The 115343-nt window shown below is 62.7% G+C and carries 108 protein-coding genes and 1 tRNA gene (2 of these 109 cut by a window edge); 72 read left to right on the top strand and 37 right to left on the bottom strand.

Features of this window, described 5'->3' with window-relative positions; translation table 11 throughout:
* From ACO06J_RS06755 to ACO06J_RS06655, 21 genes are all read left to right on the top strand, one after another.
* Nucleotides 1-450 carry the 3' portion of a NuoB/complex I 20 kDa subunit family protein gene (locus ACO06J_RS06755; protein WP_421759943.1) on the top strand. It extends 132 nt beyond the left edge of the window, so the window shows 450 of its 582 coding nt (coding positions 133-582); the start codon falls outside the window, past its left edge; the stop codon is at nt 448-450.
* A gap of 9 nt (nt 451-459) precedes the next feature.
* Nucleotides 460-1074 (top strand): NADH-quinone oxidoreductase subunit C, encoded by a 615-nt coding sequence (locus ACO06J_RS06750; RefSeq protein WP_421759942.1) that lies wholly within the window; start codon nt 460-462, stop codon nt 1072-1074.
* On the top strand, nt 1071-2261 hold the full coding sequence (locus ACO06J_RS06745) for an NADH-quinone oxidoreductase subunit D (protein ID WP_421759941.1): 1191 nt from the start codon (nt 1071-1073) through the stop codon (nt 2259-2261). Before ACO06J_RS06750 ends, ACO06J_RS06745 begins: the two co-directional genes overlap by 4 nt.
* Nucleotides 2261-3508 carry an NADH-quinone oxidoreductase subunit NuoE gene (gene nuoE, locus ACO06J_RS06740; protein WP_421759940.1) on the top strand — a complete coding sequence of 416 codons (1248 nt, stop codon included), beginning with the start codon at nt 2261-2263 and terminating at the stop codon, nt 3506-3508. The genes ACO06J_RS06745 and nuoE overlap by 1 nt, the downstream gene beginning before the upstream one ends.
* On the top strand, nt 3508-4821 hold the full coding sequence (gene nuoF / locus ACO06J_RS06735) for an NADH-quinone oxidoreductase subunit NuoF (protein ID WP_421759938.1): 1314 nt from the start codon (nt 3508-3510) through the stop codon (nt 4819-4821). Before nuoE ends, nuoF begins: the two co-directional genes overlap by 1 nt.
* Before the next feature lie 3 nt (nt 4822-4824).
* A complete protein-coding gene (locus tag ACO06J_RS06730) occupies nt 4825-5055 on the top strand; it encodes a hypothetical protein (protein WP_421759937.1) in 231 nt (76 codons plus the stop codon).
* A gap of 1 nt (nt 5056) precedes the next feature.
* On the top strand, nt 5057-7168 hold the full coding sequence (gene nuoG / locus ACO06J_RS06725) for an NADH-quinone oxidoreductase subunit NuoG (RefSeq protein ID WP_421759936.1): 2112 nt from the start codon (nt 5057-5059) through the stop codon (nt 7166-7168).
* Between the two features lie 10 nt (nt 7169-7178).
* Entirely contained in the window at nt 7179-8276 is a 1098-nt protein-coding gene (gene nuoH / locus ACO06J_RS06720) for an NADH-quinone oxidoreductase subunit NuoH (RefSeq protein WP_421759935.1), read from the top strand.
* A complete protein-coding gene (gene nuoI / locus ACO06J_RS06715) occupies nt 8276-8764 on the top strand; it encodes an NADH-quinone oxidoreductase subunit NuoI (RefSeq protein ID WP_421759934.1) in 489 nt (162 codons plus the stop codon). Before nuoH ends, nuoI begins: the two co-directional genes overlap by 1 nt.
* A 9-nt stretch (nt 8765-8773) precedes the next feature.
* Nucleotides 8774-9382 (top strand): NADH-quinone oxidoreductase subunit J, encoded by a 609-nt coding sequence (locus tag ACO06J_RS06710; RefSeq protein ID WP_421759933.1) that lies wholly within the window; start codon nt 8774-8776, stop codon nt 9380-9382.
* Nucleotide 9383: 1 nt separating this feature from the next.
* Nucleotides 9384-9704, top strand: a complete 321-nt coding sequence (gene nuoK, locus ACO06J_RS06705; protein ID WP_421759932.1) for an NADH-quinone oxidoreductase subunit NuoK — start codon at nt 9384-9386, stop codon at nt 9702-9704.
* Between the two features lie 5 nt (nt 9705-9709).
* The gene (gene nuoL / locus ACO06J_RS06700) at nt 9710-11728 is read left to right on the top strand and encodes an NADH-quinone oxidoreductase subunit L (RefSeq protein ID WP_421759931.1); all 2019 of its coding nucleotides are present in this window, start codon (nt 9710-9712) and stop codon (nt 11726-11728) included.
* Entirely contained in the window at nt 11728-13236 is a 1509-nt protein-coding gene (locus ACO06J_RS06695; protein ID WP_421759930.1) for an NADH-quinone oxidoreductase subunit M, read from the top strand. The genes nuoL and ACO06J_RS06695 overlap by 1 nt, the downstream gene beginning before the upstream one ends.
* A 9-nt stretch (nt 13237-13245) precedes the next feature.
* Nucleotides 13246-14691 carry an NADH-quinone oxidoreductase subunit NuoN gene (nuoN, locus tag ACO06J_RS06690; protein ID WP_421759929.1) on the top strand — a complete coding sequence of 482 codons (1446 nt, stop codon included), beginning with the start codon at nt 13246-13248 and terminating at the stop codon, nt 14689-14691.
* A gap of 1 nt (nt 14692) precedes the next feature.
* Nucleotides 14693-15517, top strand: coding sequence for a biotin--[acetyl-CoA-carboxylase] ligase (locus ACO06J_RS06685; protein WP_421759928.1), 825 nt, complete (start codon nt 14693-14695; stop codon nt 15515-15517).
* Between the two features lie 4 nt (nt 15518-15521).
* Entirely contained in the window at nt 15522-17201 is a 1680-nt protein-coding gene (locus ACO06J_RS06680) for a ribonuclease J (RefSeq protein ID WP_421759927.1), read from the top strand.
* Between the two features lie 3 nt (nt 17202-17204).
* Nucleotides 17205-17450 carry a DUF1467 family protein gene (locus ACO06J_RS06675; protein ID WP_421759926.1) on the top strand — a complete coding sequence of 82 codons (246 nt, stop codon included), beginning with the start codon at nt 17205-17207 and terminating at the stop codon, nt 17448-17450.
* A 643-nt stretch (nt 17451-18093) separates the two neighbouring features.
* Nucleotides 18094-19443 (top strand): proline--tRNA ligase, encoded by a 1350-nt coding sequence (gene proS / locus ACO06J_RS06670; protein WP_421759925.1) that lies wholly within the window; start codon nt 18094-18096, stop codon nt 19441-19443.
* A gap of 13 nt (nt 19444-19456) precedes the next feature.
* A complete protein-coding gene (locus tag ACO06J_RS06665; RefSeq protein WP_421759924.1) occupies nt 19457-20818 on the top strand; it encodes an ABC transporter permease in 1362 nt (453 codons plus the stop codon).
* Nucleotides 20815-22170 (top strand): ABC transporter permease, encoded by a 1356-nt coding sequence (locus ACO06J_RS06660; RefSeq protein ID WP_421759923.1) that lies wholly within the window; start codon nt 20815-20817, stop codon nt 22168-22170. Before ACO06J_RS06665 ends, ACO06J_RS06660 begins: the two co-directional genes overlap by 4 nt.
* Nucleotides 22163-22849, top strand: coding sequence for an ABC transporter ATP-binding protein (locus ACO06J_RS06655; RefSeq protein ID WP_421759922.1), 687 nt, complete (start codon nt 22163-22165; stop codon nt 22847-22849). Before ACO06J_RS06660 ends, ACO06J_RS06655 begins: the two co-directional genes overlap by 8 nt.
* A gap of 92 nt (nt 22850-22941) precedes the next feature.
* On the opposite strand, the gene ACO06J_RS06650 is transcribed toward ACO06J_RS06655, so the two are convergent.
* Both ACO06J_RS06650 and ACO06J_RS06645 read right to left on the bottom strand, forming a co-directional pair.
* On the bottom strand, nt 22942-23295 hold the full coding sequence (locus ACO06J_RS06650; RefSeq protein WP_421759921.1) for a hypothetical protein: 354 nt from the start codon (nt 23293-23295) through the stop codon (nt 22942-22944).
* 11 nt (nt 23296-23306) lie between these two features.
* Complete coding sequence (locus ACO06J_RS06645) at nt 23307-24140, bottom strand: isocitrate lyase/PEP mutase family protein (protein WP_421759920.1); 834 nt, start codon at nt 24138-24140, stop codon at nt 23307-23309.
* Nucleotides 24141-24463: 323 nt separating this feature from the next.
* Between ACO06J_RS06645 and dnaE the strand changes: the two genes are divergently transcribed.
* From dnaE to ACO06J_RS06575, 14 genes are all read left to right on the top strand, one after another.
* Complete coding sequence (dnaE, locus tag ACO06J_RS06640; RefSeq protein WP_421759919.1) at nt 24464-27934, top strand: DNA polymerase III subunit alpha; 3471 nt, start codon at nt 24464-24466, stop codon at nt 27932-27934.
* A 250-nt stretch (nt 27935-28184) separates the two neighbouring features.
* Entirely contained in the window at nt 28185-28946 is a 762-nt protein-coding gene (rpsB, locus tag ACO06J_RS06635; protein WP_421759918.1) for a 30S ribosomal protein S2, read from the top strand.
* A gap of 79 nt (nt 28947-29025) precedes the next feature.
* The gene (gene tsf, locus ACO06J_RS06630; RefSeq protein WP_421759917.1) at nt 29026-29955 is read left to right on the top strand and encodes a translation elongation factor Ts; all 930 of its coding nucleotides are present in this window, start codon (nt 29026-29028) and stop codon (nt 29953-29955) included.
* Between the two features lie 110 nt (nt 29956-30065).
* Nucleotides 30066-30779 carry a UMP kinase gene (gene pyrH / locus ACO06J_RS06625; RefSeq protein WP_421759916.1) on the top strand — a complete coding sequence of 238 codons (714 nt, stop codon included), beginning with the start codon at nt 30066-30068 and terminating at the stop codon, nt 30777-30779.
* Nucleotides 30780-30806: 27 nt separating this feature from the next.
* Nucleotides 30807-31367, top strand: coding sequence for a ribosome recycling factor (gene frr, locus ACO06J_RS06620; RefSeq protein WP_421759915.1), 561 nt, complete (start codon nt 30807-30809; stop codon nt 31365-31367).
* A 35-nt stretch (nt 31368-31402) separates the two neighbouring features.
* Nucleotides 31403-32164, top strand: coding sequence for a polyprenyl diphosphate synthase (gene uppS / locus ACO06J_RS06615; RefSeq protein ID WP_421759914.1), 762 nt, complete (start codon nt 31403-31405; stop codon nt 32162-32164).
* Between the two features lie 71 nt (nt 32165-32235).
* Entirely contained in the window at nt 32236-33051 is an 816-nt protein-coding gene (locus tag ACO06J_RS06610) for a phosphatidate cytidylyltransferase (protein WP_421759913.1), read from the top strand.
* 80 nt (nt 33052-33131) lie between these two features.
* Nucleotides 33132-34241, top strand: a complete 1110-nt coding sequence (gene rseP, locus ACO06J_RS06605) for an RIP metalloprotease RseP (protein WP_421759912.1) — start codon at nt 33132-33134, stop codon at nt 34239-34241.
* Between the two features lie 251 nt (nt 34242-34492).
* Nucleotides 34493-36631 carry an outer membrane protein assembly factor BamA gene (gene bamA, locus ACO06J_RS06600; protein WP_421759911.1) on the top strand — a complete coding sequence of 713 codons (2139 nt, stop codon included), beginning with the start codon at nt 34493-34495 and terminating at the stop codon, nt 36629-36631.
* A 92-nt stretch (nt 36632-36723) separates the two neighbouring features.
* Complete coding sequence (lpxD, locus tag ACO06J_RS06595; protein ID WP_421759910.1) at nt 36724-37752, top strand: UDP-3-O-(3-hydroxymyristoyl)glucosamine N-acyltransferase; 1029 nt, start codon at nt 36724-36726, stop codon at nt 37750-37752.
* A 5-nt stretch (nt 37753-37757) separates the two neighbouring features.
* Nucleotides 37758-38240 (top strand): 3-hydroxyacyl-ACP dehydratase FabZ, encoded by a 483-nt coding sequence (fabZ, locus tag ACO06J_RS06590; RefSeq protein WP_421762459.1) that lies wholly within the window; start codon nt 37758-37760, stop codon nt 38238-38240.
* The gene (gene lpxA / locus ACO06J_RS06585; RefSeq protein ID WP_421759909.1) at nt 38237-39043 is read left to right on the top strand and encodes an acyl-ACP--UDP-N-acetylglucosamine O-acyltransferase; all 807 of its coding nucleotides are present in this window, start codon (nt 38237-38239) and stop codon (nt 39041-39043) included. The genes fabZ and lpxA overlap by 4 nt, the downstream gene beginning before the upstream one ends.
* The gene (gene lpxI, locus ACO06J_RS06580) at nt 39043-39852 is read left to right on the top strand and encodes a UDP-2,3-diacylglucosamine diphosphatase LpxI domain-containing protein (RefSeq protein WP_421759908.1); all 810 of its coding nucleotides are present in this window, start codon (nt 39043-39045) and stop codon (nt 39850-39852) included. The genes lpxA and lpxI overlap by 1 nt, the downstream gene beginning before the upstream one ends.
* Nucleotides 39845-40990, top strand: coding sequence for a lipid-A-disaccharide synthase (locus ACO06J_RS06575; protein ID WP_421759907.1), 1146 nt, complete (start codon nt 39845-39847; stop codon nt 40988-40990). The genes lpxI and ACO06J_RS06575 overlap by 8 nt, the downstream gene beginning before the upstream one ends.
* Here the strand turns inward: ACO06J_RS06575 and ACO06J_RS06570 are convergent.
* Nucleotides 40966-42258: a citrate synthase gene (locus tag ACO06J_RS06570; RefSeq protein ID WP_421759906.1), complete on the bottom strand. Its 1293-nt coding sequence runs from the start codon at nt 42256-42258 to the stop codon at nt 40966-40968. The two genes, ACO06J_RS06575 and ACO06J_RS06570, sit on opposite strands and share 25 nt — an antisense overlap.
* Nucleotides 42259-42407: 149 nt before the next feature.
* Nucleotides 42408-43823: a glutamate--tRNA ligase gene (gene gltX / locus ACO06J_RS06565; protein ID WP_421759905.1), complete on the bottom strand. Its 1416-nt coding sequence runs from the start codon at nt 43821-43823 to the stop codon at nt 42408-42410.
* Nucleotides 43824-43965: 142 nt separating this feature from the next.
* Between gltX and ACO06J_RS06560 the strand changes: the two genes are divergently transcribed.
* Nucleotides 43966-46119 (top strand): ComEC/Rec2 family competence protein, encoded by a 2154-nt coding sequence (locus ACO06J_RS06560; RefSeq protein ID WP_421759904.1) that lies wholly within the window; start codon nt 43966-43968, stop codon nt 46117-46119.
* A gap of 47 nt (nt 46120-46166) precedes the next feature.
* Here the strand turns inward: ACO06J_RS06560 and ACO06J_RS06555 are convergent, their stop codons facing one another.
* The 8 genes from ACO06J_RS06555 to ACO06J_RS06520 all read right to left on the bottom strand — a co-directional run bounded on the left by ACO06J_RS06555 (nt 46167) and on the right by ACO06J_RS06520 (nt 57768).
* Entirely contained in the window at nt 46167-47045 is an 879-nt protein-coding gene (locus tag ACO06J_RS06555) for an SMP-30/gluconolactonase/LRE family protein (protein WP_421759903.1), read from the bottom strand.
* Nucleotides 47042-47653, bottom strand: coding sequence for a 2-dehydro-3-deoxy-6-phosphogalactonate aldolase (locus ACO06J_RS06550; protein ID WP_421759902.1), 612 nt, complete (start codon nt 47651-47653; stop codon nt 47042-47044). The genes ACO06J_RS06555 and ACO06J_RS06550 overlap by 4 nt, the downstream gene beginning before the upstream one ends.
* A 3-nt stretch (nt 47654-47656) precedes the next feature.
* Nucleotides 47657-48565, bottom strand: coding sequence for a 2-dehydro-3-deoxygalactonokinase (locus ACO06J_RS06545; RefSeq protein WP_421759901.1), 909 nt, complete (start codon nt 48563-48565; stop codon nt 47657-47659).
* Nucleotides 48566-48725: 160 nt separating this feature from the next.
* The gene (gene lexA, locus ACO06J_RS06540; protein WP_421759900.1) at nt 48726-49457 is read right to left on the bottom strand and encodes a transcriptional repressor LexA; all 732 of its coding nucleotides are present in this window, start codon (nt 49455-49457) and stop codon (nt 48726-48728) included.
* A 127-nt stretch (nt 49458-49584) separates the two neighbouring features.
* A complete protein-coding gene (locus tag ACO06J_RS06535; RefSeq protein ID WP_421759899.1) occupies nt 49585-51006 on the bottom strand; it encodes a hypothetical protein in 1422 nt (473 codons plus the stop codon).
* 27 nt (nt 51007-51033) lie between these two features.
* Nucleotides 51034-54102 carry a fused MFS/spermidine synthase gene (locus ACO06J_RS06530; RefSeq protein WP_421759898.1) on the bottom strand — a complete coding sequence of 1023 codons (3069 nt, stop codon included), beginning with the start codon at nt 54100-54102 and terminating at the stop codon, nt 51034-51036.
* Nucleotides 54103-54307: 205 nt separating this feature from the next.
* Nucleotides 54308-56380 (bottom strand): hypothetical protein, encoded by a 2073-nt coding sequence (locus ACO06J_RS06525; protein WP_421759897.1) that lies wholly within the window; start codon nt 56378-56380, stop codon nt 54308-54310.
* Nucleotides 56381-56592: 212 nt separating this feature from the next.
* Nucleotides 56593-57768 carry a hypothetical protein gene (locus ACO06J_RS06520; protein WP_421759896.1) on the bottom strand — a complete coding sequence of 392 codons (1176 nt, stop codon included), beginning with the start codon at nt 57766-57768 and terminating at the stop codon, nt 56593-56595.
* Between the two features lie 220 nt (nt 57769-57988).
* Here ACO06J_RS06520 and ACO06J_RS06515 point away from each other — a divergent pair, with 220 nt between their 5' ends.
* Nucleotides 57989-58591 carry a hypothetical protein gene (locus tag ACO06J_RS06515; RefSeq protein ID WP_421759895.1) on the top strand — a complete coding sequence of 201 codons (603 nt, stop codon included), beginning with the start codon at nt 57989-57991 and terminating at the stop codon, nt 58589-58591.
* Nucleotides 58592-58595: 4 nt separating this feature from the next.
* On the opposite strand, the gene glp is transcribed toward ACO06J_RS06515, so the two are convergent.
* From glp to ACO06J_RS06480, 7 genes are read right to left on the bottom strand one after another with little or no spacing between them, the layout of a single operon-like run.
* Nucleotides 58596-59801, bottom strand: coding sequence for a gephyrin-like molybdotransferase Glp (gene glp, locus ACO06J_RS06510; protein WP_421759894.1), 1206 nt, complete (start codon nt 59799-59801; stop codon nt 58596-58598).
* A complete protein-coding gene (gene moaC / locus ACO06J_RS06505; RefSeq protein ID WP_421759893.1) occupies nt 59798-60262 on the bottom strand; it encodes a cyclic pyranopterin monophosphate synthase MoaC in 465 nt (154 codons plus the stop codon). The genes glp and moaC overlap by 4 nt, the downstream gene beginning before the upstream one ends.
* A 1-nt stretch (nt 60263) precedes the next feature.
* The gene (gene trpC / locus ACO06J_RS06500; protein ID WP_421759892.1) at nt 60264-61058 is read right to left on the bottom strand and encodes an indole-3-glycerol phosphate synthase TrpC; all 795 of its coding nucleotides are present in this window, start codon (nt 61056-61058) and stop codon (nt 60264-60266) included.
* A 3-nt stretch (nt 61059-61061) separates the two neighbouring features.
* Nucleotides 61062-62075, bottom strand: a complete 1014-nt coding sequence (trpD, locus tag ACO06J_RS06495; RefSeq protein WP_421759891.1) for an anthranilate phosphoribosyltransferase — start codon at nt 62073-62075, stop codon at nt 61062-61064.
* Nucleotides 62072-62668, bottom strand: coding sequence for an anthranilate synthase component II (locus ACO06J_RS06490; protein ID WP_421759890.1), 597 nt, complete (start codon nt 62666-62668; stop codon nt 62072-62074). The genes trpD and ACO06J_RS06490 overlap by 4 nt, the downstream gene beginning before the upstream one ends.
* A 9-nt stretch (nt 62669-62677) precedes the next feature.
* Entirely contained in the window at nt 62678-64186 is a 1509-nt protein-coding gene (trpE, locus tag ACO06J_RS06485; RefSeq protein WP_421759889.1) for an anthranilate synthase component I, read from the bottom strand.
* 11 nt (nt 64187-64197) lie between these two features.
* On the bottom strand, nt 64198-66075 hold the full coding sequence (locus ACO06J_RS06480; protein WP_421759888.1) for a SurA N-terminal domain-containing protein: 1878 nt from the start codon (nt 66073-66075) through the stop codon (nt 64198-64200).
* Nucleotides 66076-66204: 129 nt separating this feature from the next.
* Between ACO06J_RS06480 and tpiA the strand changes: the two genes are divergently transcribed.
* The 6 genes from tpiA to ACO06J_RS06450 all read left to right on the top strand — a co-directional run bounded on the left by tpiA (nt 66205) and on the right by ACO06J_RS06450 (nt 70512).
* Nucleotides 66205-66960: a triose-phosphate isomerase gene (tpiA, locus tag ACO06J_RS06475; protein ID WP_421759887.1), complete on the top strand. Its 756-nt coding sequence runs from the start codon at nt 66205-66207 to the stop codon at nt 66958-66960.
* A gap of 104 nt (nt 66961-67064) precedes the next feature.
* Entirely contained in the window at nt 67065-67595 is a 531-nt protein-coding gene (gene secG / locus ACO06J_RS06470) for a preprotein translocase subunit SecG (protein ID WP_421759886.1), read from the top strand.
* A 128-nt stretch (nt 67596-67723) separates the two neighbouring features.
* Complete coding sequence (locus ACO06J_RS06465; protein ID WP_421759885.1) at nt 67724-69352, top strand: CTP synthase; 1629 nt, start codon at nt 67724-67726, stop codon at nt 69350-69352.
* Entirely contained in the window at nt 69352-69762 is a 411-nt protein-coding gene (locus ACO06J_RS06460) for a DUF6998 domain-containing protein (protein WP_421759884.1), read from the top strand. Before ACO06J_RS06465 ends, ACO06J_RS06460 begins: the two co-directional genes overlap by 1 nt.
* A gap of 13 nt (nt 69763-69775) precedes the next feature.
* Nucleotides 69776-69952, top strand: coding sequence for a DUF4169 family protein (locus ACO06J_RS06455; protein WP_421759883.1), 177 nt, complete (start codon nt 69776-69778; stop codon nt 69950-69952).
* 77 nt (nt 69953-70029) lie between these two features.
* Nucleotides 70030-70512, top strand: a complete 483-nt coding sequence (locus tag ACO06J_RS06450) for a glutathione peroxidase (protein ID WP_421759882.1) — start codon at nt 70030-70032, stop codon at nt 70510-70512.
* Nucleotides 70513-70600: 88 nt separating this feature from the next.
* On the opposite strand, the gene msrA is transcribed toward ACO06J_RS06450, so the two are convergent.
* Nucleotides 70601-71326 carry a peptide-methionine (S)-S-oxide reductase MsrA gene (msrA, locus tag ACO06J_RS06445; protein ID WP_421759881.1) on the bottom strand — a complete coding sequence of 242 codons (726 nt, stop codon included), beginning with the start codon at nt 71324-71326 and terminating at the stop codon, nt 70601-70603.
* A 912-nt stretch (nt 71327-72238) separates the two neighbouring features.
* On the opposite strand from msrA, the gene ACO06J_RS06440 reads away from it, so the two are divergent.
* From ACO06J_RS06440 to ACO06J_RS06355, 18 genes are all read left to right on the top strand, one after another.
* Complete coding sequence (locus tag ACO06J_RS06440) at nt 72239-73195, top strand: NAD-dependent epimerase/dehydratase family protein (protein ID WP_421759880.1); 957 nt, start codon at nt 72239-72241, stop codon at nt 73193-73195.
* Nucleotides 73196-73252: 57 nt separating this feature from the next.
* Complete coding sequence (locus tag ACO06J_RS06435; protein WP_421759879.1) at nt 73253-74086, top strand: AraC family transcriptional regulator; 834 nt, start codon at nt 73253-73255, stop codon at nt 74084-74086.
* Nucleotides 74087-74088: 2 nt separating this feature from the next.
* The gene (locus ACO06J_RS06430) at nt 74089-74496 is read left to right on the top strand and encodes a hypothetical protein (RefSeq protein ID WP_421759878.1); all 408 of its coding nucleotides are present in this window, start codon (nt 74089-74091) and stop codon (nt 74494-74496) included.
* A 100-nt stretch (nt 74497-74596) separates the two neighbouring features.
* Complete coding sequence (gene eno, locus ACO06J_RS06425; RefSeq protein WP_421759877.1) at nt 74597-75871, top strand: phosphopyruvate hydratase; 1275 nt, start codon at nt 74597-74599, stop codon at nt 75869-75871.
* A 164-nt stretch (nt 75872-76035) separates the two neighbouring features.
* Entirely contained in the window at nt 76036-76431 is a 396-nt protein-coding gene (locus ACO06J_RS06420; RefSeq protein ID WP_421759876.1) for an FtsB family cell division protein, read from the top strand.
* 123 nt (nt 76432-76554) lie between these two features.
* Complete coding sequence (pdhA, locus tag ACO06J_RS06415; protein WP_421759875.1) at nt 76555-77565, top strand: pyruvate dehydrogenase (acetyl-transferring) E1 component subunit alpha; 1011 nt, start codon at nt 76555-76557, stop codon at nt 77563-77565.
* A 36-nt stretch (nt 77566-77601) separates the two neighbouring features.
* Entirely contained in the window at nt 77602-77880 is a 279-nt protein-coding gene (locus ACO06J_RS06410; RefSeq protein ID WP_421759874.1) for a hypothetical protein, read from the top strand.
* A 55-nt stretch (nt 77881-77935) separates the two neighbouring features.
* Complete coding sequence (locus ACO06J_RS06405) at nt 77936-79324, top strand: pyruvate dehydrogenase complex E1 component subunit beta (RefSeq protein WP_421759873.1); 1389 nt, start codon at nt 77936-77938, stop codon at nt 79322-79324.
* A gap of 5 nt (nt 79325-79329) precedes the next feature.
* Nucleotides 79330-79782: a nucleoside deaminase gene (locus ACO06J_RS06400; RefSeq protein ID WP_421759872.1), complete on the top strand. Its 453-nt coding sequence runs from the start codon at nt 79330-79332 to the stop codon at nt 79780-79782.
* Between the two features lie 7 nt (nt 79783-79789).
* Entirely contained in the window at nt 79790-81175 is a 1386-nt protein-coding gene (locus ACO06J_RS06395; RefSeq protein WP_421759871.1) for a pyruvate dehydrogenase complex dihydrolipoamide acetyltransferase, read from the top strand.
* 11 nt (nt 81176-81186) lie between these two features.
* Entirely contained in the window at nt 81187-81834 is a 648-nt protein-coding gene (locus ACO06J_RS06390; protein WP_421759870.1) for an SGNH/GDSL hydrolase family protein, read from the top strand.
* A complete protein-coding gene (locus ACO06J_RS06385) occupies nt 81831-82424 on the top strand; it encodes a GNAT family N-acetyltransferase (RefSeq protein WP_421759869.1) in 594 nt (197 codons plus the stop codon). Before ACO06J_RS06390 ends, ACO06J_RS06385 begins: the two co-directional genes overlap by 4 nt.
* Before the next feature lies 1 nt (nt 82425).
* Nucleotides 82426-83868, top strand: coding sequence for a dihydrolipoyl dehydrogenase (lpdA, locus tag ACO06J_RS06380; RefSeq protein WP_421759868.1), 1443 nt, complete (start codon nt 82426-82428; stop codon nt 83866-83868).
* A gap of 62 nt (nt 83869-83930) precedes the next feature.
* On the top strand, nt 83931-84188 hold the full coding sequence (locus ACO06J_RS06375; protein WP_421759867.1) for a GlsB/YeaQ/YmgE family stress response membrane protein: 258 nt from the start codon (nt 83931-83933) through the stop codon (nt 84186-84188).
* A 111-nt stretch (nt 84189-84299) separates the two neighbouring features.
* Nucleotides 84300-84551 (top strand): GlsB/YeaQ/YmgE family stress response membrane protein, encoded by a 252-nt coding sequence (locus tag ACO06J_RS06370; RefSeq protein WP_421762458.1) that lies wholly within the window; start codon nt 84300-84302, stop codon nt 84549-84551.
* A gap of 8 nt (nt 84552-84559) precedes the next feature.
* A complete protein-coding gene (gene lipA / locus ACO06J_RS06365) occupies nt 84560-85516 on the top strand; it encodes a lipoyl synthase (protein WP_421759866.1) in 957 nt (318 codons plus the stop codon).
* A complete protein-coding gene (locus ACO06J_RS06360; RefSeq protein WP_421759865.1) occupies nt 85509-85943 on the top strand; it encodes a type II toxin-antitoxin system RatA family toxin in 435 nt (144 codons plus the stop codon). The genes lipA and ACO06J_RS06360 overlap by 8 nt, the downstream gene beginning before the upstream one ends.
* 97 nt (nt 85944-86040) lie before the next feature.
* Nucleotides 86041-86406, top strand: a complete 366-nt coding sequence (locus tag ACO06J_RS06355) for a VOC family protein (RefSeq protein ID WP_421759864.1) — start codon at nt 86041-86043, stop codon at nt 86404-86406.
* A 2-nt stretch (nt 86407-86408) separates the two neighbouring features.
* On the opposite strand, the gene ACO06J_RS06350 is transcribed toward ACO06J_RS06355, so the two are convergent.
* A complete protein-coding gene (locus ACO06J_RS06350; protein ID WP_421759863.1) occupies nt 86409-86903 on the bottom strand; it encodes a CinA family protein in 495 nt (164 codons plus the stop codon).
* 1 nt (nt 86904) lies between these two features.
* On the bottom strand, nt 86905-88164 hold the full coding sequence (locus ACO06J_RS06345; RefSeq protein ID WP_421759862.1) for a bifunctional 2-C-methyl-D-erythritol 4-phosphate cytidylyltransferase/2-C-methyl-D-erythritol 2,4-cyclodiphosphate synthase: 1260 nt from the start codon (nt 88162-88164) through the stop codon (nt 86905-86907).
* Between the two features lie 110 nt (nt 88165-88274).
* Between ACO06J_RS06345 and dusB the strand changes: the two genes are divergently transcribed.
* The 7 genes from dusB (at nt 88275) to hflX (ending at nt 97621) form a co-directional block, all read left to right on the top strand.
* A complete protein-coding gene (gene dusB, locus ACO06J_RS06340) occupies nt 88275-89273 on the top strand; it encodes a tRNA dihydrouridine synthase DusB (protein ID WP_421759861.1) in 999 nt (332 codons plus the stop codon).
* Nucleotides 89270-90397, top strand: coding sequence for a two-component system sensor histidine kinase NtrB (locus ACO06J_RS06335; RefSeq protein ID WP_421759860.1), 1128 nt, complete (start codon nt 89270-89272; stop codon nt 90395-90397). Before dusB ends, ACO06J_RS06335 begins: the two co-directional genes overlap by 4 nt.
* The gene (gene ntrC / locus ACO06J_RS06330; protein ID WP_421759859.1) at nt 90394-91842 is read left to right on the top strand and encodes a nitrogen regulation protein NR(I); all 1449 of its coding nucleotides are present in this window, start codon (nt 90394-90396) and stop codon (nt 91840-91842) included. Before ACO06J_RS06335 ends, ntrC begins: the two co-directional genes overlap by 4 nt.
* A gap of 162 nt (nt 91843-92004) precedes the next feature.
* On the top strand, nt 92005-94431 hold the full coding sequence (locus ACO06J_RS06325; protein WP_421759858.1) for an ATP-binding protein: 2427 nt from the start codon (nt 92005-92007) through the stop codon (nt 94429-94431).
* Nucleotides 94431-95810 carry a sigma-54-dependent transcriptional regulator gene (locus ACO06J_RS06320; RefSeq protein WP_421759857.1) on the top strand — a complete coding sequence of 460 codons (1380 nt, stop codon included), beginning with the start codon at nt 94431-94433 and terminating at the stop codon, nt 95808-95810. Before ACO06J_RS06325 ends, ACO06J_RS06320 begins: the two co-directional genes overlap by 1 nt.
* A gap of 166 nt (nt 95811-95976) precedes the next feature.
* A complete protein-coding gene (gene hfq / locus ACO06J_RS06315) occupies nt 95977-96225 on the top strand; it encodes an RNA chaperone Hfq (RefSeq protein WP_421759856.1) in 249 nt (82 codons plus the stop codon).
* 10 nt (nt 96226-96235) lie between these two features.
* Nucleotides 96236-97621, top strand: a complete 1386-nt coding sequence (hflX, locus tag ACO06J_RS06310) for a GTPase HflX (protein ID WP_421759855.1) — start codon at nt 96236-96238, stop codon at nt 97619-97621.
* Between the two features lie 18 nt (nt 97622-97639).
* Here hflX and mazG read toward each other — a convergent pair whose 3' ends face one another.
* The 11 genes from mazG to ACO06J_RS06255 form a co-directional block, all read right to left on the bottom strand.
* Complete coding sequence (gene mazG, locus ACO06J_RS06305) at nt 97640-98443, bottom strand: nucleoside triphosphate pyrophosphohydrolase (protein WP_421759854.1); 804 nt, start codon at nt 98441-98443, stop codon at nt 97640-97642.
* A gap of 19 nt (nt 98444-98462) precedes the next feature.
* Nucleotides 98463-99194: a hypothetical protein gene (locus tag ACO06J_RS06300; protein WP_421759853.1), complete on the bottom strand. Its 732-nt coding sequence runs from the start codon at nt 99192-99194 to the stop codon at nt 98463-98465.
* Nucleotides 99195-99402: 208 nt separating this feature from the next.
* Entirely contained in the window at nt 99403-99783 is a 381-nt protein-coding gene (locus ACO06J_RS06295; protein ID WP_421759852.1) for a RidA family protein, read from the bottom strand.
* 25 nt (nt 99784-99808) lie between these two features.
* On the bottom strand, nt 99809-100648 hold the full coding sequence (locus ACO06J_RS06290) for an MBL fold metallo-hydrolase (RefSeq protein WP_421759851.1): 840 nt from the start codon (nt 100646-100648) through the stop codon (nt 99809-99811).
* Nucleotides 100648-101442: a TatD family hydrolase gene (locus tag ACO06J_RS06285; RefSeq protein ID WP_421759850.1), complete on the bottom strand. Its 795-nt coding sequence runs from the start codon at nt 101440-101442 to the stop codon at nt 100648-100650. The genes ACO06J_RS06290 and ACO06J_RS06285 overlap by 1 nt, the downstream gene beginning before the upstream one ends.
* Nucleotides 101443-101607: 165 nt before the next feature.
* Nucleotides 101608-103155 (bottom strand): methionine--tRNA ligase, encoded by a 1548-nt coding sequence (gene metG / locus ACO06J_RS06280; RefSeq protein ID WP_421759849.1) that lies wholly within the window; start codon nt 103153-103155, stop codon nt 101608-101610.
* On the bottom strand, nt 103152-104213 hold the full coding sequence (locus tag ACO06J_RS06275; RefSeq protein ID WP_421759848.1) for an AAA family ATPase: 1062 nt from the start codon (nt 104211-104213) through the stop codon (nt 103152-103154). Before ACO06J_RS06275 ends, metG begins: the two co-directional genes overlap by 4 nt.
* On the bottom strand, nt 104210-104896 hold the full coding sequence (gene tmk / locus ACO06J_RS06270; RefSeq protein WP_421759847.1) for a dTMP kinase: 687 nt from the start codon (nt 104894-104896) through the stop codon (nt 104210-104212). The genes ACO06J_RS06275 and tmk overlap by 4 nt, the downstream gene beginning before the upstream one ends.
* Nucleotides 104897-104977: 81 nt before the next feature.
* Nucleotides 104978-106132, bottom strand: a complete 1155-nt coding sequence (locus ACO06J_RS06265) for a D-alanyl-D-alanine carboxypeptidase family protein (RefSeq protein ID WP_421759846.1) — start codon at nt 106130-106132, stop codon at nt 104978-104980.
* 44 nt (nt 106133-106176) lie between these two features.
* Nucleotides 106177-107181, bottom strand: a complete 1005-nt coding sequence (locus ACO06J_RS06260) for a septal ring lytic transglycosylase RlpA family protein (protein ID WP_421759845.1) — start codon at nt 107179-107181, stop codon at nt 106177-106179.
* 138 nt (nt 107182-107319) lie between these two features.
* Nucleotides 107320-108024 (bottom strand): alpha/beta fold hydrolase, encoded by a 705-nt coding sequence (locus ACO06J_RS06255; protein ID WP_421759844.1) that lies wholly within the window; start codon nt 108022-108024, stop codon nt 107320-107322.
* Between the two features lie 171 nt (nt 108025-108195).
* Here ACO06J_RS06255 and metH point away from each other — a divergent pair, with 171 nt between their 5' ends.
* Nucleotides 108196-111957, top strand: a complete 3762-nt coding sequence (metH, locus tag ACO06J_RS06250) for a methionine synthase (protein ID WP_421759843.1) — start codon at nt 108196-108198, stop codon at nt 111955-111957.
* Nucleotides 111957-112331 (top strand): hypothetical protein, encoded by a 375-nt coding sequence (locus ACO06J_RS06245; RefSeq protein WP_421759842.1) that lies wholly within the window; start codon nt 111957-111959, stop codon nt 112329-112331. Before metH ends, ACO06J_RS06245 begins: the two co-directional genes overlap by 1 nt.
* A gap of 178 nt (nt 112332-112509) precedes the next feature.
* Here ACO06J_RS06245 and ACO06J_RS06240 read toward each other — a convergent pair whose 3' ends face one another.
* From ACO06J_RS06240 to ACO06J_RS06230, 3 genes are all read right to left on the bottom strand, one after another.
* Nucleotides 112510-113151 carry a porin family protein gene (locus ACO06J_RS06240; protein WP_421759841.1) on the bottom strand — a complete coding sequence of 214 codons (642 nt, stop codon included), beginning with the start codon at nt 113149-113151 and terminating at the stop codon, nt 112510-112512.
* A gap of 178 nt (nt 113152-113329) precedes the next feature.
* A tRNA-Leu gene (locus ACO06J_RS06235) sits at nt 113330-113414 on the bottom strand.
* 104 nt (nt 113415-113518) lie between these two features.
* On the bottom strand, nt 113519-113752 hold the full coding sequence (locus ACO06J_RS06230) for a FliM/FliN family flagellar motor switch protein (protein ID WP_421759840.1): 234 nt from the start codon (nt 113750-113752) through the stop codon (nt 113519-113521).
* Nucleotides 113753-113818: 66 nt separating this feature from the next.
* Here ACO06J_RS06230 and lipB point away from each other — a divergent pair, with 66 nt between their 5' ends.
* Together lipB and ACO06J_RS06220 are read left to right on the top strand one after the other, a co-directional pair.
* Nucleotides 113819-114565, top strand: coding sequence for a lipoyl(octanoyl) transferase LipB (gene lipB / locus ACO06J_RS06225; RefSeq protein WP_421759839.1), 747 nt, complete (start codon nt 113819-113821; stop codon nt 114563-114565).
* A gap of 46 nt (nt 114566-114611) precedes the next feature.
* The gene (locus tag ACO06J_RS06220) at nt 114612-115073 is read left to right on the top strand and encodes a DUF4282 domain-containing protein (protein WP_421759838.1); all 462 of its coding nucleotides are present in this window, start codon (nt 114612-114614) and stop codon (nt 115071-115073) included.
* Nucleotides 115074-115131: 58 nt separating this feature from the next.
* On the opposite strand, the gene ACO06J_RS06215 is transcribed toward ACO06J_RS06220, so the two are convergent.
* Nucleotides 115132-115343: the 3' portion of a DoxX family protein gene (locus tag ACO06J_RS06215; RefSeq protein WP_421759837.1), read on the bottom strand. 211 nt of this gene lie beyond the right edge of the window; 212 of the gene's 423 nt are visible here — the last part of the coding sequence; its start codon lies beyond the right edge, outside the window; its stop codon occupies nt 115132-115134.

Genomic DNA, 115343 nt, shown 5'->3' with positions numbered 1-115343 from the left:
GGCTTCCTCGTCACTTCCACCGATGAGCTGATCACCTGGGCTCGCACCGGCTCGCTGATGTGGATGACCTTCGGTCTTGCATGCTGCGCCGTCGAGATGATCCAGATGTCGATGCCGCGCTACGACGTCGAGCGTTTTGGCCTCGCGCCGCGCGCTTCGCCGCGCCAGTCGGACGTGATGATCGTCGCCGGCACGCTGACCAACAAGATGGCCCCGGCGCTGCGCAAGGTCTACGACCAGATGCCGGAGCCACGCTACGTCATCTCGATGGGCAGCTGCGCCAATGGCGGCGGCTACTATCACTATTCCTATTCCGTGGTGCGCGGGTGCGACCGCGTCGTACCGGTGGATATCTACGTTCCGGGCTGCCCTCCCACGGCCGAGGCGCTGCTCTATGGCCTGTTGATGCTGCAGAAGAAAATCCGCCGCACCGGCACGATCGAGCGATAGGAGCGGGGCATGGCTGACGGCTCCAACGATCACGCGCTAGCGGCGCTCGCCGAGCGTACCCGCAATTTGCACGGCGAAAAGATCAAGAACCACACCCTGGTGTTCGGGGATCTCGCGCTTGAGGTCGGGCACCAGGATCTTATCGAAGTCATCACGCACCTGCATGACGCGGAAGGATTTATTTCCTTCGTAGACGTATGCGGCGTCGACTATCCCGAGCGCGCCGAGCGCTTTGACGTCGTCTATCACCTCCTGAGCCCGCGCCAGAATTTGCGCGTGCGTCTCAAGGTTCGCACGGATGAGGCGACTCCCGTTCCGTCGATCACCGGCATCTACCCGGGTGCCGATTGGTTCGAGCGTGAAACCTATGACTTCTACGGCATCCTGTTTTCCGGCCACCCGGATCTGCGCCGCATCCTCACCGACTATGGTTTTGACGGCCATCCGCTGCGCAAGGACTTCCCGACTACGGGTTACGTCGAAGTGCGCTACGACGAAGAGCGCAAGCGCGTCGTCTACGAACCGGTGAAGCTGGCGCAGGAATTCCGTCAGTTCGATTACCTGTCACCTTGGGAAGGCACCGATTACGTGCTGCCCGGTGATGAGAAGGCAAAGCCGCAATGAGCGAAGCTGACGTCCGCAATTTCACGATCAATTTTGGTCCCCAGCATCCGGCGGCGCACGGCGTGCTGCGCCTCGTGCTGGAGCTTGACGGCGAAGTCGTCGAACGCGTCGATCCGCATATCGGCCTGCTGCACCGCGGCACTGAGAAGCTGATCGAGACCAAGACCTACTTGCAAGCTGTGCCGTATTTCGATCGGCTCGACTATGTCGCGCCGATGAATCAGGAGCACGCGTTCTGCCTCGCGGTGGAAAAGCTGCTCGGCATCACGGTGCCGTTCCGCGGCCAGCTGATCCGCGTACTCTATTCCGAAATCGGCCGCCTTCTGTCGCACATCCTCAACACCACGACGCAGGCCATGGACGTCGGCGCGTTGACCCCGCCGCTATGGGGCTTCGATGAGCGCGAAAAGCTCATGATCTTTTACGAGCGCGCCTCGGGCAGCCGCATGCATGCGGCCTATTTCCGTCCCGGCGGCGTGCATCAGGATTTGCCGCAGGCACTGGTCGATGACATCGAAGCGTTCTGCGATCCGTTCCTCAAGGTCTGCGACGACCTTGAAACGCTGCTCACCGGCAACCGCATCTTCATGCAGCGCAACGCCGATATCGGCATTGTTTCGCTCGACGATGCGTGGAAGTGGGGCTTCTCGGGCGTCATGGTCCGCGGCTCCGGCGCCGCCTGGGACCTCCGCAAGGCACAGCCCTATGAGTGCTACGACCGGTTCGACTTCGATATTCCGGTCGGCAAGAACGGCGATTGCTACGACCGCTATCTGGTCCGTATGGACGAGATGCGCCAGTCGATCCGCATCATGAAGCAGTGCATCACGCTGCTGAACTCCCCTGAGGGCAAGGGTCCCGTGTCGTCGACCGACGGCAAGGTCGTCCCCCCCAAGCGCGGCGAGATGAAGCAGTCGATGGAAGCACTGATCCATCACTTCAAGCTCTATACCGAAGGCTTCAAAGTGCCCGCTGGCGAAATCTACGCCGCCGTCGAAGCGCCCAAGGGCGAGTTCGGCGTCTATCTGGTCTCCGACGGAACCAATAAGCCCTATCGCTGCAAGATCCGCGCGCCGGGTTTTGCGCACCTTTCGGCAATGGATGTGCTGTGCCGTGGCCACATGCTGGCCGACGTCGCTGCCATCCTTGGTTCTCTCGATATCGTCTTCGGTGAGGTCGATCGCTAATGTCCGTCCGTCGCCTCGCAGATGCGTCCGTCCAGCCCGAGAGCTTCGCGTTCTCGAGCGAAAATCTCAAATGGGCTGAGCGCAAGATCGCTGAATACCCCGTCGGCCGGCAGCAGTCCGCCGTCATCCCGCTCCTTTGGCGGGCGCAGGAGCAGCAGGGCTGGATCTCGCGGCCCGCCATCGAAGTCATCGCCACCATGCTGGGCATGGCCTATATCCGCGTCCTCGAAGTGGCGACCTTCTACACTCAATTCCTGTTACAACCGGTGGGTACTCGCGCCCACATTCTGGTCTGCGGCACCACACCATGCATGCTGCGTGGCGCTGAAGACATTCGCCACATCTGCGAGCGCAAGATCAATCACGCACCCTTCGAAACCAACGCAGAGGGCACGCTGAGCTGGGAAGAAGTCGAGTGCCTCGGTGCTTGCGTGAACGCGCCGATGATCATGATCGGCAACGACACTTATGAAGACCTCACGGTCGAGAGCTTCGAAGCGCTGCTGGACAAGTTCGCAGCCGGCAAGGGCGCCGATGTGACGCCCGGCCCGCAGATCAAGCGCCAGTTCGCAGCAGCTGAGGGTGGACAGACCACGCTGCTCGAAGCGCCGACCGCCAAGCGTACCTATAAGCCCTTCCCACCGCCGCCGCCCCCACCTGCCGCTGCTCCGGCAGCGCCTGTCGCTGCTGCTCCGGCACCCGCTGCCGCTCCCGCGGCTGTCGCACCTCAGCAAGCGCCGACCACTCCAGGCCGCAAGCAGTCGGTGTCCGAAGAGTCAGCGCCCGGCCTCAAGGGCCCCACTGGCTCACCCAAGTCGCCCATGGCGACGGCTGAAGCCGAGCGGAAGGCTGTGAACACGGCTGCCAAGGCTGACGGCACACCCAACAAGGCCATGCGCGAGGACGCGACTGGTGCCGAGTCGCCCGCCGGTAAGATCGACGCCGGCAAGACCGATACCAAGGTGAAGGCTGCTGCAGCACCACTCTTCGCCGCGCCCGCCGGTCCTGCCAACGACCTCAAGCTCATCTCGGGCGTCGGCCCGGTGCTGGAAGGCAAGCTCAACGCCCTTGGCGTCACCACCTGGGCGCAAGTTGCTGCCCTCAGTGCAGATGACATCGCCAAGCTTGAAAGCAGTCTGAACTTCCCCGGCCGCGTCGCACGCGACCAGTGGATCAAGCAGGCCGAGGCGCTCGCCAAGGGCGGCGTCGAGGAATATCGCAAGGTGTTCGGGAAGGACCCGCGCTGATGCTCGCAGATAAAGACCGCATTTTCACCAATCTCTACGGCACGGGCGACTGGGGCCTCGAAGGCGCCAAATCGCGCGGCGGTTGGCAGGACACCAAAAAGTTCATCGACAACGGTCGTGATTGGATCGTCAACGAGGTCAAGGGCTCGGGCCTGCGTGGCCGCGGCGGCGCCGGTTTCCCCACAGCGCTCAAGTGGACCTTCATGCCCAAGGAGGGCGTCAGCGACGGTCGCCCCAGCCAGCTTCTCGTCAATGCGGACGAATCCGAACCCGGCACCTGCAAGGACCGTGAGATCCTGCGCCACGATCCCCACCACCTGGTCGAAGGCTGCCTGCTGGCCGGCCGCGCCATGGGCGCCCACATTGCCTACGTCTACATTCGCGGCGAGTTCATCCGCGAGCGCCACCACTTCGAAGCTGCCGTGCAGCAGGCCTACGATGCCCGCCTGATCGGCAAGGACAACATCCACGGCTGGGACTTCGATATCGTCGTCCACCACGGCGCCGGCGCCTATATCTGCGGCGAAGAAACCGCGCTGATGGAATCGCTCGAGGGCAAGAAGGGCCAGCCCCGCCTCAAGCCGCCGTTCCCGGCCGCCATGGGCGTCTATGGCAACCCGACCACTGTCAACAACGTCGAGTCTATCGCTGTCGTCCCGGAAATCCTCCGTCGCGGCGGTGCCTGGTTCGCCGGCCTCGGCCGCGCCAACAACACCGGCACCAAGCTGATGTGCGTCTCGGGGCACGTAAACCGGCCCGCGACGTTCGAAGAGGAAATGGGCATCCCCTTCGAGGAAATGATCGAAAAGCACTGCGGCGGTATCCGCGGCGGCTGGGATAACCTCCTCGCCGTGATTCCGGGCGGCGCGTCCGTTCCGTGCGTTCCCGGCGAAAAGATCCGCCAGGCCCGCATGGACTTTGACGGCCTCAAGGAAGTGGGCTCCTCGATGGGGACCGCTGCCGTCATCGTCATGGACAAGTCCACCGACATCATCAAAGCCATCTGGCGCCTCTCCGCTTTCTACAAGCATGAGAGCTGCGGCCAGTGCACGCCGTGCCGCGAAGGCACCGGTTGGATGATGCGCGTCATGGAGCGCATGGTCGAAGGCCGAGCCCAGAAGCGCGAAATCGACATGCTGCTCGAAGTCACCAAACAGATCGAAGGCCACACCATCTGTGCGCTGGGCGATGCTGCCGCGTGGCCGATCCAGGGGCTGATCAAGAACTTCCGCCCCGTCATCGAAGCCCGCATCGACGCCTACACCTACAACTCGACCAGCGACGGCGCCGTGCCGTCGATCGCGGCGGAGTAAGGCATGGCCGAGGAACCGGAAAACATCGTTCTGGTGATGCTTCGGCGAATTGACGAAAAGCTCGGCCGAATGGATGAGCGGCTCGATCGTATCGAGTTTGACGTGCATGAGATAAAGGTTCGGACCAGCTCTCTGGAAGAACGCATGAGCAGCTTGGATCGGCGTATGGATCGTATGGAAGACCGCATATTGCGCATCGAGCGTCGGCTCGATCTCGTTGGGGCTGAGAAGTAAGATGGCCAGTATCAAGGTCGACGGCACGCTCGTCGAGGTCCCGGATTACTACACGCTGATGCAGGCGGCAGAGGCAGCAGGCGCGGAAATCCCGCGCTTTTGCTACCATGAGCGCCTGTCGGTCGCCGGCAATTGCCGGATGTGCCTCGTCGAAGTGAAGGGCGGGCCCCCGAAGCCCCAGGCGTCGTGCGCGATGTCGGTCAAGGACCTGCGTCCCGGCCCGAACGGCGAACCGCCGGAAATGTTCACCAACACCCCGATGGTCAAGAAGGCGCGCGAAGGGGTGATGGAGTTCCTGCTCATCAACCACCCGCTGGATTGCCCGATCTGTGATCAGGGTGGCGAGTGCGACCTGCAGGACCAGGCCATGGCGTATGGCGTGGACAAGAACCGCTACGCCGAGAACAAGCGCGCCGTCGAAGACAAGTACATCGGGCCGCTCGTCAAGACCTCGATGAACCGCTGCATCCACTGCACGCGCTGCGTCCGCTTCACCACTGAAGTGGCCGGCATCGCGGAGATGGGGCTGCTCGGTCGCGGTGAAGACGCCGAAATCACGACGTACCTCGAGCAGGCGCTCTCCAGCGAGCTGCAGGGCAATGTGATCGACCTCTGCCCGGTTGGCGCGCTGACCAGCAAGCCCTACGCCTTCCACGCCCGTCCGTGGGAACTGGTCAAGACCGAGTCGATCGACGTGATGGACGCCGTCGGCTCTAATATCCGCGTCGATAGCCGTGGCCGCGAAGTGATGCGCATCCTGCCCCGCGTCAACGAGGCGATCAACGAAGAGTGGATTTCCGACAAGACCCGCTTCATCTGGGATGGTCTGAAGAGCCAGCGGCTCGATCGCCCCTACGTCCGCACCGGCGGCAAGCTGAAGCCAGCCACCTGGGACGAGGCTTTTGCGGCAGTCGCCAAGGCGATCAAGGCCTCCGGCGGCGGCAACAAGGTCGGCGCCATCGCCGGCGACCTCGCCTCCGTTGAAGATATGTATGCGCTGAAGGCGCTGATGACCTCGCTCGGCTCCGGCATGACCGATAGCCGCCCGGCGATGTCGGGTATCGACCCCTCCATGCCGCGCTCGGCCTATATCTTCAACCCGACCATTGCCGGGATCGAAGAGGCTGATGCCATCCTCATCATCGGCGCCAACCCGCGCCGCGAAGCCGCGCTCGTCAATGCCCGCATCCGCAAGGCCTGGCGCGCCAAGGGCACCCCGATTGCCGTCATCGGCGATCAGGCTGACCTTACCTATAACTATGACTACCTCGGCAACGGCTTCTCGGCGCTGACCGATCTGGTCGCCGGCAAGGGCAACTTCAGCGCGATCCTCGCCAAGGCCACCAAGCCGCTGATCATCGTCGGCGAAGGTGCCGTGTCGCATGGGGCTGCGCACTCCAAGCAGATTGGCCGCGATGTCATCGCACTCGCCGCCAAGCTCGCAACCGGCGCCAGCGTGGCCGAAGGCTGGAACGGCTTCGCGCTGCTCCACAACGCGGCGGCACGCGTTGGCGGTCTCGACATCGGCTTTGTCCCGCACAATGGCGGCGTCTGCTCGGCCGATCAGGTCGGCCTTGCCGGTGAAGGCAAGCTCGACGTGCTGTTCCTGCTCGGCGCTGACGAATACGACACCGCAGCAATGGGCAAGGCGTTCGTCGTCTATGTCGGCACGCACGGCGACAAGGGCGCTCACCGCGCCGACGTCATCCTGCCCGCCGCCGCCTACACCGAAAAGTCCGGCACGTACGTCAACACCGAGGGCAGGGTGCAGCTCGCTGAGCGCGCCGTATTCCCGCCCGGCGACGCCAAGGAAGACTGGGCCATTTTCCGCGCCCTCAGCGCCGTGCTGGGCAAGCCACTGCCCTTCAACTCGCTGACGCAGCTCCGCGCTGCGATCTACGCCGAGTTCCCGCATCTCGCAAAGATCGATCAGATCGCAGCCGGTTCGGTTACCGATGTGAAAAAGCTCGCGGGCGCTGCCATCAAGACGACGTCGGCGACCTTCACTTCGCCGATTGCAGATTTCTACCTCACCAACCCGATCGCGCGTGCCTCTGCGACGATGGGCGAATGTGCCGCACTGGCCGCCGGCCTCAAGCAGGCTGCGGAGTAAGGACCCCGGTATGGATTTCATCGTTTCAGCGCTGGATTACCTGCTGGGCATCCCCATCTTCGGATGGGGTAGCCAGGTCGGTTTCGTCTACAAGGGCCTGCTGTTCCTTGTCGTGCTCCTGATCTTCACGGCCTACATTCTGCTCGCCGACCGTAAGGTCTGGGCGGCAGTTCAGGTGCGTCGCGGCCCCAACGTCGTCGGCCCGTTCGGCCTGCTGCAGAGCTTTGCAGATTTGCTGAAGTTTGTGCTGAAGGAGCCGGTGATCCCGGCAAGTTCCGACAAGGTGGTGTTCCTGCTCGCGCCGCTGGTGACGTCCATTCTGGCCCTCAGCTCCTGGGCCGTGATCCCGATCGATGCTGGCTGGGCTCTCGCCAACATCAATATCGGCGTCCTCTACATTTTCGCCATCTCCTCGCTCGGCGTCTACGGCATCATCATGGCCGGCTGGGCCTCGAACTCGAAATACGCCTTCCTCGGCGCGCTGCGTTCGGCCGCCCAGATGGTGTCCTACGAAGTCTCGATCGGCCTCGTGATCATCACCGTGCTGCTCGTCGCCGGCTCGCTAAACCTCACCGACATCGTGTTTGCCCAGCAGCAGGGCGGTCTCGCCTATATGCTTGGCGTGCCGTGGCTCAGTTTCCTCAACTGGTACTGGCTGCCGCTGTTCCCGATGTTCGTCGTGTTCTTCATCTCGGCGCTGGCTGAAACCAACCGGCCTCCCTTCGATCTGCCCGAAGGGGAATCCGAGCTCGTGGCCGGCTTCATGGTCGAATATTCGTCGACTCCCTATCTGCTGTTCATGCTGGCCGAATACATCTCGATCCAGCTGATGTGCGCCATGATGACGATCCTCTTCCTCGGGGGCTGGTCTGCGCCGATCGACGTGTTCCCCTTCACCCTGGTACCGGGCAGCATCTGGTTCGTTCTCAAACTCTGCCTGGTGTTCTTCATGTTCGCCATGGTGAAGGCGTTCGTGCCGCGCTACCGCTACGACCAGCTGATGCGAATCGGTTGGAAAGTGTTCCTGCCGATTTCGCTGGTCATGGTGATCGTCGTCGCCGCGATCCTGCAGCTGACCGGCTGGGGCTGGCACGGAGGTATTGCCTGATGCGCTTTGTCCAGTTCCTCAACAGTCTGCTGCTGCGCGAGTTTGTCGGCGCGTTCTTTTTGTCGATGAAGTATTTCTTCGCCCCCAAGAAGACCATCAACTACCCGTTCGAAAAGATCCCATATTCGCCGCGCTTCCGGGGTGAGCATGTGCTGCGCCGCTATCCCAATGGCGAAGAGCGTTGCATCGCCTGCAAGCTCTGCGAAGCGATCTGCCCTGCACAGGCCATCACCATCGAGGCTGGCCCGCGCCAGAACGACGGCACACGCCGCACCATCCGCTACGACATCGACATGGTGAAGTGCATCTATTGCGGCTTCTGCCAGGAAGCCTGCCCGGTCGACGCCATCGTCGAAGGGCCCAACTTTGAATTCGCGACCGAAACCCGCGAGGAGCTTTACTTCTCCAAGGAGAAGCTCCTGGCCAACGGTGATCGTTGGGAGCGCGAAATCCAGCGCAACCTCGCCGCCGATGCGCCGTACCGTTAAGGGACCGAGATGACGCTGCCTCTCTTCTTTTTCTACGTGTTCTCGATCATCGCGGTAGCGTCCGCGCTGATGGTGATCGCGTCGCGTAACCCGGTTCACTCGGTGCTGTATCTGATCCTTGCCTTCGTGAATGCCGCAGGGCTGTTCATGCTGGCGGGGGCGGAGTTCCTGGCGCTGATCCTGATCGTCGTCTATGTCGGCGCGGTCATGGTGCTGTTCCTCTTCGTCACCATGATGCTCGACGTCGACTTTGCCTCGCTCCGCCAGGGCATGCTGCAATACGCGCCGATCGGCATGGTAGTGGGCGCCATCCTGCTGCTCGAGCTCTTCCTCGTCGCGGGCAGCTTCGTTATCTCGCCTGAGATCACCGCTACCGCGGTGGTTCCCATGCACGCCGGCGGGGACAACACCCGCCAGCTCGGCGAACTGCTCTACACCCGCTACGTCTTCCTCTTCGAAGGCGCCGGTGCAGTGCTGCTGGTTGCCATGATCGGGGCGATCGTTCTCACGCTGCGCCACAAGTCCGGCGTCAAGCGCCAGGATGTGTTCAAGCAGACCAATCGGACCCGGGCGGAAGCGACGGAGCTGGTCAAGGTCAAATCTGGGCAGGGGCTCTAACATGCTGCAGGCAGCCGGAATCGGGCTCGGGCACTACCTGACCGTCGGGGCGATCCTCTTCACCATCGGGGTGTTCGGGATCTTCATCAACCGCAAGAACATCATCATCATCCTGATGTCCGTGGAACTCATCCTCCTCGCGGTGAATCTCAATTTCGTGGCGTTCTCCGCCCAGCTAGGCGATCTCGCGGGCCAGGTGTTCGCGCTGCTCATCCTGACGGTCGCGGCGGCGGAAGCTGCCATCGGCCTCGCCATCCTCGTTATCTTCTATCGCAACCGCGGCACCATTGCCGTGGAAGACGTCAACTCGCTGAAGGGCTGACCTAAGTGATCCAGGCCATCGTATTTTTCCCGCTTGTCGGTGCGCTGATTGCCGGGCTGCTCGGCCGGATCATCGGCCATCGGACCAGCGAGTACATCACCACTGGCCTACTGATCGCCTCGGCGGTCCTGAGCTGGATCGTCTTCGCCGGCTACTGGTTCGCCCCCGAAGCAGCAGAGGGCGCCGGGCATGCCGAAGCGACCAAGGTCGTGGTGATGAGCTGGATCCATTCAGGCTCGCTCAGCCTCGACTGGGTGCTGCGTGTCGACACGCTGACTGCCATCATGCTGGTCGTCGTCAACACCGTGTCGAGCCTCGTGCACGTCTATTCCATCGGCTACATGGCCGACGATCCGCACCGCTCGCGCTTCTTCGCCTATCTGTCGCTCTTCACCTTCGCCATGCTCATGCTGGTCACTGCCGACAACTTCCTTCAGATGTTCTTCGGCTGGGAAGGCGTCGGCCTCGCGTCCTACCTCTTGATCGGCTTCTGGTACACCCGGCCCTCGGCCAACGCTGCCGCGATGAAGGCCTTCGTCGTCAACCGCGTCGGTGACTTCGGCTTTGCGCTCGGCATCTTTGCCGCCTTCATGGTCCTCGGCCAGCTCAACTTCGATGACGCGTTCCACGCCGTCGAAGGCCATAAGGATGCCGTGATCCACTTCCTCGGGTGGGATTTCCACGCCATGACAGTGGTGTGCCTGCTGCTGTTCATGGGTGCCATGGGCAAGTCGGCGCAGTTCCTGCTCCACACCTGGCTGCCGGACGCCATGGAAGGCCCGACACCGGTGTCGGCGCTCATCCACGCCGCAACCATGGTCACCGCCGGCGTCTTCATGGTCGCGCGGCTCTCGCCCATGTTCCAGGCCTCCGAAGTCGCGATGATGACCGTGATGCTGGTTGGCGCCATGACGGCTTTCTTTGCCGCCACCGTCGGCCTCGTCCAGAACGACATCAAGCGCGTCATCGCCTATTCCACCTGTTCTCAGCTCGGCTACATGTTCGTCGCGCTCGGGGCAGGGGTCTACTCCGCGGGCGTCTTCCACCTGTTCACCCACGCCTTCTTCAAGGCGCTCCTGTTCCTTGGCGCCGGCTCGGTCATTCACGCGATGCACCACGAGCAGGACATGCGCAACATGGGCGGTCTCGCAAAAAAGATCCCGCTCACCTATTACGCCATGCTCATCGGCACGCTGGCACTCACCGGCGTCGGCATCCCGGGCACGCCGCTCGGTTTCGCCGGGTTCTTCTCCAAGGACGGCATCATCGAGGCTGCCTACGCCACTGGCGCCTCAACTGGCTACATCGCCTTCTGGGCGCTGGTCATCGCCGCGATGTTCACCAGCTTCTACTCCTGGCGCCTGATCCACCTGACCTTCCACGGCAGGCCGCGCGAAGCGCATGCAGCCGCTCACGGTCATGACGATCACGCCCACCACGGCAGTGCATATGACAACGCGCATGAAAGCCCGCGGGTCATGCTAGTGCCGCTCGCCATCCTCGCCTTCGGCGCGGTGTTCGCCGGCGTCGTGTTCTACGGCCAGTTCTTTGAAAGCGTTCCGGAGATCGAGCACTTCTTCAAGGGCTCGGTTGTGGTCTCCGAAGCCCTGATGGAAGAAGTCCATGCTGTGCCGCTCTGGGTGAAGTGGTCCGCCACCATTGCCATGCTGCTCGGCTTCGGCGCCGCCTGGCAGATGTACATCCGCGATCCGGCGATGCCCAAGCGCATCGCCGACGCGAATCCGGGCCTCTACCAGTTCCTGCTCAACAAGTGGTACTTCGACGAGCTGTACAACTTCCTCTTCGTCAAGCCCGCGCTCTGGCTGGGCAATGCGCTGTGGAAGGGCTTCGATGACTGGCTGATCGACCAGACCATCACCGAAGGCATCGGCAACCGCGTCAAGGATGTCACGGCGCGCGTCGTTAAGCTGCAGTCGGGCTACCTCTATCACTATGCCTTCGCGATGCTGATCGGCGTTGCCGCACTTCTCACCTTTGCCATCGCTGCCGGGGGGCTGCTCTGATGAACCTCGGCCTATTGACCATCATCACGTTCCTGCCGACGCTGGGTGCAGTTCTGCTGCTCTTCATCGGCGGCAAGGACACCAACTCGGTCAACCTCGTCCGCTGGATCGCACTCGCCGTGACTCTCGTCACCGCGGTGTTGAGCCTCTGGCTCTGGTACCAGTTCGACCCCACCAACACCGACTTCCAGTTCGTCGAAAACTACGCCTGGATCGGGGACTCGATCGGCTACCGCATGGGCGTTGACGGCATTTCCGTGCTGTTCATCCCGCTCACCGCAGTCATCATGCCGGCGGTTATCCTTGCCAGCTGGAACTCCATCACGGACCGCGTCCGCGAGTACATGCTGGTGTTCCTCGTCCTCGAAACCTTCATGATCGGCGCCTTCGCGACGCTCGATCTGGCCATGTTCTACGTGTTCTTCGAGGGCACGCTGATCCCGATGTTCCTGATCATCGGCATCTGGGGTGGCAAGCGTCGCATCCAGGCGACCTACAAGTTCTTCTTTTACAGCTTCACCGGCACCGTGCTGATGCTGCTCGCCATCATGTACATGTACTGGCAGGCCGGCACGCTCAATATCTCGACGCTCCTCCACTTCAAGTTCTCGCCCGAGGCACAGACCTGGCTCTGGATCGGCTTCTTTGCCTCCTTTGCCGTGAAAATGCCGATGTGGCCGTTCCACCGCTGGCTGCCGGAAGCCCACGTTGAGGCACCGACCGGTGGCTCGGTGATCCTCGCCGCGATCCTTCTGAAGCTTGGCGGCTACGGTTTCATCCGCTTCTCGATCTCGATGTTCCCTGATGCCTCGCACCAGTTCGCGAACTTCGTGTTCGTCCTCTCGGTAGCGGCTATCATCATCACCTCGCTGGTTGCGCTGGTGCAGACCGACATCAAGAAGCTCATTGCCTACTCGTCCGTCGCCCACATGGGCTTCGTCACGATGGGGATCTTCTCGGGCAACATCTACGGCATCCACGGCGCGATCTTCCAGATGATCTCGCACGGTATCGTTTCCGCTGCTCTCTTCCTTTGTGTAGGCGTCGTCTACGACCGCATGCACACCCGTGAGATCTCGGCCTATGGCGGTCTCGTCGAGCGTATGCCGCGCTATGCGGTGGCCTTCATGGTGTTCACCATGGCCAATGTCGGCCTGCCGGGCACTTCGGGCTTCGTCGGTGAATTCCTCACCATGTTTGGCGCGTTCCAGGCCAATACCTGGGTGGCCTTCTTTGCCACCTTCGGGGTGATCCTGTCGGCGTGCTACGCGCTATGGCTCTATCGCCGGGTCATCTTCGGTGCGCTGACCAAGGACTCCCTCAAGGGCATCCTCGATCTCGACGCCCGCGAAATCGCCGTCTTGGTGCCGCTGATCGTCCTCACCATCCTCTTCGGCTTCTACCCGGCCCCGATCCTCGATGCGACCGCCGCATCGGTGAACCTCGTTGCCGAAAACTTCGCCCACGCCATCGGCGCCGTTCCGGCCGCCGTAGCCTCTGCGCACTAGGAGACGGGCATGCAGTCCGACGTTCTGAGCCTTGCATCACTGGCCCCGGCTTACCCCGAGATTCTCCTCGCCATTGGCGCGGTGGCAGTGCTGCTGGTCGCGCTGTTCTTCAAAACCGACCGCAGCCGGTTGATCGCCGGTGCGGCGATCATTCTCCTCGCTGCGGTGCTGGTCGTTATCCTCACCCAGCCGGGCGACGCGGTGCTCTTCAACGGCGCCTTCATCTCTGACGCCTTCTCGCGCTACATGAAGGCCCTGGTGGTCGGCGCCTCAGGCTTCACGCTGCTGATCTCGATGTCGTCCGCCAAGGAAAACGGCATCGCCAAGTTCGAGCACTCCGTGCTCATCCTGCTCGCAACGCTCGGCATGATGGTCATGGTCTCGGCCAACGACCTGATGAGCCTCTATATCGGCCTCGAGCTGCAGAGCCTCGCACTCTACGTTGTCGCCGCAATGAAGCGCGATGACGGCAAGGCGACCGAAGCCGGCATGAAGTACTTCGTGCTCGGCGCGCTGTCCTCGGGCATGCTGCTCTATGGTGCCTCGCTGGTCTATGGCTTCACCGGCACCACCCAGCTCGATCAGATCGTCGCCGCCATTGCCATGGAAAACCGGTCCATCGGCCTGATCTTCGGCATGGTCTTCCTCCTCGCGGGCATCGCCTTCAAGATCTCCGCCGTGCCGTTCCACATGTGGACGCCGGACGTCTATGAAGGCGCGCCGCTACCGGTCACCGCCTTCTTTGCCGCTGCCCCCAAGGTCGCTGCCATGGCGCTATTGATCCGTGTCGTCACGGTGAGCTTCGGCCCCATCACGCACGATTGGCAGCAGATCATTATCTTCCTTTCCATCGCTTCGATGGTGCTCGGTGCCTTCGCTGGTATCGGGCAGCAGAACCTCAAGCGCCTGATGGCCTACTCGTCCATCGGTCACGTCGGCTTCGCCCTGGTGGGCCTGTCGGCCGGCACGTCGGTCGGCGTCGAGGGTGTTGCCGTCTACATGGCGATCTATGTTGCCATGACTGTCGGTATCTTTACCTGCATCCTGTCGCTCCGCACCTCCGAGGGGCCGATCGAAAAGATCAGCGATATCGCCGGCCTCGCTCAGCGTCGCCCGTTCGTCGCCGCCATGATGGCCGTGCTGATGTTCTCGCTCATCGGCCTGCCGCCGCTCGCCGGGTTCTTCGCCAAGTGGCAGGTGTTCCTTGCTGCGATGGAAGCCAACCTGTTCGTTCTCGCCGTCATCGGCGTCCTCGCCAGTGCGGTCAGCGCCTACTATTACCTGCGCATCATCAAGACGATGTACTTTGACGAGCCGGTCACCGAGTTCGCCGCCATTCCCGCTGAGCTGACCGTGGTCATGGCTGGCATCGGTTTCCTCGTCGTCACCTACTTCGTCACCGTCGGCGGTCCGCTCACCAATGCGGCCCACGTCGCCGCCGGAAGCCTGTTCTAAGGTGACAGGTTTCTGGCTCGGGCCGAAGGCGGCCGCCCGCGGCTACCGCCTCAATGGGTTCGAGACCATCGGATCTACCAACAGCGAGGCCGTGAAGGCTGCGCAGGCCGGCGATGTGGGTGATGTCTGGTACTGCGCTCTGCAGCAAACCGCCGGGCGCGGCCGCCGTGGCCGCCAGTGGCACTCCCCACCGGGCAATCTCGCCGCCAGCCTGCTCGTTGTCCCTGACACCGATCCGGCCATCGCGGCGACGCTTGGCTTTGTTGCCGGGGTCGCGCTGAACCGCGCACTGCAGCAGGTCGTCCCGGCGGCGCGTCTCAAGGTCGGCATCGATGGCGCGGACGGGCAGGGCGGTCGCATCGCGCTCAAGTGGCCCAACGATGTGCTGATCGATGGCGCCAAGCTCGCCGGCATCCTGCTCGAGGCGCAGAAACGCCCCGATGGTGGCTTGGCGATCGTCATCGGTATCGGCGTCAATGTCGTTGCAGCTCCCGAGGGCTTGCCCTATCCGGCAACGTGCCTACATGCGCTGGGTATCGACGTCAGCGCGGCGACCATGTTCGAGGCTCTGTCCGAAAGCTGGGTCGACTGCATCGACATCTGGAATAGCGGCCGTGGCATCGGCGACATCCTCGAACTGTGGCGCAGTGCTGCAGCGGGGATTGGCGCAGAAGTTGCGGTCTCGCGTGACGGCGACGTCGTGCGCGGCATTTTTGAAACTATCGATGAGGCGGGGCGGCTAATCGTCCGCGCCAATGACAACCGGCGTATTGCCATCACCGCGGGGGACGTCCATTTCGGCGCCACCGCCAGTTTAAGGATATAGCCTGATGGCGAAGGCATTTCGCGATGAGCTGGTCTTTGTGCCGCTCGGCGGCGTAGGCGAAATCGGTATGAATATGGCGGCGTACGGCTTCGGGCCGGAACGCAACCGCAAGTGGATCGTGGTCGATTGCGGCGTCACCTTTGGCGGCCCCAATGAACCCGGCATCGAGCTGATCCTGCCCGATCCCGCCTTCCTTGAAGAAAACGCCGACGACGTCCTGGCGTTGATCCTCACCCACTCGCACGAAGATCACTACGGCGCGGTGCTCGATCTCTGGCCCGCCTTCGACAAGCCCGTCTACGCCACCGCCTTTACCGCTGCCATGCTGGCCGCCAAGCGCGCTACCGAAGACATCGTCGACAACGTCGTGGTCAAGTCCATGCGCGTCGGCAAGCCCTTTACCCTCGGGCCGTTCACCATCGAGGCGATCAACGTTGCGCATTCGATTCCTGAAAGCTGCGCGCTGCTGATCACCACGCCAATCGGCCGCGTCGTCCACACCGGCGACTGGAAGCTCGATCCCAATCCGGTGGGCGGCCCGCCGACGGACATCGCCCGCTTCACCGCAATCGGCGCCGACAAGTCGAGCCCCATCGCACTCATGTGCGACTCGACCAATGCGCTGAAAGACGGCACCAGTCCCAGCGAGGATGAGGTCGCGGCCAATCTTGAGGCCCTGATCGCCGATGCCCCGCACCGGGTCGCCATCACCACCTTCGCCTCCAATGTCGGGCGGGTCATCTCGGTCGCCCGCGCCGCGCAGAAGGCCGGCCGCAAGGTCGTCATGAGTGGCCGCGCCATGCACCGCATTTCTGGCATCGCGCGCGAATTGGGGATGCTTGAAGGCATAGATCCCTTCCTCGACCAGAACGAATACAAATCCCTGCCGCGCTCCAAGGTGGTGCTGCTGTGCACCGGCAGCCAGGGCGAAGCACGCGCCGCCATCGCCCGCATCGCACGTGAAGAGCACCCGGAAATCGCCCTCAACGCTGGTGACCGCGTCATCTTTTCGTCCTGGGCCATTCCTGGCAACGAGCGCGAAGTCATCGATATCCAGAACCTGCTGATCGATCGCGGCGTCGAAGTCATCACCCAGACAAATGCCCTCGTGCACACGACCGGCCACCCGCGCCGCGAAGAGCTCAAGCGCCTCTACGACATGATCCAGCCCAATATCCTGGTCCCGGTCCATGGCGAGGCTGTGCATCTCGAAGCGCACGCTCTCCTCGGCCGCCAGCACGGCATCGGCGAAGTCGTCCACGCCCGAAACGGCGATATGGTGCGGCTCTTTCCCGAGCTGACGCACTTCCCCGGAGAAGTCCGCGTTGGCCAGCTGTTCCTTGATGGTAACGTGCTCTGCACACCCGACGAGAGCGGTGTCAAAGGGCGGCGCAAGCTCAGCTTCGGCGGGCATATTGTCGTCAGCGTCTGCATCAATTCCGGCGGCCAGGTCGTCTCGGGCCCCGAGTTTGCCATGGAAGGCCTCCCGGATGTGGAGGAGGACGAAGAGTCGTTGGGGCAGGTGGTCCGTCGCGCCGTGCACGGCACGCTCAAGAGCATCCCGCCCAAGCGCCGCAGTGATCCAGAGCTGGTGAACTCCGCGTTACAGAGAGCCGTGCGCAGCGAAGTGTCGTCCTATTGGGGCCGCAAACCGAACGTATCGGTCTTCGTCCACCGGATCTGAGCCATGCAACTCGCAACCTACTTCGCCATCTACTTCGTCGTCTGGTGGATGTGCCTGTTCATCGTCCTGCCATTCAGGATGCGCACCCAGATAGATACTGACGACTATGTCCAGGGCACAGAACGTGGTGCTCCGGTTGGCTTTCGCTTCTGGCCCAAGATCATCGTGACCACAGCATTGTCGATCCCGATGACGGCTCTTCTGCTCTGGGGCCTCAGCAGCCCCTGGCTGCGGGAATACTGGCAGTAGCCGACAAGCGCCAAGCCCTCCTCTCACCCACCCTGCCCACCCTCTCCCTCAAGGGGGGAGGGACTGAGTTGGCTAGGCCCCGCTTCCTTCCCTCTCCCCTTGAGGGAGAGGGTGGCGCGTAGCGCCGGGTGAGGGGAAGTTGCCAGGATGCCCTCCCAACAAGATAACCTTAGCTATCACCAAGCAGCGCACAAGTAACCGCCGCCGCTAACTCTACTCACCCAGTAGCATTAGCTGTCACAATTCCGTCGGTCTGCACAAACCTGATGCACAAATGAAAAAAGCAGGGCCAGAGGCCCTGCTTGTAAGAGTTTTTCGACAATTACACCGGTCTTAGGCACACAATGAAGTGGCAGCCAGCGCTCCTCCCTTGACGTTGTCGACGTCCGGCAACTTGCAGTTGCCTGTGTTCTTATGGCGTCGGACCCTAACAACACATTTTGGGGCTGTCACGCGGATTCTGCATGGCAGCCATCGCAATTTTACATAGTCACAAAATGCGAATTTAATCGCGCGTTCAGCTGCTTAAACACGTTGCATGAAACGACATCTGCCTAAGTTTCGCGCGCATTTTCAGGTCCTAATCGCCGCCACATTGCGCTATAGGGTGTCAATCGAATCCGGGTCACGCCGAGGGAAATTCATGCGTCTCAGCCGTTACTTCCTGCCGCTCCTCAAGGAGACACCAAAGGAAGCCGAAATCGTCTCGCACCAGCTCATGCTGCGCGCCGGGATGATCAAGCAGCAGGCCGCGGGGAGCTATTCGTGGCTGCCGCTGGGCTTCAAGGTGCTCAACAAGATCGTCAGGATCATCGAGGAAGAGCAGAACCGCTCCGGTGCCATCCAGTTGCTGATGCCCACCGTGCAGTCGGCCGACCTCTGGCGTGAAAGCGGCCGCTACGATGCCTATGGCAAGGAAATGCTGCGCATCGAGGATCGCCACGAGCGCGACATGCTGTTCGGGCCGACCAACGAGGAGATGATCACCGACATCTTCCGCACCTACGTCAAATCCTACAAGGACCTGCCGCTGAACCTCTACCACATCCAGTGGAAGTTCCGTGACGAGGTGCGCCCGCGCTTCGGCACCATGCGCAGCCGCGAGTTCCTGATGAAGGACGCCTATTCGTTCGACATGGACGAAGCCGGCGCCGTCCGCGCTTTCCAGCGGATGTTCGTGGCTTACCTGCGCACTTTCCACCGCATGGGCCTGGTCGGCATCCCCATGCGCGCCGACACCGGCCCCATCGGCGGCGACATGAGCTACGAGTTCCACGTCCTAGCCGATACCGGCGAGAGCGCGGTCTTTCTCGACAAGGGCCTGATCGACAAGCCGATCCCGCCCATCGACACCGATTTCCGCGGTGACCTCGAACCGATCTTCAAGGATTGGACCTCGCTCTTCGCGGCAACCGACGAAATGACCGATGAGGCAACCTTCAAGGCTGCCGTCCCCGAGGATCGCCAGCTCAGCGCGCGCGGCATCGAGGTCGGCCACATCTTCTTTTTCGGCACCAAATACTCAGCGCCGATGAAGGCCATGGTCACCGGTCCCGACGGCCAGGCCGTGCCCGCCCAGATGGGCAGCTACGGCATCGGCCCGTCCCGCCTTGTACCCGCGATCATCGAGGCCTCGCATGACGAGAACGGCATCGTCTGGCCGGTCAGCGTCGCGCCCTTCGAGGCCGTGCTGATCAACCTCAAGGTCGGCGACAACGAGGCCGACACCGCCTGCGCCAAGTTCGAAACCGAACTGACCGCCGCCGGGATCGATTTCCTCTATGACGACCGCGACATGGGCGCCGGTGGCAAGTTCGCGACCGCCGACCTGATCGGCATCCCATACCAGTTGATCGTCGGGCCGCGCGGCCTCAAGGAGGGCCAGGTCGAGATCAAACATCGCAAGTCCGGTGAGCGCGAAACCTTGCCGGTCGATGCAGCGGTCGCCCGCCTCAAGGCGCTGATCGAGCCGCAGCGCCGGGACAACGTGTGACCAAGGCCCTGGTGTGAACCAGCCTCTGCCCACCGCAGCGCGGGGAACAGGTCCGTTCTCCCGCTTCGAATTCCTCCTCGCCGGACGCTATCTGCGCGCCCGGCGCAAGGAGCGGTTCGTCTCCGCCATCGCCATGCTCACCCTGATCGGCGTAGCGCTTGGCGTCGCCACTCTGATCGTCGTGATGAGCGTCATGAACGGCTTCCGCGGCGAACTCCTGGGCAAGATCCTCGGCATCAACGGCCACTTCGTCGTCCAGACCATCAACCAGCCGTTTGACGACTACGCCGAGATCACCAAACGCCTCGAAACCGTCGCCGGTGTCACCTACGCCATCCCCTATGTGGAGGGCCAGGCGCTCGCCAGCGGCAGCTCGGATTCGACCGGCGTTGTCGTCCGCGGTATCGACGAAAGCTCCGTCAAGAAGCTGAGCCTGCTGCGCGACAAGGCCATCCTCGGCGGCTGGGACCAGTGGGACCAGGGGCAGGGCGTCGCCATCGGCTCCCGCCTCGCCGAAAAGCTCGGCGTCAGCCTCGGCGACCCCATCACCATCATCAATCCAAACGGCACGCCCACCCCCTTCGGCAAAACCGCCGCCATCCGCTCCTACCCGGTCAACGTTATCTACGACCTCGGCATGCCCGAATACGACAGCTTCTACGTCTACATGCCGATGCAGCCCGCCCAGGCCTATTTCCGCCTCTACGACGACCACCTGAAGCCCGGCGCTACCATGCCCGGCGTGATGGCCAGCGACGACGAGATCGCCGCCGCGTACGAGCGCCTCTACCAGGCGACCGGCATCGAGGTCTTCGTCACCGACCCCGACAACATCGGCGGCATGCGCACGAAGCTCCAGGCCGCACTCGACCGCCCCTTCGCCATCGCCGATTGGCAGCAGCGCAACGCCACCTTCTTTTCCGCCCTCCAGGTCGAGCGCGTCGTGATGTTCGTGATCCTCTCGCTGATCATCCTCGTCGCCGCCTTCAACATCATCTCGAGCCTCGTCATGCTGGTGAAAGACAAGGGCCCCGATATCGCCGTGCTCCGCACCATGGGCGCCACCCGCGGCGCGATCCTCCGCGTCTTCGCCATGACCGGCTTTGCCATTGGCCTCAGCGGCACCTTCGTCGGCCTGATCGTCGGGCTGGTCTTTGCCATCAACGTCGAAGCAATCCGCTCGTTCGTCTCGAACGTCCTCAACATCCCGATCTTCCCGCCCGAACTGTTCCTCCTCTCGGCGCTCCCATCGCGCATCGATCCCGCCGAAGTCACCTTCGTCGTCGCGCTATCGCTGGGCCTCACCTTCCTTGCGACGCTCTATCCCGCCTGGCGCGCCGCGCGGCTCGATCCGGTCCAGGGGCTGCAGAAATGAGCGCCACCCAAGCTGATCCCGGCCCGTTCTCCCGCTTCGAGTTCATGGTCGCTTGGCGCTATCTCCGCGCCCGCCGCAAGGACCGTTTCGTCTCGGTCATCGCTGCGCTGACCCTCACCGGCATCGCGCTCGGCGTCGCCACTCTCATTGTCGTCACCTCGGTGATGAACGGCTTCAACGTCGAAATCATCGCCAAGCTCCTCGGCCTCAACGGCCACTTCGCCGCCTATCCGATCGAGGCCCGCTTCACCGACTACGAAGATGCGGTCAAAGACCTTGAGCGTGTCACGGGCGTCGTCGCCGCCATTCCCTATGTCGAGGGCCAGGCGCTTGCCTCCGGTCCGCGCAGCGATGCCACAGGCGTTATTGTCCGGGGCACAGATCTCGCGTCGATCGAGAAGCTGAAACTCCTCCACGATGGCGCGGTGCTCGGCCATTGGGACGACTGGGATACCAGCAACGGCGTCGCCATCGGCAAGCGGCTCGCTGATAAACTCGGCGTCAAGATCGGCGATCCGGTGACCCTCGTGACGCCCGATGGCCCGGAAACCACCAACGGCCGAACCCCGCAGATCCGCTCGTTCCCGGTCAAAGTTATCTTCGAACTCGGCATGACCGAGTTCGACAGTTTCTACCTCTACCTGCCGATGCAGCCCGCGCAGGACTACTTCAATATGTTCGAGCGGGTGCTGAAGCCCGGCGTCGCCCCACCCACCGCCGAAATGACCGACGAGGACCGCGAGGCCGCCTACAATCGCACCTACCGCGCCACTGCCATCGAGATCTTTATCGATGATCCAAGCGCCATCGAGCCCATGCGGCTCAAGATCGGCCAGGAGATCGAGCGCCCGCTCGTCCTCTCCGATTGGCAACAGCAGCACCAGAACTTCTTCGATGCGCTGCAGACCCAGGGCAGCGTTATGTTCGTCATCCTGTCCATGATCATAGTCGTGGCCGCGTTCAACATCATTTCGAGCCTCATCATGCTGGTAAAGGACAAGGGCACCGATATCGCCGTGCTGCGCACCATGGGCGCCACGCGCGGCGCCATCATGCGCATCTTCGGCATCGCCGGGGTCGCGATCGGCGTCGCCGGCACGGTCATCGGCGTCGGGCTGGGTCTGGTCATCGCGGCCAATGCCGAGCCAATCCGGGCCTTCATTTCCGGGCTGCTGGGCGTCACCATCTTTCCGCCCGAGGTGTTCTACCTGTCCTCGCTCCCCTCGCGCACCAACCTCTCCGAGGTCATCACCATCATGGCGGTGGCACTTGGCCTCAGTTTCCTCGCGACGCTCTATCCCGCCTGGCGCGCCGCCCAATACGATCCCGTCGAGGCCCTCCGCTATGAGTGACGTTCACCTCAAGCTCTCCCAGGTGCATCGCCACTATGGCGAAGGCGACACCATGGTGCGCGTGCTGGAAGCGGCCGACCTCGAGGTCCGCGCCGGCGAAATGGTCGCCATCGTCGCCCCCTCAGGCGCCGGCAAGTCCACTCTGCTGCATGTGAGTGGCCTTCTGGAGAAGCCGCAAGCCGGTGAAGTCGAAATCGTTGGCACCCCGACCAGCAAGCTCAACGAGCGCGGCCGTACGCTGCTCCGCCGCAACACCATCGGCTACGTCTACCAGTTCCACCATCTGCTGCCCGAATTCTCGGCGCTCGAAAACGTCATGATGCCCCAACTCATCGCCGGCCAGAGCCCCAAGGCCGCCACCGAGCGTGCGCAGGAACTACTGGACAGCCTTGGCATCGGCCCACGTGCGCTGCACCGTCCGGCCGAACTCTCTGGCGGCGAACAGCAGCGCGTCGCCATCGCCCGCGCCGCCGCCAATCACCCCCGCATCATTCTGGCCGACGAGCCCACCGGCAACCTCGATCCCACCACTAGCGGCGTCGTCTTCGATGCACTGATGAACCTCATCCTCAACGAAAACGCCGCCGCGCTCATCGCCACCCACAACCACGAACTCGCCAAACGCGCCCACCGCATCGTCACCATTCGCAACGGCCTGATCGAGACACTGGTTCTCTAGCGTCCCGCGCCGATGCCAGTGTGAGCGTCTCCCTCCCCAGTAGGGGGAGGGGACAGGGGAGGGGGTCAGCACGCACCGGCCCAGCCGAGCGACTAATCCAGTTCCACCTCATCCTCAGCCATACGACGCAACCGTTCCCGCTCGCTCAGCGTCGCAATCCGCGTCCGCAACGCCCGGATCTGGCGCTCCTGGTTCTCGGTGGTCGATTTGAGCTGCCGGATCCGCGCCTCCGCAGCCTCGCGCAGGTCCAGGTCCCACTCCCGTACCCGGTGGATCACCACCTTGGGCTCCGGCTGCGGCGCCAGCAGCGTCTCCCAGTCGAGGCCCAGCGAGGCCATAATGCGGTTTGCAGCAGATGCCGCCGCAGCGCGCTCCCCCACCTGGTCCGAACCAAGCAGCTTCAGGATGTTGATCAGCCGTTCCCGGTCGTGGTCTTCGAGTGCCATGAATGTGCCGCTCAATCCCGAGGCGTTGGTGCCATCAGGGCGCTAATTTCGGCGGACGTCATAGCCGTGCCGAGATAGCCCACCGTTCCCGGCCCCAGCAGCTCATTTGCCGCATTCCGCAATCCTGACAGCGCAGCCCGCGCAAACGAACTGCCCGTACTCACCCGCCGCACCCCGGCTTCTGCCAGATCTGCCAGCGTATACGGTGTGTTCTTCGCTCCCAGCACCACATTCACCGGCTTGCTCACCGAGGCACAAACCAGCCGGATCGCCTCGAGGTTCGGCAGCCCCGGCGCGAACAGCACATCCGCGCCAGCCTTCTCGAATGCCTGCAACCGCCGGATCGTGTCATCTAGATCGGCAACACCGTGGAGGAAGTTCTCGGCTCTGGCCACGAACGTGAACGGGAAGGGCAGGGCATGCGCCGTCTCTGCCGCCGCCGCCACCCGCTCCACCGAATGATCGAACGTATAGATCGGGTGCGCCGATAGCCCGGTCGCATCTTCGATTGAACCGCCGACCAAACCAATCTCAGCCGCAAGCCGAATGGTCGTCGCGGCGTCCTCGGGGGAATCCCCATAGCCATTCTCGAGATCGGCACTCACCGGCAGGTCCGTAGCCGCAATGATCGCGGCCGCATTGGTCAGCGCTTCGTTACGGGTCACCGCGCCTTCTCCGTCCCGCTTACCGAGGCTGAAGGCGAGGCCCGCACTCGTCGTCGCCAGGGCCTGAAACCCAAAATGCTGCAACAGTCGCGCGCTGCCGGCGTCCCAGGGGTTGGGGAGGACGAAAAGTGGACCACGATGCAGCGCTGCGAAGCGTTCGGCTTTTGTCAGTTGAGTCATGTCGCTTTCTAGCCTCTGCCCCCTGTGGAGAACAAGGAAAACCCGATTTCTCTGTGGGCGCACTCACTCGAAATTAACTCCGCGTTTACGGTTACAAAGATGTTGCTGGACGAGAACGAAATGCGAACATATAAGAACGGAATAGCAACTCAGGAGGTTCCGATGCTTACTTTCGTCAAGGATCTGCTCGCGTTCGTCGTCATCTGCGGCTTTTCGGTCGCCTCGCTTACCTGGATGGATATCGCTGCCCGACTCGTGTGACGGGTGTGGATTGACCATCTCTGCGGTTGGCGCCCACGCCACCCAGAGCGTAGGAACATGACATGGCTGGTCCAGGCTTCGTTCATCTGCATGTGCATTCGGCGTTCTCCCTGCTTGAGGGGGCGCTGCAGCTCGGCAAGGTTCTGGATCTCGCCAAGACCGACAAGCAGCCGGCGCTCGGCATTGCCGACACCAACAACCTGTTCGGGGCACTCGAGTTCTCCGAAAAAGCCGCCGGCAAGGGCATCCAGCCGCTTATCGGTGTTGAACTCGGCCTCGAATTCCCCGAGATCGCCCGCGATCAGGATCGCATGCAGGAACGCGGTCAGGACCGCGGCCAATATGGCAAGGGTGGCGTCGCGCTCATCGCCACCAATGCCACCGGCTTCGGCAACCTCTCCAGGCTAGTCAGCAAGGCTCACCTTGAAGGCGAGAACGGGCGCGTCTCTGCCAAGGTCAGCTGGCTCGACCGCGACAACCTGAGCGGCATCATTTGTCTCTCCGGTGGCCCCGAAGGTGCCATCGATCCGTGGTTTACCAACGGCCTCGAGGCTCAGGCGTTGTCCCGTCTCGGCCAGTTGCACGAACTGTTCGGCGACCGCTTTTACATCGAGCTGCAGCGTCACGGCCGCCCGCAGGAGGCGCTGAACGAAGCGCGCCTGCTCGATTACGCCTACCTCAAGGGCATCCCGCTGGTTGCCACCAACGAGCCCTTCTACCTCGGCCCCGCCGATTTCGAGGCCCATGACGCGCTGCTGGCGATCGCCGGCGGCACTGTCCTCGCGCAAACCGAACGGCGGAAGCTCACCAATCAGCATTACTTCAAAACCCGTGCCCAGATGGTCGAGCTCTTCGCCGATCTGCCAGAGGCGCTCGCCAGCACCGTCGAGATCGCCCAGCGGGTCAGCTATCGCCCCAAGAAGCGCGATCCGGTCCTGCCGAAATTCGCTGCCGCACCCGATCTGTCCGAAAACGAGGCCATCGCTGCCGAGGGCCGAGCCCTTGCCGAAATGGCGCGCACCGGGCTGGAGCAGCGCTTCAAGACCGCCGGCATCGCCAAGGACAAGACCGAAGACGAATACCGGCAGCGGCTGGAGTTCGAACTCAACATCATCGAAAAGATGAAGTACCCCGGCTACTTCCTCATCGTGGCCGATTTCATCCAGTGGGCCAAGGCGCAGGATATTCCTGTCGGCCCGGGCCGTGGCTCGGGCGCTGGCTCGCTCGTCGCCTACGCGACCACCATCACCGACCTCGACCCCCTCCGCTACAACCTTCTGTTCGAGCGCTTCCTCAATCCCGAGCGCGTCTCGATGCCGGATTTTGACATCGACTTCTGCCAGGATCGTCGCGAAGAGGTGATCCGCTACGTCCAGAAGAAGTACGGCTTCGAGCAGGTCGCCCAGATCATCACCTTTGGAACGCTCCAGGCCCGCGCCGTGCTGCGCGACGTCGGCCGCGTCCTGCAGATGCCCTATGGCCAAGTCGACCGCATTGCCAAGCTCGTCCCCGCCAATCCAGCCGATCCCTGGACGCTGGAGCGCTCCCTCAAGGAAGTGCCGCAGCTCAAGATGATGGCCGACGAGGACGAGCAGGTCGGCGAACTGCTGGCGATCGGCCAGAAGCTCGAGGGCCTGTTTCGCCACGCCTCCACCCACGCCGCCGGCATCGTCATCGGCGACCGACCGCTGCAGGAACTGGCGCCGCTCTATCGCGATCCGCGCTCTGACATGCCGGTCAGCCAGTACAACATGAAGTGGAGCGAAGCTGCCGGGCTGGTGAAGTTCGACTTTCTCGGCCTCAAGACGCTGACCACCATCAAGCGCGCCGTCGATATGATCAACCGCGACGGCGGCAACTTCCGGATCGAAGACATCCCGCTCGACGACGAGGCGACCTACAAGCTCTACCAGATCGGCGACACCGCCGGCGTGTTCCAGGTGGAAGGCGCCGGCATGCGCCGCGCCTTGGTGGACATGAAGCCCGACCGTTTCGAGGACATCATCGCTCTCGTGGCGCTCTATCGCCCCGGCCCGATGGACAACATCCCGCTGTTCAACGCCCGTAAGCGCGGCGACGAGGACATCGAGTATCCGCATGAGGCTCTGAGCGAGGTCCTCGACGAGACCTACGGCATTATCGTCTACCAGGAGCAGGTGATGCAGATCGCCCAGTTGCTCTCGGGCTATTCGCTGGGCGAAGCCGATATGCTCCGTCGCGCCATGGGCAAGAAGATCAAGGCCGAAATGGACGCGCAGCGCGAGCGCTTCCAGGAGGGCTGCATCCGCTTCGGCCTGAAGCCCGGCCTCGCCGACACCATCTTCGACCTCCTCGCCAAGTTCGCCAACTATGGCTTCAACAAGTCCCACGCCGCGACCTACGCGCTCGTCAGCTACCAGACCGCCTACCTCAAGGCGCACTATCCGCACGAGTTCTTCGCAGCGACCATGACGCTCGACATGGGCAACACTGACAAGCTCAACGAATTCCGTCAGGACGCCAAGAAACACGAAATCGAGATCGTGCCCCCCTGCGTCAACCGCTCCGACGCAGTGTTCAACACCCACGACAAGAAAGTGTTTTACGCCATCGGTGCCGTCAAAGGCGTGGGGCAGGCAGTCGCTGAGCACATCATGGCCGCCCGCGGCTACCGCCCCTTCGCCGACCTCGGCGATTTCGCAGCACGGGTCGACCCCCGGATCATCAACCGCCGGACGCTCGAAGCGCTGGTCAATGCCGGCGCCTTCGATCAACTGGTCAAGCGGCGCGAGCAGGCCTTCGCTGCCATAGACTCGATCGTCGCCGTTGCGCAGCGCACCAATTCCAACCAGGCCGACGGCATCGTCGACATGTTCGCCGCCGATAAGCCCGAGCCGATCAACCTCAGCCAAAGCGTAACCAACTGGCTACCGGCGGAGCGGCTGGAGCGCGAGCATAGCGCCATCGGCTTCCACCTCTCCGGCCACCCGCTTGACCAGTACGCCGAACTCTTCGACCGCCTGCGCGTCCAGCCCTGGGTCGATTTCGAGCGCGCGGTGAAAGAAGCCGGCGCCCGGGCAGGGCGCCTCGCCGGCACCATCTCCAGCCGCAACGACCGTCGGACCAAGAAGGGTACGCCCATGGCGATCCTGACCCTGTCCGACGCCAGCGGCGGCTACGAGGTCATCGCGTTCTCCGAGCAGATCAGCCAGTTCTCCGATGTGCTGCAGCCGGGCAAGTCGGTCGTCCTCACCATCGAGGCCGACGAACGCCCCGATGGCATCAGCCTCCGCCTCAGCGCCGCCGAGCCGATCGAAGGTCTGGCCGAAAAGGTCGGCAAGCGCCTCACCGTCTTCGCCGGCTCCGACAAGTGCCTCGGCCCCATCCGCTCCCAGCTCAAGCCGGGCGGCGAAGGCCTCGTCAGCTTCATCGTCATCCGCGACGGCGGCGCCAAGGAATACGAGATCGAACTCAAAGGCGGCTACCGCCTCACCCCCGAGTTCGCCGGCGCCGTCAAAGCCCTCGAAGGCGTGGTGGACGTTCGTTTGAGTTGAGGCCTGTCGCGTTCCATACAGAAGTCATTCATCCGTTTGACAAGCTGTTCATCGACGTGACGAAGGTACGGCGCCCTGCCACACTTGCCTTACCCTCCAAAACCCCCTATATGCGCGGCGCGTTCGGGATTCCCCATCGCAAATTCACACGCAGGGCAGGCGCCCCGGCATTGAGGCCGAGGGTTCCATCCGGTGGCGGCAAATCCGCCTCGACACCCTGCGGAGGCTCAACCGGTAAAGGAGCATGCTCATGGCATTGCCCGAATTCTCCATGCGCCAGCTGCTCGAAGCAGGCGTCCACTTTGGTCACCAGAAGCACCGCTGGAACCCCAAGATGGAACGCCACATCTTCGGCGTGCGCAACGACATCCACATTCTCGATCTCTCGCAGACCGTCCCGGCCCTGCAGCGCGCCCTCCAGCTGATCTCGGACACCGTCGCTGACGGCGGCCGCGTTCTGTTCGTCGGCACCAAGCGCCAGGCCGCTCCAGTCGTTGCCGAAGCTGCGCGCCAGTCCGCCCAGTACTATGTGAACTCGCGTTGGCTCGGCGGCACGCTGACCAACTGGCAGACCATCTCGAACTCGATCTCGCGCCTGCGCGAACTCGAGGCTCAGGATGAGAGCTCGGGTTTCACCAAGAAGGAACTCCTGCTCCTCAGCCGTGAGAAGGAGCGCCTTGAGCGCGACCTCGGCGGCATCAAGGACATGGGCAACCTTCCCAACCTGCTGTTCGTTATTGACACCAACAAGGAAGCGAACGCCATCAAGGAAGCCAAGCGCCTTGGCATCCCGGTGATCGCGATCGTCGACTCGAACTCTGATCCCGATACCGTCGATTTCGCCATTCCCGGCAACGACGACGCCGCCCGCGCTCTCGAGCTCTATTGCAGCCTCGTGTCCCGCGCAGCGATTGACGGCATTGGCCGTTCGGCTGCTGGCCGTGGTGCCGACCTCGGCGCCTCCGAGTCCGCTCCGGAAGAGCCGGCTCTCGAAGAAGCTGCCGCCAACTAAGACCGGCTTCGGCCGTTCGATTTCATAATCCTGAAACGCGCGGTCTCACATATGTGGGGCCGCGAAGAGGTGAATCAGAATGTCAGTGACAGCCCAGCAGGTAAAAGAACTCCGCGACATGACCGGCGTGGGGATGATGGATTGTAAGAAAGCCCTGGCCGAGACCGGTGGCGACATGGAAGCCGCCATTGATTGGCTGCGCACCCGCGGCCTCGCCAAGGCCGCCAAGAAGGCCGGCCGCGTCGCGGCAGAAGGCCTCGTCGGCATCAACATCGAGGGCACCAAGGGCTCGATCGCGGAAGTCAATTCCGAGACCGATTTCGTGGCGCGCAACGACCAGTTCCAGTCGATCGTCGGCAACGTCGCCAAGCTCGCGCTCGACGCAGCCGGCGATGTCGGCAAGCTCTCCGAAATGCCGTACCCCGGTTCGGGCCGTTCGGTTTCGGCCGAACTCACCGATGCGATCGCCAAGATCGGCGAGAACATGAACCTCCGCCGCACCGCGACGCTCACAGTTTCCGACGGCATTATCGGCTCGTATGTCCACAACACGGTGAAGCCGGGTCTGGGCAAGCTTGGCGTCATCGTCGCGCTCGAGTCGACAGGTGATAAAGCCGCGCTCGCCAACCTCGGCAAGCAGATCGCCATGCACATCGCCAACACAAACCCCCTTTCGATCTCGCCCGACGATATCGATCAGGACGTCGTGGCGCGCGAGCGTGCGATCTTCACCGAGCAGGCCAAGGAATCGGGCAAGCCGGCTGAAGTGGTCGCCAAGATGGTCGAAGGCCGCGTCCGCAAGTTCTACGAAGAGTCGACACTGCTTGCGCAGACCTTCGTGATCGACGGCGAGACCAAGGTCGGCGACGTCGTCAAAAACGCTGAAAAGGAAGTCGGTGCCCCCATCAAGGTGACCGGGTTCGTGCGCTATGCGCTCGGCGAAGGCATCGAGAAGGAAGAAACCGACTTCGCCGCTGAAGTTGCGGCCACGGCTGGCGTTAACAAGTAACGCCGTCACAATTCTTGTGGCGGGGTGGTATCCACCCCGCCCGAATATGCAATAACCTCTCACGGGCGCCGCGGATTCGGGCCCTAAACAGAGTTGCGAGGGGTCTGACGATGGCGAAATCCGCCTACAAACGGATACTGCTGAAAGTGTCGGGCGAGGTCCTCGCCGGCGACCAGTCCTTCGGCATCGAACCACAATTCCTGCACGCTGTTGCCGACCAGATCGCGAGTGCCGCGCGCACCGGGGTCGAGATCGCCGTTGTCATCGGCGCCGGCAACATCTTCCGTGGCATGGCGGTAGCCGCCAAGGGCGCCGACCGCGTGACCGGCGACGTCATGGGAATGCTTGGCACCGTGATCAATTCCCTCGCTCTCGGTGACGCGATCGAGCAGAAAGGCGTCAAGGTCAAAGTCTACTCAAACGTCCCGATGGAAACCGTCGCGGATACGTTTACGGCGCGCGACGCCAACCGGGCGCTGGCCGAGGGTAACGTCGTGATCTGCGCTGGCGGCACCGGCAGCCCATTCTTCACCACCGACACCGCTGCAGCCCTCAAGGCGATCGAGCTACGGTGCGACGTGCTGCTCAAGGGCACCAAGGTAGACGGCGTCTACTCGGAAGATCCCAAGAAAAATCCCAAGGCGCAGCGCTTCGAGACCATCAGCCATGAAGAAGTGCTGGCGCGCGACCTCAAGGTCATGGATACGGCGGCGTTCGCCCTTGCCCGCGACAACGGCTTGCCGATAATTGTGTATGCACTAGACGACAAAGAGGGCCTGCTCGGTGTACTCGCGGGTCGGGTCAGAAGTACGCGCGTCGGTTAAGGCGCTGCAGAATATAAGGAGTTTCAGATGGCCGAAACGTTCTCGCTCGCGGCGCTGAAGGATCGTATGCAGAAGTCCATTCTCTCGCTGCGCGAAGAGTTGGGCGGTTTGCGCACTGGACGTGCCAGCCCCAGCCTGCTGGAGCCGGTCATGGTCGAAGCCTATGGCAGCAAGATGCCGCTCAACCAGGTGGCGACAGTGTCCGCTCTCGAAGCCCGCATGCTGAGCGTGCAGGTGTGGGATCGCGGTCTCGCTGGCGCTGTCGAAAAGGCCATCCGCAATTCCGGGCTAGGTCTCAACCCGGCGGCAGAAGGTGCGGTCATCCGCGTGCCACTTCCCGAGCTTAATGAGGAACGCCGCCGCGAATTGACCAAAGTGGCGCACAATTATGCCGAGCAGGCGCGCGTCGCTGTCCGCCACATTCGTCGCGACGGGATGGACCTGCTCAAAAAGCTCGAGAAGGACGGGGTCATCAGCCAGGACGACGGACGCAAGTTCAGCGACCAGGTGCAGGTGGCAACAGATTCTGCCGTCGATGACATCGACAATGTGGTGGCCGTCAAGGAACAGGAAATCATGCAGGTCTAGTATGGATCTGTAACCGCTGCCCCGGGAGGGCGCCAATGTCCGTCGAACCCGCCATCGCCGCGCAGCCCTCTGACAAGCTGGGCCTAAAGATCCCGGCGCATGTCGCGGTGATCATGGATGGCAATGGCCGCTGGGCAATGGCCCGCGGCAAGCAGCGGACGGAAGGGCACGTCGAAGGCGTCAAGGCACTGCGCCGCATCGTCGATCTGTCGATCCGATACGACGTCAAGCATCTGACGGTGTTCAGCTTTTCATCCGAAAACTGGCGCCGGCCGCGGGACGAAGTCAACTTCATCTTCGGCCTGCTCTACCGGTTCGTGGCCTCCGACCTTGCGACGCTGATCCGCAACAATGTGCGCGTGCGCATCATCGGCACGCGCATCGGCCTCGATGACGCGCTGAAGCGCCTGATCGGCGAGGTCGAAAGCAAGACCGCGCGGAACACTGGGCTGGAGTTGATCGTCGCCTTCAACTACGGCGGCAAGGCCGAAATCACCGAGGCGACACGACGCATAGCCGAAGCAGTGGCTGCAGGACGCCTGAAGCCTGAAGAGATTACCGAAGCGACCCTCGAGCGCGAACTTTACACCCACGGCATCCCCGACCCTGACGTCATCGTGCGCACCAGCGGCGAGCGGCGGTTCTCCAACTTCCTGCTTTGGCAGGGCGCCTACTCGGAACTCGTGTTCGTCGACGAAAACTGGCCCGATTTCGGCGAGGCCACCTTCCTCAAGGTGCTTGAAGAATATTCGGCACGAAAGCGCCGGTTCGGCGGGATCGAGTCGAGCAACTCGTGAGTGAACCGTCGGCGCCCCGTCCTCCGTTTGAACCGCTGGCGCGCCGGTCGTGGACCGATCTGGGGCCGCGCGTGGCGTCTGCATTTGTGCTGCTGGCCATAACAATCTTCGGGCTGTACCTCGGGGGGTATGTGTTCGCGGCCCTCGTGGGTGCGGTCTTTGCCGGCTGCTACCGGGAGTGGGAGCGGATGGTAACCCTCAAACCGCTCACCTGGATTGGCGGCTTGCTCATCGGGTTATTGGCCATTTCCGCCATCCTTTATGTGGCAATCGGGCCACTGGCCGCTCTGGCGGCCATCGTTGCCGCAATCGGCATATCCGTGCTCGGCGAGCCTGGTGCACGCCGCTGGCGAATTATCGGCGTCGCCTTCTATGGCATTGTTATTATTGCCATTCTTGCCATGCGTGGCGAAGCGACCTGGAACATTCACGGAGCCGGAATGGACGCCGGGCTATGGGCCGGGGTGATGCTGGGCACCGTAATCTGGGCCACCGATACCGGCGCATTCTTCACCGGCCGCCAGGTCGGCGGCGAGAAATTGGCGCCCGATATCTCGCCGTCCAAAACCTGGTCTGGCGCCATTGGTGGCTTCGGCTTGGGGACGCTTGCCGGTCTGGTGCTCTGGTTGTTGATCGTTCCGGCATCGCCCTGGTGGATCGGTCTCGCGCTATCGGCGGCAATCAGCATTCTGGGGCAGGCGGGCGACCTCACCGAGAGCGCCATCAAGCGCCGCTTCCGCGTCAAGGACTCCGGCGATATCATTCCCGGACACGGCGGGCTGATGGACCGCCTGGACAGCCTGACCTTCGGGGTCCTCTTCCTCTTCGCTGTCGGTTACCTTCACGCAGGTTTTGGCTCTGTTGCGGCAGGGTTCCTCCTCTGGTAGCGATCGCTTGGCGGCAAGTATCGCAATGTTAACGCAATCCGCCCCTAACTAGACGCTCCGGGCGGCAAGAGACTAACGACATGGACTTCATACTCTGGTTGCTGAGCTACGTGGTGCCGTTCCTCGCGGTGCTCACCGTCATCGTGTTCGTTCACGAGATGGGGCACTATCTCGTCGCCCGCTGGAACGGCATTGCCATCCAGACCTTCTCGCTCGGTTTCGGCCCTGAACTTGTTGGGTTCAACGACAAGAGCGGCACGCGCTGGCGCCTCTCGGCGATCCCCTTGGGCGGCTATGTCCGCTTTGTCGGCGATATGAACGCCGCCAGCGTCCCGGACGAAGAATTCATCGCCAAGGCCGGACCGGAACTGCACAACAAGCTCTTCGTCAACAAGAACGTCTGGCAGCGTATCTCCGTGGTCGTTGCCGGCCCCGTCGCCAACATCATCCTTACGCTCCTCGTACTTTACGCGCTGCTGCTCGGCTATGGCCGCTACGTTGTGCCGGCCGTGATCGATGCTGTCAGCCTCGGCTCAGTAGCCGAACGGGCAGGGCTCGCCGCGGGGGATAAGGTTATGTCCGTTGACGGATTCGAGGTTCGCGGCTTCGACGATTTCCAACGCCTAGTCGCTACAGCGCCCGAACGCACGGTCACCATAACCATCGAGCGCAACGGCAACGAGCAGACCATTACCGCCGTCCCCGAAGCCGCCATGACGCAGGATCGTTTCGGCAATAACCACCGCATCGGCAGAATTGGCGTCACCAAGAACGTCGAGCAGGCCGATGTCGTCCTTTACCGTCCGGACCCGATCGAGGCGGTCGGTATGACGTTTGAGGAAGTGCGCTTCATTATGGATCGCACAGTCGCCTTTCTCGGCGATTTCTTCGTCGGGCGCGGTGACGTCGAACAACTCGGCGGCCCGATCAAGGTCGCAAAGGTCTCGCAGGAAGTCGCCAGCCTTGGAATCGTCGCCCTGATCAACCTGATGGCGCTCCTCTCGCTCAATATCGGCGTATTCAACCTCCTCCCGATCCCCATGTTGGACGGTGGCCACCTGGCCTATTACCTCATCGAAGCAATCCGGGGCCGCCCACTCAGCACCAAGGTTCAGGAGATCGGTTTCAGGTTTGGCCTCGCCATAGTTTTCACGCTGATGGTCTTCACTCTCGTGAACGATCTCATCTGACCGCACCCAGGGGGCCGCGTGATCACCAAGGCAAGAAGCGCATTTGCCGCAACCCGCGGAGTGCGGCATTAACCCTTGGATAACCTTGGTTTTCTAGGTGTTGCAGGAATACACGCGGACCAATCTTTCGCTAACCCAATGGGGCGTCGCAGCTTGCCTGTGGTTAAAAAAACAGTAAAAGCTATCAATGGAGTTAGCTGAGAGCGCTGTGAGGCGATTCTTGGCGTAGGTCGCACGAGGCAATTAGAACCATGACGAACCCGATTAAGCTGACGCGCGGAGTATTTCTGGCGCTCGCCATGCTGGTAGCGGCGCCCTTCGCGGGTTCCGGAACGCCGCTGGTTGGTGTCGAAATCGCCCACGCTGAAACGCAGAAGCTGGTGTCTTCGGTTCTGTTTGAGGGCAACAATGCGTTCTCTGATGCGGCACTGCTGGCCATGGTGAACGTTGGTGCACGCGGCAGCTACACCGAGCAAAGCCTTGCTTCTGACGTTGAGAGCATCCGGCTCGCATACGCGGCCAAGGGCTTTGATAAAGTTTCAGTTTCGGCCAAGACCGAAGCGTCAGACAACGGCCGCACGCGCATCACCTTCGTTGTGAATGAGGGCGAGCGGACCGGCGTTGCGGCGATTAACTTTACCGGCAACAGCGCCATCGGTAGCGGCTCCCTCAAGGCGATCATCCGCACCCATGAGACTGGTCTGTTCAGCTGGCTGTTCCGTGACGATACCTACAGTCAGGAGCAGTTGCAGGCGGATAGCAGTCTGATCGAACTCTACTACGCCAACCATGGCTACCCCGATGCCAAGGTCACCTCGGCAGTCGGTGAGTTCGACACCTCGCGCAGCGCCTACTTCGTGAACTTCACCATTTCCGAGGGTGATCGCTATCGCTTCGGTAGCGTCGCGGTTGAGACGTCAATCCCGGGCCTGAACGCTGACGTGCTCGCAAGCACGATCCGGACTGGCAAGGGTGAGACCTATTCCTATGCGAACCTCAACCGCTCGCAGGAAGACATGGCAGTCGAGGCGACGTCGCAGGGCTATGCCTTCGCCGACGTGCGTCCGCGCGTCGAGCGCGACGCAGCCAATGGCGTGTTCAACGTGACATACCTCGTTGATGAGGGCGCGCGCCTCTACGTTGAGCGCATCAACATCACCGGCAACACCAAGACCCGTGACGCGGTTATCCGCCGCGAGCTGGATTTTGGTGAAGGCGACCCCTTCAACCGCACCATGGTGCAGCGCGGCAAGTCGGCAATCGAAGCTCTTGGCTTCTTCAAGACAGTGAATTTCGACATGCAGGCTGGCAGTGCGCCGGACAAGGTCGTCATCAACATCCAGGTTGAAGAGCAGTCCACTGGCGACTACGGCCTGAGCGCCGGATATGCTTCGGACTCGGGTCTCCTGGGTGAGGTTTCGGTTACCGAACGCAACTTCCTTGGTCGCGGCCAGTACGTGAAGGCATCGATCAGTGCGTCGCAGACGGGCCAGAGCTACACCTTCTCTTTCACCGAACCGCGCTTCATGGGCCTCAAGATCTCGTCCGGTTTCGATCTCTATCACAAGACGACCGACGACGGCGTGGGTGCACGGTACGGCACCGTGGCTAATGGCGGGCAGATCCGCTTTGGTCTTCCGGTCACTCGCGACATCGATGTGCAGTTAATGACCGGTATCGAGCAGAAGACTGTATCTGACGGCAACGGCGACTCTGACATCGTGACCGACGGTGACGTCTTCACCAAAGAGTGGTTGGGCTACACCGCGACCTATAACGGGCTTGATAATACTAAGCACCCGACGGAAGGGCTGTACGCAACGCTGACGCAACAGTACTTCCATGGCGACTGGGACAATGTGTCGAATGATTTCGTGAAGTCTGAAGTAAAGGCGCGCTACTACATGCCGCTTCTGGCTGACGCGAACATCATCGGCAGCATCAAGGGGCAGGCAGGTATCATCAATGCTCTCGACGGTAAGGATATCACCGCCCTCGAGACCTTCCACTCTGCCTCAAGCCTCGTACGCGGCTTCAGCATCATGCAACCACTGCTGGATCCGACCGCTTCATCCGGCGAAGGCCTTGGCTATACCGGCTATGTTGCGGCGTCGGCTGAAATCGAGTTCCCGATCCCCGTGATCCCGGAGTCCTATGGTATCCGCGGTTCGATCTGGGCCGACGCTGCGTTGATCGACGGTAGCGGCTACCTCAATGGTCACCCAATCGACGCGGACAGTATCGACCAGAAGCTGAAAGCGTCCGTTGGCGCCTCGGTTATCTGGGACAGCCCGTTCGGTCCGCTGCGTGGCGATTTCGCCTACATCCTGAACAAGGCGACGGACGACAAGACCGAAGTGTTCCAGCTGACCCTACAGCAGCTGCTCTAGTTTCGCCCCGGCTTTGCCGGAAGCGGAGATCCAAAGGTTAAAGAGGCCGCGGCGCGGTTGCCCCGCGGCCTCTTTGTTGTGTAATGACAGCTATGGTTGATACGCGCTTCCACACCTCATCTGGCCCCATTGCACTGAGTGCAGTGCTGGCAACGCTGCCGCGGGCGCCCCAGGTGAGCGACCGGCGCCTTCCAGGTGTTGTTCTCGTCGGTGCCGAGGAGTTGGATCGGGCAGGTCCCCGCCACCTGGCGCTGGCGGCAACCGCTCGCTACACGGATGATCTCGCTGTAACCGAAGCCGGCGTTGTGGTGATCCATCCCTCGCTTGCTGAACATGTTCCGGCGACAGCCGTAGTCCTCATGTCCGACAAACCCCACGACCTGTTCGTCGATATCCTTGATCGCCTCTACCCACTGGGAACCCGTGATGTGGCGGCCGGTCTGATGGATCGGACAGGTCCGGCGCCGTTTCTCGAAGAAGGCGTTCGCTTGGGGGCGAACGTCGTACTGGGGGCGGGCGTTGAGATTGGCCGCGGCACCATTATTGGCGCCAACTCTGTGATCGGCAGAGGCGTCACCATCGGGCGGAACGCGGTCATCGGGACCAATGTCAGCATCGAGTGTGCGCACCTGGGCAACAATGTCGTGCTGCAGGCGGGCGCACGCATCGGCGGCGAAGGATTTGGCTGGTTGGAACTCGGCCGCACCAACCGTAAGGTACCGCAGTTGGGCCGCGTTATCTTGCAGGATGGCGTAGAGGTGGGTGCCAACAGCACAATTGATCGCGGCGCCCTCGGAGATACCGTTATTGGTGAGGGCACCAAGATCGACAATCTAGTGCAGATTGGCCACAATTGTCGCGTCGGCCGCTTCTGTCTGGTGGCGGCGACTGCCGGCATGGGAGGCAGCACAATCGTTGGCGATCGCGTTATGTTTGCGGCTGGTTCCGGAACCACGGGTCATTTGCGCGTAGGGGACGGCAGCGTCTTGTCAGCGCGCGCCGTGGTCACTAAGGACGTGCCAGCGGGCGCGACGGTTGGCGGTCATCCCGCGCAGGATCTCAAGGGCTGGCAGCGTGAAATGATCCTGTTGCGACGACTGAACAAAAGGGGATTAGAGTGACTGTTATGAACGAGGCGCCGGTCGCACCGAAAAAGGAACTGACCTCGATGGATATCGGGGACATCCTGAGGCACCTGCCGCACCGCTATCCCTTTCTGATGATCGATCGCATCATTGAGGTCGATGGGCTAGAGTCCGGGATTGGCATCAAGAATGTCAGCTTCAATGAACCGATCTTCCAGGGCCACTTCCCCGGCGAGCCCGTGTTCCCCGGTGTCTTGATCATCGAGGGGATGGCGCAAACCGCAGGCGCCATGGCGATTGCTGCTGGCGCCGCCAGCGGCGAAAAGCATATCGTCTATTTGCTCACCGTCGACAAATGCAAGTTCCGCAAGCCGGCTCGTCCTGGTGACCAGATCGAGTACCACATCCGCAAGCTCAGGCGCCGGATGACGATGGGCTGGTTCGAATGCAAGGCAATTGTCGATGGCGTCGTCATCGCCGAAGCTGAAGTCGGTGCCATGGTCAGCCCGAGCACCCAGCAATGAGACATGCGATCCACCCGACGGCCATCGTCGAGCCCGGTGCGGTGCTTGGCGACGGTGTGGTTGTCGGGCCGTTCTGCCATGTGGGCGCGCATGTTGTCCTCAAGGAGAGGGTAGAACTCATCTCCCACGTCGTAGTCAGTGGCTGGACCGCCATTGGTGCTGACACACGGATTTTTCCGTTTGCCTCGATCGGCAGTCCCCCACAGGACCTTAAGTTCAAGGGCGAAGAGAGTCGGCTGGTCATCGGCGAGCGTTGCCAGATCCGCGAGAACGTCACGGTCCACCCCGGCACCGCCGGCGGCGGTCTTGAGACCCGCATCGGCGATGATTGCCTGCTCATGAATTCGGCCCACGTCGCGCACGATTGCCAGATCGGCAACCACGTCATCATTGCCGCCTATGTGGGCATCGCCGGTCATTGCAAGATCGGTGATTATGTCGCGTTCGGCGGGATGTGCGGCGTCCACCAGTTTGTGCGTATCGGTGCTCACGCCTTCATTGGCGCACACTCAATGATCGACTCCGACGTCATCCCTTACGGCATGGCAGTCGGCAATCGAGCACGGCTTGCCGGCCTCAACCTTGTCGGCCTCAAGCGCCGCAAGTTTGACCGGGAGGCCATCCACACACTGCGCGCAGCCTATCGCATGGTCTTTTCAACCGAGGGCACGCTGCAGGAGCGGGTGGAGGATGCAGCAAAGCTGTTTCAGGATGAGCCGCTGGTCCAGGAAGTGGTGAAGTTCATAACCTCAGCCGCCGATCGACCTATCTGCCTGCCTGGCAACGCCTCAAGCGACGATTGATGGGGCGCGCGCTCGCTATTCTAGCTGGTACGGGTTCGCTGGTTGGCGAGGTAGTTGCAGCAGCGATTGGCGCGGGGGATCGCGTTCGGGTCTTTGCACTCGTGCCGCAAGAGACGCTTCCTGGCGTTGATACCGTATCGGCTGACCCTCGCGATCCAGAGCGCCTCTTGGCTGATGTGGCTGCCTTCGGTGCCAGTCACGTAGTGATGGCCGGCGGCCTGATGCTGACTGATCAGATGCGCGAGCGTCTTGGTGGCCTCACCGGAGCCTCGGCGCTCGGCGACGCGGCACTCTCGCAGTTCGCCCGCACGCTGATCGCCCGGTCAGGGGCGCAACTCATCGGCGTCCACGAAGTCTCAGAGACCCTCCTTGCCGCAAGCGGTCACATTGCCGGTCCGCCGGTGACGGAGGCCACGCTTACCGTCGCCGCATTCGCCCTCGGCGTCGCTCGCGAAATCGGCCGGTTGGACCTAGGCCAGGCGGTCGTCGTATCGGGCAGCCGAGTGGTGGCAGCAGAAGACGTTGCTGGCACCGACGAGTTAATGCGCCGGGTCGGGCGCTATCGCGAGCAGGGGCTGCTGGGCGGAGGCACGAGCACACTGCTGCTCGCCAAGGCCAAAAAGCCGCAACAGCCCATGCATGTCGATCTCCCTGCCATCGGAGTCGATACCGTCCGAACCGCCGCCGAAGCCGGCATCTCGGTGATCGCAGTAGAGGCCGGGCGCACTCTCGTTCTAAGTCGCACCCCGCTGGTGGAAGCCGCCCGCAGCCACGGCGTAAGTGTCATCGGCCTCGCTGGCGATGACTAAGCCTATCCGCCTGTTCGTCATGGCGGGGGAGGCCTCGGGCGACCGCCTGGGCGCCGACCTCGTGCAGCGCCTGCGCTCCAAAGCCCAGATAGAGGTAATCGGCGTCGGCGGTCCCGAACTTGAAGCCGAGGGTCTCACCAGCCTCTTTCCCATCACAGATATCGCCGTCATGGGCTGGAGCGACGTCCTGAGGCGGCTACCGCTCCTCCTCTGGCGCCTGCACCAGACCGTACGCGCCATCATCGCCAGCCGCCCAGACGTCGTGGTCCTGATTGACTCGCAAGTCTTTTCCACGCTCGTTGCGAAGCGTATCCGCAAGGCCGGACTCACCGTCCCAACGCTGCTCTACGTGGCGCCAACCGTCTGGGCCTGGAAGCCCGAGCGCGCGCCTGCGCTGCGCGGGCTCTTCGATGAAGTCCTGGCGGTCCTGCCGTTCGAGCCTGCCGCTATGGCGAGGCTCGGCGGCCCGCCCACCAGTTACGTCGGCCATCCCGCGCTGCAGCGGCACCCCATGCGGCAGGACCAGCCCGCAAGCGGTCAGCTCCTCCTGTTGCCCGGCAGCAGGGCAGGGGAACTCCGCCGTCACCTTGAGCTGGTCCGTGCCGTCGCGGAGCGGATGGCGGACCACCCGTCAGTATCCGGCTTCACTATCCCTACACTGCCCTACCTTGCAGATCGGCTGCGGGCGGAAACGGCGCAATGGCAAGTGCCGATCGAGATCGTCACCGGCGATGCACGGACGGTCGCATTCCAGCAGGCTGTTGCCGCATTCGCGGTCAGCGGCACGATCACGCTGGAACTCGCGATGTCCGGCGTCCCAATGCTCGTCACCTATGTCGGCGACCAGCGACAGGCAGTCGAGTTCGCCAAGATAGGTACGCCTCGCATTGCGCTCCCTAACATCGTAGCTGGCAGGCAGATCGTCGGCGAAGCGCTCTTTGCCGAAGAGCCCGAACCAGAGATTGCCGTGGGCGCCCTGAAAGACCTGCTCGAAACCCCTGATGCAATCGCCGCGCAGCTGCGAGGCTTTCGCGAAATCCGCGCCCTGATGGAAAAAGGGGCGCCGGAGGCACCCCTTCAAGATCCTGCTGAGCGTGTGCTCGGCCTGCTCGATCAGCGACTGCTGATCGGCTCGTAGTCGCGCACCGGCGAGCCGTTGTAGAGCTGGCGCGGGCGCCCGATCTTCTTTTGCGGATCGCCGATCATTTCCTTCCACTGCGCAATCCAGCCCACAGTCCGGCTGAGCGCGAAGATGGCTGTGAACATGGAGGTGGGGAAACCGATCGCGTCGAGGATGATGCCGGAATAGAAGTCGACGTTCGGGTAGAGCTTGCGGTCAATGAAATACGGATCCGAGAGCGCAATCTTCTCAAGTTCCTTGGCGACCTGCAGTGTCGGCGACAGGTTGGACGCACCAAGCTGCTCGAGTACCTCGTTGGCCGCCTGCTGCATCACCGTCGCCCGCGGGTCGTAGTTCTTGTAGACGCGATGCCCAAAGCCCATCAGCCGGAAGCCCGAGTTCTTGTCCTTGGCCTTGGCAATGAATTCCGGAATGCGATCGACGGTACCGATCTGCTTGAGCATGTTCAGCGCCGCTTCGTTGGCACCACCATGCGCCGGCCCCCAGAGGCAGGCGACGCCAGCCGCGATGCACGCAAACGGGTTGGCGTCGGACGATCCGGCAAGACGCACGGTCGACGTCGAGGCGTTCTGCTCGTGATCGGCATGCAGTGTGAAAATCAGGTCCATCGCCTTGGCGACCACGGGATTGACCACATAGTCTTCGGCCGGAACCGAAAAGCACATGCGCAGGAAGTTCGACGCATAGTCGAGGTCGTTGCGCGGGTACACGAAGGGCTGCCCCACGGAGTACTTGTAGGCCATGGCGACGATCGTCGGGATCTTTGCGATCATGCGGATCGAAGCGATCTCGCGCTGCATCGCGTCATTGATATCGGTCGAGTCGTGATAAAACGCCGCCATCGCGCCAACCACGCCGCAAACGATGGCCATCGGATGCGCATCGCGGCGGAAGCCGCGATAAAAATAGTGCATCTGCTCGTGCACCATCGTGTGCTTGGTCACCCGGTCGGTGAAGTCTTCCAGTTGCGCCTTGTTCGGCAGCTCGCCGTAGAGCAGCAGGTAGCACACTTCGAGGTAGTTGGATTTGGCCGCCAGCTGCTCGATCGGGTAACCGCGATACATCAGCTCGCCCTTGTCACCATCGATATAGGTGATGGCGCTGTCGGTCGCTGCAGTCGAGGTAAAGCCCGGATCGTAGGTGAACATCCCGGTCTTGGCGTAGAGCGATCGGATGTCGATGACGTCAGGTCCGACCGAACCAGAGAGCACCGGGAACTCGAAGGTCTGGTCCCCGATGGTTAGTTTGGCGACTTTGTCGGACATATGCGCTCTCCTCTGTGGCCGAGGCCCGAGGGAGGTGACGGGCGGCCGGATCGTCGTTAAGGGGCAGTTCTGATTGGCGTAACGTATCTACCAAGGCACTGCAACAGGTGGGTGAACAGCGCTGACCTAATCAGAAATGCTGATCCCCATCAGCTGGCTTGGTCCTGTAGGCGTGCCAGCGTTTCGTCCCGTCCAATCAGCACCATGACTTCGAAGATGCCAGGTGAAATGGTGCGACCTGTCAGCGCGGCGCGCAGCGGCTGAGCCACCTTGCCGAGCTTGAGGCCCCTCGCTTCCGCAAAGGCCCGGGCAGCCGCATCGATCGCCGTGACTGTCCACTCATTCAGCCCACGCAACACCTCGATAAATGCGCCGATATTGCCGCGTGCCTCACCCGTTAGTTGGTCAGCTGCTGCCGCCTCGATCGTCAGCGGACGCACCGCATAGATGAACTGGGCGAGATCGATAAGTTCCAGCACGGTTTTGGCCCGCGGCTGCAGTTCTGGCAGCGAGGCCAGGGCCGTTGCCCGGTTGGCGCGCAGCCCATCGACGTCGGTCAGCCGGCCAACTTCCTGGGCCGTCTCCAGCATCACCTCAAAGAGCCGCTCCGGCGTCGCCTCGCGGATATAGTGGCCGTTGATGTTCTCGAGCTTGACGAAGTCGAACCGCGCCGCACCCTTGTTCAGCGCCTCGAGGCTGAACCACTCGACCATCTGCTCGGTCGAAAAGATCTCGTCGTCGCCGTGCGACCAGCCGAGCCGCGCCAAGTAGTTGCGCATTGCCTCGGGCAGATAGCCCAACTGCCGATAGGCCTCCACTCCCAGCGCGCCATGACGCTTGCTGAGCTTGGCGCCATCCGGTCCATGGATCAGCGGGATGTGCGACATCTCCGGCACTGTCCAGCCCATGCCGTTGTAGATGATGATCTGCCGGGCCGCGTTGGTCAGGTGGTCATCACCACGGATAATGTGGGTGACGCCCATGTCGTGGTCATCCACCACCACGGCGAGCATATAGGTCGGCGTGCCATCAGAGCGCAGGATGATGAAATCGTCGAGGTTCTCGGATTTGAAAACCACCTCGCCCTGCACGTGGTCGTGCACTCGGATCTCACCCGTCGGCGGCGCCTTGATGCGAATTACCGGCGCAACGCCCTCGGGCGCCTCCGACGGGTCGCGGTCTCGCCAATAGCCGTTATAGCGCGGCGGCTTACCGGCGGCGCGTGCCTCCTCGCGCATCGTCGCCAGCTCTTCCTGCGAGCAATAGCAGTAGTAGGCCTGCCCGCGCGACAGCAGCTCGTTGGCGACCTCGGCATGGCGGGCAGCCCGGGCGAACTGCATATAGGGCTCTTCGTCCCAGGTCAGTCCCAGCCACTTCAGCCCGTCAAAGATCGCCTGCACGGCGCCATCCGTCGAGCGTTCCCGGTCGGTGTCCTCAATACGCAGCAGCATCTTGCCGCCGGTGTGCCGCGCAAAGGCCCAGTTGAACAGGGCTGTGCGCGCCCCGCCAATATGCAGATAGCCGGTAGGGGAGGGAGCGAAGCGGGTGACGACGGGCGCGGACATGGGAGCCAGTTACCTCGAACATTAGGCGTTTGGCGGGTGTGTAAGCACGGAACGGCCCAAGCGCAAGGGCAGGCCATCGTTGCCGCACGCGCGCCCGCCGTGCCACACTCGCTTTGGAACCACTGGGGGCAGGGTCGCTCGAGTGACGCAGGTGGACGTCGAGGCAGCGCAGGCGCGCGATCGGGCGATCCTTGTGGATTTGCCCGGTGCCTATCTGCCGTCCCCGCGCCGTCCAAACGGGCCGGTGGGACTGCTCGAGGTCCAACGCCGCAACGGCCTTCTCGAGAGCCTCACCACAGCGCTTGAACACCGTCGGCTGTTCATCCTGCTGCCGTTCGCAATCATCGCCGGGCTCATAATTTCGCTGCTGACGCCGAACGCTCCAGATCCAGCAGCGCTCGCCACTGGCGCTGCGCTCCTCGCCGCGGCCTCGCCGTTCGCATGGCGGCACCTCTTTGCGCTGCGTCTTGTCAGCATCGCAACGGCTTTTTGGGTCGGCTTCTCGCTGCTGGCAGTACATGCAGCGCTGTTCGGCACGACCATGCTCAGCCGCCCCATCTTTGGCACCTACGAGATGCGGGTCGACGAAATCGTCTCCGAGACCACCGAGGAGGCCAGGGTCATTGTCTCGGCCATCGTTCCTCTCGAAAAAGCGCGGGCTTTGCCGGTGCGTCGCGCCCGCATTGTCACCAGGGGCGCTATGCTTGCCCCCGGCGATATCATCCGCGCGCCGGTGCGCTTCTACCCCGTCCCCGGGCCTGTTCTTCCCAACGGCTTCGACACGCAGTTTCACGCCTACTTCGATGGCATTGGCGCCTATGGCAACGCCACCCAGGCCGTCGAGATCATCACTCCCGGCTCCGGCACGGCGCCAGAGCGCATCGTCGATGCAGCGCGGCGGGGCATTGCCGCGCGCATCGATAAGACCCTCTCGCAACCCTCCGCCGGGGTGGCGCGGGCCCTGATCAATGGCGATCAAAGCGCCGTCACCGACCAGGTCCGCGAAACCATGTCGGTGGCCGGCCTCGCGCACGTGCTGTCAGTGTCCGGGCTCCACCTCACCATCGTCGCGGCGCTGGTGCTGTTCACCCTGCGCGGCGGCCTCGCCCTGCTGCCGGGCATGGGTCAGCGCATTGCCGTCAAGCGCCTCGCCGCCATTGGCGCAATCATCGCGGCGCTGGGCTACTACGGTATCTCGGGCGGCAACGTTGCCGCTTTGCGATCAACCATCATGATCGTGCTGGTGCTCGGCGCTGTGGTGTTTGGCCGCCGCGCCCTCACCATGCGCAATGTCGCAATCGCGGCGCTCCTCGTCATCGTCACCGATCCCTCGAGCGTTTTCCGCGCCAGCTTCCAGCTGTCATTTGCGGCGGTCATTGCGCTGGTGGGCATCTGGGAACTGGTCCGTCCGCCCGAAGGCAAGGATCAGTCGCTGGTCATCCGGTTCGCCAATTACCTCGGTGGCATCGTCGCGACCAGCGTTGTCGCGGGGCTCGCCACCGTCCTGTTCTCGGTTTATCACTTCCAGCAGACCTCTCCCCTTGGCGTTCTGGGCAACCTCTTTTCGCTTCCCCTCGTTGGCTTCGTCATGATGCCGGCCGCTCTTGTGGCCACACTGCTGATGCCGTTCGGGCTGGAGAGCCTGCCACTTGTCGTCCTCGGCTGGTCAATCGACCGCATGCTCGATCTCGCCACCATTACCGCGTCCTGGAGCAGTGCACTAAACGCCAGTCCGCTCCTGACCCCGCTGGCCCTTGGCATCGGGCTCGTTGCCTTTGCCTGGTTCGCATTTCTCCCCACATGGCATCGGCTGATCGGTCCGGCACTGATGGTCCCCACCGTGCTGCTCTTCGCGCTGGATCAGCCCCCCGATGTGCTGATCGCCGACACGACTCAAGCCGTCGCCGTCCGCGGCACAACCGATCTGGAACTGGTGACGGGCAAGGGCAAAAGCTTCGCCGTCGGCGTCTGGCAAGATACTTACAACGCCAAGATCGAGGGCCCCTCAGCGCTGATGAAGTGCGACAGCGTCGGCTGCTTTGGCTCAAGCCCTCGCGGCTTCAGCGTCGCCATCGTCAAAGATCCGGCGGCCTTCTACGAAGACTGCCCGATCGCCGACCTGGTCATCTCGCGAATTGAGGCACCTGCCGATTGCGGCGCCAAGACAGTTATCGACGCCAGTGCGCTCGCTGCGGGCGGCACCCATTGGCTTCGCTGGCAGCCTGACAAGCGCCAGTTCGAGATTCGCTCCGCCATCCCGCCCCTGCAGCGCGCCTGGCGAGTTGTGGCGAGATAGGGCGAACTATTGCCCCAGTCCCGCCGCAATCAAGGTTAACGGCGCATTCAGAGTTTGACCATCGGCTCCGGCAGGCCCGGCACATCGAGGTCAATGGCATAGACGCTGCCAGCAGTCGGCTCTTTTTCCAGCTGCTCTGGCGTCATGTGTTCGCGTGCCGTGGTGATAAACATCGTCTTGTAGTCCTTGCCACCAAAGGCAGGGCAGCTCGGCTGGCTCACGGGCAGCTCGACAATCTTGTCGATGCTGCCGTCGGGAGCATGCCGAACCACACAGGACGCGCCCCACCGGGCACTCCACAAAAAGCCCGCGGAATCAACGACAGCGCCATCCGGGCCACCACGTCCAACCGTCGATGCAAACTCCGTCCAAGCTCCAACCGGTAAACCCGTGTCCGGATCTGTCGGGCAACTCAGGATTTTCGACGTCATCGTGTCCGCGAAATAGGCGATCTTGCCGTCCGGCGAAAAACAAATGGAATTGGGAATGGTGATATCGTCGATCAGCGGCTCCAGTACGCCACTCTTGAAGCGATAGACCGCACCCGCGCCCGTATCCCCACCGCCGCGACGGCTCATCGTACCGATCCAGAACCCACCCGAGCGATCCACCCGGCTGTCATTGCTGCGATTGCCCGGCACGTCCGGCTCGATGTCGACGATCGTCGTCGATTGATCCGTGCGGAAATCATAGCGGAGGAGGGCACCCGCCTGCACAACCGCCAGCGTATCCTTGTCGATCACTGCCGCGGCACTGACAAAGTCCTTGAACGTGATGCGGTCGACAATGTGCCCCTGGTCGTTAGCGCTCAGCAGCGTGCAGTTGAGAATGTCGAACCAGAACAGCCGGCCCAGCAGCGGATGCCAGAATGGCCCCTCGCCAAGCTCGCACCGGCTATCGCAAAAGAGTTCAGCCTTGAGGTTCATTTGCCTTTTCCCTGATCATAGGCGGCAACTGCTGCCACTGCGCGGCCCGCGACGTCAGCCGCGGTCATACCCGGCTTATAGATAAAAGTCCCGAGCCCAAACCCGGCACAACCCGCAGCAAAATACTCGCCAAAATTGTCAGGGCTGGCGCCGCCCACGGCATAGAGCGGCACGCTGGGCGGCAGCACCGCCTTCATCGCCTTGATCCCCTTAGGTCCCAGCACCTCGGCAGGAAAGAACTTGAGCCCGGTCGCACCTGCCCGGACGGCGGAGAAAGCGTCGCTCGGGCTGAACACGCCCGGATACGAGGCCATCCCGCGCTGCTTCGTCCGCACGATAACTGCAGGGTTGGTATCGGGCGAAACGACAAAGACACCGCCCGCATCCGCGACCGTATCGACATCTTCGACCGACAGCACCGTGCCGGCGCCGACATCGGCACGGCCTGCAAACGCCTTGGCCGCGTCCGCAATGGAGCGCAATGCTTCAGGTGAGTTGAGCGGCACTTCGATCAACGTGATGCCGGCAGATACCAGTGCCTCGCATACGGCGATGGTCTCGGGCGGGGTGATCCCGCGCAGAATGGCGATGAGGTGGCGATGGTCCATGGTCTATCCCTGCCTTGCGGCCTTGAGGCCGGCCAGTGTCGCATCAGTAGCGTCCACGATCCGGCTGCTGATTCCGATGCGCCGGAAAGCGCGCTGATAAAGTTTAGAGATGGCGACACTGCCCACCAACGGGATCTCGGTCGAGCCGATCCAGTCGCGATGCCCGCCAATCTCCGCACCGATGAGCAGGCCCGAAAGGAACCCGGCACACCACGGCGCGGTCCGTCCGGACAGCAGGGCTCCAGCCCTGACTTTGAACAGCAACCCCGTCAGCCTGTCCGGCCGATCAAGCCCGAGATCAAGCCCCGCCTCAAAGCCTGTGTCGCGATCCGGCCCCTCAAGCTCACCCTGCAGTGAGTGGCGCAGAACCGAGTGGGTCTTCAGCACCTCATAGATTTCGCCGGTCATGGCGCTCGAAAACCGCGTCAGGCGCGAGCCCTCGAGCAGGGCCCACTTGCTGTGGGTGCCGGGCATGACGACAAGGCCGTCAAAACCCGGACGCAACGCCGCGAGACCGAGCAGTTGCGTCTCCTCGCCCCGCATCACGTCCTCAGCGCCAACGTCGCGCAGGCAAATGCCCGGTAAAATCCGCGGACGAATGGTGCTTCCCGGCATCGCGGGAGCGACCGCGCCAGCGGCAAGGTGAGTGAGCTCGGAAGGAGCATCGAGATATGGCGCCTCGAGCCAGCCCTGGCGCGCTCCGGCCATGCCGCAGATCAGCGCATCGACCGGATGATCGACAGCATCCGCCAGCAATTCTGTCAGCACCGCGGGGTACTGGTCGGGCGTCAGTTTGCCCATTCCCTGGGGCGAGGCGCGTGAAAACACGGCATTGCCGTCCGCGTCGATCCCCCAGGCCCGCAGATTGGAGGTGCCCCAATCGACGGCAACCCACTCCACCCCGTTCGTCACATCCCGCTCCTAAAATACGCTTCCCTGCGGCGGCGCGGATTCTAACGCCTTTATCCAGCACACCCTAGCCAGAATCTGTATGGCGCATTGCTGTTTTCAAAGAAAAGGAGCCGACCCAACCGGATCGGCTCCCAAATCTCCATCGATGACCCGATGCGCCTCAGTACTTGCGCAAGAGACCCACGAGCCGTCCCTGCACCTTCACCCGGTCGGGCGGGAAGATACGGGTCTCGTAGGCCGGATTGGCCGCTTCCAGCGCGATCGAGTTGCCCTTGCGCCGCAGGCGCTTGAGCGTTGCTTCCTCGTCATCGACCAGTGCCACGACGATCTCGCCGGTGCTCGCCGCATCCTGCCGCTTGATCAACACGGTGTCGCCGTCGAAAATCCCGGCGTCGATCATCGAGTCACCGCGCACTTCGAGTGCATAGTGCTCGCCAGCCCCCAGCATCTCCGGCGGGATCATGATGGTGTGGCTATGCGACTGGATGGCCTCGATCGGCGTACCCGCCGCGATACGCCCCATCACCGGCACGCTCACCGAGCGGCCATGTTCGCTGCCGCCCTGCTGCGCAGAAGCCCCCGCGGCGCGCGACGGTGGGGCCGCCACCCGGCCCAGATTGCCTTCGATCACACTCGGCTCAAAGCGTGCCTTGCGGCCGCCAAGCGACGGATTCATCGAATCAGGAAGCTTGATCACTTCCAGTGCCCGCGCCCTGTTGGGCAGGCGGCGGATGAAGCCGCGCTCTTCCAGCGCAGTGATCAACCGGTGAATCCCGGACTTGGAGCGCAGATCCAGCGCGTCCTTCATTTCGTCAAAGGAGGGGGGAATCCCCGACTCCTTCATGCGCTCGTGAATGAACATGAGCAGTTCGTGTTGCTTGCGCGTCAGCATGGCAGGCCCCGCTGGGAGAATCGGAACAAAGACTGAACGTTGTTGTATCCGTTCCAGTTATGTTCTGCAACAGCGGGGTAAAGATTGGGTTTATGCGACCCTATCCAGCCGTGCCGCCACCCTCCGCTCAGTGCGGAGCCGCCCAGTATGCCGCCAGCGCCCGCAGTGTTCCCGGGCCCGGATCGCCATCGACTTTACCCTTGTAATGTCCCGCGTCAGCCAGCTTTTGCTGCAACACCTTCAGCGTCTCCTTGCTGTACTCGGCAAGGCCGGCAGTCGCAGCGTCCCCGGCAGGACCGGCCGGATCGGACAGCAGCAGGTCTGTCGCTGAAGCCTCCGGCGCGTAGAGCTTCCCCGCCTTGTCCTCGAGCCGCGATCGGTAATAGCGAGCGTAGATGCTCTCACCACCATCAATAGCTGCAGTGTAATATCCGATCGCCTTATCCGCATCAGCCGGCACCCCATTGCCGGCCTCATAGATATACGCCAGCCCCAGTGCCGCTCCGCTGCTGCCCTTGTCGTCTGCCAGCTCAAACCAGTTGCGGGCTGAGTCGTAGTCTTTGGCCTCGCCGTAAAGGAACTCGTAGCCCAGGTCCGTCATCGCGCTGACATAGTCGGCGCGCGCAGCGCGCCGCAGCCAGTCGCGATAGGCGCTCTGGTCCGCAGCAAGTTCGGCGGTACCCGTCTTGTAGTCGAGCGCGAGGTCATACATGGCCTTGGGCTCTCCCAAATCGGCGGACTTCTTCAGCCAGGTGAGCCGTTCTGCCCCGCTCGTCCGTTCCGAAAGCGCCAGCATTGCCTCACGGCTTCCGCGCTTGGCCATCAGGTCGAATACAGCCGCATCGGCAGTCGCGTTTCCGTGACGGCTATAAAACCGGCCCAGCTCGACGCCTGCCGTATTGCTACCCGCCGCCACCCCCTTCATCAGTGCCTGCTCGATCTGGCCATGCGGCACTGTCTCAGGATACTCAGCATCGAGCCTGCCGAGCAGCGACCATGCCTGTCTCGACCCCGCCAGCCCCGCCTTCAGCAGCAGCGTCGCCGTTTCAGGAGTGATCTCATTGGCATCGATCGATTGACTGAGCGCATCGACCAGCCCTGTCGGATCGCCAAGGTCGCTGGCCTCTTCATAGTGCAAAAGCGCCGCCTGGGCGTCTCGCGCCACGCCTAGTCCTTGTGCATGGACGTTGCCAAGCGCCAGTTCCGCTGCGGCATAGCCACCGGCAGCGGCCTTGGTCAGTTCGACGATCGCTGCGCTGTAATAGCCAAGCGCCAGGTTGGCCCGTCCATAGAGGTAGACCAGTTGCTCGTTGTCCGGCTCAGTCTGCTGCGCAACGTCACACGCGGTAACGGCTGCGTCAGTCACTGAAGCGGCTGGCACCCCTGGATAGCCGTCCGGCCTTTGCCGATCCTGTGGATCGGCCGCCAGCGTGTAGCAGAGCACCGCCGCGAGATTGTCTTTTGCCTTTTCCGCAGAAACCGCGGGAAATGGCGAGGCGGCCAATAGCATGGAGAGCGAAGCAAAGCAGGCAGAACGAAGTGCGGTCATGGCGTCGGGCTCCTCAGAGCTAACTATTTATTGCGGCTGGATCGATGCGATGGTGGTGTTCAACTGCTTCAGCGACTCATGATCCGGCGCTAGCAGTTGCAGCAAATCCCGCAGCCGCTGTGCCATTGTGGCATCACCGGCCTTCGCAGCTTTGGTCGCAATGTCGGCGTATCGCTTGGCGAGGGCGGCCGTCGCCGATGCCAAAGCCGTCGAGGCCTTATCGATTGCGGCGTCGGTTCCCTCGAGGCTCTGATACCTTAGTAGGGCACGCAGCACCGGTAGCCGGGCGCTCGCCGGCGGATCGATCGCCTGCAGTTCGAGGCCCGCCTTCAGCGGATCGGTCTGCGCCACGCCCAGCAGGTACCACATGCGCTCTTCACCCGTCGCGAGGCTATGCTGTGCCAGCGCCGACCAGTCCTGGCTGACGAACGCCAGCCGCGCCTCCATGGTACGCCGGACCGCCGGCGCTTCGATCTGCGCAATGATCGGTTTTGCATCCTGCGCAAGACCGGCATCCAGCAGCGCACCTGCCTGCTTGAGCCGTATCTCGGCCGGCCAGTCGCTTCGCGTTGCATAAAGCTGAGCTGCAGATGCCAAATCGTCCATGGCGATCAGCCTGCCATACTCTGCCACAGCGCCCATTTGCGGATCGATTGCGGCCAGTTGGGCGTTGACCAGCTTCGCACGGTCATACCTCTCCCATCCGTTGAAGTAGTTGCTCAGCCGCACCAGCTTCCGCGTATCAGCACCAATGTAGGGCGTTATGTCGAAGCTGGAATTCTGCCTGATGAACCCATAGGGGTCCTCGTCTCCGGTCGCGTCGCCCGTCAGCGCCGACAGCCGCACTTCAGATAGTATGTTGGTATCCCGATTGGGCGTGGCGTCGGCCGTTGCCGTAACCGCCTCGTTACGCGACATGGCGAAGAACCAGAGCACGTCCTGAGTCGTAAAGATGCCGCTCGACTCCAGTCGCTGCCGCACTGCCGGTCGCGCCAGGATTTCGTCGATCTTTTCATAGTCAAACGTCAGCGGCCCGGTCGAGCCGATCATGATCAGGTCCTTGGCGTTGTTATTGGCAAGCACCAGCCCATCCGGAAACACGGTGTAAAACGCCTTGAGCAGCGCCTTCAGCGTTGTGGCGTCCATCTGGAACAGGTTGATCCACTGCGAGAACACACCCCCTTCGTTCAGTCGGCTGCGCGCCACCGACCAGAATTCCTGCGTAAACACATTCGCCGAACCTGAAAGCCACGGGTGCGATGGCTGCGACACGATGATGTCGTAGGTGGTCGGCTGCACCAGCAGAGTATTGCGCGCGTCATTGAACTCGAGCGAGACGCGCGGATCATCGAGCGCGGTTGCAGGGCCGTCCTTGATCGTCCGCACCGCATCGACCACAGCCGGCTCGAGCTCCACAACATGGATCTTTTCGAGCCCGGTCAGCGTCAGAGCTGTCGTCGAAATGCCGCCCCCGAAACCGAGCATGAATGCTGACTTCGCATCTGGACGCAGCAGATACGGGACCAGTCCCAGGAGGGCTTCGGTGGTCAGCAGGTTGTTCGAGTTGGTCAGGCTGATCTGAGATTCGTTCAGGCCGTTGTTCTGCAGCCGGGCGTTCTTGCCGTCATAGGAAACCAGCGTAATGACACCGGCCTTGCCCTCCTTGAGGAACATGAAGTCGCCCGCCTTGCCGTCACGCGAGCTGTCGTCGTAGCCCACAGAGGCCACCAGGGCCTTGAAATCCAGGTGCCCGAGCAACTGATTGCCCGCAAGCACCAGCACCACCAGCGCCGGCATAGCAAAGCGCCGCACCCGCTGCAGTCCTTCACCGCCCCAAACCAGCGGGAGCAACGCAACACCAACGGCGACGCCAGTCAGCAGCGCGTCAGTGCCGAATACCGGGATGCTCCAGAACCCGGCAAGCACTGCACCAGCAATGCTGGCAAGAGTGTTGATCGCGTAGGCTTCACCGACGCGCTTCCGCACGCCCGACACGTCGCCGCAATAGAGCTTGAGATTGATCGGGAACAACATGCCGAATACGAATGTCGGCGGAAAAATCAGTACCAGCACGATCGCCAGCCGCACCAGGTGATCCGAGGTTCCTTCGATGCCCAGTACGTTGAGCGCACCTTGCACCGGCGGCAGCAGGCTGAGGCCTGCGCGGGCCAGCACCAGCGTCGCCGCCAGCGCCAGCAGACCGCCAGCCATGAAAAGTCGAGGCCGGGCAATGCGGTCGATGAACGTTCCGATCACCCATGCTCCGATAGCAATACCGGCGAGAAACACCGTCAGAATGGCCGAAAGCCCATAGATGGTGCTGCCGGTGAACATCGCCAGATACTTGGTCCACCCAACCTGGGCAGCCACGGAAGCAAAACCCGTTGCAACCAGGGTCGCCGCTGCTCGCCAGCGCATGCCGGCATCGTGGGCCCGTGCGATGGGCAACGGGGCTTCGGCGCCTTCAACTTGAGGCTCGAGTATCGAAACCGGCCGCAGCGGAGCCGCAAAATTCGCAATTATTGCGCCGACCACGACAATCGCATTCAGGGTCGCCGCCGCGTAAATCGCCCCATCGAGCCCCCAGGCAGGGATGACGACAAATCCCGACAGTCCAGCTCCAAGAACTGCGCCGAAAGTGTTGAAGCCATAGAGCTGGCTGATCCGCGTGCCGACATGCTCTTTGGTACGGATCAGAACCGCCGCCATCACCGGAAAGGTCGCGCCCATTGCAGTCGTCGGGATGACCAGGAGCGCGGCAGAAATTGCAAACTTGAGCCAAAGCTCAGTGCCCGCCGCTGGGATCAGGGCCATGACGCCGTCGAGGTTAAGCAGGATAGGCAATAGGGCCAGCCCGCTAAGCCCAATAACGGTTTCCAGTAGCGCATAGGGCAGCAGGCTGTTGATCCGGTTGCGCGTCAGTCGCTCCGCGAGAAAGCTGCCAAGGGCTAGGCCGAAGAAGAAGGCCGCAAGCACCGTGCTGATCGAAGCGCTCGTCGACCCCAGGCTCAGCCCGATCAGCCGTACCCAAGCAACCTGATATGTCAGGCTGGCGATACCGGAGAGGACCAGAAACCCTGCGCTAAAGTAAAACACCGCGACACTCCGCAATTGTATCCAGCAGTCCAGGGCTTGCGATCAGCTCTGCACGCAAACCGAGTTGCTGGCATTACTAGTCCGGCGACGTCTCGGGTAAAGTCTTGCTTCAGATCGAGGTAAATCGGCATCGTTAATACCGGCAGAAACGAAAACTCCCGGGATTTCTCCCGGGAGTCTAACTGTTCGTGAGCGCAGGGGGCGACTACATGCCCATGCCGGTCATGCCGCCACCAGGCGTTCCGCCGCCAGGTGTGCCACCGCCGCCGGGAGTACCGCCGCCCTCCATACCGCTTGGGCCGCCCTCCATGCCGCCAGGACCACCAGTCATACCGCCGCCGTTGCCGCCGCCGTTGCCGCCGCCGTTGCCGCCGCCATTGCCGCCGCCATTGCCGCCGCCATTGCCGCCGCCGTTGCCGCCGCCATTGCCGCCGCCGTTGCCGCCGCCGTTGCCGCCGCCGTTGCCGCCGCCGTTGCCGCCGCCGTTGCCGCCGCCATTGCCGCCGCCATTGCCGCCGCCATTGCCGCCGCCGTTGCCGCCGCCATTGCCGCCGCCGTTGCCGCCGCCGTTGCCGCCGCCGTTGCCGCCGCCGTTGCCGCCGCCGTTACCGCCGCCATTGCCGCCGCCATTGCCGCCGCCGTTGCCGCCGCCATTGCCGCCGCCGTTGCCGCCGCCGTTACCGCCGCCGTTACCGCCGCCGTTACCGCCGCCGTTACCGCCGCCGTTGCCGCCGCCGTTACCGCCGCCATTGCCGCCGCCGTTACCGCCGCCATTGCCGCCGCCATTGCCGCCGCCGTTACCGCCGCCGTTACCGCCGCCGTTACCGCCGCCATTGCCGCCGCCATTGCCGCCGCCGTTGCCGGAGGGGCCCATGGCCATTCCGTCCATGCCGCCAGGACCACCGGTCATCCCGCCGCCATTGCCGCCACCATTACCGGGGCTCATGCCGTCCGGGCCCATGCCCATGCCGTCATCGCCACCGTTGCCGGGGCCCATGCCGTCGGGACCCATGCCCATGCCGTCATCGCCGCCGTTACCGGGGCCCATGCCGTCGGGGCCCATGCCCATGCCGTCATCGCCACCGTTGCCGGGGCCCATGCCGTCGGGGCCCATGCCCATGCCGTCATCGCCGCCGTTACCGGGGCCCATGCCGTCATCGCCACCGTTGCCGGGGCCCATGCCGTCGGGGCCCATGCCCATGCCGTCATCGCCACCGTTGCCGGGGCCCATGCCGTCGGGGCCCATGCCCATGCCGTCATCGCCACCGTTACCGGGGCCCATGCCGTCGGGGCCCATGCCCATGCCGTCATTGCCGCCGTTGCCGGGGCCCATGCCGTCGGGACCCATGCCCATGCCGTCATCGCCGCCGTTACCGGGGCCCATGCCGTCGGGGCCCATGCCCATGCCGTCATCGCCACCGTTGCCGGGGCCCATGCCGTCGGGACCCATGCCCATGCCGTCATCGCCGCCGTTACCGGGGCCCATGCCGTCGGGACCCATGCCCATGCCGTCATCGCCACCGTTGCCGGGGCCCATGCCGTCGGGGCCCATACCCATGCCGTCGGGGCCCATACCCATGCCATCGGGGCCCATACCCATGCCATCGGGGCCCATGCCCATACCCATGCCGTCGTCCGGGCAGTCGTCATCATCGTCATGGGGGCCCATGCCCATGCCCATGCCGCCGCCGTTACCGCCGCCGTTACCGCCGCCATTGCCGCCGCCGTTGCCGCCGCCGTTGCCGCCGCCGTTGCCGCCGCCATTGCCGCCGCCGTTGCCGCCGCCGTTGCCGCCGCCGTTGCCGCCGCCGTTGCCGCCGCCGTTGCCGCTCGGAGGCACGCCACCCCCGCTTGTTGCCGGGCTACCATCAAAGTCTGTGGCAAGGATCGAAGCAGTACGGACGCCCGTGCACATCGCATCAGCGATATCAAGGATCTGCTGATGCAGGACCGCCGTGCTGGTTCCAGTGGCCAGAATCCTGACACCTTCCGCTGCATTTTCGCAGATGCGCAGCGTCACGTGCGGAGTTGACCCAAGTTCAGCGATATTGGCGACCATGGCCGAAATCTCAGCGTCATTCGCGACTGAGATCGGCTTGCCGAGAATATATTCAGAAGCAATACCCGGGCAGGCAACGCCATATGGAACGTCCGGGCAGGAGGCCGAAACCTGGGCCACCGTAACTGTTTGCTGTGCGACGGCGGGGAGGGTTGATAACAACGTCCCCGAACTGGCGAAGAGAAGCAGGCCCCGCATGAGGCCACTACGAACACGCATCACTATCACTCCCTGCGAAACTAAACGCTACGCCGCAATTAACGATTGTTTAAACATGCCCAAAAATTCTTGACAAGAACGGGATCGCCAGAATCGGGCCAAGAGTCGATCACAAATTGGGCTAAATCGCTGCTTGCAACGAGCAAACAGAAAGAAAAACGCGCCGGGTCCAACGACCAGGCGCGCTCACATAAGTGTTTTATTTCAGTACTTTAGGGGGCAGTTACCACTCTGAGATCATCGCAAACGAACTGCCAATAGTGAGCTGTCGAGAACTCCACTCGCGTCACTCCAGAAATATTCGGCGCATAGTAAATTGGCGTCAATGCAGAGAGATGAATATGGTCGATATACGCCAGTTGATCGCTGCGATACGCTCGGATGTTCAGCGTTTCGCCTTCTGCAGAAGTCCAACCGACACCGAAATACCCACCTTCAAATGTGAATGGTAAGTCGTTCGCAATAAACGCTGGGTGACCCGAGCCGCCATACGCGACGAAGTCCCCTGAGGTCGTGGTGTTGATATAGCCTTCTCCACCATAATATTCCTGCTGCACGGCCACAAAGTTACGCCATTGCACCCCGGCGTAGCCCGAGGGAACCTTGTCCACGGCAATAAAGTCCATGCCCTCGAAGGTGGCCACACTTGGTGCTGCAACTGGCACTGGCGCATTGGTCAGGACGCCGAGATATACGGGTGCATCAGCAACGGTAACGCGCCTTTCGATCGGCCCTGAACCATCGTCAAAGCCCAAGATCCATTCGCCGGGCGACGCGTGAAAGCTGAACTGTCCTGTCTTGTCGGTGAACGCTTGGCCCACCGTTCCGTCGGGCGCCGTGACCTTGATTTCCGTGTCTGCGAGGCCGTTTACCCCTGCCTCGATTGGACCGGTACCAGGGGAGGCCAGAAACCCGGAGACGGTCAGCGCTGAGGTAATGCCCACCGGGATAGGTGGGGTTGTCGCAAACATATCGGCGGGCGCGCCTGTAAGCAGTTCAAATGCAGACTGTTGCACCGCATTGCCACTGCTGATCACCGTTCCAGGCGGCGGCATCACCTCAAACTGGTAAGTCCCCACGCTGGTGACTTCCATATCCTGCTGCGTTGCCGACATCCGAAAATTCGCAAATCCGTTGATGTTGGAGCGCGACAGCTGCGTCTTGCCGGCCCCCGTCATCTGCACTGCAACACCAGCGAGTGGGCGGTCACCAATGTCATAGGTGCCATTGGCGTTCAGGTCACGATAGATGAACACCGAGATGTTCAGCTCGCCGCCATACGTTTTGTCCCATGTCGCCTGAGGGTAATAGTCGCTCTCGGCGCCAAGACCAGACGAACTGATCAGGCAGGCCATGCCCACCAATGCACTTGCAATACTTATACGCATGGAAGTCCCACCACTTGATATATTGGAATAAGGGTGCAACGTCCGCCGTTCGTTCGCAACTCTCCGACAAATGTTTGGTTAGCACCGAGACGGAAGCTGCGGGTGTTTACCCTGTCTCGTAACCCTAAAGTCGAGAAGTCCTGCCCGAGCACTAACCCTCAGGTGCCTCGCCCTATCCATCATGGTAAGTGAGGCCCTAACAAGTTTTGAGGACGACCCGATGGTACGGCCGAGTAAGGGGCTTATGTTCATTGCCCTGGCAATGATGTTTTCCGCAGCGTCAGCGAGCGCGCAGGCAGCCGACATGGCCGCCACCACGCCGCTGCCAGCATCCGCAGACGTCGCCACGCTCAGCCACGCCTACCTCGACCGCAAGGCCGTCCTGCTGCAACTGCGCGTGCACTTTGATACGATTGAGCAAGACGACGCGGCACAGATTCTGGCGCAAGACGCCAAGGCTATCGCCAAGCAGGGCCCGAGCCTCGAAGCCTCCTCGCAACTCGACACCGATCTGCTCGCCGAGGGCAGCTACTACATTGTTTCGCTGAAGTATCTGATCGAGGCCGGCGGCGCCGTTTGGCCCACCGATCGCGCGGAAGCCACATATGTGAACGATGCCCTCGCGCGGCTGAACGATTTGCAGGCGCAGTTGGTAGCATCAGTAGCCGACGGCACCGACCCGCTGGCTGTGTTTCTCGCCCTCGATGGCGTCAACGCCTGGACCGAAGGCTACACCGACGTCCCAGCCGATCTCGATTTCTTCTCTGGCCGCGATGCCTTGGTCGACGCAGCTCTCGAAGCCGCCAAGCCGGTCGGCACCTAACTCTTTAGCCCCAGGCGAGCGGAATAACTTCCACAATCTCGCCCGGCGGCGAGCCCGGATCATCCTCGGGCTGAATGATCAGTGCATCCGCCAGCGCCAGCGAAGATGAGTGCGAACTGTCGGTCTCAAAGATCGGCGTAACCTCGAGATAGCCAATCTCGTTCCGGCTCAAAATCCCGCGCATGAAATGTCGGCGCGGCCCGGCGGGCGGCAGGCCGAGCAGGGTAGGGACCCCGATCCGCGGCCACAGCGGGTCCGTGTGCCCCGTCATCGCCCGCAGCGCCGGCTTCAGGATCACCGTCGCCGTCACCATTGCCGAAACCGGGTTCCCCGGCAGCCCGAACACCAGCGTCTTGCCGCGCGTCCCGAACATCAGCGGTTTACCCGGCCGCATCCTCAGCTTCCAGAAATCGAGCGTCACCCCAAGGTCGCGCAGCACCTGCTGCACGTAATCGCGGTCCCCGACACTCGCGCCACCGCTGGTGATCAGCATGTCGACGCCCATGTCGAACGCACTCAGCAACACCTGCTCCAGCCGCGCCTTGTCGTCCGGCACGATCCCCAGGTCGATGACCTTTTCCGCATAGGGCGACACCATCGCGATCAGCCCGAACGAGTTCGAAGCCACGATCTGGTCAGGTCCGAGCGTGCCACCAGGCGCCACCAGTTCATCGCCCGTGGCGAGGATCGCTACCTTCGGCCGCCGGGTCACCGTCAAGTTCGGCTGGTTGGCCGAAGCAGCAAGGCTCAGCATCGCAGGCGTCAGCGCCACGCCCGCCGGAAGCAGTTCCGCGCCACGCAGGAAATCAAACCCCTGCTTGCGGATGCTCTGGCCCGCCCGTGGCGCTTTCTGGAAACTGATCTGGTTCCCCGCCGCGCTAGCCTCTTCCTGCATGATCACCGCATCCGCGCCAATCGGCAACGGCGCGCCGGTGAATATCCGCACGCATTGCCCGTGCTCCATCATGCCGACAAAGCGCGCACCCGCCTGCGACGTCCCCGCGAGCTTCAACGGCCGCCCCGGCACCACCTCTGCCGCACGCACCGCATACCCATCCATGGCGCTCGCATCGAACGGCGGCTGGCTGTGAGTGGCGAGCAGGGGCTTTCCCAATACCCGCCGATGCGCCCGCCCCAGCGGTACCACTTCCGAGCCCAAATCGGGCAGCTTGGCGAAAATCCGCTCCAGGGCCTCGTCAACCGGCATCATCGTTTGAAATCACCCGACTTGCCGCCCGACTTTTCCTCAAGCTGGATCGCCGTCACCCGCATCGCCCGGTCATGCGACTTCGCCATGTCGTAAAGCGTCAGCGCCGCCACCGAGGCCGCCGTCATCGCTTCCATCTCGACGCCGGTCTGCGCATTGGTTTCCGCCGTCGCGGTGACCAGCAGGCCCGCGCCATCGCCGACGATCGTCACCTCCACACTCGTCAGCGGAATAGGGTGGCAGAGCGGGATCAGTTCAGCTGTCTTCTTTGCCGCCATGATCCCGGCAATCCGCGCCACCGCCAGCGCATCACCCTTCTTCAGCGTCCCACCTAGGATCAGTGCAATCGTCTCCGGCAGCGCCTCCAGCCGCGCCGTCGCCACGGCGCGCCGCCGGGTCGTCGCCTTATCGGCGATATCGACAATATGGGCTTCCCCAAGCTGGTTGAGGTGGGTGAGCGTCATCCTAGTTGCGCAGCAACTGAATGGTGGCAGCCGTCACGTCGTCCTGCCGCATCAGGCTCTCGCCGACGAGGAACGTGCCGATCCCGGCGTCGGCCTCAAGACGCTTGATATCGGCGTTTGAATAGACCCCGCTCTCCGACACCAGGTGCACCGATTCCGGCACTCCGACTGCGAGGTTGATCGAGGTCTGCAACGTCGTCTCGAAAGTGCGGAGGTTCCGGTTGTTGATGCCGATGAATTCCGCGCCGAGCCCCAGCGCCCGGTCGAGCTCCAGTTGGTCATGCACTTCAACCAGCGCATCCATCCGCCATTCCTCGGCAGCGTCCAGCAGGTAGCGGGCGACGTCATCGGTCACGGCGGCGAGAATGACCAGGATGCAGTCCGCACCCCAGGCCCGGCTCTCGGCCACCTGATAGGTCTCGAACAGAAAATCCTTGCGCAGCACCGGCAGCCGCGTCGCATTGCGCGCCTCGATCAGATACCCCGGCGCACCCTGAAAGCTCGGCCGGTCAGTCAGCACCGAAAGGCACGCCGCCCCACCCAGTTCATAGGCCCGCGCGATCTCCGCCGGGTTGAAATCTGGCCGGATCAGCCCCTTGGACGGGCTCGCCTTCTTTACCTCCGCGATCAGCGCGAACTTGTCCTCCGCGCGCTTCTTTTTCAGCGCGGAAAGGAACCGGCGCACCGGCGGCGCATCATGCGCCTCGGCCACCACCTCGTTCCACGGCTTCAGCGTCTTGGCCGCCGCGATCTCTTCGCGCTTGTAGACTTCGATTTGGGACAGAATATCGGACATGGATTACCCGTTGGAAACGGCAATGAGTTTATCGAGCACCTGGCGGGCCTTGCCGCTGTCGATCGCCTCAGCTGCGATCCTGACACCGGATTTGAGGTCCTCGGCGCGATCGGAGACAATCAGCGCGGCAGCTGTGTTCAGCAGCACCACGTCGCGATAGGGGTCCTTCACCCCATCGAGCAGCGCGCGCAGCCGGCCGGCATTGTAGGCTGGGTCCGCCCCCTTGAGGTCGGCGATGGTCGCGCGCGGCAACCCGGCGTCTTCCGGCGTCACCTCGAAACTGCGGAGGTCGCCGCCCTTGATCGAAGCCACAAAGCTCGGCCCCGTGGTCGAAATTTCATCCAGCCCGTCGGCGCCATACACCACCCAGGCCGCAATCGCGCGGTTGGCGAGCAGCGCCGCCGCCACCGGCTCCACCCAGCGCTTGTCGAACACACCCAGCATATAGCGCCGGGCGCCCGCTGGGTTCGACTGCGGCCCAAGCAGGTTGAACATCGTCCGTGTGCCCATCTCCTGCCGCGACGGACCTACATGCTTCATCGCCGGATGATGCGCCGGCGCAAACATGAAGCCGATCCCGACATCGCGAATGCAAGCGCTGATCTGCTCCGGCGTCAGGTCGAGCTTGATCCCCAGCGCCTGCAACACATCGGACGCCCCGGATTTCGACGAGAGCGCCCGGTTGCCATGCTTTGCAACGAGCACACCGGCCGCAGCGGTTACGAACGACGCGGCCGTCGAGATATTCAGCGTCTCGGCACCGTCGCCGCCTGTGCCGACAATATCGATCACATCCTCGGGCGCCTCGACCCGCACCATCTTCTCGCGCAGGATCGAGACCGCTGCCGCGATCTCGCCCACCGTCTCGCCCTTGACTCGCATCCCCATCAGGAACGCGCCGATCTGGCTCGGCGTCGCCTCGCCATTCATGATCGTGGTCATCACCGAGCGCATTTCTTCGCCGGTCAGGTCCTGCCGGGTCGCGATCTTGTTCAGCGCGGCCTTGATGTCCATCACGCCGCCTTCTTCATGTTGAAGTCGCGGGCGATGTTGAGAAAATTCTGCAGCAGAGCGTGGCCGTTCTCCGAGGCGATGCTCTCAGGATGAAACTGCACGCCATGGCTCGGGTAGGTCTTGTGCTGCATGCCCATGATCAGCCCATCATCAGACGTCGCCGTCACCTCCAGCACCTGCGGCAGCGTCTCGCGCTTCACCACTAGCGAGTGATAGCGCGTCGCCTCAAAACCGGCATTCAGCCCGCGGAACAGGCCCTTGCCGGTATGGCTGATCTTCGAAGTCTTGCCGTGCATCAAATACGGCGCGCGGATCACGTCGCCGCCCATCGCCTGGCCCATGGCCTGATGCCCCAGGCACACCCCAAGCAGCGGGGTCGTCGGCGCAAACCGCTCGATCAGGCTGAGGCAGATACCAGCCTCATTGGGGGTGCAGGGGCCAGGAGACAACACGATCCCCTCAGGCGCCATGACTGCGATCTCATCAAGGGTGATCTTGTCGTTCCGATAGACAACCGGGTCCGCCCCGAGTTCACCGAGAAAGTGTACGAGGTTGTAGGTGAAGCTGTCGTAGTTATCGATGACGAGAAGGCGCATCGGTCCCCCTTACTGACCCACGCGGGCCTCGCCCGCATAGCGTAGTGCTTCTTCGGCGGCGCTGAAAAGGGCGCGCGCCTTGTTTTCGCATTCCAGTTGTTCCAGCTCGGGCACGCTGTCGGCCACAATCCCGGCGCCCGACTGCACATAGATCTTGCCGTTCGCGACAATTGCGGTGCGCAACACGATGCAGGTGTCCATCGTCCCGTCGGCGCCGAAATAGCCCACGCACCCGCCATAAATGCCGCGCCGTGCCTGTTCCAACTCGTCGATGATCTCCATCGCCCGCACCTTTGGCGCACCTGACACCGTACCCGCCGGGAACCCGGCAGCCAGCGCATCAACAAAATCGTACTTGGGGTCGAGCTCGCCGACGACGTTCGAAACGATGTGCATGACGTGCGAATAGTACTCTAGGAAGAACTTGTCGGTGACCTTCACTGAGCCGATCTTCGCCACCCGGCCAACATCGTTGCGGCCAAGGTCGAGCAGCATCAGGTGCTCGGCCAGCTCCTTGGGATCCGAAAGCAACTCGTCGGCCAGTTCCTTGTCGCGCGTCGGCGTCGCGCCGCGCTTCCGCGTCCCGGCGATCGGCCGGATATTGACCTGGCCGTTCTCGACCTTCACCAGAATTTCCGGGCTTGAACCGGCAACGGCAAAGTCGCCGAAATCCAGCATGTACATATAGGGCGATGGGTTGGTGCGGCGGAGCGCGCGATAGAGCGCCGTCGGGGGCAGGGTGAACTCCGCCTCGAACCGCTGGCTCAGCACCACCTGGAAGATGTCGCCGGCCGTGATGTACTCCTTGGCCCGCGCCACCATGCCGGCATATTGCTCGATGCTGGTGTTGGATTTGACGGCAATGCTGTCGATATCCAGCGGCGCCGCACTGTAGGGCAGGGTGCGCGCCAGCCGGCTCACCGCATCATCGATACGAGCCTGCGCGCCTTCCCAGGCCTGCCGAGCCGTAACTCCGGGGCGCACATAGACTGGCGCCGTCAGATAAAGCTCGTCTTTCAACGTATCAAACACCGCCAGCACTGTCGGCCGCATCAGTATCGCATCCGGCAGCCCGAGCCCGGCATCATGCCGATCCGGCAGCACTTCCATGAGCCGAACCATCTCGTAGCCGAGATAGCCGTAGATCCCGGCAGCGGTGGAGGGCAGCCCCTCAGGCACATCCGCCTGGCTCTCGGCCACCAGCGCGCGCAGCACGTCGAGCGGCGCTTCGGCTACTGGCACGAAGCCGTCCGGATCAAGCCCGGCATTACGGTTGATGCTCGCCTTGCCGGACTCGACCTTCAGAATGATGTCCGGGTCAAACCCGATCATCGAGTAGCGGCCGACGATTGCGCCGTCCTGTACGCTTTCGAGCAGGAACGTGTTCTTGCGCCCCTCGGAGAGCTTCAGATACGCGCCGATCGGCGTTTCAAGGTCGGCAACGACACGGCGAAAGACGATCTGGTCCCGACCGCTCTCATACGCCGAGGCGAAGCGGCCGTACTGATCGTCGCCCATCACTGCGCCCATCACTGCGCGGATGTGTCGATTGCCAGCAGACTGCTCAGCACCTGCTGGTTGATGCTCGTGCCGGCCTCGGAGGTGATCCCGCTGACGAAGTCGGCATAAAGCGTGTCGCGGGTGCCGTCCTCGACATACTTCTTGGCCGCAGCAGGCGCATCGCCCGTCGCGGGAGTGATCTCGACGACATGGAACACCACGTGGTCGCCGTCGCCGTTGATCGCGGTGCCGACATGATCCGGCCCGCCATTGAAGATCTCGTGCGCCACGGCGTCGTTGATCACCGGCGTGCCATCGCCCGAGCGCTTCAGAGGCTGGCTGAGCTGCGGGAACTGGTTGAGCTCGGCCGCGACATCGGCAAACGCCTTGCCGCCCTTCAACTCGCCAAGAGCCTTGTCGACCTCTGCCTGCAAAGCGGCATCGGTCTTTTCCTTCGTCCATGCAGTGGTCACCGCATCGCGAACTTCATCCAGCGTCTGGTCCCGCGCCACATCGACCGACTTCAGGTCGAACCACACACTCAGGTTGGAACCAAGCGCGATGGTCGGATCGAGCGCGCCCTGGTCCGCCTTGAAAATCGCGCTCGCCACCCGCGAATAATCTTCTGCGGGGATAGCCGTTACCGTTGAGAGCTCCGCGCCATCAGCCGTCACCGGGATGCTCGTCGGGGTCAGATTGAACCGGCTCGCAATCTCGGACAGCGGCTTGAACGCAGCGCGCAGTTCCTCGATCTGGTCGAGCACGTCGTTGAATTCTGCGCGCGCCGCCGTCATTGCGAGCCGCTTGGCAATATCGTCATGCGCCTCGGCCAGGGTCACCTGGCCACCCGGCGTGATCGCCGACACCGTGATCACGCGCTTGCCGCCAATGCCCTCGATGATCGCATAGCCGTCAACGGGCAGACCGAACGCCGTGTCCGCAAGGCTCTGGTCAGTGATCTCGGTTTTGGCCAGCGTCCCCAGCTCGGTGAACGCCAGGCCCGACGTCGCCAGCAATTCGCCGATGCCCTTGCCGGCGGCCTTCCCATCCTCAAACAGCTTTTGCTGCTCGGGGGTCGTCAGCGCGATCTGCTTGATCGTGCGCTTTTCGATTTTTACCAGGCTATCCTTGGTGCGCTCGTACTCCGCACTGATCTCGTCTTCCGAAATCGTCTTGGTCGAAGCCAGCACCTCGGGCGACAACGCCAACAGGTCAACCGTACGCGTTTCCTTGGTGCGGAACTCGGTCTGGTGATCCTTGAGATACGCTGCCAGGTCGTCCTCTGTCGGCAGCGGCACGCCCGCCACGCTCTCGCCATTGAGCACAAAAAAATCGACTGTGCGCGTATCACCGCTGAACCGGTTGATCAGGTCCGTTGCAGTCGCTGAAACAGGAGAACCGGCAAACAGGCCGCTCGCCAGTTGCTGGCGGCGCGATGCCTTGGCCTGCAGTTCGAAATACTCTTTTTCCGTGTAGCCCATCTGCTGCAGCACGCGCTTGAAGCTCGTGACATCAAAGCCGCCAAGCGTGCTCGAAAAGCTCGGATCCTCATTGACCATCTTTGCCAGCCGGTCGTCAGAAACGCCCAAACCCATATCCACGGCCACTGCATTGACCGCAGCCTCCGATGCAAGCCGGCTCAGCACCATCGAGGGGATGCCCATCGCCAGCGCTTCCTCGGACGTCGGCACCTTGCCGATCTGCTGGGAAACCTGCTGCATCTGCGTGTCATACGCCCGCTTGAAATCGCGGATCGAGATTTCCTGCCCCGCGACCGTCGCCACGGTATTGGTGCCCAGCGAGCTGATGACGTTGGAAATACCAAACCCGGCGAGGCCGATTGTCATCAGACCCATGAGGATCTTGCCGACGATGGTATTGGCGAACTTACGAAACAGAGCGAGCATCAGGATAATCCAACTAAGTCGCCATCCGGCGGGCGGCGGATACTAGACAGGGTCGCGAATGTGCCGCAAGGCACAACGGCACGGGGGTTATGGCAAACGCCCGCATTAGGCAAGTAGCAGGAGCAATACGTGGCTAGAGAGATCACCCCGCTGGTGGCGGGCAACTGGAAGATGAACGGCACGGGAGCGGCGCTGGCCGAGGTCAGCAAGCTCGCCGCAAAGCTGTCCGAAGGCAGTGGGCCCAACTGCACCGTGGTCATCTGTCCCCCTGCAACGCTCCTCGACCGCCTGAGCAAAGCTGCCTCCGGCACTGCCATTCTCTCCGGCGGCCAGGATTGCCACCCCGCCCTCAACGGCGCCCATACCGGCGATATCAGCGCCCAGATGCTAGCTGATGCCGGCGCGCGCTACGTCATCGTCGGCCACTCTGAGCGCCGCGCCAACCACGCGGAAACCGACGAACTGGTGCGCCGCAAGGCCGAAGCCGCACTCGCCGCCGGCCTCATCCCCATCATCTGCGTCGGTGAAACCGAGGCCGAGCGCCGCGGCGGCATCGCCGATGCCGTTGTCGCCACCCAGCTCGAGGGCTCGGTACCTGACCAATGGTCCGACTTCGGAATCGTTATTGCCTATGAGCCCATCTGGGCCATCGGCACCGGCCTGACGCCGACCATCGCTGACATCGCCGAAATGCACGACGGCATCCGTGCACTCCTCCTCAAGCGCTTCGCCGATCGCGGCGAGGCGGTGCAACTCCTCTACGGCGGCTCAATGAAACCCGCCAACGCCGCTGACATCCTCAAGGTGCAAAACGTCAATGGCGGGCTCGTTGGCGGCGCAAGCCTCTTGGCAAATGACTTCCATGCGATTATCTCGGCAGCTTGAAGAGTGCTCCGCTGCCTATCAAAGGCTGCGGAAGCGCTGGCATTTGTTTTGGCGCGCGTGTAGAAGGCCCGCCGAACTCGTCTAGTGAAAGCCGATAGGTCCTCATGGCCAATGTTCTGATTGTTGCTTACCTGCTCATCGTGCTCGCGTTGATCGCAGTCATCCTGCTGCAGCGCTCCGAAGGGGGCGGGCTGGGCATGGGGTCGCAGTCCAGCAACGGGCTGGTGAGTGTCCGCGGCTCGGCAAACCTCTTGACGCGCACTACGGCCATCCTCGCGGCGCTCTTCTTTGCCACGGCGATCGGGCTGACCATCCTCTCCGAACTCGACCGCGGCACGCAGACCATTCTCGACAAGGCCGGCGCCAATGGCGGCGCGGCGACGGACGTGCTCGACGCCCTGCAGAACCTGCAGAAGCAGAACGCCTCCGATCTGCCGGTCCCCGCCGACGCAACCACTCCCGCGACGACGACGCCTGATACCAGCGCGACGCCCGCCACCACCACAGATCAGACGGCGCCCGCTGCGACCACCACTCCGGCCGCGCCTGCGACCGATCCTGGGCTGGCCGTGCCAACCGATACGGCTCCGGCAGCGACCACGCCGGAAACCACACCCGCGGCGCCTGCCAACTGAGGCCGCCGCGACAGCGAACCAGGGAAGGGGATGGAAACATCCCCTTCTTCTTTTTGTATGGGGCAAACCCGGCCGATACTGCCGGAGCCCTTCCGAATCACTGTTTTCAGTCCTTAAGGTGAAGGCCCATGGCGCGGTACGTTTTTATCACCGGTGGCGTGGTTTCCTCATTGGGCAAAGGCTTGGCCTCCGCCGCACTCGGTGCGGTGCTGCAGGCACGTGGCTATAAGGTCCGGCTCAGGAAGCTCGACCCCTACCTCAATGTCGATCCCGGCACGATGTCGCCGACCCAGCACGGTGAAGTGTTCGTCACCGATGATGGCGCCGAAACCGATCTCGATCTCGGTCATTACGAGCGCTTCACCGGCCGTCACGCCAACAAGCGCGACAACATCACCACCGGCCGCATCTATTCCGACATCATCGCCAAGGAGCGCCGGGGTGATTTCCTCGGCGGCACCGTGCAGGTCATTCCGCACGTCACCGACGCCATCAAGGACTTCATCCGCGAAGGCAACGAGGATTTCGACTTCGTCCTCGTCGAAATCGGCGGCACCGTTGGCGATATCGAGGGCCTGCCGTTCTTTGAGGCCATCCGCCAGTTCGGCAACGATCTGCCACGCCACCACGCCTGCTACCTGCACCTGACGCTGATGCCCTATATCCCGAGCGCCGGTGAACTGAAGACCAAGCCCACCCAGCACTCCGTCAAGGAACTGCGCTCGATCGGCATCGCCCCCGACGTGCTCCTCGTCCGCTGCGACCGACCGATCCCGGCCGGTGAGAAAAAGAAGCTGTCGCTGTTCTGCAACGTGCGCGAAAGCGCCGTCATCCAGGGCCTCGACGTCGCCTCGATCTACGATGTGCCGCTCGCCTACCATCGCGAAGGCCTCGATCGCGAAGTGCTCGCCGCCTTTGGCATCACCGACGCCCCGGTCCCCGACCTCAGCAAGTGGGACGACGTCTCGGCCCGCCTCCACAACCCCGAGGGCGAGGTCAACATTGCCATCGTCGGCAAGTATACCGGCCTCAAGGACGCCTATAAGTCGCTCTCCGAAGCGCTCCAGCACGGCGGCATCGCCAACCGCGTCAAGGTCAACATCAACTGGATCGACAGCGAGATCTTTGAGCGCGAAGACCCCGCGCCCTATCTTGAGCACATCCACGGCATCCTCGTTCCCGGCGGTTTCGGCGAGCGCGGCTCGGCCGGCAAGATCCAGGCCGCCCGCTTTGCCCGTTTGAAGGACGTGCCGTATTTCGGCATTTGCTTTGGCATGCAGATGGCCTGCATCGAAGCCGCCCGCAACACCGCCGGCATCAAGAATGCCTCCTCCACCGAGTTCGGCCCCACCAAGGAACCGATCGTCGGCATGATGACCGAGTGGGTCAAGGGTAACGAGCAGGTGACGCGTTCAGCAGAAACCGATCTCGGCGGCACCATGCGCCTCGGCTCCTATCCCGCCCAGCTTTCGAAGGGCAGCCGCGTTGCCGATATCTACGGCACCACCCGCATCACCGAGCGCCACCGCCACCGATACGAAGTGAATATGAACTACCGTAAGGTCCTCGAGGCCAACGGCCTGCTGTTCTCCGGCGTCTCGCCCGATGGCAAGCTGCCCGAGATCGTCGAGCGGACCGATCACCCGTGGTTCATCGGCGTGCAGTTCCACCCGGAGCTGAAATCCAAGCCCTTCGAACCGCATCCGCTCTTCGCCAGCTTCATCGAAGCGGCCGTGGTGCAGAGTCGCCTGGTTTGATGGGGGTAGTCGTACCACTTCCGCTGGAGGTCGCAGCGATTTACGCAGCGGTCCGTGCACTGGAAGCGCGCTACCCGGGACGAAAGTTCACTCCGGATGGACACCTGGTAGGGTCGATTGGCGAAGCCATAGCAGCCGAACAATTTGGACTGGAGCTCCTTCCTAACTCAAGCGCTGTTCACGATGCCCGTGCTGAAGACGGAAGCCTTGTTCAGATTAAGCTGACTGGCGGGCTATCGATCTCGATGTACGCCAATTGTGAGCGCTTACTTGTGATGAGGATTGCGACCGAGGCCACGGCAGAACTTGTGTACTATGGCGAGGGGCAGAAAGTGTGGGACGCTTGTGGCCCTGTTCAGAAGAATGGCCAGCGCACCATTCGTCTTTCGAAGCTGCGTCAACTTTCATGATGTGAGGTGAGCAATGGCCGACATCCTTTCGCTCTCCAAAGCCCGCAAGGCCAAGGCGCGCGCCGAAAAGGATGCCACCGCCGCGCAGAACCGCGCCAAGTTCGGCCGCACAAAGGCCGACAAACAGCGCGAGGCCGCCGAAGAGGCGCTCACGCAGAAGCGTCTGGACGAGACCAAGCGCGAGAGTTAGGGCAGGGGACCTCCGTTCAGAACGGCGCGATACGGCGCCGCTCTCACTTGGCCGGTTTGCCCAATAAGGATACTGACATGTCTGATTTTTACGACTTTTCCGTCCGTCGTCTCGACGGCAGCGAACAGTCTCTCGCGGACTATCGCGACAAGGTCGTCCTCGTCGTCAACGTCGCCAGCTTCTGCGGCTTCACCCCGCAATATACCGGCCTCGAAGCGTTGTACAAAACCTACGGCGACAAGGGTCTCGCCGTACTCGGCTTCCCCTGCAACCAGTTCGGTGAACAGGAACCCGGTGCCGCAGCCGAGATCGCCAGCTTCTGCGAGCTCAACTACAACGTCACCTTCCCGCTCTACGAAAAGGTCGAAGTCAACGGTCCCGACGCCGCGCCGCTGTTCCAGTGGCTGAAAAAGGCTGCGCCCGGCATGCTCGGCCTCAACGACATCAAGTGGAACTTCACCAAGTTTCTCATCGGCAAAGACGGCCACGCCATCAAGCGCTTCGCCTCCACCACCGAACCCGCCGAAATCGCCCCCGAAATCGAAGCGCTCCTCAAGTAGGCAACTTCGCGTGCCTTACGCTCGTTCTGCACCTCCCCCTTGACGGGGGAGGTTGGGAGGGGGTGTGCGGAGCCAGTGACCGACCAGCCTAAAGCTGTCCAACCAGCACCGGCTTGTCGCTGTAAATCCCCGGAAACAGCGCCTTCAGCGCCTCGACCTTGGGAATGTCGTTGATCGCGATATAGGGGTAGGTCGGGTTCAGCGTCAGGAAATCCTGATGGTACTGCTCAGCCGGATAAAACCCCTTCAGCGGTTCGATCGTCGTCACAATCTCCGCCGGATACACCTTGGCCGCGTCGAGCTGGGCGATATAGGCCTCCGCCACCGACTTCTGCTTGTCATCCGCGACAAAGATCGTCGAGCGGTACTGCGTGCCCTGGTCCGGGCCTTGGAAGTTCAGCTGCGTCGGGTTATGCGCCACCGAAAAATACACCTGTAGCAGCTGGCCGTAGCTCACCTGCTTGGGGTCGTACGTCACCTGCACCGATTCCGCGTGCCCGGTGGTGCCTGATCCCACCATCTCGTATTGCGCCGTGTCCGCCGCGCCGCCAGCATAGCCGGACACTGCCTTGGTCACGCCCTTTACGTGCTGGAACACCCCCTGCACGCCCCAGAAGCACCCGCCGGCAAACACGGCCGTCTGCGTCCCGTCGGCCGCCGTCAAATCAACCGCCGGCGCCGGGATCACCACCGCCTGCTCGGCCGCGCCACTACCCGTCTGCCACAACGCCAGCCCGGCCACCGGCACAATCAGCGCCAGCGCCACATTCCGCAGCCACCGCGTCCAGTCCCTCGCCGTCGATTCCGTCGTCATCACCAAACTCCATCCTCCGCACCCACTGGCGCGACTTCGCCCACCATATGTCGCCGCTATACCCCAAGCACCAGCCCCCTCAGCGCCTTGTGATGACCGGCGATCCCGAGTTGATCCAGGCACAACCCTCTCGATCTCCCTCACCCTTCTCAGGGTAGGGACGGGAAGGAAGCAGCCATCAGGAAAAGTGCTCTTCACAGCATCTGTGGGCACCTTTTGTGCACCAGACCCTCAGTCCCCTCGCCCCTCTGGGGACTTCGAGCCGTCCCGGAGGGCAAAAGGCGCCAGTGGCGCCTTTTGAGGGGAGAAGGCCGCGAGACCTATGGTCGAGTGTCGGGGTAGCGTCGCTAGGCGCGTCAGCGCCGTAGCAAAGCTGGGTGAGGGGCCGGAGCCACGATAGTCCGTTGATCCACCAGCAAAACACCCAACTTGTCCCCGCACCCCTAAACCTGAGCTATTCTCTCTCCGTCCCCCACACGGACGCGGTCGCGACGAACGAACGGTGGGAGATATCGGGAGCCAGGGGAGTCGTTCCCTGGCGGGCCGATGGTATTGGCAACCGACCGACCGGTCAGGCTCCGTCTTGGTAACAAGTCGCGAGGCGCACCGGCCAGTACGCTCCCCGATGCCGGAGGCCTAACTCAGACCCCGATGATCCGGCGTGGCGACGGCCATACAAAATTGCGGACTACCCGCGTCGGCCAACGCCACGCCGGATCCGTCTACCCCACGAACCCCGAAGCCACATGGCCGTCGGGCGCAATTGCACGTCCAATAGGAAAATATTCAACCACTTGGAATGATATTCTCTTCAGTCAATCCGCCCGTTAACGATTGGCGTCCACCCGCCAACCGCCTATGAACATCGGCAAGGAACGCGGCCGGTCTGGCCCGCCAGCGACGGAGGATTTCATGGCAAAGGTGGCAATCATTGGCGGCAGCGGGCATGTCGGCACCTATCTGGTGCCGCGCCTCGTCGAAGCGGGCCACAAGGTCATCAACGTCACCCGCGGCCAGCGCGCCCCTTACCAGCCCAATGGCGCCTGGAAAGACGTCGAAACGGTCCTCATCGACCGCGACGACACCGAGCGCGACGGCACGTTCGGCCCGGCCATTGCTGCGCTCAACGCCGATATCGTCATCGACATGATCTGCTTCACCCTCCCCAGCGCCCAGCATCTGGTGGCGGCGCTGCAGGGCAGGGTGCAGCACTTCCTCCATTGCGGCACCATCTGGGTCTACGGCCACAACACGGCCATTCCCGCCACCGAGGATCAGCCCCTCAACGGCTTCGGCGAATACGGCTCGCAAAAGGCCGCCATCGAGACCTTCCTTCTAGACGAAGCCCGCCGCACCGGCTTTCCCGCCACCGTCTTCCGTCCTGGCCACATCGTCGGCCCGGGCTGGGCACCGCTCAATCCCGCCGGCCATTTCAACCCGGAAGTCTTCTGGAAGATTCGCCGCAACGAGGCATTGGTGCTCCCCAATTTCGGCCTCGAGACCGTGCACCACGTTCACGCCGATGACGTCGCGCAGGTCGTCATGCGCGCCATCGCCACCCGCGCCACTGCCGTCGGCGAAGCCTTCAACGCCGTCTCGCCCCAGGCCATCAACCTCCGCGGCTATGCCGAGCACATGTACCGCTGGTTCGGCCACCAGCCCAAACTTAGCTACCTGCCGTTCGAACAATGGAAGGCGCTGCAGGACGCCGAGGAAGCGCAAGCCACCTGGGAACACCTCGCCCGCAGCCCGAGCCATTCCATCGAAAAGGGCCAAAGACTCATCGGCTACCAGCCGCGCTATTCCTCGCTGCAGGCGGTGGAAGAGTCGGTGCGCTGGCTCGGGGCAAAGGGCAACACCGCAACTTAGCAAGATTAGTGAAATCGCGCCGTGGCACGTCAGCTGCATCGCAACCGGGGCTCCGCCATGCCGCAACACACATATGACACCCGCATCAACCGCGTCACCGCTTTCATCTACGATCACCTCGACGAGGAGCTCGATTTGCAGCGCCTGGCGGATGTCGCCGCCATGTCGCCGTACCACTGGCATCGAGTCTACACCGCCATGCGCGGCGAAACTGTCGCCACCACCGTTCGCCGTCTGCGGCTGATGCGAGCGGCCGACGATCTGGCCAACGGCGATCTGCCGGTCGAAGCGGTGGCCAAACGCTCCGGCTACGACAACGTCCAGTCGTTCACCCGCATCTTCGCAGAGGCCTACGGCATGCCGCCCGCGAAGTACCGCAAACAAGGTAGTCACGCCGCCTTCAACCCGGCGCAGAATCCAGCGCCGATCGCCCACTACGACGTTCGCATCGTCGAACTTCCAACGATGGTAGCCGCCACTGAGGATCACACCGGCAGTTTCATGAACATCGGCCTCGCATTCGACCGGCTGTTCGGGCGGCTGGGCGCTGCTGGGCTGCTTGCGCCCGGGGTGCGCATGCTCGGCATCTACCTCGACGATCCCAGCGCCGTCCCGGAGCAACGCCTGCGCTCGCACGCCGGCGCTATTCTGCCGAGCCCGCCACCTCCCGGTGTTCCATCCGTCACCCTGCGCGCCGGCCCCTACGCCGTGCTGCGCCATCGTGGCCCCTATGCCGATATGCGCGGCGCCTACCAGTGGCTCTTCGGCGTCTGGTTGCCACAATCCGGGCGTGAACCGGCCGATGCCCCGGTGCTGGAGGAGTACCTCAACAGCCCCCGCGACACCCGGCCAGCCGACCTGCTGTCCGATCTCTACGTGCCGCTGGTGTGAGAATGCGCAAGTCGTGGTCCGAGAAGCTGAACTGTCCCGCCGTTCCCGTGGTCAAGCCAGCCCCGGTGAGCATCGCCGGAATGCGGCAGGGCCAGATCATGCTGGTACCCACCGCCAAGATGATCGCCGATTTCATGCAGGCGATCCCGCCCGGCCAAACTGTCGGCGTGCTCGCCATGCGCCAGCAACTGGCCACTCGCCATCGCGCCGAAATCACCTGCCCAATCTACACCGGCTATCACCTCCGCACCGTCGCAGAGGCCGCTCTTGAGGCCCACACCGCCGGCATGCCAATCGAGTCCATCACGCCATTCTGGCGCGTGCTGAACGCCAGCAGCTCGACGACGGGTCGCCTGCCGGATGGCCGGCGTTTTGTCTCAGCACAGCGGCTCGCAGAAGGGCTGGCTTAGCGTCCACCGACAAAAATTGTCCCCAACCCCTTCCAGTTGTCATATGCCTTGTCTAGGAAAGGCAAACAGCACCGTTCGCCAACACAAAGGGCATTCGCACATGAGCTCCATCATCGACGTCACCGGCCGCCAGATCTTTGACAGTCGCGGCAATCCGACGGTGGAAGTGGATGTAGTGCTCGATGACGGCAGCTTCGGTCGCGCCGCAGTTCCCTCGGGCGCCTCGACCGGCGCCCACGAGGCCGTCGAACTCCGCGACGGCGGCAAGGCCTTCCTCGGCAAGGGCGTGACCAAGGCTGTCGATTTCGTCAACACCGAGATCTTCGCGGAAATCCAGGGCCTTGATGCCCTCGACCAGCTCGGCGTTGACCGTACCCTGATCGAACTCGATGGCACCCCGAACAAGAGCCGCCTCGGCGCCAACGCCATCCTCGGCGTGTCGCTCGCCGTCGCCAAGGCCGCAGCCGAATCGAGCGAGTTGCCGCTCTTCAAATATGTCGGCGGCCCGAACGCCCACATCCTGCCCGTCCCGATGATGAACATCATCAACGGCGGCATGCATGCCGACAACCCGATCGACATGCAGGAATTCATGATCCTGCCCGTCGGCGCCGAATCCATCGCCCATGCGGTCCAGATCGGCTCGGAAATCTTCCACACCCTGAAGAAGGGCCTCGCGGCTGACGGGCACAACACTGCAGTCGGCGACGAAGGTGGCTTCGCACCTAACCTCAAGTCTGCCGAAGCTGCGCTCGACTACATCGTGAAGTCGATCGAAAAGGCCGGCTACTCCGCCGGCAAGGACGTCTATCTCGGCCTCGATTGCGCCGCGACCGAGTATTTCAAAGCTGGCAAGTACGCCATGGAAGGCGAGGGCAAAACCCTCTCGTCCGAAGAGAACGCCAAGTTCCTCGCCGGCCTCGTCTCGAAGTTCCCGATCATTTCCATCGAAGACGGCATGGCCGAGGACGACTGGGAAGGCTGGAAGATCCTCACCGAACTCCTCGGCAAGACCACCCAGCTCGTCGGCGACGACCTCTTCGTCACCAACACCGAGCGCCTGCGTTCGGGCATCAAGATGGGCGTCGCCAACTCGATCCTCGTCAAGGTCAACCAGATCGGCTCGCTGTCGGAAACCCTCGACGCCGTCGATACCGCCCACCGCGCCGCCTACACCTCGGTGATGTCGCATCGCTCGGGCGAAACCGAAGACTCGACCATCGCCGACCTGGCGGTCGCCTGCAATTGCGGGCAGATCAAGACGGGCTCGCTCTCGCGCTCCGATCGGCTGGCCAAGTACAACCAGCTCATCCGCATCGAAGAGCAGCTCGGCTCCTCCGCCAAATACGCCGGCCGCAGCGTCATTCGCGGCTGACCGACAGAAGTCTGCGACTTATCAGCGGACGGCCACCGGCCGTCCGTTGTCTTTTGAGCGACTTATCCCCGTCACCTCCAGCTCTGCTAAAATGGCTTTCGCAACCGCCTGTTAAGCGATGGTGAACTATAGGGAAGGGGTTGGCTCACAAGGTTTTCTGGCCCATGTCCACCCGTCTCAAACGCAGCGCCATCTGGCGCCACATCGCGGTCGCCTTGGGTCTCGTGGCGTTTCAGGGCTATCTCGCCTACAGCGTCATGACCGGCCAGTTCGGCATCGAAAGCCAGGACGTGCTTGAGGCCGAGATCGACGAACTGGGCGCGCAATCGGGCGCCCTTCAGGCCGAAATGGATTCCTACCGCCACAAGGTCGATCTCTTTAAGTCCACCCGCATGGATCCCGATCTGGTCTCAGAACGCGCCCGGGCTCTGTTGTCGATGGCCCAGCCCGACGACATCGTGGTGATGGTTGATCCGACCAGTGGTAAACCGATTTCCGGTTCAACAGCGCCGTCAACCGGAACCGAGTTAAGTGGAAATATCGAAAAAGGTATAGACTGATAGCCACGTTTCTTCACGTGAAGTGGAGATTCGCAACTGTCATGTTTCTGCGCTATGCTCAAAGCTTCGCGGCTAAGTTCGCGACTCTGATGCGGCCCTTCCTATCTCCCGGAGCGAATGCCCATGGCGCGTAAAGCGGCGGCCAAGACGGCCCAGTCCAATATCCCTGAACTCACCAAAGACCAGGAACTCGACGCTTTCCGCGACATGCTGTTGATCCGCCGCTTCGAAGAAAAAGCCGGCCAGATGTACGGCATGGGCCTTATCGGTGGCTTCTGCCACCTCTATATCGGCCAGGAAGCAGTCGTCACCGGCGTGACCATGGCCACCGAGAAGGGTAAAGACGCCCAGATCACCGGCTACCGCGACCACGGCCATATGCTGGTCATGGGCCTCGACCCCAAGGGCGTCATGGCAGAGCTGACCGGGCGTCAGGGCGGCCTGTCGCGCGGTAAGGGCGGCTCGATGCACATGTTCTCCAACGAACACCGCTTTTACGGCGGCAACGGCATCGTCGGCGCCCAGGTCTCCCTCGGCACCGGCCTCGCCTTTGCTTCGAAGTACCGTGGCGACAACACCGTCTCGATCTCCTATTTCGGCGACGGCGCGGCCAACCAGGGCCAGGTCTACGAGAGCTTCAACATGGCCAAGCTCTGGAACCTGCCGGCCGTCTACATCATCGAAAACAACCGCTACGCCATGGGCACCTCAGTTGATCGCGCCACGGCGCAGGGCGATTTTTCGAAGCGCGGCCTCTCCTTCGGCATCGATGGCGAGCAGGTCGATGGCATGGACATCCGCATGACCTACGACGCCGCCAAGCGCGCCATCGAGCACGCCCGCAGCGGCAAGGGTCCCTACATCCTCGAAATGCTGACCTATCGCTACCGCGGCCACTCCATGTCCGACCCGGCCAAGTACCGCTCGAAGGACGAAGTTGCCACCATGCGCGCCGAGCACGATCCCATCGAGCAGGTGAAAGCCCGCATCCTCGAAAAGCGCTACGGCACCGAAGACTCCCTGAAGGCGATCGAGACCGAAATCCGCGCCATTGTCACCGAGGCAGCAGATTTCGCGACCACCGATCCGGAACCCGCTGCAAGCGAGCTCTGGACAGATATTTACGCGGCGTGAGCCCAAAGACGGTGGCGTCGATGAGGTCTCACAGCCATGAGCGACATGCCGGACTGGTTGGCCTGGATCCTGGCCGCAGTTCTGCTGGCGCTGTTCGGCTGGTATTTCTGGCATACAGGCCGGACCATGTTCGACGCCATGCGGCATCTGATCTCCACTATCGAGAACTGGCCGCAGATACGTCGCGCCATGGTGGACGCCGAGGCCCGCACACCGCGCGGCCGCTACCCGTTCTGGTTTCGCGCCATTCGCGTGGTGCTAATCCTCGCCCTGGTCGGCCTGCTGGTGCTCGTCCTTTGGCGCAAATTCACCTGATCAAAATTGAAACCGTCGTGCGGCACGGCCGCTTGATCGACCTGCGGAGCCACTGATGCCCACCATTCTGATGCCCGCCCTTTCGCCAACCATGGAAGAGGGGAAACTGTCCAAGTGGCTCGTCAAGGAAGGCGACACCGTCAAGCCCGGCGACGTGCTGGCTGAAATCGAAACCGACAAGGCGACGATGGAAGTCGAAAGCGTCGATAGCGGAAAGGTCGTCAGCATCCTGATCCCCGAGGGCACCGAGGGCGTGAAGGTCAACACCCCGATTGCTCAGGTCCAGGGTGAAGGCGAGACGCTTGAGGCCACTCCGGTCGCCAAAACCGCCCCCGAGCCGTCCGAGGCTCCTGTCGCTGTCGCCGAAAAGGCAGCTGAAGCAGCGCCATCCGTCGCTGCTGCCCCTGCTGCGCCCAAGTTTGAAGCTGCCACCGATCCTGATCTTCCGGCCGGTGTCGAGATGGTCGAAATGACCGTCCGCCAGGCGCTGAACGAAGCGATGGCCGAAGAAATGCGCCGCGATCCGGATATCTTCCTCATGGGCGAGGAAGTGGCCGAGTACCAGGGCGCCTACAAGATCAGCCAGAACCTCCTCCAGGAGTTCGGCCCCAAGCGCGTCGTCGATACGCCCATCACCGAGCACGGCTTTGCCGGCATCGCGGTCGGCGCGGCCTTTGCCGGCCTCCGTCCCATCGTCGAGTTCATGACCTGGAACTTCGCCATGCAGGCGATCGACCAGATCATCAACTCCGCCGCCAAGCAGCTCTACATGTCCGGCGGCCAGGTCTCGGCCCCAATTGTCTTCCGCGGCCCCAACGGCGCCGCCGCCCGCGTCGGCGCACAGCACAGCCAGGATTACTCGTCCTGGTACGCGCACGTCCCCGGCCTCTATGTCGTCGCGCCCTATAGCGCCGCCGACGCCAAAGGCCTGCTCAAGGCAGCCATCCGCTCCAACAATCCGGTGGTCTTTCTCGAAAACGAAATCCTCTACGGCTCGACCGGCCTCGTTCCCAAGGTCGATGACTATGTGCTCCCCATCGGCAAGGCCCGTATCGCCCGCGCCGGCAAGGACGTCACTATCGTCTCGTTCTCGATGGGCATGCGCTACGCCACTCAAGCCACCGAGAAGCTGGTCGCTGCTGGCGTCGACGTCGAACTGATCGACCTCCGCACCTTGCGCCCGCTCGACATGGCGACGGTCATCGAGTCTGTGAAAAAGACCGGCCGCATCGTCACCGTCGAGGAAGGCTGGCCGCAAGGCGGCATCGGCGCCGAAATCGCTGCCCGTGTCGTCGCCGAGGCCTTCGACTATCTCGATGCCCCGCCGCTGCGCGTCACCGGCAAGGATGTGCCGATGCCCTACGCCGCAAACCTCGAAAAGCTGGCGCTCCCCAACGTCGATGAAGTCATCGCCGCGGTGAACGCCGTGACCTATCGGAGCTGATGGCCATGGCGACGCAGGACGAACTCGACCGCAAGTTTCTCGATGCCGCCTATGAGGAGGCCCAGCAGGGCCTACGCGAGGGCGGCATTCCCATCGGCTCGGTTCTCGTCCGCAATGGCGACATCATCGGGCGCGGCCATAACCGCCGCGTGCAAAAGGGCGATCCGATCCTCCACGGCGAAATGGATGCGATCCAGAACGCCGGCCGCCAGAAGACCTATCGCGACGTCACCTGCTACACGACGCTCTCGCCCTGCATGATGTGCACCGGCACCATCATCCAGTTCGGCATTTCCCGCGTCGTCGTGGCGGAATCAAAGAATTTCAAGGGTTTCCAGGACGTTTTGTCGCTGGCCGGGGTGGACGTTACCGACCACCACGAGGCCCGTTGCGAGCACATGATGGCGGACTTCATTGAGAAGAACCCGCACCTGTGGAACGAAGATATCGGCGAGTGAGGCACCAATGAGCATCAACATCACCATGCCCGCGCTTTCTCCCACAATGGAAGAAGGCAAGCTCGCCAAATGGCACGTCAAGGAGGGCGACAGCGTCTCCTCCGGCGATGTCATTGCCGAGATCGAGACCGACAAGGCGACGATGGAAGTCGAAGCCGTCGATGAGGGCAAGATCGGCAAGATCATGGTCCCCGAAGGCACCGAGAACGTGAAGGTCAACGCGGTCATCGCGGTGCTCCTCACCGAAGGCGAAACCGCCGCCGACATGAAGGCCGCCCCGGCACCCGCGCCAGTGGCCGCACCCGCCGCAGCTTCTACTGCAGCGGTCGCAATGCCCACGGCCACCACCGGCTCCGCCGCTGCGCCGATCCCACAGTCGGCGTCCCCTCGCCCCTCCGGGGAGAGGGTGCCGAGCGCAGCGAAGGCGGGTGAGGGGCCGGCCAACGGCGCCCGCGTCTTCGCCTCGCCGCTCGCCAAACGCCTCGCCAAGGATGCCGGCATCGAGCTCGGCGCCATCTCCGGCTCCGGCCCGCACGGTCGCGTCATCAAGTCCGACGTCGAAGCCGCAAAATCCGGCAAGACCCCGCTCAAGGCAACTGCGCCTGCCGCGGCCGCCGCCAGCGCTGCTCCGGCTGCAACGCTCGCCGCCGGTATGGGCCGCCAGCAGGTCATGGCGCTCTATCCCGAGGGCAGCTATGAGCTCGTGCCGAACGACGGTATGCGCAAGGTCGTTGCTGCGCGCCTTACCGAGAGCAAGCAGACTGTTCCGCATTTCTATCTGACGCTCGATTGCAAGATCGACGCGCTGCTCGAAGCCCGCGAACAGATCAATGCCGCCGCTCCCAAATCCAAGGACGGCAAGCCCGAATACAAGCTGTCGGTCAATGACTTCGTGATGAAGGCCTGGGCCGCCGCGCTGATGAAGGTGCCCACCGCCAACGCCACCTGGGCCGGCGACGCCATCCTCTATCACAAGCACGCCGACGTCGCTGTCGCTGTCTCCGTGCCCGGCGGCCTCTTCACCCCCGTGGTGAAGTCCTGCGACACCAAATCCCTCCGCCAGATCTCCGAAGAGGTCAAAGACCTCGCCACCCGCGCCCGCGGCAAGAAGCTCGCCCCGCACGAATACCAGGGCGGCACCTCATCGGTGAGCAACCTCGGCATGTTCGGCATAAAGAACTTCCAGGCCGTCATCAACCCGCCACACGCCACCATCCTCGCCGTCGGCGCCGGTGAAGAGCGGGTCTACGTCGACAAGGGCCAGATCAAGACCGGCAACTTCATGTCGGTCACCCTCAGCGTCGACCACCGCGCGGTGGACGGTGCCCTCGGCGCCGAGCTCCTCTCCGCCTTCAAGGGATTGATCGAAACCCCCGTGATGATGCTGGCGTGAGAGGAGGGGTGATGAAAACCATCCTCTGCTACGGCGACAGCCTCACCTACGGCGCGAACCCCATACCCGGTGGCCCGCGCCATGCCTATGAAGATCGCTGGCCCACCGCCCTCGAAGGCGCGGTCGGCGGCAAGGCTCGCGTCATCGCCGAAGGACTCGGCGGCCGCACCACCGTCCACGACGACTGGTTCGCCAATGCCGATCGCAACGGCGCACGCGTCCTGCCCACCCTGCTCGAGAGCCACTCCCCGCTCGATCTCGTCATCATCATGCTGGGCACCAACGACATCAAGCCGTTCCACGGTCGCAGCGCTGGCGAAGCAAGCCGCGGCATGGCGCGCCTGGTGCAGATCATCCGCGGCCACTATGCCGGCAAGATGATGCAGGCCCCGGAGATCATCCTCGTGTCGCCGCCCCCGATCATCCTCGGCGACTGGGCAGATATGATGGACCATTTCGGCCCGCACGAAGCCATCGCCGCCTCGGTCAACTTCGCCCGCGAGTACAGCAGGCGCGCCGAAGAGCAGCAGGTGCACTTTTTCGACGCCGGCACGGTCGCCAAGACCGACAAGGCTGATGGCATCCATCTCGACCCCGCCAACACCCGCGCCATCGGCGAGGGCCTTGCGCCGCTGGTCAAGCAGGTGCTCAGCCTGTGACGGCAGAGATCACCATTCGCCCCGCCGCCAAAGCTGATGCGAGCGAGGTGGCATTGCTCGTCAACATCGCGACGCACGGTGGAGTTCGGGTCGGCTGGGAGCATGACGAGCGGGCGGGGGAGACGTATGACCCGCTGGAAATTGGCCGGCTCGAAATGCTGGACGAAAAGGACGACCTGAGCTGGCGCAACGCCTATATGGCTGAGAGCGACGGCGAGGTGGTGGGCATGCTGCTCGGCTACCCCGAGCCCGATCAGATGGCGCCCTTTCCGCGCAACCTGCCGCGGTTCCTGGTGCCGATCGTCGAACTCGAGTGGCAGGCGGCAGGGCAGTGGTTCATTTCCATGCTCGCCGTGCATCTGCCGTGGCGGAGCCATGGCGTTGGCAAGAAGCTCCTCGCTCTTGCGGAAGCCAAGCGGGCCGATACGAAGCGGCGCGGGCTCGCGCTGATCGTCGAGGATGGCAATGCCAGGGCACGCGCCCTCTATGAACGCATGGGTTTTGCGGTGACGGCCAGCCGGCCGATGCAGCACTATCCCGACGGAACGCAGCCGGGCAAGGACTGGCTCCTGATGGTGAAGGAACATTGAGATGGCTGACCAATACGATCTGATCGTCATCGGCGCCGGCCCCGGCGGCTACGTTGCGGCAATCCGCGCGGCACAGCTCGGGATCAAGACCGCCATTGTCGAGCGCGAGCATATGGCTGGCATCTGCTCAAACTGGGGCTGCATTCCCACCAAGGCGCTGCTGCGCTCGGCAGAAGTCTACGGCCACATGAGCCACGCCAAGGATTACGGCCTCACCGCCACTGAGTTCGGCTTCGATCTCGATGCCATCGTCAAGCGCTCGCGCGGCATCGCGGCGCAGATGAACAATGGCGTCCAGTTCTTGATGAAAAAGAACAAGGTCGATATCATCTGGGGCGAAGCAGTGCTCACCGCCCCGGGCGAGATCAAGGTCGCGCCGACCAAGAAGACCATCGTCCAGCCGCAGGGCCCGATCCCCAAGAACGCTCTGGGCGAGGGCACCTACAAGGCCAAGAACATCATCATCGCCACCGGCGCCCGGCCGCGCGTGCTGCCCGGCATCGAGCCCGATGGCGAAAAGATCTGGACCTATTTCGAGGCCATGAAGCCAGCGAAGTTCCCCAAGTCCCTCGTAATCATGGGGTCGGGCGCCATCGGCATGGAGTTCGCCTCTTTCTACCGCTCGCTCGGTGCTGAAGTAACGGTCGTCGAACTGCTGCCAACCATCCTGCCGGTCGAGGATGCCGAGATCGCCGCCCATGTGAAAAAGCGCTTCGAAAAGCGCGGCATCAAGATCATCACCGATGCCAAGGTGGCCAAGGTCGACAAGACCGCGACAGGCATCGTCGCCCATATCGAGCCCAAGACCGGCGACAAGCAGACCATCGCCGCCGATGCCCTGATCTCCGCCGTCGGCGTTCAGTGCAACAGCGAGAACCTCGGGCTCGAAGCGCTGGGCGTAAAGATCGAGCGCGGCGCCATCGTCATCGATCACTATGGCCGCACCAACGTACCGGGCATCTGGGCCATTGGCGACGTCGCCGGCCCGCCGATGCTGGCCCACAAGGCCGAGCACGAGGCCGTCATCACCGTCGAGACCATTGCCGGCCTGAAGGGCGTCCACGGCCTCGACAAGCTGCGGGTCCCGGGCTGCACCTATTGCGAACCGCAGATCGCCAGCGTCGGCCTCACCGAAGCCAAGGCCAAGGAACTGGGCCGCGACATCAAGGTCGGCCGCTTCCCCTTCATCGGTAATGGCAAGGCCATCGCGCTCGGCGAACCCGAGGGCCTGGTCAAGACCATCTTCGACGCCAAGACCGGCGAACTGCTCGGCGCGCATATGGTCGGCGCCGAAGTCACTGAGCTGATCCAGGGCTTCGTCGTCGCCATGGGTCTCGAGACTACCGAGGAAGACCTGATGCACACCATCTTCCCGCACCCGACCCTCAGCGAAACCATGAAGGAAAGCGTGCTCGACGCGTACGGCCGCGCCCTCAATATCTAGCAGGTGCGCGCAGCGACCAAATGAACAGCGCCCATCCAATCCCGCCAAAGGACATTCCGATCATGTCGCCTGAAATCACCTCGCTCCTCATCTTTCTCGCCATCGGTCTCGTCGCTGGCTGGCTCGCCAGCCTGATCCTCGGCGGCGGCGGGTTGCTGCGCAATCTGATCGTCGGAGTGATCGGCGCTTTCGTGGGTGGCTGGCTGCTTGGCGTCGCCAATATCACCCTGCCGATCGGCAATGCTCTGCTGAGCCAGATCATCACGGCCACCATCGGCGCCATAGTGGTCATTCTGGTTGCACGCGTCGTCGTAAAGTAGCGAACTGGCTACCTTGAACCTCTGGCCTCAAGGTCCAATATCGAGGTTGGTCTTGAGGGTCGCAACATGAACTTGCCGCAAAAAAGTGGAGAGGGTTTTCTCATGGGTCGTATGGATTCGCGTTCGCTCGTTATCTTCCTTGTCATCGGCCTCGTGGCCGGCTTTCTCGCCAGCCTCGTGGTGGGCGGCGGCGGTCTGCTGACCTACCTGATCAGCGGCGTCATCGGCGCCTTTGTCGGCGGCTGGTTGTTCTCTGCACTGAAGATCAATCTCAATCTGGGCAGCCCGATCGTCTCCCAGATCCTTACCTCCACCGTCGGCGCTATCGTCGTCGTCGTCATTGCCAGGTTGATTGCCGGCTAGGAACGCACGTGGTCACACTGATCGACAGCACCAACACCCGTCCGCGCCATCCCGAAAAGGCCAACCGGCCTGAGCACGAGATGCTGCGCAAGCCGGACTGGATCCGCGTCAAGGCGCCGGGCTCACTCGTCTATCGAGAGACCCAGCAGATCGTTCGCGAGAATGGTCTGGTCACGGTCTGCGAGGAGGCCGGCTGCCCCAACATCGGGGAGTGCTGGAGCAAGAAGCACGCGACCATGATGATCATGGGCGAGATCTGCACCCGCGCCTGCGCCTTCTGCAACGTCCGCACCGGGCTGCCGACAGCGCTCGACCAGAACGAGCCGGAAAACGTCGCCATCGCCGTCGAAAAGCTCGGCCTCGCCCACGTGGTCATCACCTCGGTCGACCGCGACGACCTGCCTGATGGCGGTGCCGAGCATTTCGCCCAGGTCATCCGCGCCATCCGCCGCCGGACGCCGAAAACCACCATCGAGATCCTGACGCCCGATTTCCTCCGCAAGGAAGGCGCACTTGAAGTAGTCGTCGCGGCTAAGCCCGACGTCTTCAACCACAACCTCGAAACCGTGCCGTCCAAGTATCTCAAGGTTCGCCCCGGCGCCCGCTACTTCCACTCCATCCGTCTGCTGCAGCGGGTCAAGGAACTCGATCCCACCATGTTCACCAAGTCCGGCATCATGGTCGGGCTCGGCGAGGAGCGGAACGAGGTCCTGCAGCTGATGGATGATCTGCGCTCCGCCGACGTCGATTTCCTGACCATCGGCCAGTACCTTGCTCCGACCAAGAAGCACCATGCAGTGGCGCGTTATGTGACGCCGGACGAGTTCAAGTCCTTCGCCACCGTTGCCATGACGAAGGGCTTCCTGCTCGTCTCTTCGAGCCCCCTGACTCGCTCCTCCCACCACGCCGGCGAGGATTTCGAACAATTGCGCGCCGCGCGCCTCGCAAAGTTGGCCCATGCCTGATCTGTTCTTCGAGCGGCACATGCCGCACCTGCCGCAGCGCATGTTCGACCTGGTGTCGGACCTCGATGCCTATCCGGACTTCGTTCCCAACTGCAAGGCGATGGAAGTTCGCGACGATGCGGCCTCCGGTGCGCTGCTGGCCAAGATGACCGTCCAGTTCGGCCCCATCACCCAGGCCTACACCAGCCGCGTCGTCGCCGACCCGCAAGCACTGACCATCACGGCCAAGGCCGTCGATGGCCCTTTTGCGTATCTTGACAGCAAGTGGACCTTCACGCCCGAAGGGCAGGGGTCGCGCGTGCGCTTCGATATCGAATTCAAGATGAGCAACCCGCTGATCGCCGCCGTCGCCGAGCCAGCCTTTGCCGCCAAACAGGATGAAATCATCGACGCCTTCGCCGACGAGGCCGACCGCCGTTTCGGCTAGGTCAGCGCCTGTCCTCAGTTCACGGTTGCCAACGCGTTGTACATGCCATAGGCCTTTCCCAATTGTTCATGATCTGTTCGCTTTGGGAGAATTGCCGATGATCCGCAGGATCGAATGCGTGTGCATACCGACCACCGACATTGCGGCATCAGCAGCGTTCTATGTTGGTCTCGGCCTAACGAGGGCGTGGACGATTGAGCGCAAGCTCGAGACTGGTCAGACCTGGACGCTGATAGGGCTGAAGTTCCCTGACAGTTTAGGTTCTGAACTCGTCCTCAGCGACAATCCCGGTATCGATTTTACGGAGATCGAACTTCACTGCGATGACGTCCGGCAGACATTCGAGGCGATCCGCACAAATCCAGCTGTGACCTGGATACGCGAGCCATTCGCAACCGAGTCCGGCCATGTCGCAGTGATGGAAGCGCCGGATAAGAACGTCTTCGTTCTGGTTGGCGCCTGACTTCAGGCCTTGGCAGCCTTCAGCACTAGCTTGAGAGCCTGAACGACCGTTGCGTAACGGACCTCGTCGCGGCTCATCCCCGAAAACACCTTCTTGAGGTGCGTGGTGCCATTCTCGGTCGCAACGGAGAAATGCACCAGCCCAACCGGCTTTTCCGGCGTGCCACCATTAGGTCCGGCTATCCCGGTAACCGCCACGGCCATATGCGTCCCCGCCGCTCCCATAGCGCCATCCGCCATAGCCATCGCCACCTCCTTGGAAACCGCCCCAAACTGCTTCAGCAGCCCATAGGGCACACCCACCATGGCGATCTTGGCCTCGTTCGCATAGGTCACGAACCCGCCATAGACGACATCGGACGATCCGGAGATCGAAGTCAGCGCTCCGGCGATCAACCCACCGGTGCAGCTCTCGCAGGTTGCCACAGTTATCCCCGCCGCCTTCAGCGCTGCTACAGTCTCTGCAGCAAGGGAGGCGACATCATCTGGCAGCTTCATTTCACTCTTCCCTCGGCAGTTCTACACTGGCCGCAGCCATCGCCACGATCCCTTCGCGGCGGCCGGTAAAACCCAGCTCCTCACTGGTAGTAGCCTTGATGGCAATGCGGTTCTTGGAAATCCCGCAGATCCCCGCGATCGCAGCCTTCATCGCCTCAACATGCGGGCCGATACGCGGCGCTTCGCAGACGATGGTGATGTCCAGATTGACAATCCGCCCGTTGCGGCTGGCCACCAGCCCGGCAGCATGCGCCAGAAAGGTCGAAGACGCCGCGCCCCTCCACTGCATGTCGGATGGTGGGAAGTGATGCCCGATATCCCCTTCGCCCAGCGCCCCGTAGATCGCGTCGCACAGCGCATGCAGCGCCACGTCCGCGTCGGAATGGCCCTTGAGCTTCATCCCGTGTGGAATTTTGACCCCACCCAGCCAGACGGCATCGCCGGCCTCGAACGGGTGGACGTCAAATCCGCTGCCGATCCGGGTTTCCATCTGGCTTCCAGCTCCCAGCAGGCGCTCGGCCCGCGCAAAATCCTCGGGATGGGTGATCTTGATGTTCCGCGTACTGCCCGCCGTCAACGCCACCGCATGCCCCGCCCACTCGGCAATCGCCGCATCGTCGGTAAACTCCCTCGGCTCCGGCGCAGCCTGTCGGTGCGCTGCCAGAATTTCCCGGAAACCAAACCCCTGTGGGGTCTGCGCCGCAAACAGCGTCCGCCTGTCCACCGTTCCCGCCGAAATCCGTCCATCGTCGGAGCGTTTGATCGTATCCGTCACCGGCACGACCGGCAGGGCGGCGACCTGCTCTTCCAGTGCAGCAATGACGCCGCCAATGGTTGTTGCGTCAGTCAGCGGCCGCGCTGCGTCCTGGATCAGCACCAGATCAGGTTCCAGCGCAGCAAGGTTCAAAAGTCCAGCCAGAACCGATGCCTGCCGCGTATCCCCACCGACCACGGCAGGCAACAGCCGGGGATGAACCAGATCCAGCGCCCCGAAACGCTCTTGGTGATCAGCATGGATCACCGGAAGAACCCAAGTGACCTGATCCAGAGCAAGAAATGCGTCGATTGTCCGGCTCAGAACTGGCCGCCCTGCAAGCAGACGGTATTGCTTCGGCTCAAGCTCTCCAGTAGCACTGGCGCGCTCGCCGCGACCGGCAGCGACCACAATGGCGGCGATAGTTTTTTGGCCTGTCATTGTCGTTCCGCATTCCGGCCGATGAATTGGCGAATGAGGTCTATCGGCGGTGCCGTAACGCAGCAAGGGCCCTGATGACCGAGATTCTCCCTAGGCACGCGTTACGTGGTTGCGCGCGGCCGAATTTTGACTATTCTGCAGGCACTTCCTCAAAATGAGCAAATCTGGGGCATTTGGTGTCTAAGTTTGCCTGCGGGTTAAGCATTGCTGGTCACGTTCTGCCCAATCGCGCCTTTCTGGCGCCGATGGCCGGGATAACTGACGCCCCGATGCGGCGTCTGGCGGAGCGCTTTGGCGCCGGCCTGGTCGTGTCCGAAATGATCGCGAGCAATGCCCTCGCTACGGGGCAGGACGAAATGCTCCGCAAGCTCGACAAGTCCGGCAACCTCCCGCATGTCGTTCAACTCGCTGGCTGCGAAGCGCAATGGATGCAACGCGGCGCCGAGATCGCCTGTGAAGCAGGCGCCGACATTATCGACATCAATATGGGCTGCCCGGCGAAGCGCGTCACCAACGGCTATGCAGGCTCTGCCCTGATGCGCGTTCCCGACGAAGCCCTCCGGCTGATCGATGCCGTCGTGGCGGCCACTCCGTTGCCGGTCACGGTCAAGATGCGCCTCGGCTGGGATGATGACAGCCTCAACGCCGCCGATCTGGCGCGCCGTGCCGTCGATGCTGGCGTGCAGATGATCACCGTGCACGGACGCACGCGGCAGCAATTCTACAAAGGCGAGGCTCGCTGGAACCTGGTCCGGGCGGTCGTCGAGGCGGTCGATGTTCCGGTCGTCGTGAATGGGGACATCGTCGATCTTGCCGCAGCTGAGGATGCGCTGAGCCAGTCCGGAGCAGCGGCGGTGATGATAGGCCGTGGCGCTCAAGGGCAGCCCTGGGTCGTCGGGCAGATCGGAGCAGGCCTGGCGGGGCAGGGGGCGGCGCTCGCGCCGACAGGCGCAGAGCTGGTCGAGATCGTCTCCGAGCACTACGAGGCCTTGCTGTCCACCTACGGCCGCATCGGCGTCCGCGTCGCCCGCAAGCACCTCGATTGGTACCTCGAAGCTGCGGGCATCGTTCTCGAAAAACCAATCCGCGCTTCACTGCTCAATTCCGAGAACGCAGAAGAAGTGCTGGGCATGATCCCGTCGATCTATGCCGGCAACTGGAGACAAGCGGCATGATCGAAGTTGCACACGGGCTCTCCACCGCGGTGCTGCAGGCTCTGCCGCAGCCGGTCATTGTCTGCGGTGAAGACCTCAGCATCATCTTCGTCAACTACGCCGCAGAAGCGTTCTTCGGCGCCTCCCTGAGTGTCCTCACGCGCCAGAAGATCGATGACATCATCGCCTTTGGCTCGCCCATCGTCGGTCTGATCAAGGCCGTTGTGGAACGCCATGCGCCCATGACCGAGTACCGGTTGCGAGTCGGCTCGTCGCGGTTCGGCGATGCGAGCGATGATCGCGTGGTCGATGTTTTCGCCACGCCACTCTCTGACGTCGACGGCCGCATCGCGCTGCTCTTTCAGGAGCGCACCATGGCCGACAAGATTGATCGTCAGCTCGTCAGTCGCGGCGCTGCCCGCTCGGTCACCGGGCTCGCCTCAATGCTGGCGCACGAGATCAAGAACCCGCTCTCCGGCATCCGCGGAGCCGCACAATTGCTCGAGCAGAGCGTCACGCCCGACGAACTTCCCCTGGCGCGTCTGGTCCGCGACGAGGTGGATCGCATCGTCGACCTCATCGATCGCGTCGAAGTCTTCGGCGATGACCGGCCCGTGGAACGCGAACCCATCAACATCCACGTCGTGCTTGACCGCGTGAAGCTGCTGGCCAAGAGCGGTGTGGCCCGCGGCATCACCTTCTACGAGGACTACGATCCGTCGCTCCCGCCTGTCGGTGGCAATCGCGACCAGTTGATCCAGGTGTTCCTGAACCTGGTCAAGAACGCTGCGGAGGCCCTGGAGCGCACCTCGAAGCCTGAAATCCGGTTCTCTACAGCCTTCCGCCCCGGCATCCGAATTTCCGTCCAGGGCGTCTCCGAACGCATCTCGCTGCCGCTTGAAATCATCATTGAAGACAACGGCCCAGGCGTCCCCCAGGATCTGGTGCCGATCCTCTTTGATCCCTTTGTCAGCACCAAGGCCAACGGGTCGGGTCTGGGTCTGGCGCTGGTCGCCAAGATCATCGGTGATCACGGTGGTGTCGTAGACATGGACAGCCGCCCCGGCCGGACCAAGTTCCGCATTCTTCTGCCCGTTGCGGGCCGCACGCTAAGCCCCCAGTCTGAAGAGGCATTTGCCAAATGAGCCACACCATTTTGCTGGCCGACGATGACGCCGCGATCCGCATGGTGCTGAACCAGGCGCTGACGCGAGCAGGCTACGAAGTCCGGCCCACCGGCAATCTCTCTACGATGTGGAACTGGGTCAGCCGCGGCGAAGGCGATCTGCTCATCACCGACGTGGCCATGCCGGACGGCAATGCCTTCGACATCATGCCCAAGATCAAGAAGCTCCGGCCCGATCTGCCCATGGTCGTGATGAGCGCCCAGAACACCTTCATGACCGCCATCCGCGCCAATGAAGTCGGCGCCTATGAATATCTCCCAAAGCCCTTCGACATCGCCGAAGTGCTATCCGTGGTGGCACGCGCCTTGGCAGATGCCAAGAAGCCCTCCAACAGCGAGCGCAAGGCCGACGAGCCGGGCGAGACCATGCCGCTGGTCGGACGCTCGTCCGCCATGCAGGACATCTACCGCGCGCTGGCGCGCCTGATGCAGACCGACCTCACCGTGATGATCACGGGCGAGAGTGGCACTGGCAAGGAACTGGTCGCCCGCGCCCTGCACAACTTCGGCAAACGCCGCAACGGCCCATTCGTCGCGATAAACATGGCCGCTATCCCCCGCGATCTCATCGAGGCGGAACTGTTCGGACACGAGAAGGGCGCCTTCACCGGCGCCACCGCCCGTTCGTCGGGACGCTTCGAGCAAGCTGAGGGTGGCACGCTGTTCCTCGACGAAATCGGCGACATGCCGATGGATGCCCAAACCCGTCTGCTGCGCGTGCTGCAGGAGGGGGAGTATACCATGGTCGGCGGCCGTACGCCGATCAAATCCAATGTCCGCATCGTCGCAGCCACCCACCGCGATCTCAGCCAGATGATCCGGCAAGGCCTCTTCCGCGAGGACCTCTATTACCGCCTCAACGTCGTCCCGATTCGGCTTCCGCCCCTGCGCGAGCGCATCGACGACATCAACGATCTGGTCCAGCACTTCCTGAGGGCGGCGCAACGCGACGGCGAGCCCGTCAAGACCATTGCCCCCGACGCCATCCGCCTGATGCAGAACTACTCGTGGCCAGGCAACATCCGCGAACTGGAAAATCTCGTCCGACGCCTGTCTGCGCTTTACGCAGACGAGAACATCTCGGTGGAGATCGTCCAAAGTGAGCTCAATCTAGCCGATCGTCAGCCAGCACAGACGGCCTCCGGACCAGTGGATGTCTCAACTGCCGTGGAGACCCACGTCGCTCAGCTTCTACGCGAATATGAGCCGAACCTGCCGCCCGCCGGGCTTTACCAGCGCGTCCTGGACCGTGTCGAGGCTCCGCTGATTGCCATGGCGCTGAACGCCTGCGGCGGCAATCAGATCCGCGCTGCCGATCTGCTGGGTCTTAATCGCAATACTTTGCGCAAGAAAATCCGGGCTCACAGCATCGAAATCGTCAAGCAGTCGCGACGGCAGGGTTAGCCTTCACTTCGGGTTGTGTTGCAAAAATGCCGGATCGGGCGTAGGGACGCTGCCTGAGTAAATCCGCTCCCAGCCAATGTGTCTCATTTTGGCAACAATTGTCTTGAAGGGTGCGGTGTTCCGGGCGAAACTGCCCATCCCTGTCCCAAACACGGCCGCTGGATGCACGACGCCACGCTGGTAAGCCAGAATTTGCCCAACTCGAAAGCAGCAGCACCGGTGCCAAGGCCGCGCATTGTGCTGTTTGACAACGGCCGACAGGCGATCCGCACCGTTGGCCTCGTGATTGTGCTTCTTTCGGTCTTCGTGTCGTCAGGCTCGTTTCTGATCATGACCGGCGCCACCGACATCGAGCCCACGCCAGAGATCTGGACGGCCATCTGGGTGGTCAATGGCCTCCTGGTGCTGTCGGTGGTCGCCCTCGTGATGACCGAGGCAACTCTCCTCATTCAGGCGCGAGTGCGCGGGCAGGCCGGCGCGGGGTTGCAGGTCCGCATGGTCGCCATGTTCGCCATGGTGGCGGCGGTGCCGGCTTTGCTCGTTGCTGTAGTCGCCATGATCTCGCTCAACCAGGGCCTCGACCAGTGGTTTTCCGAGCGCACCCGGACGATCGTTGAGAGTTCCCGCCTCGTAGCGCGCTCTTACATGCTCGAGCACTCGCAGGTGCTGCGCGACGACATCATCTGGGTCGCGACCGAGCTTGAGCAGGCGCGAGGCACGTTTGAGACCGATCGCGTCAAGTTCCAGCGCATCCTAACCGCCTTGGCTGTAACGCGATCGCTGCCGTTCACGTCGCTGATCTCTGCCGATGGCGACACCCTGATGAAGGCGCAGATTAACGCGCCCGGGACGGCGCCTCGCGTGCCCGATGGCCTGACGAAAGGCGTCAGGGAAGGGGCTCCGACCGAAATTTCGCCGGGTCGAACCAATCTCGTCGGCTCAGTCGTAAAACTGCGCGGCTACGACAACACCTACCTGTTCGTTGCGCGCCCGGTTGATCCCGAGGTCCTTGAGTTCACCCGCCTCACCGATCAGAACATCACCGAGTACCGCCAATACGAGAGCAACCGCCTGGTCTTTCAGATCACCTTCACGCTGATGTATGTCGGCCTGGCGCTGGTGCTGCTCTTGGCGGCTGTGTGGATCGGCATTGCGCTCGCCAACCGCTTCGTCGACCCAATCCGAAATCTCATGATTGCCTCCAGCCGCGTGTCGGACGGTGATCTCGATGTGCGAGTACCGGTGCAGGAGGGCAGGGGCGACCTGCGCGACCTCAGCAACCAGTTCAACACCATGACTCAGCAGCTCAAATCACAGAGGCTGGCCATTGTTGAGGCGAGTGAAACCAACGAAAAGCGGCGCCAGTTCACCGAAGCGGTGGTGGAGGGCGTGTCGGCCGGCATCGTCGGCCTCGACCCCTTTGGCACCATCACCCTGGTCAATGCTCGCGCCGCCGAAATGGTTGGGCGCGATGAAATCTCGTTGGTTGGCGAGCGGATCGACGAAGTCATCCCGGCACTGGCCCCCGTCATCGAACGCGCCAAGTCGTCTCGCCGCGGGCAGATCAGGGATCAGATCGAAATTGGATCGGGACCTGACTACAGAACCTATCAGGTCCAGTTGACCCGCGAAGGCACGATGACAGAGAGCAAGGGGTTCGTTGTCACGCTCGACGACATCACCGACCTGCTTTCGGCGCAGCGTACCGGTGCGTGGGCAGACGTGGCGCGCCGCATCGCCCACGAGATCAAGAACCCGCTGACGCCGATCCAGCTTTCCGCCGAGCGGCTTCGGAGACGCTATGCGAGCAAGCTCGCAGACGATTTCGAAGTCTTCGACAAGTGCATCAACACCATCATCAGGCAGGTGGGCGACATCGGCCGGATGGTCGATGAGTTCTCCTCGTTCGCCCGCATGCCGGAGGCGCGCCTTGAAAAGGGCGACCTGACCGATTCCGTACGCCAGGCCGTGTTCCTCGAAAGCGTGCGATTACCGGAAGTCGCCATACGCATGGAACTGCCCGAGCAGCCGATTTTCGCCTGGTTCGACAACCGTCTGATCAGCCAGGTGCTGACCAATCTGATCAAGAACGCGGTCGAGGCGATCGAAGGGGCCGGCCTTGAGGCCATCAAGAACCCGGTGATCGTCGTCGAGGCAAAGCCGGAAGGCGACATGGTGCGCGTATCGATCTCCGACAACGGCAAAGGCTGGCCCAAAGAAAACCGTCACCGGTTGCTTGAGCCATATGTTACGACACGCGAGAAGGGCACGGGGCTCGGTCTCGCAATCGTCGCAAAGATCATCGAGCAGCACGGCGGCAAGGTCGACCTTGTCGATGCAGAGCCTGATGAAAACGGCAGGGAAGGCGCCTGCTTCACGTTCACTCTGCCTTTGCGGCAGGATGGCGATGAACCAGAGGACGGGGAGCCAGCAGCCCCCGGGGCGCCAACTCGTGCCGAACAGGCTGCGGCCGAAGCAAGGGCCGACCTGAACAAGCGAACTGAAGTCAGCGAAGCGGGTGGGGCAACACCTGAAGGCGGACAACAAGAGGAGCCGCAATTGCATATGCAAGCGGTCGAAAATACCTGATGGCCCTCGATATCCTGATCATCGATGACGAGGACGACATCCGCGACCTGATCGCGGGAATCCTTGAGGACGAGGGCTACGAAACGCGGCAGGCGCACGATGCCGATTCCGGGCTGAACGAAATCGCGCGACGTCGACCGAGTCTGGTCTTCCTGGACATCTGGATGCAGGGCAGCCGGCTGGATGGTCTCGCGCTGCTGGACGTGTTCCAGAGCCAGCATCCGGATATGCCCGTGGTGATGATCTCGGGTCACGGCAATGTCGAAACTGCGGTCTCAGCCATCCGGCGCGGAGCTTATGACTACATCGAGAAACCCTTCAAGGTGGACCGGCTGCTGTTGATCACGCAGCGGGCGATGGAAGCCGCCAAGCTGAAAAACGAAGTCGCCGATTTGCGGGAGCGCTCGAACAACGCTGTCGAGATGATCGGCAATTCGCAGCAATTGCAGCAGGTTAGGGCGCTGATCGACAAATCGGCACCGACCAACTCACGCATCTTCATCTCCGGATCGTCGGGAACCGGCAAGGGGCTGAGCGCCCGGATGATCCACCAGAAGAGCCCTCGTGCGGACTCGCCGTTTGTGGAGATCAACTGCTCTCTCTATGCGCCCGATGAGGTGCATGTCGTCCTCTTCGGTCGCGAGACGCGCGAAAAAACTGGCACGCTCCGCACCGAAGTTGGTGCGCTCGAAAAGGCGCACGGCGGCACGCTGTATCTCTCCGAAGTCGCTAGCCTGCCGCAGGCAGCACAGCAGACGCTGCTGCGAACCCTGGTGGAAAGCAAGTTCAACCGGGTCGGCGGTGCCGTCGCCGTGCCGGTCGACGTGCGTATCATCTCGTCCAGTTCACAGAACGTCGGACCGTTGATCGAGAGCGGCCAGTTCCGCTCCGACCTGTTCCACCGGCTGTCGATCGTTCCGCTGCAACTGGCGCCCCTTCGCGAGCGCCGGGAGGACATACCGCCGCTGGTGAATGTGTTTATCGAGCAGGTATGCCGGCTGCATAACCTCCGCAGCCTGACGATCGGTGAGGATGCGGTAGCGGTGCTCCAGGCGCAGGATTGGCCCGGCAACGCTCGACAGTTGCGCAACTCGATTGAGCGCCTCCTGATCATGGTCAAGGACGCAGCACCGGCCGATGGGGTGATTACCGCGGCGCTGCTGCCATCCGATATCGGCGAGGTCTTGCCGACGGTGGGAGACAGCGATTCGTCCGCCCACCTGATGAGCCTGCCCCTCCGCGATGCACGTGAAGTGTTTGAGAAGCAATATCTTTTGGCTCAGATCGAGAGGTTTGGCGGCAACATCTCAAAGACTGCTGAGTTTGTCGGCATGGAGCGCAGTGCCTTGCACCGGAAGATAAAAAGCTTAGGTCTCTAGCTATTGCCCGCTCCCGGGTAGGCACACGGATTCTAGTGTGCCATAGTTGTGGCAGTGGGAAAGCATTGAGCCTTGGGGCAGGGGTTGTGGCGACCTGACTGTCCAAAGAGCACGGGTTGTCGTTCAGGCATCCCGGCACCACATTGTACGCGAGAAGAGGCCAAAAATGCCCAGCGAAAAGACCCAGAACCTCCAGGACGCGTTCCTCAATCACGTCCGCAAGCAGAAAGTCCCGGTCACGATTTTCCTCGTGAACGGGGTGAAACTGCAGGGAGTGATCACCTGGTTCGACAACTTCTGCCTGCTGCTGCGGCGCGATGCCCAGTCGCAGCTTGTTTACAAGCACGCGATCTCGACGATCATGCCTGGCGCTCCAATCCAGCTGTTCGATCCCGAGCACGTGTCCGAGGACTGAGCCGACTACTATGACCGACGAGTTTGACGACGACGAGGACCGCAAAGGCGGCCCGCAGCGATTCATTGATCAACGCGCAGCTCCAACGCGCGTTGGTCTGATCGTACCCGAAGTTCGGGGAGCGTCGTATAGCCACAGCATCGAAGCCCGGAAGTCCGAGTTCGAAGGGCTGGCCAGCGCCATCACCGTTGAGATGATCTTCTCCGACGTCGTGAAGGTCCGCGAGATCAAGCCATCGACCTTTATCGGCGGCGGTCACGTGGCAGATATCGCCAAGCGGGTGGTGGACGAAAAGATCGAGCTACTGCTGGTGGATGCGGCCCTGCACCCGATCCAGCAACGCAACCTCGAGAAGGAAACCGGCGCCAAGGTACTCGACCGGACCGGGCTCATCCTCGAGATCTTCGGCGAGCGGGCAGCGACGCGCGAAGGCGTGCTGCAGGTCGAACTGGCGCACCTTAACTACCAGAAGAGCCGGCTGGTTCGCTCCTGGACCCACCTTGAGCGCCAGCGCGGCTCAGGCGGCATGGGCTTTATGGGTGGTCCCGGCGAAACCCAGCTCGAGAGCGACCGGCGCCAACTGCAGGACCGCATCAAGCTGCTGGAGGAGCGCATCGAGAAGGTGCGCTCGACCCGTAGCCAGCAGAAGGGCCGCCGCGACGCCGTACCCTATTCAGTCGTCGCTCTAGTGGGCTACACCAACGCCGGTAAATCCAGCCTTTTCAACGCTCTGACCGGGGCAGGGGTGTTCGCTAAAGACCAGCTCTTTGCCACCCTCGACACCACCGTCCGGAAGCTGACGCTGCCGCATGGGCGCGAAATCATGCTGTCCGATACGGTTGGCTTTGTCTCCAACCTGCCCACCGAGCTGATTGCCGCATTCCGCGCCACGCTCGAGGAAGTGCTGGAGGCCGATATCATCGTGCATGTCCGCGACGTCGCCAACCCCGACCATGCCGCGCAGGCGGCCGACGTGCTGAAAGTACTGGGCGAACTGGGCGCCACCGCGGACACGACGACCCCGATCATCGAAGTCTGGAACAAGGTCGACCTCCTCGAAAAGGATGCCGACGGCAAGCATCCTGCGCTGGACACCATGTCACCACTCGGCACCGTTGCCGCTTCCGTACCGGCTTCAGCTCAGACGGGCGAGGGGCTGGAGCAGGTGCTGCTGACCATCGAAAAGGTGCTGGCCAGCAAGGGCCGAACCTATCGCGTCCGCGTACCGCATACCGCTGGTGCGGATGTCGGCTGGCTCTACGGCCACGCCGAGATCATCGCCCGCGAAGAATCTGATGAAGTCGGTCAGGTCTATGAGGTGCGCGTCGAAGCGAGGCACGCCAGCGCCTTCAATGAGCGTTTTGCCGGCCGCATCGAAGCTGTAAATGCCGCTTAACAAGTTGATATAATTGTACTATTTGTCTTTCTGGCGAATCTCGTTCCAGTAGGCATCGAGCCTTTCGAGCCCAGCGTCGGGCAGGGGAATGCCGTCCTCGCGAGCCCGCTCCTCCACATAGTGGAAGCGCCTTGTGAACTTGAGGTTGGCGTTACGCAGCGCCGCTTCGGCGTCAACGCCGAGCTTGCGAGCGAGGTTGGCGGCCGCAAACAGCAGATCGCCCAGCTCTTCCTCGATACGGGCCTTGTCCCCGGTTTCGGCAACCTCCGCCACCTCGTCGAGCTCTTCGCGCACTTTGCCAAGCGTCTCGTGCCAATCCGGCCAGTCGAACTGCACAGACGCGGCGCGGCGGCTGAGCTTTTCGGCCCGCGCCAGGGCAGGCAGGGTGTTCGCCACGTCATCGAGGACAGACGAGGGCGCCTGCTTCTTCTCCGCCTTTTTGGCCCGTTCGTCGGCCTTCACTTCATCCCACTTGGCTTTAGCGCCGCCGGCGTTCCTGGCCGCTTCCTCGCCAAAAACGTGCGGGTGCCGCCGGATCAGCTTCTCGGTGATCGCGTAGACCACATCGCCAATATCGAAGAGCCCGCGCTCGGTCGCCATCTGGGCGTGATAGATCGGCTGGAGCAGGAGGTCGCCAAGCTCTTCGCGCAGATCCGAAAAGTCTTCGCGCTCGATGGCGTCCGCAACCTCGTAGGCCTCCTCGATCGTGTAGTGTCGGATCGTCGAAAAGTCCTGCTCCAGGTCCCAGGGGCAACCCCCAACAGGATTGCGGAGGGCGGCCATGATCTCGATCAGCCGTGAAATGTCGCGCGAGGGTTCCATGGCGGCTCCGGATAGGGATCTAGACGATATCGAACTGGACGATGTGTGCACCGAGCCCCGCCGCAACGTGCCCGGTGCCACTGACCGGCACCAGCCCGCAGAGCGAGCCTGTGGTGATGATTGTGCCGGCCTTGAGCGGATAGGCAGGGTGCTGGTAGCGGGCATAGGCGAGATACGACGCCAGCACAGTCCCGAACCCATGCTTCGCGGGTGCGTTATAGATCCGCTTGCCGGCAAACTCGATGGTGACGTCGAACCCTTCGATATCAGCGCCCAGATCCCGATGCATCGGGTCGATCACGTACGCGAACGCCGACATGTTGTCCGCGAGTCCGCCAGTGGGGCCAGCGATCGCACGATCCTTGTATCGGGTGCCGCAAACCTCGACGCCGACGAAGTAGTGGTCAATCGCCTCTATAGCGTCGATCTCGTCGGCGGCCGCAGCCTCGGATGTGATGTCACGCGCCAGCACAATGCCGACTTCAACCTCAAGACCGATCAGCCGCGATGCCTGGAGGCGCGCATTACCGCTCTGGTCGAGCCGCAGGATAGGCGCCACGACGCCGGCACCATCCGGGTGCACTGCAGTCTTCAGCAACTTGGGCGTGTCGCCAAGCATATCGAGCACGCGCGTCTGGACCCGATAGGCCGCAGCGCGGTCAAGGGCAGAGAAGGGCGTTGCATCAACGCTCTGGCTGCCATCCTTATTGGCCTCAAACAGCTGCTGGGCCAGGTCGAGTTCAGTGCTCATGTGCGATACCCCTCATTCGCAGTTCCGTTCGCATAAGATATATTATGGAACTTTTTGATATCCCGATTTTTTGCCGGTCTGGTTGGTTTGTGGGCGTTTCTTGGCCTTTGGCGGCGGCTCGCGTTAGCTTGTTCACGCCTTGCAGTTCACATTCCGTACAACGACCTCAGTCTAGCAGACTTCATCGCCATGGGCATAAGTCGAGTCCTCACGGCAGCACGGCCGTCGCGGTGATTTCGATCCTGAGGCCTTCGGCAAGCAATTCCTTGACGACCACTGTGGCGCGAACCGGAAACGGGCGCGACACAAAGTACTCGGCATACACACGGTTCATACCCTTGGCATCAGCACGGTCGACCAGGAAAATCTGCACCTGAACAATGTCCGCCAGCGTGCCGCCGGCAGCGCGGATCGCCTGATCGAGGTTCTGCAGCGCCTGACGCGTCTGCGGCTCTATGTCGCCGGCGACGATCGTTCCGGTCTTGGGATCCTCGGCGATCACCACCAGCCACACATGCTTGCCAGATCGCACGCAGTCGCTGATCGGTGCGCTGGACGGCGCAATGCCCGTATCGATAGCTTCCTTCATTGGCGGAACTCTGGATCGTAAGCTATTATCGTGGGCTGAGAATTTCGCCGAGCACGGCGTCGATCTGCAGCCCATCGAAGGCCGGTCTTACGCGCTCAGGTGTCATGGCGTCGGTCTGCGCATAGTCGAGATCGATATGGAGGTTGGTCAACACCGCATGGCGCGGCTCAAGCGCTTCGATCAGCTCCAGCGCCTCCGAGAGGCTGAGATGACTGGGATGCGGCGCCGGCCGGAGGGCATCAAGCACCCATACGGCCAGCCCAGATACCGCCTCGCGAGACTCCGAAGGAATGCCGCTCAGGTCGCAGGAATAGGCGAAATTGTGGACGCGGAAACCGAGTGAGGAAATCTCGCCATGTTCCTGACGGAACGGCAGAATCGTGATGGATCCTCCCGGCCCGTCCACCGTCAGCGGCGTGCCAGCTTCGATGATGTGCTGGTTCAGGATCGGCGGATAACCGCTGCCGGGCGGCGCAGTGAAGCAATAGGCGAAGCTCGGCACAATCCGGTTTGCCGCTTCCTGGCTGAAATACACATCGACGCGGCGACGGTTGTTGAGCGCCAAAACTCTAAGATCATCAATGCCATGGGTGTGGTCCGCATGCTCGTGCGTATACAGCACGGCTTCGACCCGATCGACGCCTGCGGCCAGCAGCTGTTCGCGCAAATCGCACCCGGTATCGACAATAATGCGGGTCGGCTCGTCGATACCGTCCGTATAACCCTCGATCAGCAAAGAGCAGCGGCTGCGGCGGTTCTTGGGGTTTTGGGGGTCGCAGACGCCCCAGTGGCCGCCGATCCGCGGCACGCCGCCGGAGGAGCCGCACCCCAGGATGGTTGCGATGATGCGCTGTGCCTGAGCCATTATGGGGCCGCCGTACTGGTCAACTTAGCTTTTGAAAACAAACGGAAAAAGTTCGAAGTCGTCTCATTTCCGAGCTGCTCGAGGCTGATGCCGCGCACTTCGGCCACCTTGACCGCAGTGTGGGCAACAAAACTCGGCTCGTTGGTGCCGCCGCGATGCGGGATCGGTGCCAGGTAAGGGGCATCAGTTTCAACGAGATAGCGGTCGTCCGGGACGAATTTAGCGACCTCCCGTATGCCCTCGGCATTCTTGAAAGTGATGATGCCGGAGAATGAAATATAGCCACCCAAATCGAGGGCTGTGCGGGCCAGTTCTTCGCCGGCGGTGAAGCAGTGGAGGACGAACGGGAAGGCGCCCTGCCCCATTTCATCCTTGAGGATGAACGCCATATGAGCGTCCGCTGAACGGGAGTGGATAACCAGCGGCAGGCCGGTGATACGAGCGGCCGCCACGTGACGGCGCAGACCCGTCTCCTGCGCCTCCTTGGGCGCGTTGTCGTAAAAGTAGTCGAGACCCCCTTCGCCGATCGCGACGCACTTGGGATGCGCACTCAATCGCACCAGATCGGCGGTCTCTATGTGCAACTCCTCATCGGCATGATGCGGATGGGTGCCGACCGAACACCAGACTTCCGGATGCGCCTCGGCGATGGCGCGAATCTCGTCAAAGCGCTCGACGCGGGTGGAGATGGTGAGCATGCCAACGATACCCGCAGCCTTGGCGCGGGCGAGCAGGCCGCTGCGGTCGGCGGCAAGCTCGGGGAAATCGAGATGGCAGTGGGAGTCGATCAGCATGCTAGGCACCTCTTTCCTTCTCCCCTTGAGGGAGAAGGTGTCGAGCGTAGCGAGACGGATGAGGGGACGTATAGCTGGACTGCCCCTCACCCGCCCTGCCTTGCAGGGCACCCTCTCCCTCAAGGGGAGAGGGAAGCACGGCAATGGCGCTGACTAACGAAGACATCAACCAGCCTTTGCATGCTCGAACTTCTTGAACACCGGCTCCGGCGGTGGCAACGCGGTGCCGGCGGGGATGGTGTAGGCGGACTGTGCATCGACAAGCAGGCGCTGATCGGCCGGCACCGCCAGGGCGTCGAGGAACTTTGCCGCCGAGGCCGGGATGAACGGCTGGGCGACAATGGCAGCGCGACGGACGACGTCCGCGGTGGTCACGAGGATCGTGCCCATGCGCGGCAGGTCGGCCTTGAGGCCCCAGGGGGCCTGATCAGCAAAATAGAGGTTGGCGGCACTCAGCAGAGCGACGAGTTCGCCGGTGGCCTCATGGACCTGCTGGGTCTGCATTGCCGCCGTGATCCTGGCGATGCCGTCGGTGACGGTCTGGACGATCGCCTTGTCCGCATCGTTGGGCTCGGCGGCAGGCAGCACGCCGCCGAAGTTCTTCTGGATCATCGACAGCGAGCGCTGCGCGAGGTTGCCGAAATTGTTGGCAAGGTCGGCATTGTTGCGGTTGATGAACTTGTCGCGGCCCCAGTCGCCATCCTGCCCGAAACTGATCTCGCGCAGGCAATAGTAGCGCACCGGATCGACACCGAACTCCTCGACGACGCCGAACGGATCGACGACGTTGCCGAGCGACTTCGACATTTTCTTGCCTTCCGACGTCAGGAAGCCGTGGGCGAAGACGCGCTTTTGCACCGGGATGCCGGCGGACATCAGGAAGGCCGGCCAGTACACCGCGTGGAAGCGGATGATGTCCTTGCCGATGACATGCAGATTCGCCGGCCAGAACTTCTTGAACTGCTCGGACCCGGTGTCCGGATAGCCGACGCCGGTGATGTAGTTGGTGAGCGCGTCGACCCATACGTACATGACGTGCCCATCGGCGCCGGGGACCGGTATGCCCCAGTCGAAAGTGGTGCGGCTGATCGAAACGTCGCGCAGCCCGGCCTTCACGAACGAGATGATTTCGTTGCGGCGCTCTTCGGGGGCGATGAAGTCGGGCACGTCCTCGTAGAGCTTCAACAGGCGGTCCTGGTATGCGGAGAGGCGGAAGAAGTAGCTGTCTTCCTCGACCCACTTCACCTCGGCGCCGGTGGGGGCAAGCTTCTTGCCGCCCTCGCCGTCGGTGAGTTCGGCCTCGTCGAAATAGGCCTCGTCGCGCACCGAGTACCAGCCCTTGTAGACCGACTGGTAGATGTCGCCATTGTTCCGCGCAGCCATCTGCCGCCAGATTTCCTGGCTCGACTCGTGATGGCGCTTTTCCGTGGTGCGGATGAAATCGTCGTTCGAAAGGTTCAACGTCTCCGCCAGCGCGCGGAAGCGCGCCGAATTGCGGTCGGCGAGCTCCTGCGGGGTGATGCCGAGCGCCGTCGCCGTCTGCTGCATCTTGATGCCGTGCTCGTCGGTGCCGGTGAGGAACCAGGTATCCTTGCCCTCAAGCCGCGCCCAGCGGGCAATCGCATCGGTCGTAATCATCTCGTAGGCGTGCCCGATATGCGGGTCGCCGTTGGGATAAGCGATGGCGGTGGTGACGTAAAAGGTCTCGGTCATCGGTCTGACGTGCTGGGCTCTATTGGGGAAACGTGCAGCTCAAGGTGCTTTCGGATTGCGTCAAAGATCGCGACCAGAGTTTGCCGCATGTCGAGGTTGTAGTCATCGGCATCGGCAAGCGAAAGCCGCGCCTTGTCCCATAGCTCGGTGACCGAGGCAAGTCGCCGTGGCTGGGCGACCGGAGCGGAAGCTGCCGCCCTGCCCTCGGCAGCCAGCCAGTCGAAGATCATGTCGCGGGCAAAGCGCAACTCAGCGCTGTCGCGCTCACCGCCCAAAGTGTCGGCGAGGTTGAGTCGATCAGCTGAACGCGCCGCCAGCGGATTAGCGAGCCACCCGCGTAGCGCCGACAGCGCTGTATCGTCGGAGAGCTGCAGCGCCTCAAAGCCGCGCCGGGGGCTGCCACCAGCGAGACTCGCCGCAGTGTCCAGCGCAGCCGCACCGGCTTCGGCGCTGCTCGCTGCAATCACGGTGCGCACATCACTCTCGGCGATGGGGCGCATCGCGACCTGGAAGCAGCGGGAGCGGATGGTGGGCAGGAGCGAGCCCGGACGATGGGAGACCAGGAGGAACGTCGTATCGGCCGGCGGCTCTTCGAGAATCTTGAGCAGCGCATTGGCCGACGAGGCGTTGCAATCATCGATCGGGTCGATGATGGCGATGCGGTGCCCTGCCCGGCCACGGGTCATTCGCATCTGGTCAATGAAGCTGCGCACTTCCTCGACGCGGATGACGGTGTAGTAGCCCTTGCCGGTGTCGCGCGCCGATTTGCGCATGACGAACAGGTTCGGATAGGCGCCTGCCGCGACCTGGGCGGCGATGTGGGACGGCGATTCATCGCCGGTGCGGGCAAAGATGCGGCGCGCGAAATCGAACGCCAGCGTCGCCTTGCCGATGCCGCGCGGACCATGGATCAGGATGCCACCGGGCAGGCGACCGGCATCAAGCCGTGCAGCGAGCGCTTCAAGCGCGGCTGCGTGCCCAACGACCGTGCTCTGGTACTCTGGCAGCGGCACGCCGGCGAGCTGGTCGGGCTCGCGTTCTGGATAGGTGGCGGTCACGCGTTCTCCGCGACCTCAAGCTCGGGGTAACGACGCGTCAGCGTGTCCCAGATTTCCTGCTCCAGTGCCTCTTCGCCCTGGTTGGCAGGCAGCACCACGCATCGGTCGCGATTGGCCCGGGCAATATCGAGAAAGGCGGTCCGCAGGCGCTGGTGCCAATCGAGGTCTTCCTTCTCGAAGCGGTCGCCGGTCTGTTGCAGCGCCGCCTCAAGCTCCCGGTTGTTCACGCGGGCAAAAGCGACGGCAGGGTCCATGTCTAGGATGAACGTCAGGTCCGGCTTGTGGCCATTGAGCGCCAGTTCCTCAAGGCCCCGGATCAGCTTGTCGTCCACACCTCCGGTGAGCCCCTGGTAAGCGCGGGTCGAGTCGTGGAAGCGGTCGGAGATCACCCACTTGCCAGCCGCGAGGCTGGGCGCGATCAGCTCGTTGACATGATCGAGCCGGGCCGCAGCAAAGAGCACGGCCTCAGACCCCGGCCCCCAGCTCTCCGAGCGGCCCTGGAGAATGAAAGCACGCACTGCCTCGGCCTTGGGCGTGCCGCCAGGCTCGCGGGTCCGCACTGCGCCGATGTTCAAGCGGGCCAGATGGGCGATCAGACGCTTCACCTGGGTCGATTTGCCGACCCCCTCGCCACCCTCAAAGGTGATGAAGCGAGCGGCCGCCGGTGCGGGCATATCGAGCATGCATCAGATTCCCTGCGCCGAAGTGATCGTCACGTTCTTAGCGGCGATGGCGGTGAAGCGGAAGCGCCCAGATACACCGTTCTACATCCAGCCGAGCGCGAGTTCCTTGAGGGCGTCGGTGGCCTTGCGGACGATGTCACCCTCGGCAACGTCCTCGCCAGCGTAGAGTGGGGTAACCTGCACCACCTTGCCGCTACACATCACGTTGAGCTCAGCCAACTGGTCGCCCTTCCTCACCGGCGGCAGGATGGGCGCCTTGTAGGTCACCGTCGCCTGCGGGCAGTTCTCGGCGCCCTTGGGCAAGAACAGATCGATGCTGCCATTGCCCACCAGCGATACCTGCCCGCTCGAACCGCCATAGACATTGGCGTAGGTGACTACCTTGCCCTCTGGGTAGACCGGCACCAGTTCGAAGCCCCGTGTGCCCCAAGTGATGAGCTTTCGGGCTTCCTCAGCGCGCTCGGACATTGATTTGAGCCCGTGCAGCACGCCGATCAAGCGGCGGCCGGTGGCGGCAGTGGAAACCACCTCGCCATAGCCAGCTTCCTCGGTATGCCCGGTTTTGAGCCCATCTACGCCGATCCCGATCTCAAGCAGCGAGTTGCGGTTCATCTGGCGGATCTTGTTCCAGGTGAACTCCTTCTCGGAGAAGATCGGGTAGTACTCCGGGAACTGCGCAATGATGAACCGCGCGATGGTCGCAAGATCGCGGGCGGTCGAATACTGGTCGGGGTCAGGCAGGCCGGTGGCATTGACGAAGTTCGAGCCCTTGAGCCCGATTTCCTTGGCCAGCCGGTTCTCCATCTGCGCGAAGCTGACCTCAGTGCCGGCGATACCCTCAGCCAGCGCGATGGCCGCGTCATTGCCCGACTGCACGATCACCGAGCGGATCAGGTCGATCACCGGGATCTTCGAGTTCAGCACGGCAAACATGGTCGAGCCGCCAGAGGAGGCGCCACCGTCGCGCCAGGCGTGCTCGGAGATGAAGAACTCGTCGGTCTCGTTGAGCTTTTTCTGCTGCAGCTGATCGAAGACGACCGCGAGCGTCATGAGCTTGGACATGCTGGCAGGCTCGAGCCGCTCGTCGGCGTTCTTGTTGAACAGGATCGTGCCGGACTCGTAGTCCATCAACACCGCAAACGGTGCCTTGGTGTCGAATTCCTGTGCGAACGCCGGCTGCGCCAGAGCGCTCAGCGCGGCGAGAACGATGACAATGATGAGGTTGAAGTTCCGCAACTTATAACCCCGAAATCCACGGCTATTGGCCAGCCGAAGACATCCTAATAGAGAACTAAGTCGTTGAGGCCAAGTTCCTTTGCGAGCGCCATCACATCGCTGCGAGCAACACCGGGCTTGAGTTTTGTCAACGTCAGGCGGGTGGCATCGGCACCGGGGACGCGGACGGCCTGTTCATCGACGGCACCCAGATACGCAAAGCGCTGGATAACTGCCTCGGCACGCCCCGAGTCCGTGAACACCCCGAGTTCGAGCTTGATCGTGCGATCATCCTCATCGACCGAGGCCACCCAGTCACTAAGGGCCCCTGCCCGCGTCGCCATAGCGTTGACCGCATCGTGGGCATTGTTGATCTCGTCGGCAGCAGCGGTGGTTTCGGCGTAACCGAACATACCGATAATACCGCCGATCAGGTCGGGACTTCCGCCGGATTTCCGGCCGGTGTCGACCATCGCGAAGCGCGTATCACCCTGCTCCATGCGGGTCGGCCGATCGACGCTGGCGAGCAGCATGCGGGTGTCGTCGCCATTCAAAGGCGCTGGGCCGATATACTGGACCTGGATGTTACCCACGCCCGTATCGGCGTAACCGAGGATTTCAGCAGCGCGGTAACTGAGGTCCATCACTCTGCCGTGCATGTACGGACCGCGGTCATTCACGCGAACCACCATTGACCGGCCGTTCTCAAGGTTCGTGACGCGCACATAGCTCGGCAGCGGCAGCACCGGCGACGCACCGGAAATCGCGTTGGCCGAAAAAATCTCGCCATTCGCGGTCTGCCGACCGTGGAAGTCCTTGCCGTACCAGGACGCGCTGCCGCTTGCGACGTAACCGATGGGATTTTCCTGCGGCGTGTAGACCTCGCCGCGAACCGTGTAAGGCTTGCCGACGAGGTACCGGCCACCGCCCCGCGGCGGGTTCTTGGCGGTGCTCAGCCGCGGGCTGACGGCAACGCCGAATTCCTTGGACGTGAAAGCGGCCCGCTTGACGTGTGGAATGCCGCCATCGCTGGAGCACGCAGCCACCACCGGCACAAGCAGAAGGGCCATTGCCAGCAGCCGGGCGGCCGCACGATGGTCGCGAGTAAAAACTGCCAAAGCTGATGGTCCCAAGTCCGAATTCGCGCGCAGTCTACAATTTTCTTCAAATGCGCGAAGGCCTTGGGGTCGAGTATGGTTTCCCGGGGGTTAACGCGACAGGCCGTCGAGCCAACTCAGCAGCGCCGCGTTGACCGCTTCGGGCTGTTCCACCAGCGCCATGTGGCCGGCATTCGGGATAGTCGTGAGGGCGGCGCCACGAATGCCATCCGCCATTTCCTGAGCGACCTCAGGCGGGGTGATGGCGTCTTTATCGCCGACGAGAACAATCGTCGGCACCTCAATGGCGCCGAAGTCGGGCCGCGAATCCGGCCGACCGATGATCGCCTGCTGCTGACGCAGGTAGGTCTCGAGCCCAATGGCTAGCCCCATACGGGTGTGCAGCGCCTTCATTGCCGCGTTCTCGACATTGTCGGGATGCACCGCCAGCGGGAAGGCCGCAGCGATCACCTGAGCAAACTTCCCCTGCCCCGCCAGCGCCATCGCCGCACGGCGGCGCTCAGTGGCCTCCGGCGTGTCTGGGCGCGCCGAAGTATCGACCAGGGCCAGCCCCCTCACCCGCTGCGGCGCCTGCCGCCAGACCTCGAAAGCGATATACCCGCCCATCGAGATACCGCCGAGCGCGAAGCTCGGGGGAGCGGCCGCGAGAATATTTGCCGCAATCTCGCTGATGCTGGACCCGATGGTGTGATTGGCGATGGTCACCGGACCACGCGACCAGAGCGCTGGAGTCTGCGACGCCCAGACCTCCGAAGTGCAGTTAAGGCCGGGAATGAGAAGGATCGGCAGGGTCATGGAGCCGCTTTCGGACGATGATTTCGGTTCTGCCCACGCGGGCGCAATTGTCTTTTACGGCACTTGCTTGCCGCAGTTTCAGCAATCATATAAAGATTTCTTTATATCCCTCAGTGCAAGGTACGCTGAGTGATGGGTATTTTGGCACCACAGGTGCTGGGAAGTCGAGTGATGACCATAGCGCAACACATTGAGAGCGATAGAAATTCCTTGCCGAATGGGGATGAGGTGCGAGCAGCGCTTACCCAGGCGGCGCGCGAACGCATCCTGATCCTCGATGGCGCCATGGGCACGATGATTCAGGGCCTGAAGTTCGATGAGGCGGCTTATCGGGGCGAGCGCTTTGCCGATTGGCACAAGGATGTGCGCGGCAACAACGACCTCTTGAACCTCACCCAACCCGACGCGATCCGCGCCATTCACCTGCAATATTACCTCGCCGGCGCCGACATGGTGGAGACCAACACTTTTTCGTCCACCGACATCGTGATGGCCGACTATGGCATGCAGGAACTGGCCTATGAGTTGAACCTTGCCGGCGCCAAGCTGGCGCGCGAGGCGGCGCAGCAGGCGCTGGATATCGACGGCAAGCGGCGTTTTGTTGCCGGAGCACTGGGCCCGCTGAACAAGACTGCATCGATGTCGACGGACGTGAACTCGCCCGGCCATCGCGGCGTCACCTTTGACCAGATCGTCACCGGCTATGCCGAAGCTATCAACGGGCTGATAGATGGCGGCGCTGACTTGCTGCTGTTCGAAACCATCACCGACACGCTCAACACCAAGGCGGGGATTTTTGCCGCGCAGCGCATCTTCGGCGAGCGCGGCTACGAGTTGCCAGTGATGATCTCGGGCACGATCACCGATCTCTCTGGTCGCACGCTGAGCGGACAGACGCCGACGGCGTTCTGGTACTCGGTGCGGCACGCCAACCCCTTCACCATCGGGCTCAACTGCGCGTTGGGCGCCAACGCCATGCGCGCCCACGTCGCGGAACTGAGCGACGTCGCTGATACGCTGATCTGCGCCTATCCGAACGCCGGCCTGCCCAACGAATTCGGCGGCTATGACGAGAGCCCGGAATTCATGGCGCGGCAACTAGAGGGCTTTGCGCGTGATGGCTTCCTCAACATTGTCGGCGGTTGCTGCGGCTCGACCCCGGACCACATCCGCGCCATCGCAGAGGCGGTCGGCAAATACAAGCCACGCCAGGTGCCCGAAGTGCCGACGCTGCTGCGGCTCTCGGGGCTCGAGCCCTTCACGCTCAGCAAGGACATTCCGTTCGTCAACATCGGCGAGCGCACCAACGTCACCGGCTCGGCGCGGTTCCGGAAACTGATCACCGCCGGCGACTACACCGCCGCGCTCGATGTGGCGCGCGACCAGGTGCAGAACGGCGCGCAGATCATCGACATCAACATGGATGAGGGCCTGATCGACAGCGAGAAGGTGATGGTCGAGTTCCTCAACCTCCTCGCCGCCGAACCCGACATCGCGCGCGTGCCGCTGATGATCGACAGCTCGAAGTTCTCGGTGATCGAGGCCGGGCTCAAGTGCGTGCAGGGCAAGGCGCTGGTCAACTCGATCTCGATGAAGGAAGGCGAAGAGAAGTTCCTCGAAACCGCCCGGCTGGTGCGCGCTTATGGCGCCGCGGTGGTTGTGATGGCGTTCGACGAAGACGGCCAGGCTGACACCTACGAGCGCAAAGTCGCGATCTGTACTCGCGCCTATAAGCTCCTCACCGAAGAGGTCGGTTTCCCGCCCGAGGACATCATCTTCGATCCCAACGTGTTCGCGGTGGCGACAGGCATCGAGGAGCATGCGGGATACGGCGTCGCCTTCATCGAAGCTACGAAGACAATCACGCAAACTCTTCCGCACGTTCATATTTCTGGCGGCATCTCGAACCTCAGCTTCTCGTTCCGCGGCAATGAGCCGGTGCGCGAGGCGATGCACTCGGTGTTCCTCTACCACGCCATCCAGAACGGCATGGACATGGGCATCGTCAATGCCGGCCAGTTGGCGGTGTACGAGTCGATTGACCCCGAACTCCGCGAAGCCTGCGAAGACGCGATCATGAACCGGCGCTCGGACTCGACCGAACGGCTGCTGGAGATTGCCGAGCGCTATCGTGGCGTTGCCGGCCAGGAACAGAAGGCCAAGGACCTCACCTGGCGCGAAGGCACGGTTGAGAGCCGGATCAGCCATGCGCTGGTCAATGGCATCACCGAGTTCATCGAAGCCGACACCGAGGAGGCGCGCCTCAAGGCCGACCGGCCGCTGCACGTCATCGAGGGCCCGCTGATGGCCGGGATGAGCGTCGTCGGCGACCTGTTCGGCACCGGCAAGATGTTCCTGCCGCAGGTGGTGAAGTCGGCGCGTGTCATGAAGCAGGCGGTGGCACATCTGCTGCCGTTCATGGAGGCGGAAAAGAACGCCGATGGCAACGCGCGCGGGCGCCAGTCCGCCGGCAAGATCCTGATGGCGACGGTGAAAGGCGATGTCCACGACATCGGCAAGAACATCGTCGGCGTCGTCCTCTCCTGCAACAATTACGAGATCATCGACCTCGGCGTCATGGTGCCAACCGCCAAGATTCTTGAGACCGCGCGCCGCGAGAAGGTGGACGTCATCGGGCTCTCCGGCCTGATTACGCCCTCGCTCGATGAGATGGTGCATGTTGCCGAGGAGATGGAGCGCGAAGGCTTTACCATCCCGCTGCTGATCGGCGGCGCGACGACCTCGCGCGTCCACACGGCAGTGAAGATCCATCCGCAGTACCATGGCGGACCGACGGTGCACGTCCATGACGCGAGCCGCGCCGTTGGCGTTGTCTCCTCGCTGCTCTCGGGCGAGCAGCGGCCGACCTATGTGGCGGACGTGAAGGCCGAGTACGAAAAGCTGGCGGAAAAGCACCGCCAGTCCGAGGCCGACAAGCAGCGTACGCCGCTGGTTGCGGCGCGGGCCAACCGATTCACACCGAAATGGGACGGCTACGTGCCGCCCAAGCCAAGTTTCCTCGGAACCAGGGTGTTTGAGACCTACGATCTCTCAGAGATCGCCCGCTATATCGACTGGACCCCGTTCTTCCAGGCCTGGGAGATGAAGGGCAGGTTCCCTGCGATCCTAGAGGACAAGGACCAGGGTCCGGCGGCGCGCCAGCTCTGGGACGACGCGCAGAAGATGCTGCAGCAGGTGCTGCAGAAGAACTGGTTCCGCCCCAAGGCGGTGATCGGCTTCTGGCCCGCCAACCAGGTTGGCGACGACATCAAGCTGTTCACCGACGACACCCGGTCGGATGAGCTGGCGATGCTCTATACGCTCCGCCAGCAGCTCTCAAAGACCGGCGGCAAGCCGCACATGGCGCTGGCCGACTTTGTCGCGCCGGTAGGCGCGCCCGACTATGTCGGCGGATTCGTGGTGACGGCGGGTCTCGAAGAGGTGGCGATTGCCGAAAAGTTCGAGCGCCGCAACGACGACTATTCCTCTATCCTGATCAAGGCGCTGGCCGATCGCTTCGCTGAAGCCTTTGCCGAAGTGCTGCATGAGCGGGTGCGCAAGGAATTCTGGGGCTATGGCGCGGCCGAGACGTTTGCGCCGGGTGAACTGATCCAGGAGCAATACCAGGGCATCCGCCCTGCCCCGGGCTACCCGGCCCAGCCCGACCACACCGAAAAGACGACGCTATTCCACCTGCTCAATGCCAAGCAGCGGATCGGGGTTAGCCTCACCGAGAGCTACGCCATGTGGCCAGGCTCATCGGTCTCTGGGATCTACCTGAGCCACCCGGAGAGCTACTATTTCGGCGTCGCCAAGGTGGAACGCGACCAGGTCGAGGACTACGCCCGCCGCAAGGGCATGGCCGTCCGCGAGGTCGAGCGTTGGCTGGGGCCGATCCTCAACTACACGCCGAGCGCGGATAAGGGGGCATGATGGCAGACAACGCTCCGTTCGCGCGCCGCGCCACATCAGTGCCCGTGACCGTCGTCACCAACCAGACCGCTCCCAGCGGTCTTGGCGGGCGCGACACGGCCGTGGTTCGGCTTGAGGCGCCGCTCCATGCCCATGACGCCGGCACCGAGTGCATCGCCTGTGAGGCACGCGGCAATGTTCGGGTCCTCCTGTTCGAACTGCAGGAGAAACTGCGCCTTGGCATGGCGGAGCCGTTCACCCGCGTGGTGGTGGATGCCAGCGCCGTCACTGACGTCGCCGCAGTCACCGACGCCCTCATCCCCGGCAAGCTGCCGGCCTTCGGCCTCCGCGACCACGCGGTGGCCCGCAATTTTCATTTGGCAGAGGTGCTCTGATGGCTATTATGGATCTGTTCTTCCCACCCAAGCCTGTGGCCAAGCCGGGCTCCGCTGCACCCAAGGGCAAGATCCTTGCGGCCGCGCCCGCAGGTGCTGCTTCGGCCCAAAGGAAATGAAAAATCCGGCCACGCGTTACCGCAGGCCGGATCAATCTTGCATCAACTAAGGCCGAGGATCAGAAGCTGAGCTTCAGACCCGCAAGCAAGGTGCTCGTCGGGATGTCGAGCCCATAGCTGCCGGTACCGTCGATGTTATCGGTGCTGTCGAACTGGTTCTGATAGCGGTACTCGACGAGGCCGGTGATGTTGTCGGTCAGCGTTGCGCTGACGCCAGCGATCAACTGGTAGCCAAAGCCGTTGTAGTCGGCTTCGTAGCCGGGCGCCTCGTCAGTGCCCCAGACGTAGCCGAGACCCGCCGCGCCGTAGACGCTGAACGTGTCGTCGAGCTGGATCGTATACTTGAGATTACCCATCAGGCTGGTGGTGGTGTAAAACTCGCCATTGTCCGCCTCGGCATAGTCGCGCGAGGTGTGGAGCACGTCGGCTTCGACCGACAGCCCATCCATCACGACAACACCGATCGTGCCGGCAACCGCGTAACCGAACTCGGTTTCGGAGGAACCGTTATCATTGCCGTTCTGGTAGTAGGTGACGTCGAGGTTCTGCGCCACACCGCCCAAGAGCTGCACATAGATGCTGCTGTTGGCATAGGCGGCATCGACAGTCGCCGGCGGCGGCGCGTCGACGATGAGATCAGCGGCCTGCGCCGCACTGGCCCCGAGCAGCGCGAAAGCGCCAGCAAAAACATAACTACGCATGCGAATCCAATCTGATACTGCGCCCCGGCGAGACCTCTACACCGAAAGGCTTACTTTTTTCTGTGGCAATGCAGCCACCCAGCACCTTATTCGGCGGCGCGAGGAAGGCCGCTGAACCTCAGAAACGACAAAGCCCGCTTGCGCGGGCTTTTAATCGTGGCTCCTTTGAGAGAGCCGATGGTGCGGTCGAGAAGACTCGAACTTCCACGCCTTGCGGCACAGCGACCTCAACGCTGCGCGTCTACCAATTCCGCCACGACCGCACGCCATGGTAGGTGCAACGCCAGAGCGGCGAAGCGAGGCAGCGTGTAGCAACGCGGAACGGATGGTGCAAGCGATTAATTGGCCTCCTGTGGGAAGCACTGCGTCACGGCTTGCGCCGGACCTTTTCGCTGACCTCGACAGTGAGCCGGCCATCCTCCACCTTGACCTCACCACGGGCGATCAGCGTGTTGTTGGCGTAAATGCGCAGCAGATCGTTTTCGCTGGTATCCAGTTCGATCACGGCACCACGGCCCATGCGCAGCAGGTGGTGGATCGGCATCAGGGCCGCACCGAGCTCGACGGTGATATCGACTTCAATTGTGTCTAGAGTGTTCATACATACCAACAACGACCCGCCCGGCTGAATCATGCCGGAGCCCCACAGCCAGAGCATCGACTGCCCATGCTTACCGAAGCGTTAACATCTGTCCCTGAATGCGACACCGGCACCAAACTGCTGCGCGCCGACGCGCGGCCGGTGCAATGGATTATCTCGGACGATGAAGTGCCCTACCCCGAGGCGCTGGCGGCGATGAAGGCACGCGCTGCAGCCATCGCCGAAGGCACGGCCGAGGAATGCGTCTGGCTGCTTGAGCATCCGCCGCTCTACACGGCGGGGACATCTGCCGTGGCGACCGACCTGCTGGCGCCGGGGCGGTTCCCCGTCTACGACGCCGGGCGTGGCGGGCAGTACACCTACCATGGGCCGGGCCAGCGGGTGGCCTATGTGATGCTGGACCTGCGCCAGCGCGGGCGCGACGTGCGCTGCCTGGTGCAGGGGCTCGAAGGGTTGATCATCGACACCCTGGCCGCCTTCAATGTCCGCGCCGGGCGTCGCGAGGGCCGGATCGGCGTATGGGTCGACCGACCGGACAAGGGGATTGGGCGGGAGGACAAGATTGCCGCCATCGGCGTTCGGGTCAGCCGCTGGGTGAGTTTTCACGGCATCGCCATCAACGTGTCACCGACGCTGGAGCATTTCGGCGGCATCGTGCCGTGCGGAATCAGCGATCAGGGCGTAACCAGCCTCGAGGACCTGGGCCAGCTGGCAACGCTCGCCGATCTCGATATCGCGCTCAAGGCAGAATTCGAGCGCCGCTTCGGGCCAGTGGCTGTCATGCAGCCCGAGGGCCTTGTGTCGGCGGCCTGAGAGCCGCATTTTAATCAGAGGCCCCGATTCCCAAGAGGAACAGGACATGACGCTCGACGATCTCAAGAAAATCTTCCTCGGCCGGACTCTATTTCGGCTTGAAACCATCCTGTCTCCAAGGCTCGTACCCGTGCTTTACGCGGCAGGGCTCGCAGCGCTGCTGTTGTGGGCAGTGACACACCTCTTCGCAACGTTCGGCCATACCTTCGGCGACGGCCTGTGGGGCTTGCTGGAAATCGTCGTGTTCGGGGTGTTCGGCGTCATCGTGCTGCGCGTCATCTGCGAGATGCTGCTGGTCTACTTCAAGGCCAACGAGACGGTCGTTCGCACGGTGAGCCTCAGCCGGATATCGACCTCGCTGATCGACGAAGTGCGCGATGCGATCCACGACATCGCGGCTGACGAAGATGCGACTTCAACCGATACAGATGATGATGACTTGCCGCCGCCGGCTTCCGGCGTGAGGCGCTCCGCCAAGCGGTCGCAGCCCAAGCCGCCTGACCTGTGAAGCCAGGCGACCCGGAAAGCACGAAGGCCGCCCCATCGGGCGGCCTTTTTTCTTTAGGTCAGGCTGCGACGGTCTTTCGACGGGCGCCGAGCATATGGTCCAGCGCCCAAGCGCCGGGGCCTGAGAACACCAGATAGAGGAAGACGAAACAGAACAGCACCGCCGCGTCGCCACCATTGCTGACCGGGATGATGCTGCCACCCATCGGCACGTGCATCGCCCAGAAGGCGTAGGCCATCTCGGCCGCGAGGATAAAAGCGACGGGACGGG

Source organism: Devosia sp. (assembly GCF_965229025.1).
Lineage (GTDB): Bacteria > Pseudomonadota > Alphaproteobacteria > Rhizobiales > Devosiaceae > Devosia_A.
The sequence above is the reverse complement of the archived record's forward strand: the minus strand, read 5'-3'. Positions and strand labels throughout refer to the sequence as shown.

Excerpts from the sequence above, each read along its gene's own strand:
- ACO06J_RS06750 (WP_421759942.1), top strand. The coding sequence starts at position 460 with ATGGCTGACGGCTCCAACGATCACGCGCTAGCGGCGCTCGCCGAGCGT.
- ACO06J_RS06745 (WP_421759941.1), top strand. The coding sequence starts at position 1,071 with ATGAGCGAAGCTGACGTCCGCAATTTCACGATCAATTTTGGTCCCCAG.
- nuoE (WP_421759940.1), top strand. The coding sequence starts at position 2,261 with ATGTCCGTCCGTCGCCTCGCAGATGCGTCCGTCCAGCCCGAGAGCTTC.
- nuoF (WP_421759938.1), top strand. The coding sequence starts at position 3,508 with ATGCTCGCAGATAAAGACCGCATTTTCACCAATCTCTACGGCACGGGC.
- ACO06J_RS06730 (WP_421759937.1), top strand. The coding sequence starts at position 4,825 with ATGGCCGAGGAACCGGAAAACATCGTTCTGGTGATGCTTCGGCGAATT.
- nuoG (WP_421759936.1), top strand. The coding sequence starts at position 5,057 with ATGGCCAGTATCAAGGTCGACGGCACGCTCGTCGAGGTCCCGGATTAC.
- nuoH (WP_421759935.1), top strand. The coding sequence starts at position 7,179 with ATGGATTTCATCGTTTCAGCGCTGGATTACCTGCTGGGCATCCCCATC.
- nuoI (WP_421759934.1), top strand. The coding sequence starts at position 8,276 with ATGCGCTTTGTCCAGTTCCTCAACAGTCTGCTGCTGCGCGAGTTTGTC.
- ACO06J_RS06710 (WP_421759933.1), top strand. The coding sequence starts at position 8,774 with ATGACGCTGCCTCTCTTCTTTTTCTACGTGTTCTCGATCATCGCGGTA.
- nuoK (WP_421759932.1), top strand. The coding sequence starts at position 9,384 with ATGCTGCAGGCAGCCGGAATCGGGCTCGGGCACTACCTGACCGTCGGG.
- ACO06J_RS06695 (WP_421759930.1), top strand. The coding sequence starts at position 11,728 with ATGAACCTCGGCCTATTGACCATCATCACGTTCCTGCCGACGCTGGGT.
- nuoN (WP_421759929.1), top strand. The coding sequence starts at position 13,246 with ATGCAGTCCGACGTTCTGAGCCTTGCATCACTGGCCCCGGCTTACCCC.
- ACO06J_RS06680 (WP_421759927.1), top strand. The coding sequence starts at position 15,522 with ATGGCGAAGGCATTTCGCGATGAGCTGGTCTTTGTGCCGCTCGGCGGC.
- ACO06J_RS06675 (WP_421759926.1), top strand. The coding sequence starts at position 17,205 with ATGCAACTCGCAACCTACTTCGCCATCTACTTCGTCGTCTGGTGGATG.
- proS (WP_421759925.1), top strand. The coding sequence starts at position 18,094 with ATGCGTCTCAGCCGTTACTTCCTGCCGCTCCTCAAGGAGACACCAAAG.
- ACO06J_RS06660 (WP_421759923.1), top strand. The coding sequence starts at position 20,815 with ATGAGCGCCACCCAAGCTGATCCCGGCCCGTTCTCCCGCTTCGAGTTC.
- ACO06J_RS06655 (WP_421759922.1), top strand. The coding sequence starts at position 22,163 with ATGAGTGACGTTCACCTCAAGCTCTCCCAGGTGCATCGCCACTATGGC.
- ACO06J_RS06650 (WP_421759921.1), bottom strand. The coding sequence starts at position 23,295 with ATGGCACTCGAAGACCACGACCGGGAACGGCTGATCAACATCCTGAAG.
- ACO06J_RS06645 (WP_421759920.1), bottom strand. The coding sequence starts at position 24,140 with ATGACTCAACTGACAAAAGCCGAACGCTTCGCAGCGCTGCATCGTGGT.
- dnaE (WP_421759919.1), top strand. The coding sequence starts at position 24,464 with ATGGCTGGTCCAGGCTTCGTTCATCTGCATGTGCATTCGGCGTTCTCC.
- rpsB (WP_421759918.1), top strand. The coding sequence starts at position 28,185 with ATGGCATTGCCCGAATTCTCCATGCGCCAGCTGCTCGAAGCAGGCGTC.
- tsf (WP_421759917.1), top strand. The coding sequence starts at position 29,026 with ATGTCAGTGACAGCCCAGCAGGTAAAAGAACTCCGCGACATGACCGGC.
- pyrH (WP_421759916.1), top strand. The coding sequence starts at position 30,066 with ATGGCGAAATCCGCCTACAAACGGATACTGCTGAAAGTGTCGGGCGAG.
- frr (WP_421759915.1), top strand. The coding sequence starts at position 30,807 with ATGGCCGAAACGTTCTCGCTCGCGGCGCTGAAGGATCGTATGCAGAAG.
- uppS (WP_421759914.1), top strand. The coding sequence starts at position 31,403 with ATGTCCGTCGAACCCGCCATCGCCGCGCAGCCCTCTGACAAGCTGGGC.
- rseP (WP_421759912.1), top strand. The coding sequence starts at position 33,132 with ATGGACTTCATACTCTGGTTGCTGAGCTACGTGGTGCCGTTCCTCGCG.
- bamA (WP_421759911.1), top strand. The coding sequence starts at position 34,493 with ATGACGAACCCGATTAAGCTGACGCGCGGAGTATTTCTGGCGCTCGCC.
- lpxD (WP_421759910.1), top strand. The coding sequence starts at position 36,724 with ATGGTTGATACGCGCTTCCACACCTCATCTGGCCCCATTGCACTGAGT.
- fabZ (WP_421762459.1), top strand. The coding sequence starts at position 37,758 with ATGAACGAGGCGCCGGTCGCACCGAAAAAGGAACTGACCTCGATGGAT.
- lpxA (WP_421759909.1), top strand. The coding sequence starts at position 38,237 with ATGAGACATGCGATCCACCCGACGGCCATCGTCGAGCCCGGTGCGGTG.
- lpxI (WP_421759908.1), top strand. The coding sequence starts at position 39,043 with ATGGGGCGCGCGCTCGCTATTCTAGCTGGTACGGGTTCGCTGGTTGGC.
- ACO06J_RS06575 (WP_421759907.1), top strand. The coding sequence starts at position 39,845 with ATGACTAAGCCTATCCGCCTGTTCGTCATGGCGGGGGAGGCCTCGGGC.
- ACO06J_RS06570 (WP_421759906.1), bottom strand. The coding sequence starts at position 42,258 with ATGTCCGACAAAGTCGCCAAACTAACCATCGGGGACCAGACCTTCGAG.
- gltX (WP_421759905.1), bottom strand. The coding sequence starts at position 43,823 with ATGTCCGCGCCCGTCGTCACCCGCTTCGCTCCCTCCCCTACCGGCTAT.
- ACO06J_RS06555 (WP_421759903.1), bottom strand. The coding sequence starts at position 47,045 with ATGAACCTCAAGGCTGAACTCTTTTGCGATAGCCGGTGCGAGCTTGGC.
- ACO06J_RS06550 (WP_421759902.1), bottom strand. The coding sequence starts at position 47,653 with ATGGACCATCGCCACCTCATCGCCATTCTGCGCGGGATCACCCCGCCC.
- lexA (WP_421759900.1), bottom strand. The coding sequence starts at position 49,457 with ATGCTGACGCGCAAGCAACACGAACTGCTCATGTTCATTCACGAGCGC.
- ACO06J_RS06535 (WP_421759899.1), bottom strand. The coding sequence starts at position 51,006 with ATGACCGCACTTCGTTCTGCCTGCTTTGCTTCGCTCTCCATGCTATTG.
- ACO06J_RS06525 (WP_421759897.1), bottom strand. The coding sequence starts at position 56,380 with ATGCGTGTTCGTAGTGGCCTCATGCGGGGCCTGCTTCTCTTCGCCAGT.
- ACO06J_RS06520 (WP_421759896.1), bottom strand. The coding sequence starts at position 57,768 with ATGCGTATAAGTATTGCAAGTGCATTGGTGGGCATGGCCTGCCTGATC.
- ACO06J_RS06515 (WP_421759895.1), top strand. The coding sequence starts at position 57,989 with ATGGTACGGCCGAGTAAGGGGCTTATGTTCATTGCCCTGGCAATGATG.
- glp (WP_421759894.1), bottom strand. The coding sequence starts at position 59,801 with ATGATGCCGGTTGACGAGGCCCTGGAGCGGATTTTCGCCAAGCTGCCC.
- moaC (WP_421759893.1), bottom strand. The coding sequence starts at position 60,262 with ATGACGCTCACCCACCTCAACCAGCTTGGGGAAGCCCATATTGTCGAT.
- trpC (WP_421759892.1), bottom strand. The coding sequence starts at position 61,058 with ATGTCCGATATTCTGTCCCAAATCGAAGTCTACAAGCGCGAAGAGATC.
- ACO06J_RS06490 (WP_421759890.1), bottom strand. The coding sequence starts at position 62,668 with ATGCGCCTTCTCGTCATCGATAACTACGACAGCTTCACCTACAACCTC.
- trpE (WP_421759889.1), bottom strand. The coding sequence starts at position 64,186 with ATGGGCGACGATCAGTACGGCCGCTTCGCCTCGGCGTATGAGAGCGGT.
- ACO06J_RS06480 (WP_421759888.1), bottom strand. The coding sequence starts at position 66,075 with ATGCTCGCTCTGTTTCGTAAGTTCGCCAATACCATCGTCGGCAAGATC.
- secG (WP_421759886.1), top strand. The coding sequence starts at position 67,065 with ATGGCCAATGTTCTGATTGTTGCTTACCTGCTCATCGTGCTCGCGTTG.
- ACO06J_RS06465 (WP_421759885.1), top strand. The coding sequence starts at position 67,724 with ATGGCGCGGTACGTTTTTATCACCGGTGGCGTGGTTTCCTCATTGGGC.
- ACO06J_RS06460 (WP_421759884.1), top strand. The coding sequence starts at position 69,352 with ATGGGGGTAGTCGTACCACTTCCGCTGGAGGTCGCAGCGATTTACGCA.
- ACO06J_RS06455 (WP_421759883.1), top strand. The coding sequence starts at position 69,776 with ATGGCCGACATCCTTTCGCTCTCCAAAGCCCGCAAGGCCAAGGCGCGC.
- ACO06J_RS06450 (WP_421759882.1), top strand. The coding sequence starts at position 70,030 with ATGTCTGATTTTTACGACTTTTCCGTCCGTCGTCTCGACGGCAGCGAA.
- msrA (WP_421759881.1), bottom strand. The coding sequence starts at position 71,326 with ATGACGACGGAATCGACGGCGAGGGACTGGACGCGGTGGCTGCGGAAT.
- ACO06J_RS06440 (WP_421759880.1), top strand. The coding sequence starts at position 72,239 with ATGGCAAAGGTGGCAATCATTGGCGGCAGCGGGCATGTCGGCACCTAT.
- ACO06J_RS06435 (WP_421759879.1), top strand. The coding sequence starts at position 73,253 with ATGCCGCAACACACATATGACACCCGCATCAACCGCGTCACCGCTTTC.
- ACO06J_RS06430 (WP_421759878.1), top strand. The coding sequence starts at position 74,089 with ATGCGCAAGTCGTGGTCCGAGAAGCTGAACTGTCCCGCCGTTCCCGTG.
- eno (WP_421759877.1), top strand. The coding sequence starts at position 74,597 with ATGAGCTCCATCATCGACGTCACCGGCCGCCAGATCTTTGACAGTCGC.
- ACO06J_RS06420 (WP_421759876.1), top strand. The coding sequence starts at position 76,036 with ATGTCCACCCGTCTCAAACGCAGCGCCATCTGGCGCCACATCGCGGTC.
- pdhA (WP_421759875.1), top strand. The coding sequence starts at position 76,555 with ATGGCGCGTAAAGCGGCGGCCAAGACGGCCCAGTCCAATATCCCTGAA.
- ACO06J_RS06410 (WP_421759874.1), top strand. The coding sequence starts at position 77,602 with ATGAGCGACATGCCGGACTGGTTGGCCTGGATCCTGGCCGCAGTTCTG.
- ACO06J_RS06405 (WP_421759873.1), top strand. The coding sequence starts at position 77,936 with ATGCCCACCATTCTGATGCCCGCCCTTTCGCCAACCATGGAAGAGGGG.
- ACO06J_RS06400 (WP_421759872.1), top strand. The coding sequence starts at position 79,330 with ATGGCGACGCAGGACGAACTCGACCGCAAGTTTCTCGATGCCGCCTAT.
- ACO06J_RS06395 (WP_421759871.1), top strand. The coding sequence starts at position 79,790 with ATGAGCATCAACATCACCATGCCCGCGCTTTCTCCCACAATGGAAGAA.
- ACO06J_RS06390 (WP_421759870.1), top strand. The coding sequence starts at position 81,187 with ATGAAAACCATCCTCTGCTACGGCGACAGCCTCACCTACGGCGCGAAC.
- lpdA (WP_421759868.1), top strand. The coding sequence starts at position 82,426 with ATGGCTGACCAATACGATCTGATCGTCATCGGCGCCGGCCCCGGCGGC.
- ACO06J_RS06375 (WP_421759867.1), top strand. The coding sequence starts at position 83,931 with ATGTCGCCTGAAATCACCTCGCTCCTCATCTTTCTCGCCATCGGTCTC.
- ACO06J_RS06370 (WP_421762458.1), top strand. The coding sequence starts at position 84,300 with ATGGATTCGCGTTCGCTCGTTATCTTCCTTGTCATCGGCCTCGTGGCC.
- ACO06J_RS06360 (WP_421759865.1), top strand. The coding sequence starts at position 85,509 with ATGCCTGATCTGTTCTTCGAGCGGCACATGCCGCACCTGCCGCAGCGC.
- ACO06J_RS06355 (WP_421759864.1), top strand. The coding sequence starts at position 86,041 with ATGATCCGCAGGATCGAATGCGTGTGCATACCGACCACCGACATTGCG.
- ACO06J_RS06350 (WP_421759863.1), bottom strand. The coding sequence starts at position 86,903 with ATGAAGCTGCCAGATGATGTCGCCTCCCTTGCTGCAGAGACTGTAGCA.
- ACO06J_RS06335 (WP_421759860.1), top strand. The coding sequence starts at position 89,270 with ATGATCGAAGTTGCACACGGGCTCTCCACCGCGGTGCTGCAGGCTCTG.
- ntrC (WP_421759859.1), top strand. The coding sequence starts at position 90,394 with ATGAGCCACACCATTTTGCTGGCCGACGATGACGCCGCGATCCGCATG.
- ACO06J_RS06325 (WP_421759858.1), top strand. The coding sequence starts at position 92,005 with ATGCACGACGCCACGCTGGTAAGCCAGAATTTGCCCAACTCGAAAGCA.
- ACO06J_RS06320 (WP_421759857.1), top strand. The coding sequence starts at position 94,431 with ATGGCCCTCGATATCCTGATCATCGATGACGAGGACGACATCCGCGAC.
- hfq (WP_421759856.1), top strand. The coding sequence starts at position 95,977 with ATGCCCAGCGAAAAGACCCAGAACCTCCAGGACGCGTTCCTCAATCAC.
- hflX (WP_421759855.1), top strand. The coding sequence starts at position 96,236 with ATGACCGACGAGTTTGACGACGACGAGGACCGCAAAGGCGGCCCGCAG.
- mazG (WP_421759854.1), bottom strand. The coding sequence starts at position 98,443 with ATGGAACCCTCGCGCGACATTTCACGGCTGATCGAGATCATGGCCGCC.
- ACO06J_RS06300 (WP_421759853.1), bottom strand. The coding sequence starts at position 99,194 with ATGAGCACTGAACTCGACCTGGCCCAGCAGCTGTTTGAGGCCAATAAG.
- ACO06J_RS06295 (WP_421759852.1), bottom strand. The coding sequence starts at position 99,783 with ATGAAGGAAGCTATCGATACGGGCATTGCGCCGTCCAGCGCACCGATC.
- ACO06J_RS06290 (WP_421759851.1), bottom strand. The coding sequence starts at position 100,648 with ATGGCTCAGGCACAGCGCATCATCGCAACCATCCTGGGGTGCGGCTCC.
- ACO06J_RS06285 (WP_421759850.1), bottom strand. The coding sequence starts at position 101,442 with ATGCTGATCGACTCCCACTGCCATCTCGATTTCCCCGAGCTTGCCGCC.
- metG (WP_421759849.1), bottom strand. The coding sequence starts at position 103,155 with ATGACCGAGACCTTTTACGTCACCACCGCCATCGCTTATCCCAACGGC.
- tmk (WP_421759847.1), bottom strand. The coding sequence starts at position 104,896 with ATGCTCGATATGCCCGCACCGGCGGCCGCTCGCTTCATCACCTTTGAG.
- ACO06J_RS06260 (WP_421759845.1), bottom strand. The coding sequence starts at position 107,181 with ATGGCCCTTCTGCTTGTGCCGGTGGTGGCTGCGTGCTCCAGCGATGGC.
- ACO06J_RS06255 (WP_421759844.1), bottom strand. The coding sequence starts at position 108,024 with ATGACCCTGCCGATCCTTCTCATTCCCGGCCTTAACTGCACTTCGGAG.
- metH (WP_421759843.1), top strand. The coding sequence starts at position 108,196 with ATGACCATAGCGCAACACATTGAGAGCGATAGAAATTCCTTGCCGAAT.
- ACO06J_RS06245 (WP_421759842.1), top strand. The coding sequence starts at position 111,957 with ATGGCAGACAACGCTCCGTTCGCGCGCCGCGCCACATCAGTGCCCGTG.
- ACO06J_RS06240 (WP_421759841.1), bottom strand. The coding sequence starts at position 113,151 with ATGCGTAGTTATGTTTTTGCTGGCGCTTTCGCGCTGCTCGGGGCCAGT.
- ACO06J_RS06230 (WP_421759840.1), bottom strand. The coding sequence starts at position 113,752 with ATGAACACTCTAGACACAATTGAAGTCGATATCACCGTCGAGCTCGGT.
- lipB (WP_421759839.1), top strand. The coding sequence starts at position 113,819 with ATGCTTACCGAAGCGTTAACATCTGTCCCTGAATGCGACACCGGCACC.
- ACO06J_RS06220 (WP_421759838.1), top strand. The coding sequence starts at position 114,612 with ATGACGCTCGACGATCTCAAGAAAATCTTCCTCGGCCGGACTCTATTT.